Source organism: Nocardia sp. A7, assembly GCF_046549215.1.
Classification (GTDB): Bacteria; Actinomycetota; Actinomycetes; order Mycobacteriales; family Mycobacteriaceae; genus Nocardia.
The window spans coordinates 229,496-342,909 of the sequence record NZ_JAJPWE010000001.1 but is presented as its reverse complement, the minus strand read 5'-3'; the positions used below and the strand labels follow the sequence as shown (position 1 = coordinate 342,909).

Sequence of the window (113,414 nt, the reverse complement as noted above, 5' to 3'; positions counted from 1 at the left end):
GCAGCCTCCCCTCGACCACCTACTAGTGCCCGGACGGACATTCTTCAGGAGTGTGCAGCCTCCCCTCGACCACGTACTGACACCTAGGGGTGGTTTCACCGCCACCTGGGTGGGGGTGATCAGGCCCCGGGGTCGGTTGGGGCCGGGGTCTTCCTGCGCGACAGTGGAACTCACACCACTGTTGTCGGGTCGGCGAAGGAGATTCGGATGCGAGTTCGGTCGGCCGCGGATGCCCCTGAAAGTGTTGGGCCGCTGGAATTTTCGTACGACGTATCCTTTGTTGTGAGCACTCGCGACGACCAGGTCGACTTGGCGTCAACCTGTGGGTGGACCCCCGACCGGCCCGACTCGTGTCCGGCGGAATCCGCCGTCGACGAGCACGCCGACTCCGCGGCGACGGCCATCGTGGTGCCGATCCGCCCCCGCACCACCTACGTCGACGGCGTGCCCCTGTTCTGCCTGGCCGGTGAAGCGGTCCTGGCCTGGAACTACGCGGGCCTCGTCGCCCACATCGATCCCCGCGTCCCGATCTACGGCCTGCAGGCGAGCAGCGAACCGCGCACCATCCGCGAATACGCCACCCGCTACCTCGCCGAGATCCGCCGCATCGCCCCGCACGGCCCGTATCAGCTACTCGGTTGGTCCGCGGGCGGTTTCATCGTCCACGAAGTCGCGGTCCTGCTCCGCGCGGCGGGCGAACAGGTCCGATCGGTCCTTCTCGCCACCGACCCCGCGGCCCCCGCACCCGTGCCGCTGTCCGCCGACCGATTCGCCCCACTGCTCGGAACCGACGCCGACACCGCCGCGGGGATCAACGCCGCTCTCGCGGGCACCATCGACCTCACCGGCAGCGACCTCGACCGTCTCGCCGACGTGAGCGCCGCCGCCGCGCGCATGGTGACCGGCCACCGCCCCTCGTGGCTCCTCGGCGACCTGACGGTATGTATCGCAGGCCGGGAACCCGGCGGCACCGATCGCCTCGACCCTGCTGCCACGGTGCGCAATTGGCGCCCCTACGTCGAAGGGGCCGTCACCGGCTTCGTCCTCGACGCGACCCCCGATGAACTCACCGCACCCGACCTGCTCCCCGAGATCGCCCGAATCCTCGCGACCACGCCGTCCTCGGCGCGCACGACATGCTGACCGAGTTGCCCGGCGCGCCGGCGCACATCGACCACCATGGTGGCGTGCAGACCATCGACGAGCCCGCTACCGTCCGCTCGCCGACAGCGGCGCTCACCCAGTGGTGGGTGCTCGCGCTGCGACTGATCCGCCCGGCGTGGCGCACCGGGGAGATCTTCACCGCCCTGCTCGCCCCCGCCGTGTTCACCGTCGGCTTCTACGTGCCGCTAGACCTCGTGATGACCGTCTACGGGCACGGCCTGAGCAGCTACGCCCAGTTCCTGATGCCGATGATCGTCATGCAGGCGGTCGCGTTCTGCGCCATCACGGCCGCGTTCCGTTCCGCCACCGATGCCCGCGACGGCCTCGACATCCGTTTCGCCACCCTGCCCATGCCACGCTGGGTACCGTTCGCGGCCCGCATCACGGTGGCCGCCCACCGCGCGGTGATCGCGGTCGGTGCCGCGCTCGTCTGCGGGACAGTCATCGGCTTCCGCTTCTACGGAAGCTGGTGGCACACAGTGGGTTTCCTGCTCTTCGCCCTGCTGATCGCGACCGCCCTGTGTTGCGGTGCCGATCTGCTCGGCAGCATGTCGTCCAGTCCCGAGGCCACCACCCAGATCCTGGTGCTGCCGCAGTTGATCTTCGGCATGGTGTCCACCGGATTCGCGCCCGCGAGCCAGTTTCCCAGCTGGATCCAGGGTTTCGTTCGCAACCAGCCCGTCTCCCAGTTCGTCGACGGCCTACGCGCACTGGCGGGTGACTCCACCGGCAACGCGGGCGCGGTGGACATCGCGACGCTCGGACCCGGGCTCGCCTGGGCGCTCGGCATCCTGGTGGTCTGCTGCGGCCTCGCCTGGCGACACGCCGCACGGCGGGCCGCATGACCGTCATCGCCATGCCCGTGGTCACCCGGCAGACCGAGTCGCTGCGAATGCTGCTGCCGCAGACAGCGATCCAGACCAAACGTCTGCTGACGCGCTGGGTTCGGGACCCGTTGACGGTGATGCAGGCGCTGCTGTTCCCCGCGCTACTGCTGGTGATGCTGAATGCCGTGCTGGGCAAGCAGGTCTCGTCCTTCGCCGGTGCCGATGCCCTCTACGGCTCGGTGCCGATGGTCTCGCTGGTCGGCGTGATGTCGGGTTCGCTGGCCGGAGCCGTCACCCTCGGTCGCGAGCGCGAGGCGGGACTGCTGTCTCGATTCTGGGTGCTGCCGGTCCATCGCGCGTCGGGCCTGATGTCCAGGGTCCTCGCCGAAGGCGTGCGAATCCTGCTGTGCACCATGGTGATCTTCGCCGTCGGCGTCGCCCTCGGATTCCGCTTCACCCAGGGTCTGCCTGCCGCGATCGCGCTGTTCACCATCCCGGTGCTGTACGGGCTCGGCTTCGCGACCATGGTCACCGCCCTGGCCGTGTACACGGCGAAATCCGCACTGGTGGAAGTCGTTTCGCTGAGCTCATCGATGCTGATGTTCTTCAGTACCGGTTTCGTCCCGCTCGTCGCCTACCCCGGCTGGGCCCGCCCGATCGTGGAGAACAACCCACTCACCCACGCCATCGACACCATGCGCGGACTCTCGCTCGGCGGTCCCGTGCGCGGCCCACTGCTGGCCACGCTGGCCTGGTCGCTCGGCGCGATCGCGGTTTTCGCCCTGCCCGCCGCGATCGGGTTCCGGCGCGCCAGCCGCTACTGAGCGGCCGCGGACTGCGTGATCGCGTCGCGTGCTTCGGTGATCAGCTTCGCCGAGTCGCGGGGACTCAACGCCATCGCCCGCAACTGGTCGAAGATCACGCCGAACCGCCGGATCTCGGAGTGCCCCTCGACCAGATCGTGCACCGACATACTTTCCACGTACACCAGTTCGGGGTCGACGGGATTGCGGAAGTCGAGCAGCGTGAACGAGCCCGCCATGCCGGGGTGAGCGCCTGCGTCGAACGGAAGTACCTGCAGGATCACGTTCTTGCGCTTGGTCTCGTCGAGCAGCCGGTCGAGCTGGCCCGCCATCGTCGCCGGCCCGCCGACCACCCGGCGAATCGCCGCCTCGTCCATCACCACCCACAGTTCGAGCGGGTCGTCCTTGGTCAGGTTGATGGCGCGATCCATGCGTGCCTGCGCCCTGCTCTCCATCACCGCGGCGTCAAGGCGCGGCATCGAGGTGTCGATCACGGCGGCGGCGTACTCGAAGGTTTGTAGCAGGCCGGGCACCGTCGATGTCTGGTACTGCCTGGCCGACAATGCTTCCGCTTCGAAGTTGATGTAATTCGCATACACCTCCGATACCGCGCCTTCGTAAGGGCGCGACATGCCGGGTTTCAGCGCGTCGGTCAGCAGACTGAGTGCTTCCTCGCGCATTTTTTCGTCGACCTGATACAGGTCGAGCATGGCGCCGAGAGTGCGACGTTGCGGACGCGCCTGAGCCATTTCGATCCGGTACAGCGTGGTGACGTTGATACCGGTTCGCGCGCTGACGTCTTCCTTGCTCAGCTGGGCGCTTTCACGCAACTCGCGCAGCATGGCTGCGAGCCGGCGAAGCCGGACGGTCAGGGTCGTACGCTTGCCTGCCATGAAACGCATTATTGCGCCGCAAGGCCGGTATGTCACGCGTTCGGCGAAGACGGCGACATAGGTTCTGCCATGGTGTTCGGCGAGTCAGCGAAACGCGCCGGAAGGTTGTGCGGCGCTGCGGATGTGACCCCGGGTTCTGTCAGGGTGGCTTTACTGCAGGAGTGATAACGCAATCTTGCGTTTCGTCTTCTGAGCGAGCATGATCCAGTTAGCCTGGTTGCGAACAATCCGAACAGATGACCGGGATAACCGAATCGAGAGCCAATCATGTTGGTAGACAAATCTTGGGTGTCGGGTGAATTCGGGGCGTTGCGATGAGCGCGCCGGTGATGGGGGTACTGCCGACCGCTCCGCAATTGTTGTGCGCATTTCAGGGGCGACGATTTCAAGATCGCGAATTGTTGCGATCCGCGCACGCACTCGCTGAACTGCACGAACGGCGGGGGCAGGTGCGTGACATGGCATTGATCGCCGAGATCGATTGCCGTCGAAGTGAACTCGTCGACGACATCAACGACTGGTGTGTCCAGGAGATCCCGTTGCATCGCAACGGCGCCTCGCTGCACACCGAAAGTCTCGGAGCGGTCGTCGACCGGATGGCGCGTAGCTGGGTGGATGCCAACCAGGCCATCGACGTCGACGGCGCGCGAAGCGACAACACACACAAGCACTGGTATCACCTCGCCGAGCTTGTCGACGGTTACACAGATCTGGTCACCGACGTGGCGGGCGGACGGCGCAGGCTGCCCGAACAGTAAGGGCTACTCCGGCTCCGGTGACAGCCTCGCCTCGAAGGCGATGCGGTCACCACGGTAGAGCGAACGCACCCGTTCGATGGGTGCGCCGTCGGCGTCGACACTGCGCCGGTGCAGCAGCAGCATCGGTAGCGCGGTGGTGCATTCGAGGAGACCCGCCTCGCGTGGGGCGGCGAGTACGGTTTCGATGCGTTCGCGCGCACCGGCGAGTTCGACGCCGGTGGCGCGGATCGCGGCGTACAGCGACGTGGTGGGGTCATAGGTACCGCGCAGGGTGGCGAAGCGGTGCAGGGGTAGGTAGGTGCTCTCCAGTCCGACACGTTCACCGTCGGCTAACAGGACCCGCTCCAGGTGCATCACCTCGGTGCCGAGCTCCACCCCGAGATCGGCGGCCGTCGCGGCGTCGGCGGCGATGTCTTCCCACGCGACCAGGATGCGGCCGGGGGTGCGGCCGAGGCTGATCGCGCCCTCGGTATAGGAGCGCAGCGACAACGGCTGGGTCAGCTTGGGCCGGGAGACGACGGTGCCGCGGCCCTGTCGCCGAATTCGCCCCTCCACCAACAGTTCTCGCAGCGCTTGTCGCACGGTTTCGCGGGCGACGCCGAAGCGGGTGGCGAGGTCGCGTTCCGAGGGAACCGGATCGCCCTCGTCGAGATCGGTCAGGATCAGGTCGATTTCGGTGCGGACGAAGAACACCTTCGGAACGCGGGTCGTCTGCGGCGAATCCATGCCTCCAGCGTACCCGGATTGGTCTATACCAAAAATTAACTTGCCGTTCTCACTGTCCACACCTATCGGTCTAGACCATTTGCCACTATCGGTGGCATGCGATTGGTCATCATCGGTGGAGGGATCCTCGGCACCGCTCACGCCTGGGCGGCGACAGCCCGTGGACACGAGGTCGTGCACCTCGAACGCGAACGCGAGGCCCGCGGCGCGACGGTCCGCAATTTCGGTCTGGTCTGGGTCTCGGGTCGTTCGGCGAACGAGCTCGCGCTGACGCTGCGTTCCCGCGAGCTCTGGGAGGAGATCGGCGGCCGGGTCGCCGGCGTGGGCTTTCGGCCCGCGGGCTCGATCACGCTGGTGCGCACCCCCGCCGAACTCGCCGTCGCCGAGGCGGCCGCCGTCGGCGACACCGCCGACGCCCGCGGCTTCACCCTGCTCGACCCCGACGCGGTCCGCGCGATCAACCCGGCGGTGCGCGGCAAATACCTGGCGGGCCTGCACTGTTCGACCGACGCCGCGGTGGAGTCGCGGCAGGCGTTGCCCGCGCTGCGCGCCCATATGGCCGCGACCGGCCGCTACACCTTCCATGAGGGCACCGAAGCCCGCTCGGTGCTCGACACCGGTTCCGGCGCGGTGGTCGTCGACGATCACGGCCGTCGACACGAGGCCGACCTCGTCATCCACTGCCCCGGCGCCGCTCACTCCGGGCTCACCCGCGAACTGGCGGGCGAACTCCCGGTGCGCCGCGTGCGCCTGCAGATGATGCAGACCGCCCCGCTGGGTGAACCGCTCACCACCGCGATCGCCGACGGCGACAGCTTCCGCTACTACCCGGGTTTCGCGGGCCCGCAGGTGGATTCGCTGACCGCCGAGCAGTCCCAGACCGCCACCGCCGCCGAGCACAAGATGCAGCTGCTGTGCGTGCAGCGCCTGCACGGCGGCCTGACCATCGGCGACACCCACGAATACGTCGAGCCGTTCGCCTTCGACGTCGACGAAGCGCCCTACGACCACCTCACCGAGGTGACCGAGGAACTGCTCGGCCGCAAGTTGCCGCCGATCGTGCGGCGCTGGGCGGGCGTCTACAGCCAGAGCGTGGACCCCGGCGTTGTCGTCACCCGGGTACAGGCCGATACCAACGTCTGGGTCGTCACCGGCCCCGGCGGTCGCGGCATGACGCTCGGCCCCGCCATCGGCGAACAAACCGCCGACCAGATCGGACTGTGAGGAACACCTATGTCGGACAACAAGATTCAGCTCGCCGCCCTCGACATGGCAGGCACCACCGTCGCCGACGGTGGACTGGTGCTTCGCGCCTTCGAGAGCGCCGCCACCACCGCCGGGATCGAGACCGAGGGCCCGCGTCGTGAACAGGCCCGCCGCTACGTGGTCGACACCATGGGCCAGTCCAAGATCGAGGTGTTCCGCGCGCTGCTCGACGGCGACGAGGCCGCCGCCCAGAATGCCAACCGCGCCTTCGAGACCGCCTACGACGCCCTGGTCGACGAGGCCGACATCGCGCCGATTCCCGGTGCGGTGGAAGCGATCACCGCGCTGCGTGCGGCCGGTGTCCGGGTCGCGCTGACCACCGGATTCAGCCGGAGCACGCAGGACAAGCTCCTCGCCGCGCTGGGCTGGGCCGACCTGGTCGACCTCACCCTCGCGCCGTCGGATGCCGGACGCGGGCGCCCCTACCCCGACATGGTGCTGGCCGCCGCGCTGCGCCTCGGCGTCGACGCCGTCGACCGGATCGCCGTGCTCGGTGACACCACCAGCGACATCGCCACCGGCCTGGCCGCCGGTGCGGGCATCGTCGCGGGCACCCTCACCGGCGCGCACACCGCCGATCAGCTGCGCGCCGCCGGTGCCACCCATGTCGTGGCGTCGGTCGCCGAGTTCCCGGCGCTGGTGCTGGCCCGATGAGAACTGGTGCTCGGCCCCACTGAAACTCGGCCCCACTGAACCTGCCGTCGCGGTGATCGCCGCGGCGTCGCCCTCCGATCCATCCGTCCCTGCGATTCCCCCGACATCTGAAACGAAAGTTGCTGTCATCGTGCGTACTTCATTCACCGCGCGCCGCCTGGCTCCCCTGTCCAGGGCCGCGCTGCTGCTGGTCGGCATCACCGCCGTCGCGTTCACCGGCGCCTGTGGTGGCACCGGTACCGAATCCGCGGACGGTAGGACCGTCACCGTGTACTCCGCCGACGGGGTCGGCGGCTGGTACAAGTCCCAGTTCGACGCGTTCACCAAGGAGACCGGTATCGCGGTCAACCTGGTCGAGGCGGGCTCCGGCGAGGTCGTGAACCGGGTCGACAAGGAGCAGTCCAACCCGCAGGCCGACGTCGTCGTCACGCTGCCGCCGTTCATCCAGAAGGCCAAGCAGTCGGGGCTGTTGCAGCCAAGCGGCATCGACACCGCCGCTGTTCCGGCCGCGGCCAAGGACGCCGAGGGCACCTACGTGACCATGGCGAACAACTTCCTGTGCTTCATCGCCAACCCCGCGGTCGACGCCTCGGCGTTGACCTGGGAAGACCTGCTGAAGCCGGAGTACAAGGGCAAGCTGCAGTACTCCACCCCCGGCCAGGCCGGTGACGGCACCGCTGTGCTGGTACTGCTGCAGCAGTTGCGCGGCAAGCAGGGCGCCCTCGACTACCTGGCCGCGCTGCAGGCCAACAATGTCGGCCCCTCGTCCTCGACCGGCAAGCTGCAGGCCAAGGTCGACAAGGGTGAGCTGCTCATCGCCAACGGTGACGTGCAGATGAACCTGACCACGGTGAAGGAGAAGGGCTCCAAGTTCAACGTCTTCTTCCCGGCCGCCGACGGCAAGCGTTCCACCGTGGCCGTCCCGTACATGATGGGTCTGGCCAAGGGTGCGCCGCACAAGGACGACGCCGCCAAGCTGATGAGCTTCCTGATGGCTCCCGCCGCCCAGGCGAAGCTCGGTCCCGAGGCCTTCGCCGTGTCGCCCCGTACCGATGTGCCCGCCCCCGCTGATGGTGGTCCGGCCGCGGCACTGACGGGCGTCGACATCGTTCCGGTCGACTGGAACAAGGTGCTCACCGAGCTGGACGCCGATGTCGCGGCGTACCAGAAGGCAACCGGCAGCTGAATTCAGCTGTGACATAAGGGAGTTCGATGATGTCCGACGGTGACCTCCAGATGAGATCCGCCACCTCGGTGGCGGCAACCAACGAACCCGCGATCGTGTTCGACCGGGTCGGGGTCAGTTACGGCCGGGGCCGCAAGGCCGCTGTCGCGCTGGCCGATTTCACCCTGCGCGTCGCCGTCGGCGAGACCGTCGCGCTCCTCGGCCCGAGTGGGTCGGGCAAGTCGACCGCGCTCAAGGCACTGGCCGGTTTCGTCCGGCCGACCACGGGCGCGGTTCGGCTGGCCGGTCGCGACGTCACCGATCTCTCGCCCGCCAAGCGCGGGATCGGTGTCGTCGTGCAGTCCTACGCGCTGTTCCCGCACATGAATGTGCACAGCAATGTGGCATTCGGTCTGAAATCGCATCGGGTGCCGCGTGCGGAGATCGCCGCGCGGGTCACCGAAGCGCTCGACATGGTCGGCATGGGTGGCTACGCGCGGCGGCTGCCGCGTGAGTTGTCCGGCGGTCAGCAGCAGCGGGTGGCGATCGCCCGCGCGCTGGCCATCAAGCCCAGCGTGCTGCTGCTCGACGAACCACTCGCCGCGCTCGACGCGCAACTGCGCCATTCGATGCTCGGTGAGCTGCAGGCACTGCGCAAAGCATTGCCCGACACCGCGATGCTGTATGTCACCCATGATCAGGCCGAGGCGCTGGCGCTGGCCGATCGGATCGCGGTGATGCGCGATTCCCGGCTCGTCGACATCGACACCGCCGAGAACCTCTGGCAGCGCCCACCCACCGACTTCACCGCCGGTTTCCTCGGCGGCGCCAACCTGCTGCCCTGCACGGTGAACCACGTCACCGGCACCGCCGCCCTGGTCACCGCCGGCACCAACACCCTGCGTGCCCACGCGCCGCAACCCGGTGTGGGACTGGCGGATTGGGCGCCCGGCGACGACGCCCTGCTCTGCGTGCGCCCGCACACGATCACGATCGGCAAGCCCAGCGATCGGGATGCCCTGCGCGCCACCGTCCGCACCGCGGTATGGCGAGGTGCCACGACCAGGGTCGAACTCGCGGTCGACGGGCTGTCCGATGCGCTGGCCGCCGATGTGTCGGGGCATTTCACCTCGGAAGTCGGTGCCGTCGTCGGTGTGCGGCTCCCGGATCCGGCGGGGGTACTCATCCCGCGCGTGATCAGCGAGGTGCCGTCGTGAGCGTTGCCGTTCTCGACCGGCCCGATGTGCCGCCGCCGTCGCGGGATCGCGCGCCGCGTCGGTCGTGGCTACCGATCCTGTGGACGTTGCCGCCTGTGCTCGTGGTGCTCGGCATCGCCGGTTATCCGATCCTGCGGGTGTTGACCGAGTCCACCCAGACCCCGACCGGCCGTGGCACCGAGGTCTGGACCGCGGTGCTCGGGTCCGACGCCTTCCGGGACGCGTTGTGGCGCACCGTTTCCATCGCCGTCTGTGCCACGGCCGGATGCCTGGTCCTTGGCACGTTCCTCGCGATCGTGCTGGCTTTCGTGCCGTTCCCCGGATCCGGTGTGGTCGGCAGGCTCATCGACACGATCCTGACGCTGCCCTCGTTCCTGATCACGCTCGCCTTCACGTTCCTCTACGGGACAGCGGGCGCGGTGAACGCGCTGATCGCGGAATTGACCGGTGCGACAACGCCGGTCATCGACTTCCTCACCACCCCATTGGGCGTGGTGCTGGCCGAGATCACCTACTTCACCCCGTTCGTGGTGCGCCCGGTGCTGGCGGCGTTCGCGCAGATGCCGCGCGAACAACTCGATGTGGCAGCGAGTCTCGGTGCTTCACCGTGGCGGGTGCTGCGTCAGGTGGTGCTGCCCGAGGCGTGGCCCGCGCTCGCGGCGGGCGGCTCGCTGGTACTGCTGCTCACGCTCAACGAGTTCGGCATCGTCTTGTTCACCGGCGCCAAGGGCGTGATCACGCTGCCCGCGCTGATCTACACCCGCGGCATCGTCACCTTCGACCTGCCCGGCGCGGCGGTGCTGGCCTCGGTGCAGGTGCTGCTCTCGCTGAGCCTCTACCTCGTCTACCGGTTCGTCTTCGCCCGGTTCATCGCCCGCCCGAAGGGGGACTGATCGTGCTTGTCTGGACTCCGCGCGGAAAAGCGCTGGTACTCGGCGTTTTCGCACTCGTGGTCGCGGTGGTCTTCGTCGCTCCGATCGCCACCGTGATCGCCGCCGCGCTGGCGGGCAGCTGGACCGGCCCACTGCCCTCGGATCTCGGTTTCACCAACATCGGCAACGCGCTCAGCGGCGAACAGGCGGCCAGCCTCTCGGTGAGCCTGCAAACCGCCCTGCTCGCCGGCGCGATCTCTTTGGTCCTCGGCACCTGGGCCGCCCTGGCTTCGCGCGAAGCGCCCTCGTGGTTGCGCCGGGTGACCGACGCCGTGTTCCACCTCCCCGTCGCCGTCCCGTCGGTCGCGGTCGGCCTCGGCGTCCTCATCGCTTTCAACGAACGCCCGCTCCTGCTCGGCGGCACCAAGTGGATCGTCATCCTCGCCCACGCCGTCCTGGTTCTGGCCTACGCTTTCAGCGCCGTCTCCGCCGCCCTCGACCGCCTCGACCCCGCCTATCGCCAAGCCGCCGAATCCCTCGGCGCGGGCCCTGTTCGAGTCCTGTGCCAGATCACCCTGCCACTGCTGTTGCCCGCCCTCGGCGCTGCCGCGGGCCTGGCGGTCGCCCTGTCCATGGGCGAACTCGGTGCGACCATCATGGTGTACCCCGCGACCTGGAAGACGTTGCCCGTCAGCATCTTCGCCCAAACCGACCGCGGCGAGGTGTTCGACGCGGCCGCCGCGACGACGGTGCTCGTGGTCGTGACCCTCGTGGTGCTCGTTGTCCTTGGCAAGGTGCGGGGTCGCGCCGCCGTGCGCTGACCGCGATCGCCTGACCGGGCCGTGATCGTCCGGCGTCGACGAGCTCTCACCCCTCCGGCGGGGGTGAGAGCTTGTCGATCAGTTCGAGACCCTGCTGCGCCCAAGCGATTTCGGCTTCCGCGCGCGCGATCAGACCGTCGTAGGCGAACGCCTTGTAGGCGAGTATTCGCTCGTGGTCGGCCTCGGGATAGCGCTCCAGGCGTTTGGCGATGGTCGTGTTGCTGCGGTCCAGAATCGCCGCGCGGGTTGCCGTCCACTGCTCGACCTGATCGCGGTGGTGCGCGATATGGCGGCGCATGTGCTCGCGGGCGTGGTCGGGTTGCGCCCATTCCAAGTAGGCGGCCTGCATGTGGGGGGCGTCGCGACCAGGGGCGTAGTCGAGGGGGGTGTCCATCCACTCGCGCAGCACGTCGATTCCGGTGTCGGTGACGCGATAGCGCTTCTTGGTGCTGTTGGGGCCCCACCGCACCTCTTCGCCCGCGAGCAGGCCCTCCTTCTCCATCCGTCGCAGTTCCGGATAGATCTGCGAATCGGGCGCATGCCAGACATGGCCGACCGAGGCGCTGAAGTGCTTGGCCACGTCGTAGCCGGTCAGTGGCTCGGCGGTGAGCAGGGCCAGCAGGGCGTATCGCAGGCTCATGATGTCCTCTCGGCAAGGGAGTGTTGCCAATCACTATATCGATAGTTAGTGTGTGTCTCACGCCACTGAATAACTATGGCGATAGTGATTTGCCGAAAGGTGCCGCTCATGACGAATCCCAGCCCGGCCGGGGCGACCGCGAAATCCCTCGGCTTCCCGCGTAATGCCTGGTACGCCGCGGCGTGGGACCACGAGATCACCGCGAAATCGATCCTCGCCCGGACCGTCGCGGGCCGATCCCTCGCGCTCTACCGCACCGAATCGGGCCGCCCGGTCGCACTGGCGGACGCGTGCTGGCATCGGCTCGCGCCGCTGTCGATGGGCAAGCTGGTCGGCGCGGACGAAGTCCAATGCCCCTATCACGGGCTGCGCTACAACTCCGCGGGCCGCTGCACCTTCATGCCCGCCCAGCAGACCATCAACCCCAGTGCCGTCGTGCGGTCCTATCCGATCGAGGAACGCCATCGCTTCGTCTGGGTCTGGACCGGTGACCCGATGCGCGCCGACCCGGCCCTGATTCCCGATATGTTCCAGATGGATTCGCCGGAGTGGGCCGGTGACGGACGCACCATCCCGGTCGACACCAACTACACGCTGGTGCTCGACAACTTGATGGACCTGACCCACGAGGAATTCGTGCACTCCTCGTCGATCGGCCAGGACGAACTCAGCGAATCAGACTTCACGGTGACCCACGACGACCGCACCGTCACCGTCACGCGCTGGATGCTCGACATCGATCCACCGCCGTTCTGGCGCAAGAACATGCGCGACAAGTTCCCGGACTTCGAGGGCCACGTCGACCGGTGGCAGATCATCGAATTCCAGGCGCCCTCGACCATCCGCATCGATGTCGGTGTCGCCAAGGCGGGCACCGGCGCCCCGGAAGGTGACCGCAGTCAGGGCGTCAACGGCTTCGTGATGAACACCATCACGCCCGCGACCGAGCGCAGCGCCCACTACTTCTGGGCGTTCATGCGCGACTACCGGCTCGAAAGTCAGCTCATCACCACGCAATTGCGCGAGGCGGTGCACGGCGTCTTCGGTGAGGACGAGGCCATGCTCGCAGCCCAGCAGCGCGGCATCGACGCCCACCCCGATCACGAGTTCTACAACCTCAATATCGACGCGGGCGGCATGTGGATGCGCAGGTTGATCCAGCGCATGATCGACGCCGAACAACTGGTCGCGACGGCGGTGCGCTGAGATGACCGGCAATCAGATCACCTGGCAGCGGGGCACCGTCACCGCCAGTACCCGCGCCGCCGACGGAATCGCTCGCATCGTCGTGCGGACCGAACAGCGTGTGCGTGCGGATCCCGGCTCCCATGTCGACGTGCGGATCGGCCCCGACGCCGTGCGGTCGTACTCGATCGTCGAAACCGACGGCGCCGGTGTGACTCTCGGCGTTCGTCTGTCGCCGACATCGCGCGGTGGATCGGCCTTCATGCACGCCCTGACACCCGGTGCGGCCATCGACATCACCGCCCCGCTGCAGGACTTCCCGCTCCGGATCGGGGCGCCCCGGTATGTCCTGCTCGCGGGCGGGATCGGGATCACCGCCATCGCGGGCATGGCCGGGGCGCTGGCGCGGCTGGGCGCCGACTACACCCTCGTCTATGTCGGCCGCAGCCGTGCCGGGATGGCCTTCCTACCGGAACTGACCGCGCTGCACGGTGATCGGCTGCGCCCGCACATCGACGACGAGGGCACCGGCCTCGATGTCGCGGCCCTCGTGGCCGACGCCGATCCGGAGTCGGAGCTGTACATGTGCGGACCCATCCGGCTGATGGACGCCGTGCGCCGCGGCTGGCTGGCCGCGCAACTGCCGCTGCCGAACCTGCGCTACGAAACCTTCGGCAACAGCGGCTGGTTCGACACCGAGGAGTTCACCGTCCGGGTGCCCCGCTTGGGCATCGAAACCTCCGTCCGCACCGGCGATTCCCTGCTCGAAGCGCTCGAACGCGCGGGCGCGGAGGTGATGGCGGACTGCCGCAAGGGCGAATGCGGTCTGTGCACGGTCGGCATCGTCGACCTGCGCGGCGCGGTCGATCATCGCGACGTGTTCTTCAGCGATGCGCAGAAGGCCAGGGCTCGCCAGCTCTGCGCGTGCGTCTCCCGCGTGGTGCGCGATCGCGCCGATGCCTGCCCCGGCGTGCTGACCGTCGACATCCCCTGAGTGCCTCGCGCACTCACCCCCGAGCTTCCTGATTCACCCTCGAGAAAGAAATTCAGATGGACCTGCGCGCCCGCATAGACGCGGCACCGATGAGCGCCTACCAGTGGCTTATCGTCGGACTCTGCGTCGTACTCAACATGCTCGACGGCTACGACGTGATGGCACTGGCCTTCACCGCCAAGAGCATCGGCAACGACTTCGGTCTCTCCAGCGCGCAAACCGGTGTGCTGCTCAGTGCCGGTCTGGTCGGGATGGCCATCGGTGCGCTCGTTCTCGCACCACTGGCCGACAAATTCGGCCGCCGCCCGCTGATCCTGTCCTCGGTCGCGATGGCGACGGTCGGCATGGCCATGTCCGCGACCGCCGGTTCGGCGCTGCAGCTCGGCGTGTGGCGCGTACTCACCGGGCTCGGCGTCGGCGGAATCCTGGCCTGCACCAATGTGATCGCCAGCGAGTACTCCTCCACGCGCTGGCGTGGATTGTCCATCGGGCTCTACACCGCGGGCTACGGGCTCGGCGCGACACTCGGCGGCCTGGCCGCGGTGTTCCTGCGCGACGAGTACGGCTGGCGGGTGGTGTTCGTCTGCGGTGCCGTCCTCACCGGTCTGGCGCTGGTGCTGTTGGCGCTGCTGCTGCCGGAGTCGGTGGACTTCCTGCTCACCGGTGGGCGGCGTGACGTGCTCGCCCGGGTCAATCGCATCGCGGCTCGCATCGGCCAGGAACCGCTGCGCGAACTTCCCCCGGTACCTGCCGCAGGCGCGCCGCGCGCAGGCCGGGTCGCCGACCTGTTCGCGGGCGGCAACACCCGTCCCACCCTGCTGCTGTGGACCGCGTTCTTCGCGACTATGTTCGGCTTCTACTTCATCAACTCCTGGACGCCTGCGCTGCTCGAGACGGCGGGCATGAGCAAGGACCAAAGTGCGACGGCGGGAATGATGCTCGCCCTCGGCGGCACGCTGGGCTCGGTGATCTTCGGTGCGCTCGCCACCCGCTGGACCGCGCGCACCGTCCTGCTCGTCTTCACCGTTCTCACCGCCGCGGCCATGGTGGTCTTCATCTCCAGTACGTCGATCATCGGGCTGGCCTTCGCGCTCGGCGTCGTGGTCGGCAGCCTCGTCAACGGCTGCATCGCCGGTCTGTACACCCTGAGTCCGGCGTTGTACGAGGCGCGGATGCGCAGCACCGGCGTCGGCTGGGCGATCGGCGTCGGCCGAGCGGGCGCGATCCTGGCCCCGATGGCAGCCGGACGCCTGCTCGACGCCGGTTGGTCGGCCGCGCAGCTGTATATCGCGGTCGCGGGTGTGGTGCTGCTCGCCGCGGTGGCGCTGCTGATGATGCGCCCGCCGAAGCCGAGCCCGCAGATCGATCTCGCCCCGGCGGCAACCGCCCCGGTGGGGATCAGCTGACAACGGATGCGCTACGTGTGACCCTGTGGGCTACAGGAGTGCCGATGTGTGGACTTCGGTGAGACCACCGTCGACGCGGAGGTCGTGACCGTTGACGAAAGTGGCGTCGGACGAAGCCAAGAAGGCGACGGCGGCGGCGACATCGTCGGCGGTACCGACGCGGCCCGCGGGGGACAGCGCCGCGACTCCCCGCTGAGCGGCTTCGGAAAGCTCGGCGCGGAAGGCCGGGGTGTCGATGTAGCCGGGGCTGACCGAGTTCACCCGGATACGCCGTGGCGCCAATTCCGCTGCGAGAGTGCGGGTCAGGTTGTGCACTGCCGCTTTGCTCGCGGAGTACAGGGCAGAGCCGGGGACCCCGAGATGCAGGCCGAAGGAGGCGTTGATGACGATCGAGGCGTGGTCAGGGAGCAGCGGCAGAGTCTTCTGGATGGTGAAGAACGCGCCCTTGAGGTTGCTGCCGATCACCTGGTCGAACAGTGCGCCGGTGACCTGGTCGATCGACTGGAACGAACCGATACCCGCGTTCGCGAACACCAGATCGAGGTGCCCGAAGTGCTCGGCGACCGCGGCGACGAGGTTATCCAGATCGCCGATATCGGCAGCATCACCGGCGATTCCGTGCGCCTGACCGCCGAGCTCACCGACAGCGGCATCGAGCCGCTTCTCGTCCCGCCCGGTGACTACGACCCGAGCCCCCTCCGCGATCAACCGATGCGCGGTAGCCAACCCCATCCCACTACTCCCACCGGTGATCAGCGCGGTCTTGCCATCGAATCGAGAACTGTTGTGCGTCATGGATTCAGCGTGGCAGTCAGCCGACCGAGTAGGCAGTGCGCAGTTATCGGGGGTGTGCCACCACCAGGCTGGCCGATGTCGGAGTGCCCGTGGGTCACGCGGATTCGGTCAAGCGCAGCCGGGGGAGCATGGCCAGGCGATCGGCGGTGTCGGTGTTCGGTTTCGGGTTGTAGAGCACCAGTGACCAATTCGGGTGGTCGGCGACGGTGAACGTGGTGGCATCGAAGAAGAGATCGCCCACTTCGGGGTGGTGTAGCGCGTTCACGGCTTGAAGCGGGGCGCCGACGTCGTGGCGCTCCCACAGTTCCGCGAACTCGGGCTCGGCCGCAGCGAGTTCACTTGCTACCCGCTGAAATTCGTCGTCCTGCGGGACTAGGGCCGCATCCGCGCGATAAGCGGCGACCACACCAGGTGCGGCAGCTGCCCACACTTCGGGCAGTCCTCGATAGCGAGGGCTGGTGAAGAACGTAACCAGGCAGTTGTGCGGCTCCCCCTCAGCACAACCGAACACGCGCCCCGCAAGCGCATTGAACGCCAAGATGTTCCAGTACCGATCCCGCACAATCGCAGGCCCCCGCTCCCACCCATCGATCACCGCCCGCACTTCCACGCTCACCTCGGTAGCCGACCCACCCACAGGCGGCGGATTGAGCCCCGCAAGCAAATACAGATGCCCCCGCTCCGTCTCACTCATCCGCAGCACCCCCGCCACCGCATCGAGCACTTCACCCGACACCGTGATCTCACGCCCCTGCTCCAACCACGTGTACCAAGACACCCCAACCCCAGCCAACATCGCGACTTCTTCGCGCCGAAGGCCAGGCGTCCGCCGCCGCCCCACCACCGGCAGCCCCACCTCGCCCGGCCCAATAGCCTCCCGTCGCGACCTCAGAAAGTCGCGCAACTGTTCGCGCCGCCGGGCAGATGCCGCACTGACCATGCAACCAAGGTATCAACGCGGGAATTGCCGTGCTGCCCGATGTCGGTGAGCCGGCCTTACCCTGAGCGAGGGTTCCGCCTATGGCCGGTGGCGTCCTGCCTGATAGTTGAGGCAGACCAACCGCATCGGCTCTGGAGCCGACCGTCTACGAGCCGTCGTGTGCCCGAGCGACCAGCGACACGAGTTCCTTTGCGGTGAGGCTGTTTCCAGCGATAGTGTGCCGAGAATGCGGGCTGTGCATACTGCCATCTGAATCGCAGACAACTCCACCGCTTTCTCTGACGATGACTGTTCCCGCCGCGATATCCCACGGGTTGTTCGACAGGATCACACAACCGTCCGTGCTGCCATCGGCTACACATGCGAGGTCGTAGGCGGCTGTTCCGAACATTCGGATACGTTCTGCCCGCTCGGCCAGTAAGGCTGTCAACGCGAGTCGGGGTCGGTTCCTTTTGGTTGCGTCCTTGCCAACGGCGTAGTCGCCCATTGAGACTATCGACTCCGAAAGCTCAGAAGCGCTCGCGACGTGGATTCGCTCACCATTTCGATATGCCCCCAATCCGACTGCTGCGTAGTATTCGAGACCAAGTGCGGGCATCGTGATAACCCCGATTGTTGGACTGTTGAATTCAAAGAGCGCCAACGAGATTCCAAACAGCGGAATTCCGTGAATAAGATTGGAGGTTCCATCAATAGGGTCTAAGGTCCAAAATGGCCCGCTGCGCGTAGGCGCATCTTCCCCTTCTTCGCCGAGGAACCCTATGCCTGGCGTCTCCGATTCCAGGAAGGATTGAACGCTCTCCTGGACCGCAATATCGATATCGGTAACAAAATCGCGATCGCCCTTCGATGAAACCGACGCGACGTTCCTTGATTCAACTATGGATACGCCTATGGAAACCGCGCTACGCGCAGAATCAAGCAGAGATTCCCTGGTTTTGTTCAATTTCCGGTTCCGTTCCCTCACGCCACATTTCTTCGAAGACCTCAGAGAATGTCTGAAAAATGCCTCGGCTGCCACTTTGTCGCGCAACAAATGTTGGAGACTCCAGACCGCGCGCGAACGGTAGGTATGGCTGCATCACGCATAGCTCAGAATCAACAATGCAAATGTTGAATCGGGCGGGTGCGTCATATGTGCGGATTGCGATATTGCCGCCCATCGTAGAGTTCCATTTCGATCTAACCCGCTGCAGCATATGAATATTGAGCCTTGTGAGACTGGTCAAAGCGCCAGGTGCGTGGCTCTCCTCCTGCTCTCGCGCTTGGATGCTCCGCCCATTGGGGTCGAGGAAAAGGCAGCGCATGGATGTGCCTTCCCTCATCATCCGTAGAACCTCACTGTCCGAGCATTGCTGGCACAGGATATTGAGAGATATTCCGGCAACGTCAATCGTTCGAGCGTCTCGGAAGAGTTCCTGAGGCGAGGTTGACTCAAGGAAATCGGCCCTTCTCGGAAAAACACTCTCAATATCGGAAATCCTTTCCATGTCAACTTGTTCTGAAAAGTTTACTTTCTGTGTCCGGTCGGATAAGGAACCACCTTCGATGAATCCTGAGAACAGCTCCGCTGCGGTCCATCCGGGAAACATTTCCTGAAGTACGCGACAATGGTGCGGATAGGGAAGTGTTGATATGTTTCCCGCCAACCATCGGTAAAACTGGGCTTTCTTAGGCCCCGCTCCCACTGCTCCTGGATCAATCGCGAGGGCAGCTCTATCGTATTCGCGGTTGAACGCTGAAACTGTTTGTATATGTCGTTCTTGAAGTAGAGCTTTGAGTACCGTCCCCACGTCATACCCCCTTATCATTATGTGACCCGCTCGGCTGAGCGTAGCTTGCATGAGCCACAGAAGAAACCCGATCAGACATCAAAGTTCTAGATAAGACATCCTCGGCGTCGCCGCGATACCGCTCGACGTACGACAGTTGACGGCGAACGACACCCACAACGGCTGTTGCACCGGTTCCCCGGTGCCGCGAATGCCCAACCAGTCGGCCCACGAGGAAGAACACGACGATGCAGCGAGCCTGTCTGACGAGCCATGCAAATCAAACTGCTGAACTATCAGCGCTTCTCTCATTTCTCGGCCATATCGGCCTGGTTCGTTCCGTCTCGCTACCCAAGCGCATCCCCGGGCAGTACACAACTGAGTTCGGTCCAGCACCTGTCGATCTTGTTCGTGTAGAGGTCCCCGGCCAGATCGCAACTGCTGCCGAGCGTGCGCGGGCTGCCCGGTCATTCCTACATCGCCTGCCGACGCCAGGCCACACCCAACTCGAAAGGTAGGCAATGACATACGCGAAAATACCTGCGTCCCTGCAAGATTCGCCGCTCTCACGCAGCATGTTCTACCGGCGAATCTGTAGCCTGCCGACGTTCGTGGACACGGTTACGGGGCAGATCATGATGACGGCCGGATCGACCGGCGCGGTCATGATGCCGACAGACCTCGCGCAGCGGGTAAAGGTCGAGTTGCATCGCCGCAACGTCGGTCCGTGCCCGATCATCGGCCATTCTCGGGCGCGGGCATGGTCCTACCTCGTCCGCACTGGAGACATGCGCCCGATCGGTGACCCCGGCGCGCTCGCCGAACTCTGGCGCGCGCACGTGGTCGTGATCCGCGACGGCAACATCGTGTTGCCGTCGCCGAGCCCAGACCACCACGCCCACCGAAGCTGGATAGTCCCCGCGACCACCCCCTTCCGGCCGTCTGGGACCACGGTCCTGGCTTGCGTCCGCCACGTCTTGGACGCGGCCAAGCCGCGCACCCACGGCCCCTACTGACCTGGGCCGGGAAGGACACCGCCCGTGCTGCACCCGAATGCCGATCCATTTGTGGGGTCACCGTGTCCAGATGAACCCGATATCCACCTCACAGTTCAATTCGCAAGCATCCGAATGGATTTCGCCGCCTGCCTGACAGCTGCGCTGGTGTTCGTGCAAGACATGGCCGCCCGCCGACCCTGCACCGTCGCAGTGGATTCCGGGCACTGTGTCGGGCTCCCGCGACTCCCGAACGAGCGGCTTTACCTACTGCCCTGACCCGAACATTTTCGACCAATTGAATGGCCTTCGCGCCCGGTGAGGACCCGAGACACCTCACCCGGCCCGCGCGAAGGCGGCCCCGGACTCGTACCCGGCGATGTGGCGATGTCCGGGGCCCCAATCGTTCCCGATCCACACAGCCCCATCCCACCACCCGCCACGGGCACGGCCCGACACCACAGGACCACCTGAATGCCTCGAACCACCGGCGACCCCGAGCCGCGCCGGTTCGAGGGTGGGGAAAACCCCGGAGGCCGCCCAACCGGCCTCCGGGGGCACCCACACCACCCACTGACCAGCAACGCTGGAAGGCCCCGACCAACTCCCGGACCGTGCGCCCCTCGTCACGGGCTCTGGAGTTGGTCGGGGGCCTTCCGTCGCAGACGCGGCAGGAGTCCCACCATGACCACCCGCCCACCGAACCTGATCGACCCCTACCAGCCCAACTCCGCACGCCTGCACAGCGTGTTCCTCGGCGGGAAAGACCACTACGAACCCGACCAGGCGCTGGCCGAGAAGCTGTCGAGCAGCACGATCAGGCCCGCGGTCACAGAATCCCGTCGCTTCACCCGGCGCGCGGTCGAATACCTGTCCGATCATCACGGGGTGTCCCAGTTCGTCGAACTCGGGTGCGGTCTGCCCCACACCCCTGACATTCACGACATCGCCGAACAACACAACAGCACCGCTCGGACGTTGTACGTCGACTCCGACACCGTCGTGGCCGCTCATGGTCGCGCGATGCTGCACGAACCGCCTACCCGGTACTTCACTGATACCGACATCACCGACACCGACACGATCCTGAGCGACATCACCACCGTGATGGACATGGCAGCACCGGTCGCGGTGTGCGTGTCGGGCACCGCGGAATGGAGCAGCGACGCACCCGCCGTACTCGCGGCGTTGACCGACCGGTTCCCGGCCGGGACATGGCTCGTGCTCACCCACGTCACCGACGAGTTCTACCCCGACCACATCCGGGCCGCCGCCGAAACCCTGCGTCGAGCGGGTATCCCGTATCACCCACGCGGACGAGACGAGATCACGGCCATGCTCGCCGGGTACCACCTCCTCGCGCCCGGTCTGATCGCCCCGCACCGATGGCCACCCACTCCCAGCCGCGACGACGACAGCGACAGCGAAATCGGCGACGGGGACGGAATTCGGCGGCTGTCAGCTACCGCACCGCGCCATCGCGCGGCGTGGGATCTGAGCGCCTACGCCGCTATCGGCCAACGACAGCAGTAGAGAACAGGACCCGAATTTACCGGGTGTCGCCCCCCTGGGCGGTCGCGACTTCGACCCACGCCGGTGCATCCCCGACCGGCACCACTCACCACTCAACGAAGGGAGCACGGCTATGTCCCGTGCTGCAATCCCCGTCCACGTCGACAAAGACACCACCTTGCGCGTCAAGATCATTGACGCATGCGGCCTGACTTGCACGTTCTGTCATAACGAAGGCACGCCGGTAGCCGTTGACAACCGAGACCGTTTGCAGGGTGCCTTCCTCGCTGCTGGGGCGAGCGGGCGTATGTCGATCTACGCCCAAAGCAACGGCGCGGCCTTCCTCCCGGCCCAGGTCCCCGACAACGATGAATTCGCCGATGCGCTCACGGTGCTCGGTGATGCGCTGGAGCTGACCGAAGTTCACCTGACCGGCGGCGAGCCGACCTTGCATCCGGCCGTCGCCACGCTGACGAAGATCGCCGTGGATGCCGGGTTCCGAGTCGGCATGACTTCGAACGGTGAGCGCGGCGAGCGCGTGATGGGTGATTGTGCCGCTGCCGGACTTGACCGGGTGAACTTCTCCATCTTCGGCACCACCGCATCCGAACTCGCCGACGTGCAGCACCTCCGATACCGCAATCCTGTTCTGGCCCAACGCAGAATCGACGCACTCGAACGCGCGATCACAGCGTGCGAGACCCATGGAGTCAAAGCCAGCGCCAACATCGTCGTCCCCGACCACACACACGCCCCACGAGTGCACCGGCTACTCGATGAGTTCTCCCCGAACCTGACAGTCCGGTTGCTGATGTCACTCGACCACGGCGACAGGTCGATCACCGCGATAGAACGCATCCTCGCCGAGCGAGGCGCTGTTGCCGAAGCCCACTACGTCACGGCCGGAGGTTCCAACTCGCGCACCGCCTACCGTTTGCCCGATGGACGGCGCATCCTCTTCAAGCACATCCGCCCCGTGCGGTTACCGAACACATGCGCCGGATGCCGGTTCAACAACGGCACCGATTGCGAGGAAGGCTTCTACGGCCTGCGGCTCTACTACGACCGCACCGGCACCTTCCAAGTCGGAGTGTGCATCCATCGCATGGACCTCTGCCTACCTCTAGACGAGTTCCTGACCAGTCCCTTGCGTACCGAAGTGCTCGAACTTCGGGTTGCCGAGTACACCCGTCTCACGACACGCCGAGTCGGATAACCTCACCCCCAACGCAACTCAGAAGGAGTCCCCGTGCCCATCGAGCACGAAGCGAAGATCCTCGACATCGACCCCGACACCATTGACCGTCAAATCCTGGACGAAGGCGGTCACAAGCTCGGTGAGCGATTCATGCGCCGCTACGTCTACGACATCACACCCGGCGTCGACGGCAAGTGGATCAGGTTGCGCGACAACGGAAATAGCACCACGCTCGCGGTCAAAGAGATCGCCAGCGACGCCATCGACGGCACACACGAGGTGGAGGTGAGCGTCGGCGACTTCGCCGCTACCAACGCCCTGCTCGAGATGATGGGATTCTCTGCGAAGTCGTACCAGGAAACCAAGCGGATCAGCTACACGCTCGAAGGCGCTCAGCTCGAACTCGATACCTGGCCCCGGATCCCCCCGTATCTCGAAATCGAGGCAGCCACCAAGGCCGACGTCATCCGTGTCGCCGAACTGCTCGGCTACACCGAAGCAGACCTCACCGGCGAGAACACGATCAAGATCTACGCACGCCACGGGATCGACCTCAACGCGATACGAGAACTGCGCTTCTGACCCTTTCCCGTATTTTGCTGCCAAATGCCCAACAGCAGAACCGCGCAAGGCTCCGGCCGCCCATACAGTGTGGGGGTCGTCGTAAATCGGCCGAGGGCAGTGATGCCGGATCGGGCGAAGCGATGACATGCGAGCTACTGCAGCACTCTGCGGGCTTGCCACCGAACAATCCGGTCACCTGTCAGGGAGTGTGTAGCGGACATTTCACCCTGGCGAGTTGGGCCGCCTCTGCGTCTCGAGTTCGGAGCAGTCCGCGCGATCAGCGGCAGATGCGGACCTTCGAGACCGCGCGCCCAGCGGCATCTGCGGATATGTCGAAGAAGGGCCAGTACCTCACCACGATCTCGGCCTGCGCCCATGCCGAACTTGTCGGCGGCTGGTCGTAGCGTTCATGGAATGAACTGGAGACCGTGGTTGGAACTGTGGAGCGAGGAATGGATCGCCAGCAGAGATCCTGATGAGTTGGATCCCGAGGTGGTGCAGCAGCGCTGGCTCGGGTACACCCCGGCCACCGAGGCCGACATCGCCGCGGTCGAGCAGCGCCTCGGCCTGCGGTTGCCACCCTCCTATCGCAGCTTCCTGCTGACCACCGATGGATGGCGCCATGCCGGGGAATTCGTGCAGAAGATGCGCGACACCACGAATCTGGGATGGCTACGTGACCTCGAACCAACCTGGGAGTCCTGGGCCGACCTGATCACCGAGCCACCAGTCGACGCGCCGGGTAACCCGTTCAGTCGCGGACTACTGATCTCGCTGCACGCCGACGTCGGAGTCCTGTTCCTCGACCCGGCCGACCGCGACGAGAACGGCGAATGGGCCGCCTACAGCGTGTTTTCCTGGGGGGTGTTCCCGCAGCGGTATCCCTCGTTCACCGCCCTCATGGAATCGAAGTACCAAAGCCTTCATCAAATACGTCAGCCGGCGGGCAAAACCCGTGACAACTGGGATCTGGTGGCCGAACAGGCACGAGGCGAAGCCCTTTCCGGGGACATCGACACAGCCATGGCGGCCCTGGAGAAAGCCCAGCATTTCGGCCAGTCACGCGCCACGGTCTTACGAACCCAGCTCCAGATGTTCCTCAGCACCTCTTCCTCCTACGATGCCTCCCGGATCCTTTCGCGTGTGCTACCGCTGGCGCCCGTTCCGGAGGAATTCTTCACCGGTCCACTGTTCACCGACGAGTTCGTGCCATGCATGTTCCTGCAACACGCACACAAAGAACCCTGGTATGGCTCCGCGCTCGATCGTGCCCAGATGGTCGACGACCCCGGAGGCGAGATCAAACGTGCCATCGACGGGCACCGGGCCCGGGTAGAGCGGCCCGGCTACCAGCTCTCCTACGGCAACCAAGCATTCGACGCCGCGGTACGAAAGGCGCTCGCGCAACACCACTCCGACCCGGAGGCGCTGTGGCATGCGCTCGAGGCCGCGATGGCGCATTGGCAGCCCCGTACGCCAGATCACATCGCCCCGGTCGCATTGCTCGCCGACCCGGTGCTGGCGTACAGCCTCACCCCGGAACGCGGGCGCGCGCTGTTGAGCCAACCGCGCAGCGGCCGCTGACCCGGCGAGGCTGACCGAATCGGTTCCTTCATCGGTTGCGTGCGACCGGGCGATAACTCGGTCCTCACCTCCCACCCGCACCGGCACCCGGATCATCTGCGACCACGCCGGGATAGCACGCTCATCGGCAGAAGAGTGCGTTGGCGGCTGGTGCGGCGGCCCTCGGGATCCCGCAGAGCGCTGACTCCATCGGCAAAGTTCGCGGCGTTGGCTACCTTCAGCTCCGTGATCTATCCAGGCGGGGATTCGGCTTCGCGAGTGGCGCAGCTGGCGGACATCGCGCACGAGGACTGGATGCAGGACTGGCCTATCGAGGTATCCGATACGGTACGGCTCGATGAATTCGTTTGTCTGCTGCTCGCGACCAAGACCGACTGGGAGCTGAGTTTCTGGTTGCTGGATCTGGTCCTCCAGTCGGCCGCAGACGAACCGCTGGCGGGTGAGACCGCACCCTCAGTCGCTGTGAGCGGTCCCCCGCAGAGAGACTCTGGTGGGACCTCGACAGTGCGGAGCACCGGCCACAGGACATCATCTGGCGGCGTTCCACGCCGGTCCGAGGGCTCGGCCCATTTAGCCTGCCGGACTGAGGTGACTTCCGAGCCAAGTGTGGATGTCGCCGATTGCGGCCCGCGCCATCGGGGTCGGGTGTCCGGTGAACCCGTGGGGCGAATCGGGGTAGATGCGGAGATCGATCTCTACCCCCGAGGCTGATAGTCGAGCCGCCATTGCCAGGTTGTCCTGCAGCAGGATGTCGGCTTCGCCGACGACCATGAGGGTCGGGGGCAGGTTGGAGAGCTCGGCGTAGATCGGGGAAAGGTCGGGGTCGGTTCGGTCCGGCGCCGCACCGGCGTACGCCTCGAGGAAGTATTCGTCCGCGATCAGACGTCCGGCCGGTGTCTGTGCGCTCAGGTCATAAGTTCCGAATTGCAGCACGGCACAGTCGAATGCGGTGACCCCCTGGTCACGCAGGCGCAGCAACGTCGTCATCGCCAGCGTTGCGCCCGCCGAGAACCCGCCGACAGCGAGCTCGGCTGTACCGAAGCGGTGCCCGGCATTCTCGATCAGCCATAGCGCGGCGGTTTCGCAATCGTCCGGCGCAGCAGGCCACGGATGTTCGGGTGCGAGCCGATATTCGACGCTCGCGACAGCGAGGCCGAGGGTGTCCGCGAGCCTGCGGTTGCGGACATCGCTGTCGGCGGCCGATCCCATGTAGAAGCCGCCCCCGTGGATCTCCAAGAACACACCGTTCACCGCGCTGCCCACGGGAGTGTGGATCCGCAGTGGGACACGGCGTCCATCGATAGTCACAAGCTCTTCAACAGGCGGTGGACTCACTGGGGCAGGATCTGCGGCACCGGATCGGACTGCGCGAAGCTCCTCCAAACTATTCGGACCTCTTCCAGCCGAGCGTTTTTCGTAGAAGGCGCGTGACTCGTCGGCGAGAACCCGCAGGCGAGGGTCGATCAGATCGGCCAGTCCGAGTCGCATGGAAACCGATCGTAGGGGAGAGGTCGCGATCTGTACCGGCTGCGTCGTCAGCCCACAGTCACGACAGAACGGAGCAGGCCGCCGAGATTCTCTATTGCTGCGCGGGCATTGGCGATACCGATGCGGGCGGCGATAGTGGGCGAGAGCAGCGCGCTGGGTTTGTCGACGAGTCCCATCACTCGGTACAGGGTTGTCGCGACCGTGGCGTCACGTTCGGCGGCGATCAGGACCGGATCGAGCGCCGCGACGGCGGCTCGGACCGGCAACGAGGCACTGGCGCTGACGTGTGGCATGGCGCCGTCGGCGATTACCGTGAGTTGCCAGGCGTTGTCGATCTCGGGCGTGACCGCCGTGTAAAACCTTGTGGCAAGGTCTTTTTCACCCCGGGCGAGGCATTCGCGCAGCACTGCCATCTGGATCGCGGCGACTGTCATGCCCTGGCCGTAGACGGGGCTGAAGCTGCACAGGCTGTCGCCGACCGCGAGCAGACCCTCGGGGAAACGGGCGAGCCGCTCGTAGCGGCGGCGCAGGTTGGCTTTGTACCGGAAGGTCGAGATGTCGCCCAGTAGTTCACCGTTCTTGATGGCATCGCGTACGTCGGGCGGGGCGATGGCTGCGGCGAAGTCGAGGAATCCTGCCTGGTCCTTCGGTGGTTCCTCGCCGTCGTGGCCGATCAGCGTCAGGATGTGGCGATTACCTTCGACGGCGAACAAGGCGAGGGCACGCGGCGGTAGATCGCGTACGCCGATCGTGACCAGCTTGTCGCGGGGCAGCGCGTCCAGCGGCAGTTGGATGAACGCACTGCGGTAGACGATGTCGATCGTGGTGCCTTCTTCGGCCGGTCGGTCGTAGCCGAGCTTGTCCAGCCATGCGGGGACGACGCTGGCGCGACCCATCGATGCTACGACCAGGTCCGCGTCGACGGTTTCGCGCGTGCCGTCCGAGCGGTCCGAGATCGCGACACCGGTTACCCGCGTTCCGTCGGCGCTGACAACGGGTGCCCCGGCGTCGCATCTGTCGCGGATGGTGACGTTGGGCAGCGCCTCGACTCGCCTGCGGAGGTGATGCTCCAGGTGTGGGCGACTTGCCTGAAATGCTCTGTGCCCGGTCGATACTCGCTTGAGGGTTCGACCGGCCATGGTGAAGCGGACTTCGCTGAGCGCATCGCATTCGACCACACCGCTTGTTCGCATGTCCTGACCGAATCCCGGGAACAGCTCCTCCAGGATGTCCTTGCCCCGCGGCAGTAGCCCGTGCACATGGCGCCCCTGTGGGACGCCCTTTCGCGCCTCGGAATCCGGGAGCAGGGCATCCCGCTCGATCACCGTCACTTTCGCGTAGGCCTCACTGAGCACCCGAGCGGCCAGTAGCCCGCCGATGCCCGCGCCCAACACGACCGCGTGATCGCCGATTTTCCGCATGCCATACCTCCGAACGTCGATGTTCCGAGTCCTGTGCATGGACGGAGTCGCCGATCCACCACTGAGACTAATATCGAATATAGTCTCACTAGTGGACCGGCTGCAACACCAGTCATCTCATCCGGGAGTGAGGAGCATGGAGAATGACCGTCATGACCCGTGCGACACAGTCGTCCTCGTTACTCGTGGACACCGCTTTGGCGATGATGGCCGAGACCGGTCTGGACGATCTGACACTGACCGCGGTCGCTCGCCGGGCGGGCGTCTCACGCGCGACGGCCTACCGCGAGTTCGGAGACAAGAACGGTCTCATCGCAGCCGCCAGCAAAATCGAAGTAGCCCGCATGATGAGCGCCGCCTACCTGGAGATCGACGTATTCACTCCGGTGCGGCAGCTGGCGAAAGACGCTGTGGTCTTTGCCATCCCCTACCTGCGCCGACACCCGGTGATCTCCCGGCTGCGCGACCAGGAACCGGCATGGCTGCTCAATGTCGCGATCGAGCACGAAGGGTCGAAGCTCAACCTGATCGAAACCGTCGGCGCCTTCATCGCGCCACTTCTGGCGGCCCGCGACGACAGTGCATCACTGTTGGTCGCACCGGACCAGGCGGCAGAGATCGCCGTCCGGACCGTGCTGTCGCATGTGCTGATCAAACGCAGCAGTCTCACCGACGAACAGGTCGGCGACGCGGTAGCCCGCGCCGTCAGCGGCTAACGAATCCCGTACTGCGACGGATTATGCCATTCGTATCAGCAAACGACGTGTCCATACCTGCCGCGACAAAGTCAGCACTGCCCAGGATGCCAAGCCGCGATCCACCTGAACCCGGTACCGGCGGTCGGCGTCTCACATCCGCACATTCTTTCCAAGGGTCCATGTCACTGAAGTCGGCGCGACACCGAATTGGTTGCACCACAAGCAATCTGAACGCCCGCACGATGGTACTGGACGTTGCCCTCCAGGCCGTTGGTCCGCAGGCAGCCGGATCAACGGCAGCGCATCCTCTGACTGCATGCGCAATAGGCGGTAACTCTGGCGCAGTGCGGGATTGATCTCGCTGACCCGAACCTGCGCCATCCGCCGGTTCGGGCTAAGGCAACCGCACCTTTTTCGAACCCGAAGGGAAGAGCTGATGTCTGATGGCAATCGAGGATGTTTCGCGGGCGGTCACTGTGCGGAACGATGACGCGGTCACGTGTACCAGTCGTCGCCCGCAGCGCCTGTCCGCTGTTGCAGGTAGTCGGTCAACGAACCGGCGACCCACTTGCGGTCATCGGACTCGTGATCCCACACATACACCCCGGTGTTATGTCCAGATGGCAACCGGACGTAGCAAAACTGGTCACCACCGCCGTTGTCGCCAAAGAACATCAGCTGGTCGAAGGACATGTACAGCTCGGCGAAGTCGGCGTCGCGTCGGAACTCGATGTTGTGATCGATGATCTCCTGCACCGACCACACCAGCCCGGACCCCCACTCGGCCTGCACACCGTTCGTGCGCCGCAGCAGATCCCGCAATTCGTTCGGCACCGGCTGGCCGAGTTGCCCCTCGATCTGATCGATCTCGGTGTCGGAAGCCGGTGGTGCGAATTCGGCATCCGCATAGAGCCCTCCGATCAGGTCCTTCCACATATGCCAGATCCTGCCACGAGGCGAACACAGTCAATGATGGCTCCTGCGGCCTCAACTTCGCATTGCCGTGGGAGCCGTCCAGATGCACGCTTATCGGCAGAAGCGGACGTTTGCGACCGCGCGATAGGCGGCATGTGCAGGTGGTATCGGCTAGAGGCCTATCGCCGTACGGACGAGGTCGGCGATAGCTTTGGATCTGCTGTGTGGTGGCCAGGCGATGACGGTCGTGACGGCCGGTGCGTCCAGCACCGGCACGGTGGCGTGATCGTCGAGTAATTGGGCGCGGAGCGACTCGGGCACGACCGCGCAGGCCCGTCCGAGCGTGATCAGCTGGGTCGACTGGGTGTGGTCGCGAACCTGCGGGCCGGGCCGGCTGGATAACTTCCATCCCGTCGAGGCCAGCGGGGCAGGGGCAGGGCGTACTGGATACACATTCGGTATTCGGCAGCAGCGGACCTTCGTGACCGCGCGATACGCGCCTACTTCGAGCTTGTCGGCCCGAAGTTGAATTCCGAGGGTTGGAGTATGACGAACCCCGCGCCGAGGAATCGCACCTGCGCTACCTCGCCGGAGCCGCCGCGCAGCATCGATCCAAAACTCTGGGTGCGCACGATGGACGTCTGCAAGCCCGAGGACCAGCCGATCAGGGCATCGGAATCGGCGAACACCGGTTGCTGGTGGCTGACGGGGACGACGATCGGCTGACCGTGGCTGGTGATCGCCAGCCGACCCTGCCCCCGGAACACGCAATTGAACAAGCCGCCGCCGACGAAAGCGCCGGCGCCGGCAACCATCTGGATGTCGTAGCCGAGGGTGGGCTCGTAGACGAGGATGTGTTTGCCGTTGATCGAGAGTGAATCCCCGGGATCGAGGTCGATCAGAAAGCAATCCGAAGCATGGTGCGCGAACCAAACCTCGCCCTGCCCGCGGCAGGTCATCAACGGCACCCCCTCACCCGTTGCGAACCGCTTGACCAGGTTGCCCAGACCCTGGCTCTTCACCTCGAACGCGAACTGCCCGCGGTAGCCGATCATGGCGCCTTGGCGGGCGTACACCTCGCCGTCGACGCACGCCTTCACACACTTGGTGTGCTGCAGCGTGATGCCGAGTTGGGTCGCATGCTGGGCCGTATTGTTCGCCTGGAAGATGTCACTGCGCATGCGCGTCGGTGCTCCTGAACGGTTGCTGGTCGCGCCTGTTCGGACCCCTCTGGGGGCGAGCGCTTACCTCACGATACCGAGCCTCCAGAAGGGTGCCCACCACACGATATTCGGCATTGCAGCGCGTCCTCGATTGCCGCGGTCGCAGAGACCGGTTCCCTCTATTCCGGCTCAGCGTCGCCTGAGATCGCGAAGCGGAACCTGCAATGGCTACTCGGGATGACCGGCTCCTGGACCAACCCGTGCGCCCCGATGGAACCTTGCATTCTCCCCGTCCATGTTGGCAGCCAGGGCAAGGACCACGTCCGATTCGGACGTCCACGACCGTGCGTCCAGCGGATGAGCGGACGGTCATAGGACCGGGGTGGATGTGTCGATCTCGATCAAAACCTTACGGTCGTTCGGCTAGGGTCGACGCGGGTTGTCGCAGACAAACGAAATGGGTGTGGGTGTGATGGTTTCGTCGACGCTGATGAAATTGTTCGGTCGAGCCGCAGCGTTGGCCTTGGTTGCGACAGTGTCGGTGGCACCGGGTGTGGCGATTGCGCAGCCTGGGGTGGAACCGGTATCGGCGACCACATGGCTGTGCCATCCGTCGATGGCGAATGATCCCTGCGATCTGCCGTCCGACACCACCGACCTGGGCACCGGAGAGGTGACTACCGCTACCTCGGTCGATGAGGCCGACAAGCCGGTCGACTGCTTCTATCTATACCCCACGGTCAGCAATCAGGTGGCGTTGAACCAGGATCCGGTCGTGCAACCGGAGGTGCGTTCCATCGCCAATTTTCAGGCGGCGCGGTTCTCGAATACCTGTCGGGTGTTCGCTCCGGTGTATCGGCAGGTGACCTTGCCGGCGCTACCACTGGAACTGGCCACCGGAGTCGCCCTCCATGAGGTGGGGTACCGCGATATCGAAGAGGCGTGGAACAACTACCTCGCCAATGATAATCACGGTCGCGGCGTGATCATCATCAGTCACTCACAGGGCACACTGATGGCGCGCAAGCTGATCCGCGAACACATCGACCCCGATCCGCAGTTGCGTTCCCGACTGGTCGGCGCGTTTCTGATGGGTGGCAATGTGACGACCGCCCGCGCAAGCGTCACCGGAGGTGATTTCACCTCGATTCCGCTGTGCACTCGACGCGGGGAATACGGTTGTGTCATCGCGTATTCCGTCGCACAGAACGACCCGCTGATCTCGCTGTTCGGCAACGCGGATCTGAGCCTGCTCTCCCTGCGATGGGGCCTGCCCTATGGTCCCGGCTACCAGGTCGCTTGCACCGATCCCGCTCTGCTCAGCGGCGACGATTCCCCGCAGCCGGTGACCGTGCCGTCGGATCCGTACGCGTTCGGCATCATCTCGATCCTGCTCGGCTACACCACTCTGCCGGGAACTTCCCCGCACTCCGACTCGACCTGGACCTCGACCGGATCCCGCGCGACCGGCTACTGCGTAGAGCGTAACGGCTACAACTTCTACCGGGCCATAATCACCGGCCCTGAACGCCTCAACGAGATCCCACTGTTCGAATCCCACCTGATCGACATCAACTACGGCTACGACCGCCTCATCTCGATCGCAAACCAGCAAACCCAGGCCTGGCTGGCTTCGCACTGAACATACGCACGGCAATCGGCAGTCGAGTGCGTTCGTCGGCTGGTTCCGCGGCCCTCGGGATCGCGTGGGCCGCGGCATGAGCGTGCGTCTCGAGCCGCGTCGCGTGCAGCCCTGAATCGGGTCGCGCCCAGCTGCGATCACGGGATGTTCTGTGCCTGAGAGGGTTTTATTCGCTCCCGGGAAGTCGTGGTTCCGCGTCGGGTGAAAACGGTTCGCTGCCGGGAGGATAGATCGGCTCCGGGCGAGTTACGAACAAGTAGTCTCGGAAGGCTCGCAGGTACTTGTCCAGGTCACGTTGATCGGCGAACCTGGCTTCGGTCGGGTCGAACCACTCGTCCGGTGTCGGCCGCCACCAGATCATGAAGTCGAGGGCCTCGCGCACCAAGGCCCCGTAGGTCGGATCCGCAGCGCAGGCCCGGCGCAGCGGCGGGGCATAATGCCGCATTCCATCACCGCGCTCGGCGCGGTGCATGCCCATCAGCGGCCACAGCAGGCCATCGATATGCGGGATTTCTTCCCACCATGTGGTTTTCGTGCGCGGATTCGCGCTAGCCCGCACGCGGCGGTGTGCTGCGGTGACAGGCGCCGGGTAGTCGCAGGGTGCTCCCCGTCGGTCGATGTCGTGGGTCGGCCCGATTCCGAGGTTCACGGGTGGATACCAGACGCCGCGCCACACTGAAACGCCGAAATGGCTGGGATTCACCGGTAGTGGCTCGGCCAGCGAGACGTCGACGGTGATTCGGTGCACGGGTGGCAACAGTCCATCGGGGAACAGATCGGCGACCATCGACAAGCAATCCCGCACGTCGAAGCCGGTCACACCGACACCCTGCCAAAACCGGGCGTCGGTGCACTCGTGCGGGTCGAATTCGATCCAAAACCGCCGCGCCGTGCTCATCCGCGATTTCCTCCCACCGGCACTGATGTCGAACGTCGACCCGATGATCCCAGAGCTGATCAGCGTCCACCACTCGATAATCGGTAGATGCGGACGTTCGTGACCGCGCGCCCAAGGGCACTAGCGGATGTCTGTGATGCTGGTGTCTTGGACGGAGCGATCGATTGCTCGGAGGCTAGAGTCGATTCATGAAACGTCGGCCTGTCCTCGTCGTGGCCCTGATCGGGGGCTTCATCGGCGCAATGCTGTCGAGTCCGTTTGCCATGTACTTCGGCTTCGGCACCGCCATTGTCGGCGTGGGAATCTTGCTGGCTGGAGCCATGATGTTCGGCGGCCTCTGCGCTGCACTGGCATGGTCCGTCAGGGCTGACCGGCGTAACGGTGGTTATCGCTGTCGTGGTGAGAGCCGGGCATAACTTTCCGAAGCTACGGTCTGGCGGCGGTACGGCCAGTAGCCGTGGAGGACGCGGTAATCGGCAGATGCGGACGTTCGCGACCACGCGATCTGCGGCAATATAGGTCGTTGGTCATGCACCGAACTTGATAACCAGATCTTTGGCCTCGATCGGTCTTCCGCCCACTGTAGGGAGCGCTTGCTACTGGCCTAGACCGAGTGAGCTGACAGACACGAACCGCCGCCATCCGGATCAGGCGGGAGAGGATGATCTGCGGATCGGATCGCCCATGGCCTGACAAAATCACCTCGCACCGGCTTCGGTGTTCAGGTACTCCACGAGATCTCGGGGTAGGCCGTGGGTGTCGTGCAGGTAGTGGTAGTCGTCGTCGTTCAAGGGTCGGTGAATCGGCGGTGGGACAGGACTTTTCGTCCGCGTTGGAGTAGCCGATCGAATTTGTGTTCCTCATCGAGCAGGATGGTGCGTACCGCGTGGGGGTGCACGGGTTGCCGGAAGTGCTCGAGGTGTTGCACGAGCTCGATCGGCAGGTCGGAGAGGGTGCGGGTCGGATCATCGCGCCACAGTGTGGTGAGGGTGCGGCGGATCAAACGGCGGAGTATGTGACCGCGACCGGACGGGGAGGGTGTGACGTGGTCGCCGAGGACGACGATGCCCGATCGCAGGTGGTCCGAAAGTAGTCGCAGCGACCGGTCGTCGAGCGGGCCCCAGAGTCTGGGCAGGGTGGTCAGCCAGGGCTCGAAAACGTCGATCTCGAAGACGGACCGCGTGTTCTGCAGGATTCGCATCAGTCGTTCCACACCCAAGCCGGTGTCGATACCGGGTCGGCGCATCGGTTCGAGACTGCCGTCGGGATGGCGGACATATCGCATCATGACGTGATTCCACACCTCCACCCACCGGTCATCGGATGTCGGTGTGCCCTGCGGTATTTCGTGTCCCGTCCAGAGGAAGATCTCGGAATCGGGCCCGCAGAGTCCGATCGGGCCGTTGGACCACCAGTTCTCGTCGGTGGTCGGTTCGACCGGTAAGCCCAGCTCAACCCACGTGCGCCACGATTCGTGGTCGGGCTCGACCTGTTCGTCACCGCCCTAACACAGTGACGTACATCCGGCTGGGGTCGATGCCGAAGCCGTCGCGCAGCAGTTCGAATCCCCAACGCAGGCTCTGCGGGCCGCTGTAGTGACCGAGTGACCAGGACCCGAGCATTTCGAAAACGGTCAGGTGGGTGTCGTCACCGACCTCATCGAGATCGGTGGTGCGCAGGCATCGCTGCAGGCCGGTGAGCCGCTGGCCGAGCGGGTGGGGTCGGCCCATCAGATAGGGGGTCAACGGGTGCATGCCGGAGGTGGTGAACAGGACCGGATCACCCGGTGAGGGAATGAGCGATCCGCCCGGCGTGAGTTCGTGCCCGCGTTCGCGGAAGAACTCGAGGAAGGTCTGAACGGTCTGGTCTGTCGTGATCACGGTGGTTGCTCCATCGATGTGAAATCGACCGGAAGCGACCGCACACGGCAGGTCCGGCAACAAGACCGACGCAAACCAGCGGACCGTTTCCGGCCGCCGGCAGGGGAGAAAGAGGTCAGGCGGCAGCGACCGGCGAGCTGAGAGCTCGTGCGGTCGCGGCAGCGATTCGTGAGGTGACCTTCATGGTTGCAACGGTAGCGATCAGGTCGTGCGGAGCACCACCGATTTATGTGCGGACGCCACTGGGCGATGCATCGGGCCGGCTACATCTTGGCGTCGCGCGCCATGGCGAAACTGTAGAGGCCGTAGGTGATGATGCCCAGGCCGGCGATGATCAACAGGGCCGCTCCGAAGGGTTGTGCCCCCAGGGTTTTGAACGCGCCGTCGAGGCCGGAGGCTTCGCTGGGAGCGGATCGAACGACCGCGACTATCACCAGCACTCCGATGGCCGCGATGGCCAAACCCTTCGCGATGTATCCGACCGTGCCCAACCGACGAACCAGGTTGCTCGTGGAGCCTTTCAGGTCGGAGAGGAACTTCTGGGTCGCTCCCTTGTAGACGTGATAGCCGCCGATCGCGATGATGATCAGCCCGGCGACGACGAGAGCGATCGTGCCCATGCTCGATCGCATCATCGCAGCAGTGATCCCCGTACTCTGCTCGCTACTGGATTGGCCCGCGCCCTGGGCGAATCTGAATGCGGAGACAGCGAAAGCGAGGTAGACCACCGCCAAGGAGAATGCCTTGACGCGATGGACAGCCTCGGATTTCTTGCTGTCGTCGTCGGGTTCGGACGCGCTGCCGAGTGCCGCTTCGGCGAGCCGCCACAACGCCATCAGCGAGAACGCCACGACACCGACCCAGAGCGCGATGACACCGCCCGGCTTGGCGGCCAGTTCGGCCATGGCCCCCGACTGGTCGGCGGCGCCACCCCCGCCACCGAGGGCGAGCCGGATGGCGATGTAGCCGATGATCAGGTGCACGATCCCGCTCATGACGAGGCCTGCGCGGGCGAATCGTTCGAAGATGCTGTTCTGGGCCACCCGGGCCACGGCAGTGGACGAGTTGTCCGATGACGAGGAGGAGGCGGTGTTGTGCGGCATGGTAAATCCCTGCGTGTGGTCGATCCGTCGACGTAGTCCGCAACGGTCGGCCCACGGGATCTACCGCGGGAGTCTCGTTCGGCGAGGCTAGTCCTTGAAGGCGTCTGTGATGTCGGCCCGACCCGCAGCCTCGAGGCTGCGGTTGCCAGTGGCTCGACCGAAAGCCTTCTGTGAGATCGAGTCAACGCCGTAATCCGTCCGGTGTCAACGCCGTCGATCTTGATCACAGGGACCTGTGCGATGGAGGCGAGACCGCACGTCGACAGCCGGTCAGTCGAGGGCGACACCGAGTTCGGCGGCGAAGGTCCTGATCATGTGCTGGACGCCGATTTCGTTGCGGCCGATGATCATGTGGTCGTGCTGACCCTGGCGGACACCCTCCCCACATTGGGGCAGCATGGCGAAGTCTTCGTCGCGGACCGCGGCGTGCACCTGGTCGTAGATGGTGTCGTAGACGGCGCGTTGTTCATCGGTGGTCGCGGGGAACTTGGCCATCCAGCTGTGTCGGACGGTGCACCTGGTCGGGGCGCCGGCGGGCAGCATGTCCAAGATCTCCACCCCGACCGGGCTGTTGGCCAGGATCAGGTTGGGATAGATCCAGTAGATAACGCCCATGTTCAGCAACGGGTTCCAGTCGCCGGCCGGGTCGGTGTCGAGGTTGGTGATCCAGTTGAAGGGGAATCCCATGCGATGGTGTCGGCCGAATCCGTCGTGGGTGGAGGTGTTGGCGACGGTGTTCTGCCCGATCACGCTCTGACCGTGGACGAAGGGGAAGTGGTAGCTCTCGGCGAAGGCTTCCAGCGCGCCTTTCCAGCTGACCTCGGAGACGAATTCGCGGTCGTCGTGGTAGCCGTAGGAGCCGTAGTCCAGCTGTGCCAGCTCCGGTCCCATCGCGCCGAGGTGCGCGTCGACGTCGATCGCGCCATCGGCGGAGAGCACGGCCCAGATGAAGCCGTGACGTTCCTGGCTCGGCAGTTCGACCAACCCGTAGTCGCCGCGGTCGAGACCGGTGAAGCCTTCTTTGCCCGGCATCCCGGCGAGTTCGCCGGTGTTCTTGTAGGTCCAGGCGTGGTACGGACAGGTGAAGCGGGTGGCGTTGCCCGACCCGCACGCCGGTTGTGCGCCGCGGTGGCGGCAGTAGTTCAGCAGCACGTGCGCGGTGCCCGCACGGTCGCGGGTGATCAGCAGCGAATCGTTCAAAACCTGGCGCACGACATAGTCGTTGGGTTCGGGGATCCGGGCGCTCGGCATGACCGCCAGCGGGGTGCGGCGCAGGATCTGCGACTCCTCCACCTCGGTGATCTTCGGATCCCGGTAGTAGTGCAACGGCACGCGCAAGGGGGATTCGGCCATGTCGGTGGTGCGGTCGAGGACCAGGCGCAGCGCGCGTCGAGTCAGGTCGTCGGTCAACCCGGCAGTGCCGGGGGCGGTGTGAAGGGTCATCGGGAGACCTAGCCTTTCCGTCTTCATTCAGAACATACACTTGACTAGATATGTATGGTCAAAATCGTCGAAAATTCCAAGAACCCTGATCAGTCGATAGTGTCGGCTCGAGAGAGGCGTCCGATTGGAGGTTCGATTGCGCAGGCATGGCTGGTCCGGAGCGGTCCCGAGTACCGATGCCGAGGCCGTCGACCGCATCCTGGCGGTCGCACGGGCGGCTATCGAACGGTCCGGTGCTGATTTCACGATGGCCGAGATCGCCCGCGAACTCGGCGTCACCCGGCAGACGGTGTATCGCTACTTCCCCAATGCCGACGCGTTGATCGCCGCCACCGCGCTGGTCGAGACCGGGCGCTTCCTCGACGTTCTCACCGCGCACCTGGACCGGATCACCGACCCCGCCGACGCGGTGGTCGAAGGCATCGCCTACACCCTGGAAACGCTGCCGCGGGACCGCTACCTCAGCCTGCTGTTGACCCCGGGTCGCGTCGGCGCCTACTCCGCCGACGTCACCTCCGACACCGCGCTGATCCTGGGCCGTTCCATCCTCGAGCGCTTCGCCGTGGACTGGGAGCGAGCGGGCATCGACAACGCCCACCTCGACGAACTCGTCGAGCACATGCTCCGCATCGTCCAGTCCTTCGTCCTGGATCCGGGCCGCCCCCCTCGTCGCGCCGCCGACCTACGTGCCTATCTCGCCACCTGGGTCGCGCCCGCCCTGCGCAATATCCAACAGCGGTAACGACTTCGGACTTCGCAAGGCTCGAGCGGGCGGCTCATCGCTGGGGTTTCAGCGTCAACTGGTCACTGTCGAACGCATCGCCACAGGCCGTGCAGTGCACCTCGGCGACGAACTCGTGGCCGCAGGTGTGATCGAAGCGAACCGGGTCGTCGCCCTGTCGGACGTGCTCGTGGCCCCACCGTTTGAGGGTGAACAGCACCGGTGCCAGTGCTCGTCCGGCAGCGGTGAGCCGGTACTCGTACCGGACCGGTCGCTGGCTGTACTGCTTGCGGGCGATGACGCCGTGCTCGACCAGCTTGCGTAGGCGCGTGGTGAGGATGTCGCGTGGCGCCCCGGTGTTGCGGGCGATCTCGGTGAATCGTCGCTGCGCGTAGAAGAGTTCGCGCACGACGAGCAGGCTCCAGCGGTCGCCGACGACTTCGAGCGCGTCGGCGATCGTGCAGTCCCTTGGTGTCTCCTCCGCGGGTGCTGTCGGCATGCTTCCATCCTCACCCATGTGGGTTGTGTTTTCAAACTGACTATGCGAACGTCTAGTCAGTTTGAAATACCAACTCTCTTGGAGGCTCTCGTGTTCCCCTCTACGATCGCCGGCTTCATCGAGCGACGGGTCCGCCGATGAGCACCCGGGTGGCAGTCCCGAGCGGCGAGGTCGCGCCCGAGGCCGCCACCAGGACGACAGCACTGTTGTGCGTGGCCGCGTTCATGACGATGCTCGACCTGTTCATCGTGAACGTGGCGTTCGAGTCGATCGGACAGACCTACTCCGGATCGTCCTTGGCGGGACTGAGCTGGGTCCTCACGGCGTACATCGTCGTGTACGCCGCCTGTCTCATCCCGGCCGGGAGTCTGTCCGACCGGTACGGACGCAAGCGGGGATTCCTCGTCGGTCTCGGTGTGTTCACCGTCGCCAGTGTCGGCTGCGCGGTAGCGCCGACCCTGGGGCTGCTGATCGCCGCTCGGGTCGCGCAGGCCGTCGGCGCTGCGGTGCTCACCCCGGCGAGTCTCGGATTGATCCTCAGTGTGCTGCCCGCGGAACGTCGGTCCGGCGCCGTGAAGATCTGGGCCACCAGTTCCTCGTTCGCGGGCGCGCTCGGGCCGGTCATCGGCGGCATGCTGGCCCAGAGTTCCTGGCGGTGGGCGTTCCTGCTCAACCTGCCCATCGGCCTGGTCGCGCTCGCGGTGGCGGTTCGCCTGATCCCTGCGGCCGCGCCATCCGCGCGTACGCGCGTTCCTGATCCGGTCGGCGCGATCGCCATCGCGGTGTCGATCGGTGCCCTGTCATTGGCTCTGGTGAAGGCCGACGACTGGGGCTGGGGCTCAGCGCGGACGCTGCTCACCGTCGCGCTCGCGTTGGCCGCGCTGGGGCTGCTGACCTATCGCGTCCGGACGCATCCGGCGCCGGTCATGTCGCCACGTCTGTTCCGCACACCGAACTTCGCCATCTCCAACATCACGATCCTGATCTTCACCAGTGCCTTCGGCGCTGTCTTCCTGAGCGTGTCGCTGTGGCTGGAGACCACAGCCGACTACGGCCCCCTCCGAGCCGGGTTGTCCATGCTGCCCGGCCCTTTGGTAGTACCGCTGTTCGCGTTCCTGACCCAGCGCTGGGCCGCGAGCGTGCCACCCAGGTTCATCGTCTCCGTCGGCTTCGCGATCTTCGGGCTCGGGTCGCTGCTGCTCGCGACCCAGGGCGGCGCTCACTACGCCACCGATATCCTCCCGGGCTGGATCATCATCGGCGTAGGAATCGGGATCGCCATGCCCACCGTCATGGGCACCGCTACCGCCGAGCTCGCCCCGGCGGATACAGCCACCGGCAGCGCTGTGGTCAACACCGCTCGTCAAGCAGGCTATGCCGTCGGTATCGCCGGGCTCGTCGCCATCCTGGGCGGCCAGTCGGTCATCCATGGCGATGAAAACTTCAGGGACGGCTGGATCTTCGTCACCGCGCTGGTACTCGTCAGCGCGGTGACCGCACTCGGGATTCGGCAGCAGAGCAGTCGCCAGACAGAAACCAGGTGAGGCAACGATGACATCAGAATCTCGACTCTTGACCGAAGCCACGGACCCCGACGTCCTCTCCACGGAAGCCGGTGCGGCGATCCTCGCCGGCGCCCCATGGCAGCGGTTCGGCGTCTTCGGCGACAGCCTCTCGCTCGGTGTCGGAGACGTGACGCCGGGTTACGACGACTTGGGATGGTCTGCTCGCGTGGAGCGCGTGCTGCGCCGGGTCCGTCCCGACCTCGCCCACATCAACACATCGAGGGTCGGCGCCACCACCGCGCAGGCGCTCGATGCGCAGGCGGAGCGGATCGAGGAGTTCGGCCCCGACCTGCTGCACGTCAACAGTGGCGCGAACGACATCATGTGTCGCACACCTGATTGGGAACAGATCGAGGACGATCTCCGCGCGATGTACGAGTGGGCGACGGGGACGGGTGCTCAGGTGAGCGTGTTCACGCTCGGTCGAGCGTTCGTGATCCCGGCGTTTCCCGATTTCCGCGACCGCGTCGCCCGGCTCAACGACCTCACGCGTGTGCTGGCAGCGCAGTATGACGCGGTTGTCGCCGATTGCTGGGATCATGCGCTGAACGAGCGGCCGAATCTGCTCAGCGAGGACCGGATACATTTCGCCACGACGGGACAGGCGATCATCGCGAGCGTTTTGATCCAGGCGCTCGGAAGGCGTCTGGGCTGAGTCGAACGCTGTCAACGCACCGGACTACTTGAACGCGAAGGCGTTTCGTTGAGCCCAGTCCGCGAAGGTGTGCGGCGCGCGGCAGAGCACCCTTTCGATGTCGGGGGAGATTCGTTGTTCCTCGGGTTTCGGCGCGCCGAGGATGTCCAGGGTGGTCTCGACGACGGGTTCGGGCATGAAGTGCAGCATCTGGGCACGTGCCTGCGCCCGGGTCTGTTCGACGAACCGAAGCGGTTCGCCGAGCGCCGCACCGAGGTCTTCGGCCCGCTGCGTGGGTGTGCTGAGCGCCGGGCCGGTCAGTGTGTAGATCTGTCCGGCGTGGCCGTCCTCGCGCAGCGCGGCCGCGGCGACCTCGGCGATATCGGACGGATCGACCACCGGCAGGCCGACCTCACCGAACGGGGCCGCGACGGTACGTTCGGCACGGGCCGATTCCACCCAGGCGTAGGCATTGGAGGCGAAGGCGCCGGGCCGCAGGATCGTCCATGCCAGCCCCGACCCGCGGACGGCTTCCTCGAACGAGTGCCCCAACTGTCCGTGGGAGGCCGACTCCGGCCGGGTGGCGACGCCCTGCGACGAGAGCTGCACAACTCGTTGGATACCAGCGGATTTCGCGAGTTCGAGGATCGCGCGGGGATCCATCAGGTGCGCACTGGTGCCGGTGTCGTGCAGGAACAGCGCTCGCGCGCCCGTGAAGGCGGGGGAGAGGGTTTCGGGCGCGGTGAGATCGGCGCGCTGGTGGCGCACGCCGTCCGGCAGCGCGGGCCCGGTGATGCCACGGGACACCGCGGTCACCTGCTCGCCCGCTGCGGCAAGGGTCTGAACAAGGGTGCGTCCGACATTGCCGGTTGCTCCGGTTACAACGATCATGCTCGCTCCTGAGTTAGTTATCTGACTAACAAGAACGTAGCCGACCGGTAGGCGATCTGTCCATAGTCAGTTGTGTGACTGACTGAGTCGGTGGGCAAGGGTGCGGAGTCGGAAGGATTCGCCTGCCGGGTGATGTCGGTGCGCTGGCTTAGGCTGGGAGAGTGTCGGTGTTACCTCTGATCTTCACCGCGGGCTGGGCCAGCGGGATCAACGCGTACGCAGTGGTGTTTCTGCTGGGGCTGTTCGGGCGGATCGGGTGGGCAGGCGATGTGCCACCCGGGCTGCAGCGGACCGATGTGCTCGTTGTCGCCGGGGTGTTGTTCCTGGTCGAGGCCGTGGCGGACAAGATCCCGTATCTGGACTCGTTCTGGGATGCGATACACACGGTGGTGCGGCCCGCGTCGGGCGCCGTGATCTCGGCTCTGATTGCGGGCCAAGATGATTCGCTTCCCACGATGTTCGCCGCCGCTGTCGGCGGCACCACCGCTCTGCTCAGCCACATCGTCAAAGCGGGCACGCGGATGGCGATCAACACCTCCCCTGAGCCGGTCACCAATATCGCGATGAGCACCGCCGAAGACGTCACCGTCGCCGGTGTCCTCACCCTGGCGGTGTTCTTCCCGGTGCTGGCGGCGGTGATCGCCGCGGTCCTACTGGCGATCGGATTGTGGGTGGTCTACCTGTGCGCCAGCCGAATCCGCCGCTATCTCCGACGCCGACGAGAACGCCGCACCGAGCGGTTCGCCGGTGTCGACCAGGCCCTGGAATAGCGCCGTCCGGCCTGGCCTCTCGCTCGGGCCGGACCGGCGCTGGAATCTCACCGCACCTGCGGCGCCACCTTCGTGCCGAGCAGGTCGATGCTGTGCAGCACCTGCTCGGGCGGCAGTGTCCCCACGCTGGTGTGCAGCATGAAGCGATCCAGGCCGAGGGTGTCGCGCACCTCGGCGATCTTGCTCGCCACGTAGTCGGGGGTGCCGACGAACAGGGAACCGCTCTGCGAGCGCAGGGCGTCGAACTGCGCGCGCGTCATCGGACCCCAGCCGCGTTCGCGACCGATGGTCGACATGGCCAGCGCGTAGGGCTCGTAGAACTGCGCGACCGCCTGCGCGTCGGTGTCGGCGACATAGCCGTGCGCGTGGACCGCAACCGGCTGCTTCTCGTGTCCGCCTTCGGCGAGCGCCCGGTGGTAGAGGTCCACCAGCGGCTTGAACCGCGCGGGCTCACCGCCGATGATCGCGATGGCGAGGGGCAGGCCGAGCAGGCCGGCGCGAACCACCGACTCGGGACTGCCGCCGACCGCGATCCACACCGGCAGGGGTCGATCGTCGGTGCGCGGATACACCGTCGCGTCGTGCAGCGGTGCGCGGAATCGGCCCGTCCAGGTGACCGGACCCTCCTCGCGCAGATGCAGCAGCAGTGCCAGCTTCTCCTCGAACAGTGCGTCGTAGTCGGAAAGGTCGTACCCGAACAACGGGAACGACTCCGTGAACGACCCACGACCCGCCATCAACTCCGCGCGCCCGTTCGACAGCCCGTCCAGCGTCGCGAAGTCCTGGAACACGCGCACCGGATCATCGGAGCTGAGTACGGTGACCGCGCTGGTCAACTGGATGCGCTCGGTCCGGGCGGCAGCCGCGGCCAGCACGACGGCCGGGGCGGACGCGGCGAAATCCTGGCGATGATGTTCGCCGACGCCGTACACATCGAGCCCGGCGGCCTCGGTCGCCACGGCCTCGTCGACCACCTGACGCAGCCGCTGGGCGGCGGTCGGCGCAGGCCGGTCACCGGTGGGGTACAGCTCGGCGAAGGTGGTGAGCCCCAGTTCCATGTGAACCTCTCTTCGGAATGCAGTCCTCTGATAAACGGACCGCAGTCCGATAACATTCCCCGATTTGTGGATGTATGCGGATTATCTATGACGAAACTATAGTGAACGGTATGACTGCTCTGGCGCCGACGCGCACCGAACCCGATCTGTCCTTCCTGCTCGACCGCACCAGTCATGTTCTGCGCACGCAGATGGCGGCGGCGCTGGCCGAAATCGGCCTCACGGCGCGCATGCACTGTGTGCTGGTCCACGCGTTGGAAGCCGAACGGACGCAGGCTCAGCTCGCCGAGCTCGGTGACATGGACAAGACCACCATGGTGGTCACGGTCGACGCGCTGGAGAAGGCGGGTCTGGCCGAACGCAAACCGTCGAGCACCGACCGCCGCGCGCGCATCATCTCGGTGACGCCCGCGGGTGCGGAGCTCGCCGCGCGCAGTACCCAAATCGTCGACGGTGTTCATCAGGGCGCGCTCGGTTCGCTGCCGAAGGCTGAGCGTGAATCTCTGGTGCGGGCGTTGAATCACCTGGTGGAGGGCCATTTGTCGGCGGTGGTGGAGGCTGCGCCCGCGCGTCGGGCCAGGCAATAGTCCGTAATAGATTGTCTACTACGGAACTATCTAGTACGGTCTCTCTTGTTCGCTTCGAGCAGGAGATGACCCATGACACAGTCCCAGCGCACCGCCCTCGCGGTGCTGTCGGCCGCGATGCTGATGACCATCCTCGACGGCAGCATCGTCACCGTCGCCATGCCGGCGATCCAGGAAGACCTCGGCTTCTCGCCCGCCGGTCTGAGCTGGACCGTGAACGCCTACCTGATCGCCTTCGGCGGTCTGCTCCTGCTGGCCGGGCGCCTCGGTGACCTGATCGGCCGCAAGACGATGTTCGTCACCGGCAACATCGTCTTCACCGCCGCCTCGGTGCTGGCAGGGGTGGCGAGCACGCCCGCCGTACTGGTGGCGGCCCGCTTCCTGCAGGGCGTCGGCAGCGCGATCGCCGCCTCGGTGGTGCTCGGCATCCTGGTCACGATCTTCACCGAACCCCGCCAACGAGCCACGGCCATCGGTGTTTTCAGCTTCACCGGCGCAGCGGGGGCCTCGATCGGGCAGGTGCTCGGTGGCGTGCTCACCGACGCGCTGAACTGGCACTGGATCTTCCTGATCAATGTGCCGATCGGCGTGCTGACGGTGCTGGTAGCGGTCAAGGCACTGCCCACCGACCGTGGTCTCGGCTGGTCCGCCGGTGCCGATGTGCTGGGTGCCGCGCTGGTCACCGCCGGTCTGATGCTCGGTATCTACACTGTCGTCGAAGTCGAACGCTACGGCTGGATTTCGGCACACACCCTCGGTCTCGGCGCGCTCGCCGCCGCACTGCTCGCCGCTTTCGTCGTTCGTCAGGCCACCGCGGCGAACCCGCTGTTGCCGCTGCGAATCTTTCGCTCCCGCAAGGTCTCCGGCGCCAATCTGGTCCAGATGCTCACCCTCGCGGCCATGTTCGCGTTCCAGATCATCGTCGCGCTCTACCTGCAGAAGGTGCTTGGCTACAACGCATTGCAGACCGGGCTGGCCATGCTGCCCGCCGCCGTCGCCATCGGCGGGGTGTCGCTGTTCGCCTCTGCCCGCCTGATCACCCGCTTCGGCGAGCGGACCGTGCTCATCGCCGGTCTGGCGCTGCTGCTGGCCGGAATGTCGTGGCTGACGCGCCTGCCCGTCGACGCCGGCTACCTCATCGATGTGCTGCCGGTGATGGTGGCCGTCTCCGGTGGTGGGCTGGTGCTGCCCGCCCTCACCGCACTGGGCATGTCGGGCGCCGAAGCCGACGACGCGGGCCTGGCCTCGGGGCTGTTCAACACCACCCAGCAGGTCGGCATGGCGATCGGCGTCGCGGTCCTGTCCACCCTCGCCGCCGCGCGGACCGGCACCGAACTGGTCGCAGGCGCGTCCGACGCCACCGCTCTGACCAGCGGTTACCGGCTGGCTTTCACCGTCGCGGCCGGTCTGCTCGCCGTGGCGCTTGTCATCAGCGCCACCGTACTGCGCAAGCGCGACAGCACCGAAGCCGAGCCGGTCGCCGAGGCGGTCCCCGCCTCCTGAGAAGACGAATCGCGGGGGACCACCCTGCGATTCACCCCCCGGGTGGATGTTCACCCGGGGGTTCGGTGGTGTCCTCGAAGGATGCTGACCGACCGCACGACGTTGACCAAATTTCTCATCGAAGAGCGCCGCCGCCATCCCGGTTCCAGCGGTGAACTCAATTCCCTGATCCTCGACGTCGCGCTGGCCTGCAAGGCGATCTCCAAGCGCATCGCCTCGGGCGCGCTCACCGGTGTCCTCGGCGGCGCCGGGGTGGTGAACGTGCAGGGTGAACAGCAGCAGAAGCTCGACGTGGTCGCCAACGACCTTTTCCTGCGCGCGAACGAATGGGGCGGCCAGCTGGCGGGCATGGTGTCGGAGGAACTCGACGACCCCTACCCGATCCCGCCCGACTATCCGCGCGGCAAATACCTGCTGGCCTTCGATCCGCTCGACGGTTCGTCCAATATCGATGTGAATGTCGCTGTGGGCAGCATCTTCTCGATCCTGCGCGCACCGACCCCGGGCGTGGACGCGACTGTCGAGGACTTCCTGCAGCCCGGCACCGAGCAGGTCGCCGCCGGCTACGCGATCTACGGTCCCGCCACACAGCTCGTACTCACCGTCGGCACCGGCGTGCACGCCTTCACCCTCGACCCCGAGCTCGGCGAGTTCTTCCTCACCGGACAGAGCCTGCGACTGTCGGAGTCCACGTCGGAGTACGCGGTCAACAGCTCCAACCGCCGCTTCTGGGAACCGGCCGTGCGCCGCTACATCGATGAGTGCCTGGCGGGCGTGACGGGCCCGCGCGAGAAGGACTTCAACATGCGCTGGGTCGCGTCACTGGTGGTCGAAACCCATCGCATCCTGACGCGCGGCGGCGTGTTCCTGTACCCGCGCGATTCGAAGGATCCATCGAAAGAGGGCAGGTTGCGGCTGCTCTACGAGGCCAATCCCATCGCGTTCCTGATCGAGCAGGCCGGTGGTCTCGCCTCGACCGGCCGCGAGCGGATCCTCGACGTCACCCCCACCGAGCTGCACCAGCGGATCGCGTTCATTTTCGGTTCCCGTGACGAGGTAGCGCGGATCGTGAGGTATCACGCCGAAGCGGCCGAGGAGCCCGACGGCCAGTGGAGTCCGCTGTTCGGTCTACGCGGTCTCTACCGTTCCGCCACCTGAGGAGGAGAGCCATGTCCGCCAAGCACCCTGTCGTCGCCATCACCGGATCATCCGGTGCCGGAACAACGTCGGTGATGCGCACATTCGATCAGATCTTCCGCAGGGAAGGCATCGACGCCGCGTATGTCGAGGGCGACAGCTTCCACAAGTTCGACCGGGCAGGTATGAAGGAGGAGCTGGCGCGGGCGCTGTCGGATGGCGACCATACGTTCAGCCACTTCGGGCCGGAGGCCAACCTTTTCGAAGAGCTGGAGAAACTGTTCCGTGGCTACGGCGAAGCCGGAACGGGGCGAGTACGAAAGTATCTGCACGACAAGGAAGAAGCCGCGCCCTACGACCAGGACCCCGGCACCTTCACGCCATGGGAGGATATCCGGCCCGGCACCGATCTGCTGTTCTACGAGGGCCTGCACGGCGCGGTGGCCGACGAGCGGGTCGACGTGGCGCAGTACGCCGATCTGCTCATCGGGGTGGTGCCGGTGATCAACCTCGAGTGGACCCAGAAGTTGCACCGCGACAAGGACAAGCGCGGCTACTCCACCGAGGCGGTGACCGAGACGATCCTGCGCCGCATGCACGACTACGTGAACTTCATGTGCCCGCAGTTCTCCCGCACCCACGTGAACTTCCAGCGGGTGCCCGTGGTCGACACGTCGAATCCCTTTGTCGCCCGCAACATTCCGACACCGGACGAGTCGATGTTGGTGATCCGGTTCGCCGACCCGCACGGCATCGACTTCCCGTATCTGCTGTCGATGCTGCACGACTCGTTCATGTCCCGCCCGAACACGATCGTGTGCCCGGGCGGGAAGATGGACCTGGCGATGCAGTTGATCTTCACGCCGATGCTGTTGCGGCTCATGGAACGTCGCGGACGCACCCGCTGACATCGACGCGACGACCACCTCACGCGAGGTGGTCGTCGAACCATGCCACCAGCTCCGGATCGTCGAGCCCGTCGGCGACGAGTACCGCCGCGGACAGGTCGTCGGTGCGGGTATAGGCGTTCTGCGCGGCCACACACCGCAGTCCGGCAGCCACCGCTGAGCGCACACCGTTCGCCGAATCCTCCACGGCTACTGCCTGCTCCGCGGACAGGCCGGTCTGGATCAGCACGTCCAGATACACCGCGGGGCTCGGTTTCAGCACGGGCACTTCGGTTCCGGTGGTCACGGTGTCGAACGGCTCACCGAAAGCGTGCTTCAGCAACGGTTCGACCCAGGCGCGGGTTCCGGTGGTCGCGACGTGCAACCGGACACCGTGCGCCCGGAGTCGGTCGATCAGCTCCCGCGCGCCCGGACGGGCCCGGATCTGCCCGTCCGAGGCCATCTGCCGCATGATCCGGGTCTTGGTGCGGTGCAACTGTTGTGCGAGCTCGCGGGCCTGGGCGGTGGGTCGCCCGTGCTGTTCGAACCAGAACGCCAGTCGCTGCGCGCCACCGGCGACCTTCAGCAGGTTCCCGTACTCCTCGACCTCCCAGCGATCAGGGAGCCCCGCCTCGGCGAAGGCCGCGTTGAAGGCCACCCGATGGCCGTCGCGTTCACTGTCGACCAGGGTGCCGTCGACGTCGAAGATCACCGCTCGCAGGGGAGTCATCTTGTGCCGTCGAGGTATCCGCGGATCCGGGCGAGCACGGCCGCCACGGTGAACCCGTGATGAGCCATGACCTCGTCGCCGGGGCCGCTGTGGCCGAACTCGTCGATGCCGATCGCCAGATCGACCAGTCCGGCCCAGCCCGCGGTACTGCCCGCCTCGATGCTGATGGTGTGCGCGCGAGGATCAGCCGTGAAGCGTGAACGATCCAACGCCGACACCACCCGAACGTCGAGTCCCTCGGCCCGCAGTTGCTCGGCAGCACCGGCCGCCAGCGCGACTTCCGAACCGGTAGCGACGATTTCGATCTCACGCGCGACACCGGTCGATGGGTGCGCGGCGGCGAGCTCGGTCTCCACAGCGGCGTCGGCCGCGCTCTCGTCGTCAGCGATTCGTGAACCGGCGGCACTTATCTCGATGTCGAGTTGGGGGAGTGACTGCCTCGACAGGATCAGCGCGGTCGGCCCGTCGACGCGGGTCAGCGCCATTTCCCAAGCCAGCACGGTCTCCGCGTCGTTCGCAGGCCGCAACACCTGCACCCCGGGAATCACCCGCAGCGATTCGATGTGCTCGACCGGCTGGTGCGTCGGCCCGTCCTCGCCGACCGCGATCGAATCGTGGGTGAGCACATAGATCACCGGCTGCCGCATCAAGGCCGACAACCGCAGCGCGGGCCGCAGGTAGTCGGCGAACACCAGGAACGTGCTGCCGAAGACCCGGAACCCACCGTGCAGGCTCATCCCGTTCAGAATGGCCGCCATCCCGAATTCGCGAATGCCGAAAGCGACAGCGCGGGCGGCGAAGTCGTCGCGAGTCACCACATCCCCACAGACGGTGCCCGTCGAGCCGGCGAGGTCGGCTGATCCACCCACCAGTTCCGGCATCGTCGACAACGCCGCGGTCAAACACGCCTGTGAGGACTGTCGGGTGGCACGCGGTACTCGCGCCGCGACAGCTTCCAGCGCGGGCAACACGCCGTCCGGCAGCAATCGCGCTGCGGCACGCCGGAACTCGGCGGCACGCTCGGGTGCGGCAGCGTCGAACGCCGCGAACTCCTCGAGCCAGGTCGCATGCTCCTCACCGCCGATCGCGGCCAGCGCCGCACACATCGCTGCGACCTGCTCGGGTACGGCGAACGGCGGAAGTACCCATCCCGCAAGCTCTTTGGCGAGCGCCAGTTGCTCGGCCCCCAGCGGCGAGCCGTGCGCCTTCGGAGTTCCCGCGACACCGGGCGCACCATGACCGATCACCGTTCGCACCGCGAGGAAACTCGGCCGTGGATCACCCTTGGCCCGCATCAACGCCGCATCGATCGCCGCGATATCGGTCCCATCGGCCACCACTTCGGTATGCCACCCGTAGGCAGCGAACCGGGCGACCTGATCGTCGCCGCACGAACGCCCGACCGCACCGTCGATGGTGATCTGGTTGTCGTCCCAGAGCACGATCAACCCGCCCAGCGCCATATGCCCTGCGAAGGAGGCGACTTCGTGACTCACGCCTTCCATCAGGCAGCCGTCGCCGACGATCGCGTAGGTGCGATGCCCGGTGATCTCGGGATATCGGGCGGCGGTCATCCGCTCGGCGAGGGCCATCCCCACCGCCATCGCCAGCCCCTGGCCCAACGGCCCGGTGGTGCACTCCACGCCCGGTGTCTCACCGAACTCCGGATGACCAGGCGTGCGCGACCCCCACTGCCGGAACCGCCGCAATTCCTCGACGGGCAGGTCGTACCCGAACAGGTGCAACAGCCCGTACAGCAGCGCCGACCCGTGTCCGGCCGACAGCACGAACCGGTCCCGATCAGCCCACTCGGGATCGGCCGGATCGTGGCGCAGATGCCGACTCCACAGCGTCCACGCCATCGGCGCCGCCCCCATCGGCATGCCGGGGTGGCCCGACTGCGCGGCCTCCACCATGTCGGCCGCGAGGAAACGCAGGGTGTCGACGGCGAGCACGTCGGTCTGCACCGACGGCACTCTGAGCGGCCGACGAACTGAGGATTCCGGCATGGGGCGGCCTTTCTTTCGGGTCCGTTCATCGGACCGCATCGGCGCACCCGCCGCACTCCCCCTCGGGGGTGGGTGCCCGGGTGAGATCTCGTCAATGCCCGTAACCACGGTGCGGTCCGCCGTAGGGTGGGGGGATGCCGGAGTTACCTCCGACCCCGCTGACGCTGGTGCTCGTCGATGATCACGAAATGGTGCTGCACGGGCTCGACGCCATGCTCGGACATTTTCCCGACGACGTCGTGATCGTCGGCCAATCCACCACCGACACCGCCGCGCTGCGGATGGTCGCCGAACATCGGCCCGATATCGTCCTGTGCGATGTGCGGATCGGCAAGGCCAGCGGCCTCGACCTGTGTCGCCAGATCACGGTGCAGTATCCCGACACCAAGGTCGTGCTGCTGACCGTCTACGACGACGAGCACTACCTGTATCAGGCGTTGCGCGTCGGTGCCTCGGGCTACATTCTCAAGCGGGTCGACGGACGCGAACTCGTCGCCCAACTGCGCCGCGTCCAGGACGGCGAAACGGTGGTCGACGCGTCGCTGGCAGGCCGCGTGGCGCTGGCCGCGGCCAGGCTCAACGCGGGGCAGTTCTGGTCCGGCGCGCACCTCGGACTGACCCAGCGTGAGTCAGAAGTGTTGGGGCTGTTGGTTTCCGGTCATTCGAACCGGGCGGTCGCGAGCAAGTTGGTGGTCAGTGAGGACACCGTGAAGACCCACATTCGCGGGCTGTATCGCAAGCTGGGGGTGTCCGATCGCAGCGGCGCGATCGCGGTTGCCCTGCGGGAGGGGCTGTTTCGGTGAGCTACGCGGGCGGCGCGGTTCCCACCGCGGCGGAGCTCGCCCCACTGCTCGGGGCCGAAGGCGTGTTGCTCTACGCCATCGACGGCCAGGATCTGAGCATCGTCGATCTGTGGCCCGCGCACCCCTCCGCGGGTTCCTTGCGGTTACAGGTCGGATTCGGGGTGACCGGATTGGTGGCCCGCACGCGCAAGCCGGTGCTGCTCGATGCCGATTCGCCGCGTAACGCACTGCACCGCAGACTGTTACGCCTGGAACCGCAGCAGACCGTCGCCCGGATGTGCCTGCCGCTACCCGGCCTGGAAGGTGACGTGGTTGGCGTACTGGCGGCACACCGCAGCCCGCGGAACCCCTTCGGGCAGCACGACCTCGAGCGCGCGCAACAGCAGGCCGCTGTGCTCGGGTTGTGGTTGCACGCGCAGCGGCTGTTCCGCACCGTCAACCGGCAGCGCACCGAACGGGACCGCCTGGTCGAACAGGCGATCACCGCCCAGGAGGCCGAACGTCGCCGCATCGCCTTCGACCTGCACGACGGCGTCACCACCGCGCTCGCCTCGATGTCGTTCCACCTGTCCGCCGCCGACCTCACCGTCTCCGAACTCGCCGCCCATGTCGACGGCACCGACGAGGCGAGCCAGCGCGACCTGGCCCGCGCCCGCGCCGAACTCGTCAGCGCCCGCGAGCTGGCCGATTTCGCCTACAACGAGACCAGGGCGGCGATCTCGGGCCTACACAGCCTCGTCCTCGACGACCTCGGCCTGGTCGCCGCGATCGAATCGCTGGTGCGCACGGTCAGTACCGACGGCCCACCGGCGATCGAGTTCCTCGTCGACCACGCCGCGGCCATCGACGACATCCCCGACCACGCCGCGGCCACCCTCTACCGGATCGCGCAGGAGGCACTGGCCAATGCGGTGAAACACGCAGGCGCACAACGCATCGTGGTCTCCCTTCGGCGGGTCGGCGATTCGGTGATCTTCGGATGCTCCGACGACGGTGAGGGTTTCGACCCGGCGCAGCGCCGCGCCAACCGCGCCGCCGACACCGACGGCGAACAACACTTCGGCCTCACCTCGATCGCCGAACGATGCGCCATTATCGAAGCCTCCCTGCGCGTGGAGTCGATGCATGGCCGCGGGACGACGCTGCTGGTCGAGCTACCGTTGAGATAGCTCGACCAGCGAGTCAGGACACGCTCGCGCGCGCGGTGTCCTCGACCGATTCCCGCCAACCGAAGCGATCGTGGAAGCGCCGCAAGGGTCCGGGTGCCCACCAGTTGGCGTGTCCCGCCAAGCGCATGAGGGCGGGAACCAGGATGCCGCGCACGACGGTGGCGTCGATCGCGACAGTGATCGCCATGCCGATGCCGAGCTGCTGGAGGAAGGTGACACCGCTGGTCGCGTAGACGGCGAAGGACGCGGCCAAGATCAGGCCCGCGGCCGTGATCAGTGGGGCCGAACGTGCGATGCCGCGGGGAACCGAGCCGATCGGGTCGCCGGTGCGGTCGTAGTCCTCTTTGATGCGCGAGAGCAGGAACACCTCGTAGTCCATGGACAGGCCGTAGGCGATGCAGAACATCAGAATCGGGATGCTCGGCTCGATACTGCCGGTCGGGGTGAAGCCGAGGACGCCTGCCAACGCGCCGTCCTGAAAACCCCACACCAGCACGCCGAACATGATCGACATCGAGAGCAGATTGAGAACCGAGGCCTTCAGCGGCGCGAGCACACTGCCTGTCATCAGGAACAGCACGACAAAGGTGACCAGCAGGATCAGTGCCGCCACCACCGGCAGCCGTGCCGTGACACCGTCGCGGTAGTCGACCATCTCGGCCGGAAAGCCACCGACCAGAACATCGAAAGGCGCTGCGGTGGAGCGGATGTCGGCGACAAGGCCGGGGGAGTCGGTGGCCAGGCGTGCGGCGGTGGGCACGACGCGCAACCAGGTCGCCTCGCCATCGGAGAAGCGCGCCGGGTCGGCCGTGGACGCCGAATCCACCCGCAGCACACCGGGAATCGCGGCGAGCCGATCGGCGAACCCCGCGATGTCACCGAGAGCGTTGGGCCCGGCATGCGGTGCGACGATGTGGAGGGCGTCGGCTTCCTCGGTCTCGAAATCGGCACGGATGGTGTCGTACATGGCACGCACCGGCTGTTCGGAGCTGACGATCCGGTCGTCGGGTGGACCGAAGTTCATGCCGAGGGCGGGTGCGCCGAGCAGCAACAGGACCAGCAACACCGAGCCGCCCGCCGCCACCGGCCTGCGCATCACCTTCTCGGCTGTCCGGTACCAAAAGCTCTGTTCCGCAGCGCCGGTCGGCTTCGCGGCCAGTGCGCGACGGCCGAGCAACGTCAGCATGGCAGGCAGGATCACCACCGCCGCGACCACCGCCGTCGCCGCCACCGCGATCCCCGCGTACGCGAACGATCGTAGGAAAGGGAACGGGAAGACGAAGAGCACGGCCAAGCTGATTCCCACGGTCGAGGCGCTGAACGCGATCGTGCGCCCCGCGTTCGCCACCGCCCGGCGCACCGCCGCAGCCACGTCGTGACCTGCGGTGAGTTCCTCCCTGATTCGATAGGTCATGAACAGCCCGTAGTCGACGCCGAGCCCGATGCCCATGACCAGCGCGATATTCGCGGCGAAGGTCGACACGTCGGTGAACACGCTCACCGCCCGCAGCGCGGCCAGCGTGCCGACCACACAGAAAAGGCCGATCGTGACGGTGAGCAGTGCCAGGGTGACTCGTCGCAACACCAGCGCCAGCAACGCGAATACCAGTGGTAGCACGATGAGTTCGGCGCGCAGGAAGTCGGCTGAGGACTGCTCGGCGACGTCGCGGAACACTTCGTCGGCGCCGCCGAGGGTGAGCGCGACAGCGGGGTCGCTGACGGACTCGACGATCTGGGCTTCGATGCCGGGCAGGAGTTCGCCGCGTACCCGGTCGGCGTCGCCCGGTGCCCAGGCGAGCACGAGCGCGCTGCGGTGATCGGTGGCAGCCAAGGTGGCGGGCGCTCCAGCCGACCAGAACGACCAGGCGTCACCGATCCCCGGATACGCAACGAGGTCTTCGGTGAGCCGCGTGCCGATCGCGGCGACATCGGCATCGCGCACATCGCCGCCGGTGGCGGTGACCAGGATCGCGATATTCGGTGCGCCGGTGTCGAATCTGTCGGCCAATTCACTTGCAGCGGAGCCGGATTCAGAGTTGGGGCTTTCGAATCTGTTCAGCGAGAGTGAGTCCATCGCACCACCGGCCGCGACGAGAAGTAGCAGGAACAACGCCAGTGCGGCGGCGAGTAGAGCGCGTGGTCGATGGGTGACGAACCGTCCGAGCATGGGCGTTCCTCTGATAGCCTGCGAATATACGAGCAATCACTCGTAAGACCGAAGATACGAGTAATTGCTCGCATATTCAAGGAGGAATATGGCCGAGGTACGTCGTCAGGAGCGCGGCCGCCGTCGCATGGAGCAGATCCTGCACGCGGCGGCGCAGGTGTTCGGCGAACGTGGGTACGAGAACGCGACGACCAATGCGATCGCCACCGCCGCGGGCATCTCACCCGGCTCGCTCTACCAGTACTTCCGCAACAAGGAGGAATTGGCCGCGGCGCTCGCCGAGCTGTATCGGGAGCGCTTGGCCGCCTTCGGTCCCACGTTCGACACCGCCGCCGGCCCGGGCGATCTCGACATGCTGCTCGACCGTGTCGTCGGACCGCTGGTCGAATTCAACATCGCCAACCCCGGGTTCAAGGCGCTGTTCGCGCGCGCCGACATGCCCACCGTGCTACGCGAGGCTGTCGACCCCGCGCACCGAGCAATCCACGTGCGCGTGGAAGCCCTTGTCGGCGCTGTCCTCCCCGATCTCGCCCCCGATGTCCGCGCCCGGTGCACCGCGGTGGCCATCCAGACCGTCCGGGCCATGATGCCGATGATCGTCGACGCTCCCGAGGCCGAGCGTGCCGCTCTGGCCGACGAGCTGCGCCTGGTCCTGCGGTCCTATCTGACGGCTCGCGGGAGTGGCGCCTCGTAGGCCTGGTCAACGGACGCAGCAGCGGTGCCCGAGGGGTAGCGCCGCTGCTGCGCGTTGCCACCGCGTCAGCACGCGAGGTGCGACCTCGCCGGAGCTCAGCTACTGCGCCTGATCGGTGGCGTGGGAGGCAGTGTGGCAGTTTTCGAGCAGGACCTGTTGTGCGGCAGTGACTTCGGCGGGCGCGCCACCCCAAGTATGCAGGGCGGAGCTCACCAGGGCACGTCCGAAGGAGAACGTCACCGGCCACGGGCGCTCGTCGATGGCAGTCAACGCGCTCAGGAACTCGCACACGTCGGCGGTCGGATGCCCGCCGGACAGGAACGCGATTCCCGCGACCTCGGCGGGCACCTGATCGCGCAACACCGCGAACGTGGCCGCGGCGACCTCGGTCGGCGCGACGGGCGCGGCGTCCAGGCCCGGCGTGACGAAATTCGGCTTGAGCACGATCCCGGTCAGGTCCACCCCGGCATCGATCAGGGCCTCGAACAGCGAGCTCAACGCGAGCGCGGTGGCATTCGCCGACCCCGCGAGGTCGTGGTCGCCGGTGCACAGCACCTCGGGCTCGACGATCGGGACGATGCCGTGCTGGTGGCACAGCGCCGCGTACCTGGCCAGGGCCTGACCGTTGGCGCGCGCGGCGTAGGGGGTGATCGTGTGCACGTCGAACACCGCACGCCACTTGCCGAACGCGGCGCCACGATCGGCATAGGAGGCCAGGCGCGCGCCGAGCCTGTCCAGACCCTCGGTGATCAGCGCGCCGTTCTGACCGGGTAGCGGTGTGGTGCCGGTGTCGACCTTGATGCCGGGCAGGATGCCGAGCTCGCGCGCCGCGACCGGGAACGGGCGCCCGTCGGCGAGATCCTGACCGAAAGTCTCGTCGCACAGGATGATTCCGCTGATCGTTGCCGACAGGCCATCAGCGGTGAGCAGCAGTTCGCGATAGTCGCGCCGGGTGGTCGCGCTCGCGGGCACCCCTTCCTGTTCCAGGCGCGATGACATGGTGGTGATCGACTCGTCGGCGGCGAGAATGCCGCGGCCGCCGCTCGTCAACTGCTTGGCGATGTCGGCGAGGGCGGTGGCGGGAAGTGTCGTCATGACGACCAGCTTGCGAGCTACCCGGCCCGCCGTCCTCACCCCTTCGGGCGAGACCGAGTGTGAAATGCGGCGGCGCCGACCTGGTCCGGATCACACAGGTGGGCGACGAACAACCTTGTCGCCGAAGTCGGTTCGGCCGACGTGCAGACATGCCACGGTCGATCCAGCGGTGTTCCCGGCACGGCGTAGGCGACCAGTTCCCCCGCGGCGAGTTGCTCGCGCGCCGCCTCCTCGTGCACCAGCGTGACCCCCAGACCCTCACGTGCGGCGGCGACCGCGGCACCCGAGGTGCCGAGGGTGAGCAGTGGTGGCGCGGCTTGGAGTCTGCTCAGCAATGACAGCGTGGTGTCACGGGTGCCGGAGCCGATCCCGGTGAGCAGCCACGGTGTCGTCAGCGGATCCTCGATCAGGCCGGGACGCCCGACCAGAATCAGCCGGTTCGCCCGTTGTGCCGCGGTGATCAGCCCGGATCCCCGTGGCGGCCTGCCCGCCAGTGCGATGTCGAAGACATGGTCGGCGGCGCGGGCGAACAACTCGCCGCGCGTCAGCACCGACAGCGAGAGCTCGACGTGCGGATGAGCTTGCGCGAACGTGGCCATCAACAACGGCAGCACATACTCGCTCGCCGTCGCCACGGCCCCGATCCGCACTCGGCCCCGATCGGCATCGCGTACCGCTCCCGCCGCCTCGGCGAGTAATCCGAGCAGCTTGCGCACGTATCCGGCGAAGATCTCGCCCGAGTCCGTTGCCACGATGCCGCGCCCGGATCTGCCGAAAAGTCTTGTGCCCAAAGCATCTTCCAGCGCGGTGATGGCAGCCGACACCGCGGGGGGTGTGACGTGCAGTGTTTCGGCGGCCGCCCGCACGCTGCCGGTCTCGTACACCGCGAGAAAGGTGCGTAACCGACCCCAGGTGGCGGCGGCAGGCAGGTCAGGAGAGGCGAACACAGTTCAATGATGCCTTAACAGTGGGCAGGAAAGATTCCATTGTTGTTGAACAGTCCACGCCCACACACTGAGAGGGCTTCTCCAGGCGTGACCCGAAAGGAACGGCGATGACGACGATCGAGAACGAGGGCCCGGCCATCAAAGAGCGGTGGGACCCGGGTGTTCAGAGTTACGCCGGAATGGGTTACTGGAACCCCGATTACGTGCCCAAGGACACCGACGTGCTCGCCGTCTTCAGGGTCACCCCGCAGGACGGCGTCGACCCCATCGAGGCCGCTGCCGCCGTCGCCGGCGAATCGTCCACCGCCACATGGACCGTCGTGTGGACCGACCGGCTCACCGCCAACAGTCACTACCAGGCCAAGGCGTACCAGGTCGACGAAGTACCCGGCAGACCCGGCGAGTACTTCGCCTACATCGCCTACGACATCGACCTCTTCGAGGAAGGCTCCATCGCCAACCTCACCTCCTCGATCATCGGCAATGTCTTCGGCTTCAAGCCGCTCAAGGCGCTGCGCCTGGAAGACATGCGCATCCCCGTCGCCTACACCAAGACCTTCCAGGGCCCCGCCCACGGCATCGTCATGGAACGGGAGATGCTCAACAAGTACGGTCGCCCGCTGCTCGGCGCCACCATCAAGCCCAAACTCGGTCTGTCGGCGCGCAACTACGGACGCGTGGTCTACGAGGCCTGTCGTGGCGGTCTCGACTTCACCAAGGACGACGAGAACATCAACTCCCAGCCCTTCATGCGCTGGCGTGACCGCTTCCTCTACGCGATGGAGGGGGTGAACCGGGCGATGGCCGAAACCGGCGAGATCAAGGGCCATTACCTCAATGTCACCGCCGGGACCATGGAGGAGATGTACCGGCGAGCGAATTTCGCCAAGGAACTCGGCAGCGTGGTGGTGATGATCGACCTCACCATCGGCTACACCGCCATCCAGTCGATGGCGCACTGGGCCCGCGAGAACGGCGTCCTACTGCACCTGCACCGGGCCGGGCATTCGACCTACACGCGGCAGAAGACGCACGGCGTGAGCTTCCGGGTGATCGGGAAGTGGTCGCGGCTGATGGGCGTGGACCATGTCCACGCGGGCACCGTCGTCGGCAAGCTCGAAGGTGACCCGGCAACGACCCGCGGCTTCTATGACACGTTGCGCGACAACGATGTTCCGAGAAATCTCGGCAACGGCATCTTCTTCGACCAGGACTGGATCTCGATGCCCGGGGTCATGCCGGTGGCCTCCGGTGGCATCCACGCGGGCCAGATGCACCAGCTCCTCGACCTTTTCGGCGACGATGTGATCCTGCAGTTCGGTGGCGGCACCATCGGCCACCCGTACGGCATCGCCGCGGGCGCCGAGGCCAACCGGGTGGCGCTCGAAGCAGTTGTCAAGGCGCGCAACGAAGGTCGCGATCTGCTGATCGAGGGACCTGAGGTACTGCGCAGAGCGGCCAAGCACTGCACCCCGCTGCAGGCGGCCCTCGACACCTGGGGCGACATCACCTTCGACTACACCAGCACCGACGCGCCCGACGTGGTGGCGACTCCGGTGCCCTCGAGCTGACCAGGAGCACCTGATGAAACTTCGCTACGGAACCTTCTCCTACCTGCCCGATCTCACCGACGACGAGATCGCGGCCCAGGTGAAGTACGCCCTCGAGCACGGCTGGCCGATATCGCTGGAATACACCGACGACCCGCACCCGCGCAATGTCTACTGGGAGATGTGGGGGCTACCGATGTTCGACCTGGTCGAACCCGACGGCGTGCTCGCCCAGCTCGCGGACTGCCGTGCCACCTTCCCCCAGCACTACATCCGGCTGCTGGCCTATGACGCGGCCCTGGGCAGGCAGTCCACCGCGATGTCGTTCCTCGTCCAGCGACCCGCGCACGAGCCAGGGTTCCTGCTCGAACGCGTCGAGGGCCCCGACCGCACCCAGCGGTACTCGGTGAAGTCCTACGCCACCGCCCGTCCGACCGGCGATCGGTACACGGGCGAGTGAACTGATGGACACACCAAAGGGATTCGGGTTCCACCGGCCGTCTGCGGGCTGCTCGGCGCAGACCACGGCAGTCGAGGAACAGGCGCCAGAGCCTGCGATCCTCGGCGACGACGAGGTGCTCGATCTCTCGGCCGACGAGGCCGCGGCCAGGGTGGCCGACACCCTGGCCGCGCTCGACGCCGAGCTGGTCGGCTTGGCCGCGGTGAAGCGTCGTGTCCGCGAGATCGCCTCGCTGCTCCAGGTCGACCGGGCGCGGCGCCGCTTCGGGCTCACCACCACGCGCCCCACCTTGCACATGAGCTTCACCGGCGGACCCGGCACCGGCAAGACCACGGTCGCCCTGCGGATGGCGGCGATCCTGCACGCGCTCGACTACATCAGAGCACCGCGCGTGCACACCGTCACCCGTGACGACCTGGTCGGCCAGTTCATCGGCCATACCGCACCCAAGACCAAGGAGGCGATCGCCCGCGCGGCCGGGGGAGTGCTGTTCATCGACGAGGCCTATTACCTGTTCCGACCGGAGAACGAGCGGGACTACGGGCAGGAGGTCATCGAGATCCTGCTCACCGAAATGGAGAACGAGCGCGGTGATCTGGTGGTGATCTTCGCGGGCTACCCCGATCGGATGGCGACCTTCTTCGCCGCCAATCCGGGTCTGAGTTCCCGTGTGCCGCACCATCTCACCTTCGCCGACTATGACCACGCGGAGCTGACCCAGATCGCGGGGCTGATGGTGGAGTCGGAAGGATTCGCCTTCGACGACGAGGCCCACAAGGCCTTCGCCGAGTACCTCACGCTGCGCATGGAGCAGCCCCGGTTCTCCAATGCGCGCAGCGTGCGCAACGCCATCGAACGGTGCAGGCTGCGGCAGGCCCGGCGGTTGGTCGCGCTCGACCGGCCACTGGGCAAGTCCGATCTCATCACCCTCACCGCCGAGGACGTGTACGGCAGTAGTGTCTTCGAGCCGGCACCGGACTGAGTCACGAGCAGGGGAAAGCCCGATAACCGACATCTATCAGGTGATCGGGCTTTCCGCTTTGACAAGGTGGGACAATGTGAGAAGCCTTTTATCAGATATGCCGGACGCGCGGTGCCGCGGAACTGAAAAGAAGCTGACACATGACCTCGATCGAGGACCCAGAAGACGATCTGAGCGTGACCCCGCCCAAGACCTGGGCGGTCGGCGTTCCGGCGGTGGCGCACGCGATCGCGTACTCGCTCTCGCAGAACACCCCGGTCCGCACCGCGCTCACCCTGCTGAACATCAATCAGACCAAGGGCTTCGACTGTCCCGGCTGCGCGTGGCCCGAGACCGAGCGCCGCCACCTCAACGAGTACTGCGAAAACGGTGCCAAGCACATCAACGACGAGGCCACCACCCGTCGCGTCACCCGGCAGTTCTTCGCCGAGCACCCCGTCGCCGAGCTCGACACCATGTCGGACTACTGGCTCAATCAGCAGGGCAGGCTCACCGAGCCGATGGTGAAGCGGCCCGGCGCCACCCACTACGAGCCCATCGGCTGGGACGACGCCTTCGACCTGATGGCCCGCGAACTGCGCGGACTCGCCACCCCGGACGAGGCACTGTTCTACACCTCCGGCCGGCTCAACAACGAGGCCGCGTTCCTGCTGCAACTGTTCGCCCGCGCCTTCGGCACCAACAACCTGCCCGACTGCTCGAACATGTGCCACGAGTCGAGCGGTTCCGCGCTGAAACAGACCATCGGCGTCGGCAAGGGCACCGTGTCGCTCGACGATATCTACGAAGCCGACCTGATCTTCGTCGTCGGCCAGAACCCCGGCACGAACCATCCGCGCATGCTGTCGGCGCTGGAGGAGACCAAACGCAACGGCGGCAAGATCGTGGCGGTGAACCCGCTGCCCGAGGCCGGGCTGATCCGGTTCAAGAACCCGCAGAAGGCGCGCGGGGTGATCGGACGCGGCACCGAGATCGCCGACTTCTTCCTCAAGATCCGCCCCGGTGGCGACCTCGCGCTGTTCCAGATGCTGAACAAACTGCTCCTCGACGCTGAGGACGCGGCGCCGGGCACGGTCCTCGACCACGAGTTCATCGCCGCGCAGACCACCGGTTTCGATGCCTTCGCCGCGCACACGAGGGCGATGAGCTGGGACCACGCGCTCACCGCGACCGGGCTGACCCGTGCGGAGATCGAGGCCGTGCACCGGCAGGTGCTGGCCAGCAAGAAGGTCATCGTGTGCTGGGCGATGGGTTTGACCCAGCACAAGCACGGCGTGCCGACCATCCGCGAGATCGTCGACTTCCTGCTGCTGCGCGGCAACCTCGGCCGCCCCGGCGCCGGGGTGTGTCCGGTGCGCGGGCACAGCAATGTCCAAGGCGACCGCACCATGGGTATCTGGGAACGGATGCCGCAGTCGTTCCTGGACGCGCTCGGCAAGGAATTCTCGTTCACCCCGCCCGCCGCGCACGGGCTCGACTCGGTCGGTTCGATCCGTGCCATGCGCGACGGCAAGGCGAAGGTATTCGTCGGTGTCGCAGGCAATTTCGCGCGCGCGACACCCGACAGCGACGTGACCGAGGCGGCCCTGCGACGGTGCTCGCTGACCGTGCAGATCTCCACCAAACTCAACCGCTCACACACCGTGTGCGGTGACACGGCGCTGATCCTGCCCACGTTGGGCCGCAGCGACCGCGACATCCAGGCCACCGGCGAGCAGTTCTACACGGTCGAGGATTCGATGAGCCAGGTCCGCACGTCACGGGGGCGGCTCGACCCCGCCTCACCCGACCTGCTGAGCGAGGTGGCGATCATCTCCCGCCTGGCGCGCACCACGCTGGGTGCCGAGTCCACGATTGCGTGGGAGGGGTTCATCGCCGACTACGCCACCGTGCGCGACCACATCTCCCGGGTCGTTCCGGGATTCGAGGACTTCAACGCCCGCGTCGGCAATCCGCGTGGGATGCTGCTGGTGAACCCGGTAAACAAGGGCATCTACGACACCGCAAGCGGCAGAGCCGAATTCACCTGCAACGACTTCGACATGCTCGACGCTCCGCCGGGATATCTTGTGCTGCAGTCACTGCGATCCCACGACCAGTGGAACACCATCCCGTACGCGGCCGACGACCGCTACCGCGGCATCCACAACGCGCGCCGGGTGGTGATGGTCAACCCGGACGACCTCGCCGAGCGGGGGATCGCAGACGGGGACGTGGTCGATATCGTCAGCATCTGGCACGACGGCACCGAGCGGCGAGCGGCGAACTTCGTCGCCGTCGGATATCCGGCCAGCCGTGGGTCGGCGGCGGCGTACTACCCGGAGACCAACGTGCTGGTTCCGCTCGACAGCGTGGCCGACATCAGCAACACGCCGACATCGAAAGGGATCATCGTGCGCCTGGAACCGGTCGGCTGAGTCGACATAGATACACTGCACCTATGTCCGTGCGCACCCGTCAGCCACTAGTTCCCGGCACCCAGTCGCCGATCAGGGACGTTCCCCGCTCCATCGAGCGCCCCGAATACGTGTGGAAGAAGACCGCGAACGAGGGCAACGAGCCCTGGGTGCAGACCGCCGAGACCATCGAGAAGATGCGGATCGCGGGCAAGATCGCGGCGCGGGCACTCGACGAAGCGGGCAAGGCCGTGGTCCCCGGTGTCACCACCGACGAGCTCGACCGGATCGCCCACGAGTACATGTGCGACCACGGCGCCTACCCCTCCACGCTGGGGTACAAGGGCTTCCCGAAGTCCTGCTGCACCTCGCTCAACGAGGTCATCTGCCACGGTATCCCCGACTCGACGGTGGTCGAAGACGGCGACATCGTCAATATCGATGTCACCGCCTTCATCCACGGCGTACACGGCGACACCAACCGCACCTTCCTCGCCGGCGATGTCGACGAAGAGGTGCGGCTGCTGGTCGAGCGCACCGAAGAGGCGACCAACCGGGCCATCAAGGCGGTGAAGCCGGGTCGCGCCCTGAACGTGGTCGGCCGCGTCATCGAGGCCTACGCCAACCGCTTCGGCTACGGCGTGGTCCGCGACTTCACCGGCCACGGCGTCGGCCCCACCTTTCACAGCGGCCTGGTGGTCCTGCACTACGACCAGCCCAACATCGAGTCGGTGATCGAGCCCGGCATGACCTTCACGATCGAGCCGATGATCAACCTCGGCGGCATCGACTACGACATCTGGGACGACGGCTGGACCGTGGTCACCCAGGACCGCAAGTGGACGGCGCAGTTCGAGCACACGTTGGTTGTCACCGAGACGGGCGCGGAAATCCTGACTCTGCCGTGAGTTTGTCGGCCGATTCGCGGGGGGCCGACGTTGCCGCCCGGATGAGCTGTTGCGGCGGCCGGGCATACGCGGTAGATCGGTGTTCGGCGTGAGCGACGCGGCGTTGCGCGGGGCGCTCTTGATCGCAGGAACCACTTCCGACGCGGGGAAAAGCGTTGTGGTGGCGGGTATCTGCCGGATGCTCGCCCGGCGTGGGGTGCGGGTGGCGCCGTTCAAGGCGCAGAACATGTCGAACAACTCGGTCGTCACCCTCGACGGCGGGGAGATCGGGCGCGCCCAGGCGTTGCAGGCGCGGGCCTGTGGGCTGGAGCCGAGCGTGCGGTTCAACCCGGTGCTGCTCAAGCCCGGTAGTGATCGCCGCTCGCAGTTGGTGGTTCGCGGCAAGGCGGTCGGAACTGTCGGCGCGCGTGACTATTTCACCCGCCGGCAGGAGCTTCGCGAGGTCGTCGCGGCCGAATTGGCTTCGCTGCGTGCCGAATTCGATGTGGTGATCTGCGAGGGCGCGGGCTCGCCCGCCGAGATCAATCTCCGTTCCACCGATCTCGCGAACATGGGTCTGGCCCGGGCCGCCGACATTCCGGTCCTGGTGGTCGGTGATATCGACCGAGGCGGTGTCCTCGCGCACCTGTTCGGCACCGTGGCGGTGCTGGAACCCGAAGACCAGCAACTGATCTCGGGCTTCATCATCAACAAGTTCCGCGGTGATGTGTCGTTGTTGCAACCCGGCCTCGACCAACTCACGACCCTCACCGGCCGCCCCACCCTCGGCGTCCTCCCCTTCGCCGAGGATCTCTGGCTCGACGCCGAAGACTCCCTCGGCACCATCTCCGGCGCCCCCGTCGGCCGCCCCGCCCCACCGCAGGGCACCGACTGGCTCACCGTGGCCGCCATCCGCCTCCCCCGAATCTCCAACTCCACCGACATCGAAGCGCTGGCCTGCGAACCCGGCGTAGCCGTCCGCTGGGCCGACAGCCCCCACCAACTGGCCACCGCCGACCTCGTGGTCGTGCCGGGTTCGAAAGCGACCATTTCGGATCTGGAGTGGTTGCGCGCCAACGGAATCGGTGCGGCCCTGCGCTCCCGCGCCGCGGCGGGCCGCCCCATCCTCGGTATCTGTGGCGGCTACCAGATGCTCGGCCGACGCATTGTCGACGGCGTCGAGCACCGGGCCGCCGAATCGTCGGCGCCCGGGTCGACACCGGATCATGACGGTATCGAAACCCTGGCGACCGTGGCGGACGGCCTCGGCCTCCTCGACCTCGACATCGAATTCGCGGACCCCAAGATCGCCCGCCAGGTGACCGGCGCAGCGGGCTCGATTCCCGTGCACGGCTACGAGATCCACCACGGCAGAGTCACCCACACCGCTGATCCCTGCTGGTTGACCGTTGATGGCGCCCCCGAAGGTAGTGCGAGAGAAGCGGTCTGGGGAACCCACTTGCACGGACTCCTCGAATCCGACGAGTTCCGCCGCACCTGGCTCACCGAAGTCGCCGCCCGAGCCGGACGCACCGGCTTCACCGTCGCCCCCGACACCTCGGTCGCGGCCGTCAGATCCACGCAACTCGATCTACTCGCCGACCTCATCGAGCGACACGTCGACCTCGCGGCGCTCGATCAGCTGATCCGCGACGGCGCTCCGGCCGACCTCCCGGTGATCCGCACCGCCCGATGACCGGGGTGTGCGGCCCGTCTCGCCTCACAGTCCCGGGAGCGGTGTTGTGACAGGTTTGGCAATTTCGCCGGGGTGGGCAGTGAAAGCCCAGTACACGGGGGTGGAGTGATCGGTGGGGCGTGGCGGAACAGGCCTCTTTGTTCAGCCCGGACGTGTACCGTAACCCGGCATGAAATCTCGGCAGATCACGGTCGGTGACCAGGCCTGGACGGTGCGGGTCGACGGGCCTACTTCGCGGCACAATGTGCTGCTGCTTCCCGATGCGGACGACCCTGCCGACGTATTCGACAAGGTCTGCGCGCGGCTGCACGAATCCGAGCTGCAGACCATCGTCGTGGAGTCGGCCGGGGGGCTCGAGCCCGCGGGGGTGCTCGCGATTCTCGACGAGCTGGAACTGCCCTACGTGAATGTCGCCGGGCGCGGGACGGGCGCGGCGTTGGCGTGGCGGGTGTGTGCGGGGCGGTTCGGGCGGTTCATGAGCCTGGTCGTCGCCGACCACGGGCACCCGGCCGTTTCCGCCGCCGATGGCACAGTTCCCGATGCCTCCTGCCCGCCGCTGGAGCTGCCCGTCACCATGCTGGTCACCAAGAGCCTGCCCCGCGCCACCGCCGATGCCTCCGGCCGCTTCGTCTACGGCGAATTCCGTGTTGTCCCTTTGGAAGTCGACAACGTCGCCACCGAAGCGGGCCACGAACTCGCCACCGAAATCGTCCTGCGCACCAGCCTCTGGTAGATCAGCTCTTCCGGTACGCCGCCAACCAGTCGAGCCAGTTGTCGGTTTCCTGGAAAGCGTTGGCGCGCACCGCTTCCGAGGAAAGGAACACGTCGTGGCGGGCGCCCTCGATCGGGACGATCGAGGTGCGCTCGCCCAGGCAACCTGCCCAGCGCTGGATCTGCTTCACATCGAGCACGGCATCGGCCACGTCGACGGCGGGGGAGTGCGCGCGGGCGAACTTGGTGATCCGTGAGCGCAGGATCAGCGCGGGCACGCCGATCGTCAGGCCCTGGTGCAGGCGCGCCTGACCCCGGCGGACGGCGCGCAGCCACCCGAGCCGGACGGGTTCGCCGCTGAGCGGCTTCCAATCCAGGTTGTAATCCCACTCACCCGAGCGGGTGCGGTGCAGGCTGTCGCCGTATGCGGTGTTGACACCGGCGGGCAGCCGGGCGAAGGCGCGGAACCGGCCGACCGTATCGATCACCGGAGTGCCGATGGTCCGGTAGAAGGACGGTCCCTGCAGGTCGAACCAGGGGCTGTTGAGGACGACACCGGCGACGCCCGCCGCCGCACTGCCGACCGTCGATTCCAGCCGGTCCAACCACAGCGGCACGATCAACCCACCGGTCGAATGCGCGAGGATCAGCACATCGGTGCCGGTCTCCGCACGCGCGATCTGCAGCGCCTCATTGAGCTCGTCGTCGTAGAAGGCCAGGTCGCTGACGTAGTGCGCGCTCTGCCCATCACGCCGCGATCGACCGCATTTGCGCAGGTCGAGAGCGTAGAAACGGTGTCCGCGAGCCGCGAAGTGCTCGGCGAGGTGCTCCTGGAAGAAGTAGTCGGTGAATCCGTGCACGTAGAGCACTGTCGGCTCGACCGCCGGTGCCGCGGTCTCGGGCCGATAGCGCACGAGGGTGGCCACCACCTCGCCCTCACCGTCGGGGTCGACACCGAGCGGGAGGGTCCGCTGCTGGTAGGCGGCGCCGAGAACATCGGGCTGCCACTGCTCGTCGGCTCGGTTGTCGAGGGTTTCTTTCGTCACACCACCCAATCTATCCCGCGCCTCCAGCGGCAGACAGGGTTGGTTTACATCACATTCGGGAGGTCCGTTGCAGAACTCCGCTCGGTGCAGGTGCACAATTGGCATCAGGTGAACGACGGGTAACCTACCTCCCGGCGATTCACCGCGAGTCGCATGAACACCGCCAAAGCGCCCGCGCCAAGCGAACTCACCCGCCGGTGGGTAGCTGAGAAGGACAAGGAAGTCGATCTACCCGTGCCGAACGCTGCGAAGAGTGAAAAGACCGATGTAGTTCTCATCGGCGCTGGCATCATGAGTGCCACGCTGGGCGCGCTGCTACGGCAGCTGCAGCCGGACTGGACGATCTCGGTGTTCGAGCGGCTCGACGCCGCCGCCGCGGAGAGCAGCGACCCGTGGAACAACGCGGGTACCGGCCACTCGGCGCTGTGTGAGCTCAACTACAGCCCGCAGAACGCCGACGGCTCGGTCGACGTGAGCAAGGCCGTCGACATCAACGAGCGCTTCCAGGTCTCGCGCCAGTTCTGGGCCTCAGCTGTCGACACCGGCGTCCTGGACGACCCGGCCGGCTTCATCAACCCCATCCCGCACGTGAGCTTCGTGCACGGAGCCGACAACGTCGACTACCTGCGCAAGCGCTATGAGGCGCTGTCGCCGCACCCGCTGTTCCGCGGCATGGAGTTCATCGACAGCCCCGACGAGTTCGCCGCGCGCCTGCCGCTGATGGCAAAGGGCCGCGACTTCAGCGACCCGATCGCGCTGAACTGGTCCGACGGCGGCACCGATATCGATTTCGGCGTGCTCACCAAGCAGCTGCTCGCCTACATCGGCTACTCCGGCGGCGAGATCGCCTTCGGCACCGAGGTCAGCAACCTCGACAAGCAGTCCGACGGTTCCTGGGACGTCACCGTCCGCAACCTGCGCACCTACAAGTCGCGCACCATCAACGCGAAGTTCGTCTTCGTCGGTGCAGGCGGTGGCGCGCTGCCGCTGCTGCAGAAGGCCGGAATCAAGGAGGCCAAGGGATTCGGTGGCTTCCCGATCAGCGGCCAGTTCCTGCGTTCCACCAACCCCGAGCTGATCGCCGCGCACGAGGCCAAGGTCTACGGCAAGGCCGCCGTCGGCGCGCCGCCGATGTCGGTGCCGCACCTCGACACCCGCGTCATCAACGGCCGCAAGGGCCTGCTGTTCGGTCCCTACGCGGGCTGGACCCCCAAGTTCCTCAAGGACGGGTCAAACACCGACCTGTTCAAGTCGATCAAGCCGAACAACATCGCCTCGCTGGTCGGCGTCGGTCTCACCGAGCTGGGCCTGACCAAGTACCTCGTCGAAGAGCTGCTCAAGTCGCAGAACGGCAAGGTCAGCGTGCTCGGGGAGTTCCTGCCGCGCGCGCAGGCCCGGGACTGGGAGCTGATCACCGCCGGTCAGCGCGTGCAGGTCATCCGTCGTAAGGGTGCCGGTGGTGTGCTCGAGTTCGGCACCGCGGTCATCTCCGCCGAGGACGGCTCCATCGCCGGTCTGCTCGGTGCGTCGCCGGGTGCGTCGACCTGTGTCACCGCCATGCTCGACGTGATGCAGCGCTGCTTCCCGCAGCAGTACGAGGCCTGGACCCCGCAGTTGCAGACGATGATCCCCTCGCTCGGGCAGAAGCTGTCGGAGAACCAGGCACTGTTCCAGGAAGTGTGGGACTGGACCAACGCCACGCTGAAGCTGGACCGCAACAATCACGCCCCCGCGCGCGATCAGGTCCCGAGCTTCGCACAGGTGTGAGTGCCGAACTGCGGCGGTCGTGGGCGGCGGATCTCGATTCCGCCACCCTCTACCGACTGCTGCGATTGCGCGTGGATGTGTTCGTCGTCGAGCAGGAATGCGCCTATCCGGAGTTGGACGGGCGTGACCTGCTGCCGACCACCCGGCATCTGTGGATCGACGACGGCTCCGTGCTCGGCACGCTGCGCCTGCTCGAGGAGTTCGTCGACGGGGCGAGGAGCTATCGCATCGGCCGGGTGTGCGTCGCGCCGTCTGCTCGCAAACATGGGTACACCACCCGTCTGATGCAGGCCGCGCTGGCTGAAACCGGTTCGGCCACTGTGCGATTGGATGCCCAGTCGCACCTGGTCGGCATGTACGCGAAGTTCGGTTTCGCCGTCGACGGGCCGGAATACGACGACGACGGGATCATGCACGTGCCGATGCGGCGCGGCTGACGCAGTTGCAGGTCGACGGCGGTGTCGGGCTTCGGTTCCCTGGCCCGGAGATGCCCGGGGGGCTGCCAGGATCGCCGCGCGCATAGAGTTGGGGCGTGCCTGGTTTTGCTGATGTTGCCGCTGGTCCGCACACTGCCGCGCGCGTGGCGGGTGAGGCGGGGTTCCCGTTCTCCGCTGTGGTGGGGCAGGAGCGGCTGCAGCTGGCGTTGATCTTGTCGGCCGTGCACCCCGGAATCGGTGGGGTGCTGGTGCGCGGCGAGAAGGGAACCGCGAAGTCGACGGTGGTGCGCGCGCTGGCGCAGTTGCTGCCGCCTGTTGTCGACGAGACCGGGGCCAGGCCCGCGCGATTGGTGGAGCTGCCGGTCGGTGCCACCGAGGATCGTGTCGTGGGCTCGCTGGATCTCGAGCGGGTGCTGCGCGACGGCGAACAGACATTCCGGCCCGGTTTGCTGGCAGCGGCCCACCACGGCGTGCTCTATGTGGACGAAGTGAACCTGCTGCACGACCACCTGGTGGACGTGTTGCTCGACGCGGCGGCGATGGGTCGTGTGCATGTCGAGCGTGACGGTGTCTCACACTCGCACGAGGCGCGATTCGTTCTCGTCGGGACGATGAACCCCGAAGAGGGGGAGTTGCGGCCGCAGCTACTTGACCGGTTCGGGCTCACCGTCGACGTGGCGGCCTCGCGTGAGGTCGACGTGCGGATGGCGGTGGTGCGCCGACGTCTCGACTACGAGGCCGACCCGGCCGCGTTCGCCGCCCGCTATGTCGACGCCGATCAGATTGTGGCCGAACGGATTCTGACCGCGCGGGACCGGCTGCCCGAGGTCTCGCTGGACAACTCGGAGCTGCGGCGGATCGCGGCGCTGTGTGCGTCCTTCGATGTGGACGGGATGCGCGCTGATCTTGTTGTCGCCCGGACCGCCACCGCGCATGCCGCGTGGCGTGGGCGGGATCGGGTCACCGAGGACGATGTGCGGATCGCGGCGGAGTTGGCGTTGCCGCATCGGCGGCGCCGTGATCCGTTCGACGAGCCCGGAATCAGTGAACAGCAGCTCGACGAGGCGATGGACGCCGCAGCGGCCGAGGTCGAAAGGGCTTCGGACGATGACGATTTCGACGGTCCGCGCGGATCGGGCGAGGGCGGCAATGGCCGTCACCGTGCCGGCGACGATCCCGACGGTTCGGATTCTCCTTGGCGCGGCGATGAGAGCGCGCGGGGCGACGGTCTCGATGATGCGGGTCCGGACGGCAGGGGGGTCGACGGCGCCCCGGGTCGCGCGGGTTCGGACGGACGAGGTCCCGGTGACGGTCCGGACGACCAGGGGCCCGACGATGGTCCCGACGGCGGCGGCCCCGAGGACGGTGGCCCCGGCGGTGGTGGACCGGGATCGACGGGTGGCGGACCGAACGCCGGTGGCTCCAGCGGTGACAGTTCGAACGGCGCCACCGGTGACAGCAACGACAATTCGCGCTCGGGTCCCGAAAGATTCTCGGGCACACCGACTTCGGCGGCGAAACCGATCCCGCGCTGGGAAGTTCCCGGTATCGGTGAAGGCGCGCCCGGCCGACGTTCACGCGCCCGGACCAGAACCGGCCGCACAGTCCGCGCGGATGCCGATCCCAGCACCGGCCTGCACCTGCTCGGCACCGTCTTCGCCGCCGCGCCGAAGCAGGTCGAGCGCGGTCGTCTGAGCGGCCCGCTCGCCCTGGCAGCCGAAGACCTGCGCGGCGCGTATCGCGAAGGGCGAGAAGGCAATCTGGTCGTCTTCGTGGTCGACGCCTCGGGCTCGATGGCCGCGCGAGATCGTCTCACCGCGGTGACCGGCGCCATCGTCACCCTGCTGCGCGACGCCTACCAGCGCCGCGACAAGGTGGCGGTGATCAGCGTCCGCGGCAGCGAGGCCGAACTGGTCCTGCCGCCGACGTCCTCGGTCGACATCGCCGTTCGCCGGTTGGCCGGAATGCGTACCGGCGGCAAGACCCCCCTCGCCGCGGGCCTGTTGAAGGCCCGCGAAGTGATCGCCCGCGAACACGTCCGCGATCCCCGCCGTCGCCCGATGCTCGTCCTGCTCACCGACGGCCGAGCCACCGGCGGTACCGACCCCCTCCCACGCGCCCGCACGGCCGCCAGGCTGTTGGCCGCCGAAGGTCACACCGCCATGGTCATCGACTGCGAACGCGGCATGATCCGCCTCGGCCTGGCCGCGGAACTGGCACGCGATCTGCGCGCCCGCTACCTGCGCTTGAACGAACTCACCGGTGAGACCGTCGCCGACGTGGTCCGCGCCACCGGCTCGCCCGTCCGCGCGGCGTAAAGCCGCCACGCCCCCGGAGGCCCCGGGCGCGCCCTGATAGAAATGGTGACGAGCTGGCCCCGTGGGCCACCGTTCGCCGCGAATACGCGCGTCAGTGCGACAAATGACGAGGAGTGACCAGTGCCCAAAGGTGTTCCCGAGAGCGTGCCAGAGGACGGCCTGACGACCCGTCAGCGGCGCAACCAAGCGGTCTTGGCCGTGCACACGGGGCCGGGCAAGGGGAAGTCCACCGCGGCGTTCGGGATGGCGTTGCGGGCCTGGAATCAGGGCTTCGACGTGGCGGTCTTCCAGTTCGTGAAGAGCGCGAAGTGGAAGGTCGGCGAGGAAGCCGCGTTCCGCACGCTCGGGACCCTGCACGAGCAGACCGGCGCGGGTGGCTCGGTCGAGTGGCACAAGATGGGTGAAGGCTGGTCCTGGACCCGCAAGCACGGCACCGAGGAAGACCACGCGGCCGCCGCCCTGTCCGGCTGGCAGGAGATCGCCCGCCGCCTGGCCGTTGAACAACACCGCTTCTACGTGCTCGACGAGTTCACCTACCCGCTCAAATGGGGCTGGGTCGACATCGACGAGGTCGTCGAAACCCTCACCAACCGCCCCGGCAACCAACACGTCGTCATCACCGGCCGCGACGCACCCCCGGCCCTGATCGAGGTCGCCGACCTCGTCACCGAGATGACGAAGGTCAAGCACCCCATGGATGCGGGTCGCAAGGGCCAGCGCGGTATCGAATGGTGAGTGTTCCCGCCGTCGTGATCGCCGCTCCTGCTTCCGGTAGCGGGAAGACCACGCTGGCGACCGGGCTCATCGGTGCGCTGCGCCGGGCGGGGCATCAGGTAGCCCCGTTCAAGGTGGGGCCGGACTACATCGATCCCGGCTATCACGGGCTCGCGGCCGGGCGGCCGGGGCGCAATCTGGATCCTGTTCTGGTGGGCGAGGATCGGGTGGTGCCGTTATACCGGCACGGTGCGCGGGGCTGCGATATCGCGATCGTCGAGGGCGTGATGGGCCTGTTCGACGGTCGGATCGACGAGAACCGCAGCGATGCGATCGCCGAGGGCTCCACCGCCCAGGTGGCGGGCTTGCTCGGCGCACCCGTGGTGCTGGTGGTCGACGCCCGCGGCCACTCGCAGAGCCTCGCCGCCCTCCTGCACGGCTTCGCCACCTTCGACTCGTCGGTCCGGCTCGGCGGCGTCATCCTCAACCGGGTCGGCAGCGAGCGCCACGAACAAGTCCTGCGCGCGGCCTGCGACCGCGTCGGCCTCCCGGTCCTCGGTTCCCTGCCGCGGATGGCTGAATTGGAAGTCCCCTCACGTCATCTCGGCCTCATCCCCGCCGTCGAACACGGTGCCGCAGCCACCGCCGCCGTGGACGCGATGACCGAACTCGTCGCGGCACATGTGGATCTGCACGCGATCGTCGCGATGGCGGTCGGCTCGGTCAGTGGCGACGCCTGGGATCCAGTGGCGGAGCTCGCTGCCGCTGAGCACTGCGCGCGCGAAGCGGAACCGGTGTCTACGGCCGAAGGGCCGCTGGTCGCGATGGCCGGTGGCTCGGCATTCACCTTCGGGTATGCCGAGCACCGGGAGCTCCTGGCTGCTGCTGGGGCTCGGGTGGTCGTCTTCGATCCTCTGTTCGACGAACTCCCGGACGGGACAGCGGGATTGGTGCTTCCCGGTGGCTTTCCGGAGGAGCACGCGGGGCAGCTTTCGGCCAACGACCGCCTGCGGAACGCAGTGGCCGACGGTGCCGCCAGCGGCCTGCCGATCCACGCCGAATGCGCTGGCTTGCTCTACCTCACGCGATCCCTCGACGGTCACCCGATGGCAGGGGTCATCGATGCCGATGCCGAATTCGGGCCTCGCCTGACACTGGGCTACCGCGACGCTGTCGCCCTGCACGACTCGGTGCTCTGGCGTGCGGGCGCGAGGGTGCGCGGCCACGAATTCCACCGCACCCGGTTGTCCCGCACGGGCGCCGAGAACGCCGCATGGGGCTGGCGCGCACCGGGTTCCGTAGCTGAGGGCGCTGTGGTCGGCCAGGTGCATGCCTCCTACCTGCACACCCATCCGGCGGGAAACCCCGACGCGATTGCCCGATTCGTTTCTGCCGCAAGCAGATTCGACCACTGATGTGCAACGGCGCGGAGCGGCGGTGGTGACGCCGGACACCTCGCAACGACCGCGGCTGCCGGTCGCCGTGGGTATCGGCATTCGGCCGGGGACCGGGGCCGAGCGGATCCTTCGGGCGATCCGGTCAGTTGTCGGTGACACCACCATCACGTGCCTGGCGACCCTCGATCGGCGCGCGACCGAAGCGGGTGTCCAGGCGGCCGCGGCGACCATCGGTGTGGCCGTGGTGGCGTTCACCGCCGAGCAGTTGGCCGCCGTCGATGTCCGAAACCGATCGCACCGGACTGCCGATGCGGTCGGCACCCCCAGCGTCGCGGAAGCCGCGGCACTGCTCGCAGGCAACGGTGAACTCGTTTGCGGCAGAACAATTGTCGACGGGATCGTGATCGCCGCGGCCGCAGTGCCGCGTTCCTGAATTTCTTCGCCGCCTGAGAACAAGAAATCGGAGCCGCCGCGACCTCGTTGTCGCGGCGGCGCCTTTTCTTCTCGCGCGAGCGGTTCCGTCAAGGGGCGACGGAAGACCAATCGGCGAAACCTGTGGGGTCGTGGCGGCCCATGGAGGCGTGTTCGAACAGGCCCCATCCTTCGGCGTCACCGCAACGGGCATAGCCGATGTGGTCGATCACGCCGTAGGGGGTGCGGCCCTTGATCGCGGGGTCGGTGAGGTCGTACGCGCTCGACAGCGACCAGTTCTCGCCCATCCAGCGGCCGTGGGTCCAGTCGGGGTCGCCGCCGTAACCGCAGCCAACGTGCAGGGCGATTCCGATGCGCGATTCGACCACGACCTCGAGTGGCTTCCCGTCGGGGGTGGTCATGTCCAGGCGCAGCGACTTCGGATGCCGGGTGCCGGACTCGTAGGTCCAGTGCATCCGGGGCCAGCCAAGTTGTTCCTTGCGGCCGTCGTTCCAGATCCGCACCGCGTTGTTGAGCGTGCGGGTTCCGTCGGGTTCTTCCTGCACGATCACCACGATCGAGAAGTCCTCGAACCGCAGCGGCGTGTACAGCCACCAGAAGCCGTCCATGCCGGTCGGCCGACCGGCCGGTTCCGGTTCACCGGACGGCCGGATGCCCCAGGAGCGGTCGCGACTGCCGGTCCAGACCGCCGGGTCGACGGTGTAGTCGGTTCCGTCGACCGCGAGAGTGCCCTCCCACGAACCCAATTGGGCGAAACGAGAGGCCTCGATGATGGGCCGCGTGCCGGACAGGACCAGGTGCGGCTGCTCCTGCACGGCGGGGTGCGCGCCGGTCCAGGTCAGGTCGAAACCGAGATCGTCGTGCTCGCACATTACGCGCAGCTTCCGCAGCGGCTCGATCACCTCGATCCGGTAGCCACCGACGGCGGTGTGCAGATCGCGCGTGGTGAGCGCGTCGGAGAACCGCACGCTGCGCTGGCGATCACTGTGGCGCACGGTCGCGAACGCGTCGACCACACCGAGGTTCGGGTACACGCCGAATCCGGTGATCAGCATGGCGTCGCCGGCCGGGTCGAAGGCGTTGAAGTAGTAGCGGTCGTAGAAGTTCCGGTCGCTGGTGGCCGCGCGGGCCAGCGAGAGCGGGGTCTGATGGACCGGGTATTCGTCCAGGGGGACGGGCATCGTCGCGCGCATGGTCAGTCCCATTCGTAGGTGCCGTCGAGCAGCGCCTCGAGGGAGAGGCGGTGCATCACGTAGTCGTCGAGTTCGGCGGGCACGGTGTCCTCGCCGAAGTGGATCATCCGGCACTTGATCCTGGCCATCACGATCGCGTGCCGTAGGGCGGCGTAGACGATGTAGAAGTCCAGATTCCGTACCGAATGGCCGCTCAGCTCTTCGTATTTCGCCACCACCGCGTTGCGGCGCAGGAAGTCGGCGAGACCCGGCTGGTCGAAGCGGGTGGCGATGTCCTGGAAGAACCGGTGGATGAAGATGGTCCAGCCCAGATCCAGTTCGCGCGGCGCGATCGTCGCCATCTCCCAGTCCAGCACCGCCGCCGGGGCGAACCCGTCGAACAGGATATTGCCGGGACGGGCATCGCCCCAGTTCAGCACCTCGGGGCCGGGATCCGCGGGCCAGTTCGCCTCGAGCCAGTCGAAAGTCCGCTCGATCAGCGGCACTTCGACGTCATGGTCGGTCAGCGCCCACTTGTACCAGGCGCGCTGCGCCTGGAAATGTCTGCGCAGGCCGGTGCCTTCGCCGTCGAGCAGCGGAAAGCGCTGGGCTACTTCGTCGATCGCGTGGACTCGGGCGATCACCTCGATGGTCGCGTCGGCGATCAGCGCGCGCTCGGCGGCGGTCGCGTCGAACAGCCAGCCGAAGAAGACATAGGGCGGATTGTCCGACGGTGCCCTGCCTTCGACCCGCTCCATTACGAGAAAGGGCGAGCCGAAGACCGACTCGTCGAGTTCGAGCCAGCGAAGCGGCGGCACGGCCACCTCCGACGTCGCGCCGACACCGGTCATGACCTGGTACTGCATCGCCAGGTCGTAGGACTCGAACACCGGGAACGAGCTGTCCTCGGGCGCCATCCGGATGACGAAGGACCCCTGCTCGGTGCTCCCGGCCGCCGTCCATTCGGCGTCGAACAGGATGGTGGTGCTCGACATGCCGCCGGCGGAAGGCTTGGTCAAGTTGCTGACCGTCGCCTCGGCGCCGACCTTGTCGGTCAGCCACCGCGTCAACGTCCCCGCGAGCTCGTCCAGATCGCGGTCACTGACCGTGAGCGACATCTGAGCAGCCGGATCCTGATCTTCGGACATTCGCGCGGGTCCCCCTGTCGACAAAACTGTAACGCGTGTCACCTCTGGGTACCGGACGGCCGTCCGGAATGTAAGCCCGGCATCAGTGAGTGGGACTCAGGGTTGACAGGGCAAATGTCAGGGTTTTCCTGGACGCGTTCCGCGGTCGCACCGATTAGCTTCGGTAGCAATCGAACTCGACGGGGAGGCAATAGTGGCCGCAGTGACCACAGAACTCGCGCACGACGCGATCGCGAGTTCAGCGCCACCCACTCCGACCTGGCATCCGGTCACCCGGCTCGCGTTCCGGTTCAGTGTCGCGTATCTGGGGCTGTTCTGTCTGTGGATGGCCCAGGTCACCTTCGTCTTCCTCGGCGTAGCGGCGCTGTGGTTGCCCGAGGAAGCGATCCTCTGGCAGATGCTCGCGCTCGAGCCGGTGAGCGCTTGGATCGGCGAGCATGTGTTCGGGGTGCAGGCTGAGCTGGCCATGAGCGGTAGCGGTGATCAGGCGGCGATCTGGATTCAGTGCGGCCTGGTACTGGTGGTCGCGGTGCTGATCACGGTCGTGTGGTCGGTGCTGGACCGGCGCAGGCGCGCGTATCCACGGCTGCTGAGCTGGTTCCTCACCGCGTTGCGATTGTTCGTGGGCGGACAGATGCTGTTCTACGGGTTCGCGAAGCTGATCCCGACGCAGATGCCGGAACCCTCGCTCGTCGCCCTGCTCACTCGGGTCGGTGATCTGACACCGATGGCGATGTTGTGGACGCAGGTCGGATCATCGCCTGCCTACGAGATCGCCTTGGGCGCGGCCGAAGTACTCGCCGGGCTGCTGCTGTTCTGGCCGCGCACCGCGACGCTGGGCGCCATGGTGGGCGTGATCAGCATGGCGCAGGTCTTCCTGCTCAACCTGACCTTCGACGTGCCGGTGAAGATGCTGGCCGGGCACCTGTTGCTGATGGGCTTGGTGCTGCTCGCCCCGCAAGCCCGCCGACTGGCGAATTTTCTCGTGCTGCAACGAGAGTCGGAACCGGCTGCGCAACCACCGTTGTTCGCGTCCCCGCGTGCGAACCGGCGGGCCACCGTGGTGCAGGTCGCGCTCGGACTGTGGATCACGGTGGGGATGGTCTATGCCGGGATGGAGAGCTGGCGTGAATACGGCGGCGGCGCACCGAAACCCGAGCTGTACGGCATCTGGGAAGTCAGTGAGTTCACCGTCGACGCGACCCCGATCCCGCCGCTCGCCACCGACCCGGTGCGCTGGCAGCGACTCGTCATCGATGTGGGATCCGCGGGCTACCAGCGCATGGACGACACGATCGCGCCGATACTGGCCATGACGGACCCGACAGCGAACTCGATGACACTGGCCGCGGCACCCACCGGCCCGGCCGAAAGCCCCCAGCCCTACGCGACATTCACCGTCGACAGACCATCGGCGGACGAGCTGACCCTGCACGGTGAACTCGACGGCCGACCCACGACGGTGACCCTCACTCGTCTCGACCTCGAGCGGTTCCCGTTGCGCAGCACCGGCTTCCGCTGGGTGCAGAACCAGCCGCATTTCAGCTGATCGTGATGGCGTCCAAGCGGATTCGCAGGAAATCGGCCGACACCACTGGCGGTCCTTGCTCGACCATCCCGATCGGCGGTGCCAGCGGAGTCACCACCGCATCGTGGTCGAGTTCGTAGAAGTAGATGAGCGAGACCAAATCTTCCTCGGGCGCGTCGGGCTGCGGTGGCAGCACGCGATGGCGCCCGGAAGGCCAACGCTCGCCGCTCCAATAGGCCAGCAGGTCACCGATGTTCACCGTCAGCGCGGTCGGGTCGTAGGGAGCGTCCGCCCACCCGTCGGCCTCGGTGTAGACCTGCAACCCGCCCGCACCTGGCTCGCGGTCGAGCACGGTGACGGTGCCGAAATCGGTGTGCGGGCCGATGCGGAACTGGCCGGGCGCAGGCTCGCCGACATCGGACATCGGCGGATAGTGGTTGATATTGCAGGTCCACGTGGGCAGGGCCGCCAGGTCGGCGAACGGGTTGGCGGGCAGGGCGAGGGCCGCGGCGAACAGGGCGAGCAGTTCGTCGGACAGTGCGCGCACGGCGGCAGTGTACTCGGTCAGCAGCGCGCGCAGTTCCACCACCTCGGCGGGCCACACATTGGGCAGGAACCACACCTGGTCAACCGCCGGATCGCCGGTCGGGGTGTCGGCGCCGACGGCGAAGGTCTCCTTGAGATCGGGCGGGGTGTGCGTGCCCTCGGCATAGCCGTTGGCCTCACGCCCTGGACCGATCCAGCCGCGGCCGCCGACCGCCACCGCGTACCTTTCCTTCACCTCAACCGGCAGGGCGAAGAATCGGCGTGCGGCCGCACGGACGGCGGCGGGCAACGCGGGATCGATGCCGTGGCCGCGCACCAGCAGGAACCCGGCCCGACGCAGGCCTTCGTCGACCTCGCGTTCCACCGCGCGCGCCGCGTCGCCGCCGGTGCGCCAGCGGGCCAGATCTACCGAGGCGATGCTGCTCATGCGGGGTTCTCCTTCGTCGGTGCGACGCCGATGTCCTCGAACCACAGATCGGGGCGCTCGGCGATGAAGTCGGTCATCATCGCGACACAGCGTGGATCGTCGAGCACGATCACCCGCACGCCGTGTTCGGCCAGCCAGTCGTGGCCGCCGTGGAAGGTCCGCGCCTCGCCGATGATCACGGTGCCGATCCCGAACTGGCGGACCAGGCCGCTGCAGTACCAGCACGGGGACAGGGTGGTGACCATGATCGTCGGCCGGTAGTCGCGGCGTCGGCCCGCGGCGCGGAAGGCGTCGGTTTCGGCGTGCACGCTCGGGTCGTCGTTCTGTACGCGGCGGTTGTGGCCGCGCCCGAGCAGGGTGCCGTCGGCGTCGAACAGGGCGGCGCCGATAGGGACACCGCCCTCGGCCAGCCCGCGCAGGGCTTCGTCGTAGGCCACGTCCAGGAGTGCGTCCGGCTGGGTCATGGACTCCACTGTCCCGCCCGCACGCCTGCTCGGCAACGTACATTTCGTCCGTACCCGCACGGTCGATCGATGACAGGATGACCGCATGTTGCCCACCGTCCGACAGTTGCTCGCCGACCAGTTCCTGGCCGCCGACCCGCTCGTGCTGTCCGGGCGTTCGTCGCTGGACCGGGCCGTGCGATGGGTGCATTCCAGCGAGATCTTCGAGATCAGCCCCCTGCTCTCGGGCGGTGAGTTGCTGCTGACGACGGGGCTCGGGTTGGCCGGTGTCGACGCCGGGACCCGGCGCCACTATCTGCGCGAGATCGCCGATCGCGCGGTGGCCGGGGTGGCGATCGAGCTGGGCCGCACCTTCGACACCGTCCCGCCGGACATGGTCGCGGAGGCCTCGCGGGCCGGGCTGCCGCTGATCGCACTGCGCAACGTGGTGCCGTTCATCGACCTGTGCCGGGCGGCCAATACCGAGATCGTCTCGCGCGAGGTGGGGATGCTGCGGGTGGTCGACGGGTTGACCCGCGAGCTGCTGAGCGAACTCGGGCTCGGCCACGGTCCCGCGCGAATGCTGTCGAAGGTCGGTGCGGTGACCGGGTGCCCGGTGGTGCTGGTCGCGGGTAGCGGCGCGTTGGTCGCCGCGCACGGTGCCGACGATGATCGATCTGCTTGGGCCGCAGTGGAATCCGGGAGTTCTACCGCGAAAATTATGGTGCGCGAGAGTTTCTGGGGCACGTTGACCGCAGGCCCCGGGTCGCCGCTGGACCCGACGACGCTCGGTGAAGTGCTGGAACGGGCCGCCGCCGCACTGGGACCGGCGCTCGCCCAATCGGGGGCCCCCACCGGCCGACCGGGTCGGGCCGCCACCCGCTTGCTCGCTGATCTGTTGGCGGACAAACAGATCCGGCCCGCTGATCTTCGCGCGCGACTGGCGGCGGTCGGTGCGACGGCAGGAATGCGGCTGGTGCCCGTGGCGATCGACGCGCCCGACGCGCGGATCGGCATGCGACTGCTCGACGGCGCTGTCCGGGATCTCGGGCGCCCCGGAGTGCTCGGTGAGGTGCACGCCACGGTGTACGGACTGCTCACACCCGACCCAGCGGCCACCGATCCTGTCGCCGACATCGCGGAGATACTGCGAAAAGTGTCCGCCACCAACAGCATCGACGGTGTCACCCTGGTGGTAGGCGACCCGGCCGAGTCGACCGCGGCGAGTCTATCCGCCGCGCTCCGAGGCACCGAACCTGCACTGCGACTGGCGGTTCGGCATCGCCGCGACCACTCAGGCGGATCCGGCACCGTCTCCACCCGCCGGGAACTGGCCGGTGACCTCATCGTCGAAGCGCTGCCGGCCGCCGACCGAGCCCGCCTCGTCGACACCACCCTCGCACCGCTGATCGCCTGGGACACTGCTCATCACAGCGCACTCACCCACACCCTCGAGGTGTTCCTACGTCATGGCGGCAGCGCCACCCGCTGCGCCGCCGCCCTGCACATCGGCCGACAATCCCTCTACCAACGCCTCGACCGCATCAAGTCCCTCCTCGGATTCGACCCCGCCGCACCAGAACTCACCGCCACCCTGCTCCTGGCCCTCGGCGCACACCGCGTCCATTCCTCCGGTACGGGTGAGTGACGCGGACGCAGCCCCGCCACGGACCCGGGTTCTACGGGCCGACGTACTCGTACGCCGAGCAGGTCACCGATCGGCCGCGACCTGGCGCCGTGCCAGGAGCAGATACAACCCACCCGCCAGCGCGAAGCCGACGAACACGGTGATGTCGCCCAGGTGCGGGAATTCGCGCACCAGGTAGCCGGTGAACTTCGCCTGGTTGGAGAACAGCAGCACCGACACCACCAGCCCGGTCGCGAAGGCCGTGACCCCACCCCAGTTGGCGTAGGCGCGGTCGTAGAGCAGTGGGCGGATGTCGGTGCCGCGGCGCAGGTACTGGTCGGCGAACATCACGCCGAGCCACGGCCCGATCCAGTAGGCGACGATCAGCAGGAACGCCTCGTAGCCCGCCGCCGCGTCGGGCAGTGCCCACCACGCCACCAGGAAGCCCACCACGCCGAAGACCGCCGAGACGAGTGCCCGCTGGGTGCGTACCGGCAGCTTCACCCCGATCGTCACGAACGCCATCGCGCCCGAGTACACATTGAGCGCGTTCGCCGCGATCGCACCGAGGGTGATCGCCAGCAGTGTCAGATTCGCCAGTGCGCCGGGCAGATGCGCGGTGAACACGTCCGTGGGGCTGCCGGTCGCCGCGCTCACGATCGTCGCCGATGCCGCGCCGAGCGCTGACAACCACAGGCAGGAGACGAACAGTCCGGTCGCCGCGTACCCACCGGTCGCGACCTTCGACACCGCGGTCGGCAGGTAGCGGGAGTAGTCCGCCGCGTAGGGGTTCCAGCCGCCCGCGTAGCCGAAGGCAGCGCCGACGGTGAGCAGGAATCCGGCGATCCCGCCCACACCGCCCTCGGGTGCGGCGCCGGCCAGGTCGGCCTTACCGACGATCACCACGGTCACCACGACGAAAACCACCGCGAGCACCGGGAAGACGAATCGTTCGAAGGCGTGCACGAGATTGTGCCCGAATACCGCGAAGCGGGTCTGCAGCACCACGATCAGCACCAGCGACCACACCTTGGGCAGCCCGGTCAGCGTGTTCAATGCGAAGGCACCCGACACGCTGTTGGTGGCGAACCAGCCGACGCCGCACATGATCGCCATGAAGGTGGCGGGCATCGCATTGCCCCGATACCCGAAAGCCGTGCGTCCCAACACCATCTGCGGCACGCCGTACGCCGGCCCGCGCGCGGACAACACAGAGTGCGCCCCGGCGCCGAGACCGATACCCACCGCCAGCCCGAGCACCGCCTGCCAGAAATTCATGCCGAAGACGGTCACCGACAGCACACCGATGAAGATCGTCGCGAACTCGAGATTGGGCGAGGTCCACATCCACAGGAGCTGGCGCGGGGTGCCGTGCCGGGCGGACTCGGGGATGGTCTCGTTGCCGCCGGGCTCCACCGCGAGCACGCGATCGGTGTAGCTCGCGGCAGGCGCGTTGTCTTCGGTCGTAGCCATTCCTGAACAGTCGTCGGGTCCCGCGCCGTGGACAACCGACGGATCGTCCGTCAGGACCGGCCCGGAAGTGGACAGATCGTCGATCGGCGGGTGCGTTCGGGGCGCACCTGGTCAGGAACTAGGCTGGGACACTGTGCCGAACACCGCTGACACCGCATCGACCCCGCCCGCGGGCGACCCGAACTACCTGGTCGGGCTCGATCTGCTCGGCCGCAGAGTGGTCGTGGTCGGCGGTGGCACGGTTGCCCAGCGCAGACTGGGGCTGCTCGTTGCCGCCGGTGCCGAGGTGCACGTGATCAGTCGGGCCGTCACGCCGGCCGTCGAGGGTATGGGGACGGCGGGGCAGCTGAGTATCGAACTGCGCGCCTACGCCGACGGTGATCTCGACGGTGCCTGGTACGCGATGGCCTGCACCGACGAACCCGAGACCAATGCCGCGGTGGTGGCCGAAGCCACCGCCAAGCGCATCTTCTGCGTCCGCGCCGACATCGCACGCGACGGCACGGCGGTGACCCCCGCGACCGCCCGCTACGACGGACTGTCGCTCGGCGTGCTCGCCGGTGGGGCGCACCGCCGCTCGGCCGCCGTGCGCAACGGTCTGCTCGAAGCACTGCAATCCGGTGTGGTGACCGATGATTCGGAGCCGGTGCCGCCCGGCGTCGCGCTCGTCGGCGGCGGCCCCGGCGATCCCGACCTGATCACCGTGCGTGGACGCCGACTGCTCGCGCGCGCCGATCTGGTCGTCGCCGACCGGCTCGCCCCGCCGGAACTGCTCGCCGAACTCGGCCCGCACGTCGAGGTGATCGACGCCGCGAAGATCCCCTACGGCCGGTCGATGGCGCAGGAGGCGATCAACCTCGCGCTCGTCGAGGGCTACAAAGCGGGCAAGTTCGTGGTTCGGCTCAAGGGCGGCGACCCGTATGTGTTCGGTCGCGGATACGAGGAACTCGAGGCGTGCACCGAGGCCGGCATCCCGGTGACGGTGGTGCCCGGCGTGACCAGCCCGATCTCGGTGCCCGGCGCGGCAGGCATCCCGGTGACCCATCGCGGGGTGACCCACGAGTTCGTCGTGGTGAGCGGACACGTCGCCCCCGATCACCCCGATTCGCTCGTCGACTGGTCGGCGCTGGCCAAGCTGCGCGGCACCATCGTGTTGATGATGGCGGTCGAGCGGATCGACAAGTTCGCCGCCGCCCTGCTCGCCGGTGGGCGCCCGAGCGATACCCCGGCCGCGGTCATCCAGGAGGGCACCCTGCGCACCCAGCGGGTGGTGCGCGCCGACCTCGCCACGGTCGCCGACCGGGTTAAGGAGCAGGGCATTCGCCCGCCCGCGATCATCGTCATCGGCCCCACGGCGGGCTTCGGCCTCGACTAGCTTCACCGACGGCGCGCCCACTGATCGCGGTGCGCCAATTACACTGCCTCGTTGTGCTCGATAAACCCGCTGCCACGATGCAGTATCCGGTGACGGGGCGGGCCTTCGGTCTCGCCATCCTCGTACTGAGCGGCCTGCAGTTCATGGTCGTGCTCGACGGCACCGTCGTGATCTTCGCGCTGCCGCGGTTGCAGGAGGAGATGGGGCTGTCCAGTTCGGGCAGTGCCTGGACGGTGACCGCCTACGGCCTGACCTTCGCCGGATTGATGCTGCTCGGCGGCAGGCTCGGCGACGCGTTCGGGCGCAAGCGAATGCTGATCATCGGCGTCGGGGTGTTCACGGCGGCGTCGCTGGCCTGCGGTCTGGCCAATGGTGAGGCGATGCTGCTGATCTCGCGCGCCTTCCAAGGTGCCGGTGCGGCCATCGCGGCCCCGACGGCCTTCGCCCTGGTCGCGACCACTTTCGCGCCGGGACCCGCACGCAATCAAGCCATCGCGATCGTCGGTTCGATGGCCGGGATCGGCTCGGTCGGCGGTCTCGTGGTCGGTGGCGCGCTCACCGAGCTCTCGTGGCGGTGGATCTTCCTGATCAATGTGCCGATCGGCGCGCTCATCGTGGCGGGCGCGGTCTACAAACTCGCCGACACCGAGCACCACCGCACACCGCTCGACATCAAGGGCGCGATCCTGGGCACCCTGGCCTGCGCGACGATCGTGTTCGGTGCCACCGAGGGCCCGGCGATGGGCTGGACCAGCCCGATCATCCTCGCCTCGCTGATCGGCGGGTTCGCGCTGCTGGTGATCTTCGTGATCACCGAACGCCGCGAGGCCGACCCGTTGCTGCCGTGGTCGCTGTTCGACAGCCGCGACCGGGTCGCCACCTTCGCCCTGATCTTCCTGGCCGGTGCGGTACTCGGCGCGATGACGTTCTTCGTCGCCCAACTGCTGCAGAACGTGCTCGGCTACAGCCCGCTACAGGCCGGTATCGCCTCGATCCCGTTCACCGTCGGCATCGGTGTCGGCGGTGCCGTGGCGTCGAAGTTGGCGCTGGTGATCGCGCCGCGCTGGTTGCTCGCCTCGGCCTCGGTCGTGCTCGCCATCGGGCTGCTCTTCGGCTCGACGCTGGACCGGCACGTGCAGTACCTGCCGACCCTGCTGGCGTTGCTGGTGGTGATCGGCTTCGGCGTCGGTGTCGCGATGGTGCTGGCACCGCTGTGCGTGCTCGTCGGAGTGCCGCAGACGAATATCGGCCCGCTGTCGGCGGTCGGCCAGATGTTCATGAATCTGGCGACGCCGATCGCGATCGGCCTGCTGAGCCCGATCGCCGCATCGCGCACCCTCTCGCTCGGTGGCACCGACGGCCGCGCCGCGGACATGTCGCCGACCCAGATCGACGCCCTGAACAGCGGCTACACGCTGGTGCTCTTCGTGTGCGCGATCTTGGCGGTGCTCGCCGCCCTCGTCGCGCTGACGCTGCGGTTCACCCCGCAACAGTTGGTGCAGGCGCAGCAGAAGCAGGACGAGGCCCAGCGGAGCTGACTTTCAGCGGATCATGATCCCGCGTCGACGGTGTGCGCGTCGGCGACGCTCAGCGCTCGATCGAGGATGGTCAGACCTTCTTTGGCCTCGGCCTCGGTGATCACACACGGCGGCACCACATGCAACCGGTTGAAGTTGACGAACGGCAGCAGCCCGCCCTGGCGGCAGGCGGCGACCAGTTCGTTCATCGCGGGGCTGGTGCCACCGTAGGGGGCGAGGGGTTCGCGCGTGGCCCGGTCGCGGACCAACTCCACGGCCCAGAAGACGCCGAGCCCGCGTACTTCACCGACGCTCGGATGCCGTTGCGCCAGTTCACGAAGGCCAGGCCCGATCACCTTCGCGCCGATGTCGGCGGCGTTCTCGACGATGCGCTCCTCGGTCATCACGTTGATCGTCGCGACAGCGGCGGCGGTGGCCAGGGGATGGCCCGAGTAGGTGAGCCCGCCGGGGTAGGGCCGGGTGGCGAAGGTCGCTGCGATGGCCGCGTTGATCGCCACCCCGCCGAGCGGGACATAGCCGGAGTTCACACCCTTGGCGAAGGTGATCAGGTCGGGCACGACATCGAAATTGTCGATGGCGAACCACTTTCCGGTCCGGCCGAAGCCCGCCATCACCTCATCGGCGATGAACACGATGCCGTGCTTGTCGCACAGTGCGCGTACTCCGCGCATGTACTCCGGGGTCGGCACCATGATGCCCGCGGTGCCCGGCACCGGCTCCAGGATGATCGCGGCGATGGTGGCCGGGCCCTCCATCTCGATGGTGCGTTCGAGATGGGTCAGCGCGCGCTCGGTCTCCTGCTGCTCGTCGGTCGCGTGGAATTCCGAGCGGTACAGGAACGGGCCGAAGAAGTGCACGGTGCCGGTGTTTCCGCGGTCGTTGGGCCAGCGGCGCGGGTCGCCGGTGAGGTTCACCGCGGTGTCGGTACCGCCGTGGTAGGAGCGGTAGCGAGAGAGCACCTTGTAGCGGCCGGTGTGCAGGCGCGCCATCCGGACGGCGTGTTCGACAGCGTCGGCGCCGCCGTTGGTGAAGAAGATCATGTCGAGGTCGCCCGGCGTGCGTTCACTGATCAGGCGGGCCGCTTCCGAGCGCGCGTCGTTGACGAACGAGGGTGCGACAGTACAGAGTGTGGCCGCCTGCTCCTGGATCGCGGCGACGACCTTCGGATGCTGGTGGCCGATATTGGTGTTCACCATCATCGAGGAGAAGTCGAGCAGGCGATTGCCTTCGCCGTCCCACACGTAGCACCCCTCGGCGGCGGTCAGCACCGTCGGCGTCAGAGTTGCTTGCGCAGACCAGGAATGGAAGACATGGCGGCGATCGAGCTCGTAGGCGCGAGCGGCCTCATCGGAAAGCGTCATGCGAGTCTCCTCAATTCACTTGTTCTGCGGGAAGCCGAGTTCCAGCCCGCCGTGGCTGGGGTCGAGCCAGCGGCTGGTGACCGCCTTGGTGCGAGTGAAGAAGTGCACGCCGTCGGTGCCGTGCGCGTGCGAGTCACCGAACAAGGAGTTCTTCCAGCCACCGAAACTGAAGTAGGCCATCGGCACCGGGATCGGGACGTTGATGCCGACCATACCCACCTCCACCTCGTGCTGGAACCGTCGTCCCGCGCCGCCGTCGTTGGTGAAGATGGCGGTGCCGTTGCCGTAGCGGTTCGCGTTGATCAGCGCGACGGCTTCTTCGTAGGTGTCGACCCGCACGACCGACAACACCGGGCCGAAGATCTCGTCGGTGTAGACGCTCATGGTGGGGGTGACGCCGTCGAGAATCGTGGGCCCGAGCCAGAAGCCGTCCGGAGCACCGTCGACGGTGAGGTCGCGGCCGTCGAGAACCACCCGGGCACCGGCGGTTTCGCCCGCGTCGATGTACTCGGCCACGCGGTCGCGATGGGCGCGGGTGATCAGCGGGCCCATCTCGGCGCCGCTGGTGCCGTCACCGGTGACGATGCTCGCGGCCCGCTCACTGATCTTGGTGATCAGGTCGTCGGCCACCCCACCCACGGCGACGACCACGCTGATCGCCATGCACCGCTCGCCCGCCGACCCGAAACCGGCGTTCACGGCGGCGTCGGCGGCCAGGTCCAGATCGGCGTCGGGCAGCACCACCATGTGGTTCTTCGCGCCGCCGAGCGCCTGCACACGCTTGCCGGCCACGGTGCCGCGTTGGTACACGTACTTGGCGATCGGGGTCGAGCCGACGAACGACACCGCCTTGATCCCCGGGTTGTCCAGGAGTTCGTCGACGGCCACCTTGTCGCCCTGTACGACATTGAACACGCCGTCGGGCAGCCCGGCCTCCTGCCACAGCCGCGCCAGCCACAGCGCCGCCGACGGATCCTTCTCGCTCGGCTTGAGCACCACCGTGTTGCCCGCGCCGATGGCGAGCGGGAAGAACCACATCGGCACCATGGCGGGGAAGTTGAACGGCGCGATGATCGCGACCGGGCCCAGCGGTTGCCGGATCGAGTAGATGTCGACCTCACTGGAGGCGTTCTCGGTGAACCCACCCTTGAGCAGATGCGGTATGCCACAGGCGAATTCGACGACCTCGAGACCCCGGGTCACCTCGCCGAGCGCGTCGGCGGCCACCTTGCCGTGTTCGGCGGTGATCACCGCGGCCAGGTCGGTCTTCCGCTCGGACAGCAGTTCGCGAAAGCGGAACAGCACTTGGGTGCGCCGGGTGAGCGAGGTGTCGCGCCAGGCGGCGAAGGCCACCGTCGCGGCGTCGATCGCGGCGCGGGTATCGGCCACATTCGCCAGCGCCAGCTCGCCGGTGACGACGCCGGTGGCGGGATTGGTCACCGGCGCGGTGGTCTCGCTGGTGCCGCTGACCGACTTGCCGTCGATCCAATGGCCGATGGACTGCATGAGAGCCTCGTTTCGCCGGGGGTGTGGTGCTTCCACCTTGGCTTATCCGGAGCCTCGAACGGGCCGACGATCTGTACGCGTTTCCGGGTTTCATATTACGATTCGTAGGTGCTGTTGACGGTGGCTGATGTGCTCGCGACGCCGGTGGTGCAGGCCGGGCAACCCGAGGTCATCTGTGCCGCGAACCTCGACCGACCGGTGCGGTGGGTGCACGTGAGCGATCAGGCCGCGGTGGCCGACCTCCTCGTGGGTTCGGAGCTGATCCTGACCACCGGCCAGGCCCTCGCCGCGCCGGAGCAGGCCAGAATCAGCTACCTGCGATCACTGGCCGCCGTCGGGGTCGCCGGTCTGGTCGTCGAACTCGGCAGCTACGTCAGCGAGCTCGGTCCTGCCGTCGCCGCCACCGCCACCGAACTCGGCCTGCCGGTGATCGTGCTGCACCGGGTGACGCGCTTCGTGGAGATCACCGAGGCGGTGCACCGCGCCATCGTCGCCGACCAGTACGCCGAGCTCGAGTTCGCGCGCACCGCGCACGAGACCTTCACCGAGCTCAGTGTGCGCCGCGCCGCGTTGGCCGAGATCGTGCAGACCGCCGCGAGCATGCTCGACGCCTCGGTGGTGCTGGAGGACCTGGCCCACCGGGTATTGGCCGCCGCCGCGCGCCACACGAGTTCGGCCGCGCTGCTGGACAATTGGGAATCGACCTCCCGGATGCTGCCCGCCGGGCCCGGCATCGTCGAGGTCGGCCCGCACACCCAACGCTGGGGCAGGCTGATCCTGCGCTCGGACCGGGTGCAGACCCCGCGCGCCACCATGGTCCTCGAACGCGCCGCGCAGACGCTCACCCTGCACCGCATGATCGACAAGGACCGCTTCGGGCTGCACCGGCAGGCACAGACCGGGCTCATCGACGATCTGGTCGAAGGGCGCGTCACCGACGAACGTGACGCGCAGGCCCGTGCGTCGGCGCTCGGGCTGACCCGGCGCGCCCGGTACGTGCCGACGGCTGTCGAGATCGCGGTGACGGCCGAGCCGGAGCCGGTCGCTCGGCAGCGGCGCAGTGCGGCCCTGCTCGAGGCGGTGACCCACGGGCTCGGGCTCGCCGGGGTGTCGGCATTGAGTGCGATCGAGCACCGGCCGATCGGGCGGCGCAGTGCGTCGTTCACGGGGGATTCGCCCGGCGTCGAGCGCCCCGCGACCGCCGCGCGGGGTGGCTCGGCGACTACCGCGCGGGGTGCCGCGGGGGCGGATAGTCCGGGGGCGGGCGGTGTCGAGCGGGTCGCGATGATCGTCGCGGTTGCGCAGGGCGGTGCCGTCGAGGAGACGCTGACGACGGTGTGCGCGGCGGTGCTCACCGAGGTGCGCCGGGTGGACGGGGTCGATCGGGCGGTGGTCGGCGTGGGTGCCGACTCCGCGTCGCTGCTCGATACCTCCCGGCAGCTCGCCCACGCGGCGTCGGTGGCCGCGGTGGCACTCTCGATGCGCGGCGCAACCACGCGAATCTTCTTCCGCAGCGCCGATATTCGGCTGCGCGGTCTGCTCTCCCTGATCCGCGACGAACCCGGCGTGCAGAGTTTCGCCGAGACCGAGTTGAGCGCGCTGTTGCGCTACGACATCCGGCATGCTGCCGACCTCACCGGCACGCTGCGCCGCTTCCTCGACCTGGCGGGCAACAAGACCGAGCTGGCCAGGGCGCTCGCCATCAGTCGGCCGACTCTCTACGACCGGCTCGCCCGGATCGAACGAATTCTCGCCGTCGACCTCGACGACGGCGAATCCCGCACTTCGCTGCACACCGCCCTGCTGGTCCGCGAGCTCACCGCCGAGGGCGACGAACTCTGAGCCGTAACGGGATTCGCCGGTGACAGGTCTCAGCCGGTCAGCGAGTGAGGGCACCGCTCGATGTGATGGCGGCGGCGATCAGGTCCGCGACGCCGCGCTGCCCGGCCAGGGTCGGGTGATAGGGGAGCAGGGTCTGATCGGCCAGGACCGGGTCGAACCACCGAACTGCCGGGTCGGCGCACATACCGAAATCGCGGGAGGCGGCGACGGTATCGATGTACACGGCGCCGTGGTCGGCGGCCGCGCGAGCAACGACGGTGTTGAGGCGTTCGAACTTGGACTGGATGTAGGCGGCGTCGGCGGGGAGCAGGCCGAGCATGGCCGGGCAGCTGGTGTTCGTGAGGTAGGTGGGCCAGCCGTCGACGAAGACGGTGGCGTTCGGCGCGCGCCGGGCGATGTCGGCCAGTGCCGCGGCGTAGGCGGGCGCGATCGCGTCTATCCTGTTGTCCCACTCCGGATCCGCCTCGGCGGCACAGCCACCGCTGACCACGCCCGCATGACAGTGGCCGAGGATGAACTCGGTCATGTCGGCATCGTTGGCGCCCATGTGCAGCGTGACGATCTCGGTGGCGGGACCGAGCCCGTCGAACTGCGGGGCGATCCCCGCGCCCTGCGCGTTGTACAGATCGGGAAGCTTCGCCGAGCTGCAGGTCCGGTCGTCCAGCGCCAGCCCGAGTCGTTCGGCGACCAACTTGGGCGCGTTGGAGGTCGAACGCACGCACCGCAGCGGCGCGGTGACGTCGAGATCGACCACCCCCGTCGTGGCCGCCCCGGAATCACCGAGCGCGACGTAGGTGGCACCGGGACTCGGTTCGGCCTGGGCGGTGGTGGGCACCAGCATCGAGAACAGCAGCGCCGCAGCACCGGTGAGCAGCAACCTCTTCATCGGACATCCTGACGGTCGTAGTTCAGTCTTTGCGGCCGGTGAACGCCAGTGACGTGCCGAGCCCGATCATAACCAGGCCACTGGTACCGCCGACGGCGGCGAGCCGGCGCGGTGACCGCGCGAACCAGGACCGCGCCGACCCGGCCACGAGCGCCCACAGCGAGTCGAAGATCAGCCCGAACACCGGGATGCAGAGCCCGAGGATCAGCATCTGCTGTGGCACGAAACCACGCGTGGTGTCCACGAACTGCGGCAGCAGCGCCGCCAGGAAGACGATCGTTTTCGGGTTCGCCGCCCCGACCACGAAACCGTCCCGCAACGCCGCCGCCGGACTGTGCGAACTCACGTCCTGTTCGGCATGAAATGCCGTCTGCAGCGCGCCACGATGCCGAATTGCCTGCACACCGAGGTAAACCAGATAGGCGGCGCCGACGAGCTTGATCGCCGTGAACACCGCCGCCGACGCGGCCACCACCGCACCCAACCCGAAGGCCACGGCGACAACCTGCCCGTACACCCCGACCGAATTGCCGAGCACGGTCAACAGCGCCGCCCGCCGCCCCACGGTGAGCGCGCGCCCGATGGTGAACAAGACGCTGGGCCCGGGCACGATAACCAGCAGAAACGCCAAACCCGCGAACGAGGCCAGATGAGCCGTGGAAACCATCGCCCCACGCTATCCGGCGCCCCGACCGGTGACAATGGTCTGCGCGGGCCGCGGCAGCGCCACCTTCCTGAGTCGGAGGTGGTCACCGCGTTCATCGCACGGGGATCGAGCGAGCCGACTCGGTGGCCCGTTCGGGGTGCGGGACAGTAAGAATCGGGGTTGTGGGTGTCGGTGCCGACGACGAAACTTGTTGTATGAGTGCGTCGCAGAACCTGATGGACCGGTGGATCGCGTTGGCCGGGGTCGAGGCCGAACAAATCGGTGCCGGTGTGGTGGGGCGCTACAACGAACCGCACCGGCGCTATCACACCGGCACCCATCTGGCGGTGATGCTCGCGGCGATCGACGAATTGGCCGATGCCGCAGACGATATCGATGCTGTGCGGTTCGCGGCGTTCTTCCACGACGCGATCTACGCCGTCGCGCGGGCCGACAACGAGGAGCGCAGCGCGGATCTGGGGCGCGACATTCTCGAATCGCTCGGTGCCGCACCGGAACTGGTCGAAGAGGTGGTGCGGCTGGTCGTGCTGACCCGCGGGCACAAACCGCAGCCGGGTGATGCGAACGGCGCGGTCCTCTGTGACGCCGACCTTGTCGTACTCGGCGGCACACCCGAGGAATACGCCGCCTACACCACCGCGATCCGAGCCGAATACGCCCACGTCCCCGACGACCTGTTCCGGGCGGGTCGCGCCTCGGTCCTACGCAACCTGGCCGACCAGCCTCGCCTGTTCCGCACCGAGCCCGCCCACGACCGCTACGAGGCGATCGCCCGCGCCAACCTCGCGGCCGAACTCGCCGAACTCACCACGGTGACCGGCTGACGGAACCGACGGCCCGATGACGCCGGTCCCGTCCGAGGCTGGTCAGAGGGCGGTGAGCATCTCCGCGGCCAACGGGGCCGACGAGGCGGGGTTCTGGCCGGTGTAGAGGTTGCGGTCCACCTCGATGTGGGGAGCCCACGGGTCACCTTCGCGATAGTCGACGCCGAGCGCGACCAGGCGGTCCTGGAGCAGCCACTTCGCCTTGTCGGCGAAGCCCGCCTGGGTCTCCTCGGCATTGCTGAAGCCGGTGAGGCGGTAGCCGACGAAGGGGGAGGGGCCGGCTTCCGCGGTGGCGAGGAGGGCGGCGGGGGCGTGGCAGACGATGCCGAGCGGTTTGCCGGAAGCGAGGGCGTCGGTGAGCAGCGTTCCGGAGACGGGGTCGACGGCCAGGTCTTGCATCGGGCCGTGGCCGCCGGGGTAGAAGACGGCGTCGTAGTCGGCGAGGTCGACCTTGTCGAGCGGGGTCGGGTTCTGCAGTTCTGTTGCACCCGAGAGGATTTCGGCTACTGCGGCGGCGCCTTCGGGGCCGCCGTTGACCTCGGGTGCCAGGCTGCCACGGTCGACCGTTGGAACCACCCCGGCCGGGGTTGCCACGGTGACGGTGTGGCCCGCGCCGGTGAAGGCCGCATACGGTGCCGCGAATTCCTCGGCCCAGTACCCGGTGGGATGTTCGGTGCCGTCAGCCAGGGTCCAGTGGTCGGCGCCGGTGAGAACGAAGAGGATGTGTGCCATGGGAACAACGCTAGGGTCGATGGCATCCGCTGACCAATAGACTCGCCGATATGAGACATAGGGTAACCGATGGGTCGATGGATCTGGTGCAGTTGCGGACCTTCCTGGCCGTCTTCCGTACCGGTTCGCTCACGGCAGGCGCGGCGCAGGTCGGGCTGTCCCAGCCGACGGTGACCACGCAGATCCAGGCGCTCGAACGGCACCTCGGCCGCCCCTTGTTCGAACGACTGCCGCGCGGGGTGACGCCGACCGCCGCCGGACACGAACTCGCCGCGCGGGTGAGCGACCCGCTCGATGCGCTGGAAACCGTCGTCGGTGGTGCGGGAACCGACCGCCCGGCGCCACCCGAACCGCCGGTGTTGCTCGGCGGACCGGCGGAGATGCTCGCCGCCAAGCTCGTGCCCGCGCTCGCGCCGCTGGTCGCCGACGGTGTGCGGCTCACCGTCAGCACCGGGCTCACCGACGACCTGCTCGCTCGATTGCATTCGGGCGCATTGGATCTGGTCTTCGCCACCACGCGCCCGCGTGGACGGACCGTGCTGGCCGAACCGCTGGTCGACGAGGAATTCCTCCTCGTCGCCGCCCCGTCGATCGCCGACCGTATCGATACCGAGCGCCTGCGCGCCGAGGGTCCGATCGCGCTCGACGGCATCCCGCTCGTCAGCTACGCCGCCGACCTGCCGATTCTGCGTCGCTACTGGCGCCACGTCTTCGACACCCGCCTGGAAACCGAACCGGCGTTGATCGTCGGCGATCTGCGTGCGGTTCTCGCCGCGGTCACCGCCGGGGCGGGAATCAGCGTGCTTCCGCACTATCTGTGCGGCCAGGAACTGGCCGAGGCGACGTTGGTTACGCTGCTCGACCCCGCGGATCCCCCGATCAACACCGGTTTCCTGGCTCGCAGGGTCGGTGCGCCGCCACGACCGCACGTCGATCTGGTGCGCGCCCGACTGGTGGAGGCGGCGCGAGGCTGGCGTGCGGGATGCGGTGCTTGACAGGCAAGTGAGCACTTGCGATTGACAGGCAAGCTGGGGGTTGCCTATGGTTGGTGAAGCGACGGAGAGGAACGTGCGGCGTGACCGATATTTTCACCGCGTTGGCGGATTCGACGCGACGCGCACTCCTCGACGAACTCGCCGATCGCGACGGACAAACCCTGTTCGAACTGTGCGCCCGCCTCGTGAGCAAGCACGACATCAGCTCGTCCCGTCAGGCGATCACCCAGCACCTCGGCGTGCTGGAGGAGGCCGGTCTCGTCCACACCCGTCGACAAGGTCGATACAAGTTCCACCACGCCGATTTCACGCCTCTGCGGGCGGTTTCGACGCGATGGCCCATCCCCGAGGAGAACTCATGATCCGCATCGGAGTAACCAGCGTCTTCGTCGACGACCAAGCCAAAGCCGAGGCCTTCTACACCGACGTGCTCGGCTTCCAGGTCAAGGACAAGGTCCCAGTCGGCGAATACGACTGGCTCACCCTCGTCTCACCCGCCGACGTCGACGGCATCCAGCTCCTGCTCGAGCCCGACCAGCACCCGGCCGCCAAGGCCTACAAGACGGCGCTGAGCGCCGAGGGCATTCCCGTCATCATCTTCACCGTCGACGACCTCGACGCCGAGTACGCCCGCCTCGTCGACCGCGGCGTCTTCTTCACCCAGGCGCCCGCTTCGATGGGCCCGGTCAGCACCGCGGTCTTCGACGACACCTGCGGCAACCTCATCCAGCTGATGGCCCCCGCTACGCAGTGATGATCAGAAGTTCGGTGGGGGAGGCGATTTCGGCTCGCAGACCTGCTGTGGTCGCGACTCGCGCCACGGCGCGGATGTCGGTGGGGTCGGCGCGGGTGAGGACAAGGGCGCGGGCGAGCAGACCCTTGTGATGTTTGTTGAAGTGGCTGACGACGGTGCGTGAGCCGTCGGGGTGTTCGGTGAGCACATTGGCGGTGACGGCGTCGGGGACTCGGCCGAGTTGCTGGTAGGTGCCCGAGCGCAGGTCGATGACGAGCTCGCCCCCGGCCTCGGTGTAGAGGGCGTCGGGCAGCACGTCGCGCCAGACGGCCGAAAGTGTGGGCAGGCCGGGGAGTTTGGTGCCGCCGGAGAGTCGATAGGCGGGAATGGGGTCGGCGGCGCGGACCGCGCCGAACAGGGCTGAGCCGATCCCCAGCCGTGCGTAGGCCTTGGCTCGCTGCACCTTGGTGAACGACTTCGCGTCCAGCGCGTCGTAGAGGACGCCGGTGTAGCGCTCCAGGGCCGGGCGCGTCGCCGACGTGCGCAGGCTCGCGTTGCGGGCGACCTCGGCGTCGGCGCCTTTGCCCAGTCCGAGCACGGCGGCCGACCGATCGGGGTCGGCCGCCAGCTGCACCACCTCGGTGATCAGCTTGTCGCGGACCGCACTGAGCTGCGGCATCGCGAGGTCGTCGAGGTTCAACGGCGCGCCCGATCCGCCGTCGGACTTGGTTTCGGAGGGAGGCAGCAGCACCAGCACGATCGTCAACGGTAATCGCCGCCACCATGGCCACCTCGCTCCGCCCCGCCGCGGACCGAGCAGTCAACAACCTCGCCCGGCCACCTGCACGCCGCCCCCTCCGAACTCAGCGCACCGCCTCCAAGAACTTGCGCGTGCGCTCGTTGGTCGGTGCTTCGAAGATCTGTTCCGGCGGACCCTGTTCGACGATGCGCCCGGAATCGAACATCAGCACCCGGTCCGACACCTCGCGGGCGAAGCGCATCTCGTGGGTGACGATCAGCATGGTGATATCGGTGGTTTCGGCGATGGTGCGCAGCACGTCGAGGACGTCGCCGACCAGTTCCGGGTCGAGCGCCGAGGTGACCTCGTCGAGCAGCATCACCTTCGGGTCCATCGCGCAGCAGCGCGCGATCGCCACCCGCTGCTGCTGGCCACCCGACAGTTGCGAGGGATGGGCATTCGCCTTGTCCGACAGGCCGACGATGTCGAGCAGATGCCGGGCACGTTCGCGCGCTTCGTCTTTCGACTTGCCGAGCACGTGGATCGGCGCCTCGGTGATGTTCTCCAGCACCGTCATGTTCGGGAACAGGTTGAACTGCTGGAACACCATGCCGATCTTGGTCCGCACCGCGCGCAGGTGTTTCTCCTTGGCGGGCACCAGCTTTGCGCCGCGCTGTGTGTGGGTGAGCGGTTCACCGTCGACCCAGATCACGCCGTCGCTGATCGTCTCCAGCGTCATCAGCAACCGCAGGATGGTGGTCTTACCCGACCCCGACGGCCCGATCAGCGTGACCTTCTCCCCGCGGCGGACGCTGAAATCGAGGTGGTCGAGCACGGTGAGGTCGCCGAAGCGTTTGACCACCTGATCGAATCGAATCATCTCTTCATCAGTAGTAGGCAAGTCGCTTCTCCAGTCTTCTGATCAGCACAGACGTCGGGTAGCTGGCGACGAGGAAGAACACACCCGCCAGCGTGATCGCCTCCAGGTAGGCGAAGTTGCGCGCCCCGAACTGCTGTGCGGCGGTCACCAATTCGACGACCGAGATGGCGAACAGGAACGGTGTGTCCTTGAACATCGAGACGGCGTTGGTGCCGAGGGCGGGCAGGCTCGCCCGGATCGCCTGCGGCAGCACCACCGCACCCCAGGTGCGCACCGGCGGCAGCGACAGCGCGCGCGCCGCCTCCCACTGCCCCGTCGGCACCGCCTCGATCCCGGCGCGATACACCTCGGCCAGATAGCTCGAATAGTGGATGCCGAGCACCACGATGCCGATCTGCAACGCCGAGAACTGCGTGAGCAGCGTGTAGGCGAACAGCAACTGCACGACCAGCGGGGTGAGCCGGATGAACTCGCTCACCGCGTGTACCGGTGCGGCGATCGGACGCGGCATCGTCCGGCGGATCACCGCGATCACCAGCCCGAGTACCGCGGCCAGCGCGAAGCCGAGCAGCGTCGCCAGCAGCGTGATCTGGAAGCCGTCCCACAGCACCGGCAGCGCCTCGCGGGCGCGCTCCAAACTCCATTCCGCGGTCATGACGCCACCCTCGTGTCATCGGGCGCCAAGCTGAGGACTTCTTTGAGCGAGGCCCCGCGACCGAGCTTGGTCTTCGCGCGGGTTTCGAGCAGGTTCATGCCCAGGGTGAGCAGATAGCCGAGAACGAAGTAGATGACCAGGCCGACACCGAAGGAGAACAGGGTGTCGCTGGTGGTCTTGCGCAGGTCACCGATCTCGTAGGTCAGGTCGTGCAGGGTGATGTAGGACGCCACCGCGGTGCCTTTGAGCAGATGGACGAGCAGGTTGGTCAAGGAGGGCAACATCAGTGCCCAGGCCTGCGGAAACAGCACCCGGCGCAGCCGCTGCCACGGACTGAAATTCAGCGCGACCGCCGCCTCGAACTGCGCGCGCGGCACCGCGTTGAGCGCGCCACGCACCACCTCGGCACCGTAGGCGCCGTAGTTCAGGCCCAGCGCCAGAATGCCGCAGAACAGCGGGTCGAGCTTGTAGCCGAGCAGCGGCAACACATAGAACAGCCAGAAGATCTGCACCAGCAGCGAAGTGCCGCGGAAGAATTCGATCATGACCCGGGCACTGCCCCGCGCCGCGAGATTGCGCACGCGGGCGGTGGTGCCAAGGGCGAGGGCGAGGACGAACGCGAGTAGCGCGCCGCCGATGGTCAGCTCCAGCGTGACCACGATGCCCTGCCACAGTGAGGGCAGCGCATCGCGGACCGCATCGAAATTGCTCATGCGTGAATCAGATTTCGCCCTTGCACAGCTTGTCGGTCGTGTATTTCGGGTCGGGCAGTTCGCGCTCGGTGAACCCGAACTCGCCGACGATCGACAGGTACTTGTCCTTGTCGCCGGTGATCTTGGCCAGTTCGGCGTTGTAGGCGGCGAGCAGATCGGGATCGCTGGTACGGAAGACGGTGCCGCCCGCGCCGACCTGCGGCTTGCCGTCGATCACGGCGACGAACGAGGGTGTCACGTCGACCGCGGCGTTGGGAGTGTGGCTCTTGAGCCAGTTCAGCGAGATCGCGGTGAGCGCGAACACGTCGGCGCGCCCGGAGGTCACCGCGTCCATGCCGTCCTGCGGGGTGCCGACCTGGGTGGCGTCGATGCCGAGTGAGCTGGCGTAATCGGATTCGATGGCACCGGTCATCGAGGCCATCTTCGCGCCGCTGGCCTTGATCGATTGCATATCCGTCAAATTCTTCGGATTACCGGGTTTCACCATCAGCGCGGTGGTGTACATGAATTCGGGTTCGCTGAAAGAAGCCTGTTCACAGCGTTTCGGCAAGATCGACATACCGGCACTGACCGCATCGAATCGGTTGGCCTGCAGGCCGGGGATCAGCGCGCCGAACTCGGTCTGCACACCGTCGACGGTCTTGATGCCGAGGTTGGCGAAGATCTCCTTGTGCAGGGCCACGGTGGCGCCGGTGAGCTGGCCGCCTTCTTCGAACGAATAGGGCGCCTCACCGGCGAAACCCACAGTGATCGTGCCCTTGTCCTTCAGCGACTGCAGCAGTTGACCGCTCTCGGTGGTCTCGGTCTTCGTGCATCCGGCGAGGGCCGCGGCCACTAACGCGGCACCGGCGAACACTGCTGTACAGCGCCTCGACATGGATTTCGTTTCAGCCATTGTGACCTCCCAAGGGCAGCGTCCTCGCGCCCAATTTTCTGTTGTAAGTGCGTAATTGACTTATGGGGAAAATGTAGTCACCAAGTAATAGCCAGGTCCGGTTACGTTATCAGGTTGTTATCTGATGATTGAAAAGGAATTCTATTGGGTATTCTCAGTGGCGCATTTGTTTTCGAGCCGGTTTTCGGAGGTCTGCGAGCGCCCAGGTGGTAATCGGCTGTCGCCGCGCCCGGACCAGGGACTACCCTGTGCATCCGTGATCACCCGCCTCTCCCGCCTGTTCCTGCGCACCCTGCGAGACGATCCCGCCGACGCCGAGGTGCCCAGCCACAAACTGCTCGTTCGCGCCGGCTATGTCCGTCGGGTAGCCCCCGGCATGTACTCGTGGCTGCCGCTCGGTCTGCGCACGCTGCGCAAGATCGAGGACGTGGTGCGCCAGGAGATGGACGCCACCGGCGCCCAGGAGATCTCGCTGCCGACGCTGCTGCCGCGCGAGCCCTACGAGACCACCAATCGGTGGACCGAGTACGGCCCCGGCCTGTTCCGGCTCAAGGACCGCAAGGGCGGCGACTACCTGCTCGGGCCCACCCACGAGGAGCTGTTCGCGCTCACCGTGAAGGGGGAGTACAACTCCTACAAGGATCTGCCGGTCACCCTTTACCAGATCCAGACCAAGTATCGCGACGAGGAACGACCCCGCGCGGGCATCCTGCGCGGGCGCGAGTTCGTGATGAAGGATTCCTACTCCTTCGACATCGACGACGACGGTCTGACCAACAGCTACGCCACCCATCGCAAGGCCTACCAGGCGATCTTCTCCCGGCTCGGCGTCGAGTATGTGATCGTGGCCGCCACCTCCGGCGCCATGGGCGGCAGTGCGTCCGAGGAATTCCTCGCCGTCAGCCCCGTCGGTGAGGACACCTACGTGGCCTGCGCCGAGTCCGGGTACGCGGCCAACGTGGAAGCCGTGGTCACACCCGCGCCCGCGCCGCTGCCCATCGACGGCCAGGCCGCCGCGGTCGAGTACGACACCCCGAACACCCCCACCATCGCGACACTGGTCGACTGGGCCAACTCCGCCGACGTGCTCGGACGTACGGTGACCGCCGCCGACACCTTGAAGAACGTGATGGTGAAGCTGCGCCACCCCGACGGCAAGACCGAGATCCTCGGCATCGGCATCCCCGGTGATCGCGAGGTCGACGACAAGCGCCTTGGTGCGTCCGTCGAACCCGCCGAGGTGGAACTGCTCACCGAGGCCGACTTCGCCGCGAATCCGTTCCTGGTGAAGGGCTACATCGGCCCGAAGGGGCTACAGGCCAACGGCGTTCGCTACCTCGTCGACCCCCGCGTCGTCGATGGCACCGCCTGGATCACCGGCGCCGATGTTCAGGGCAAGCACGTTGTCGGCCTGGTCGCCGGGCGCGACTTCACCCCCGACGGCACCATCGAGGCCGCGCAGGTCCGCGACGGCGACCCCTCGCCCGATGGTGCGGGTCCGCTGGTGTCGGCCCGCGGCATCGAGATCGGCCACATCTTCCAGCTCGGCCGCAAGTACACCGACGCCTTCGACGTCGACGTCCTGGGCGAGAACGGCAAGCCGGTCCGCCTCACCATGGGCTCCTACGGCATCGGCATCTCCCGCATGGTCGCGGTCATCGCCGAACAGCAGCACGACGACAAGGGTCTGCGCTGGCCCGCCGAAGTAGCCCCCTTCGACGTCCATGTGGTGATCGCCAACAAGGACGCCGCCGCCCGCGACGGTGCCGAACACGTGGTCGCCGGCCTGGACGCCGAAGGCCTCGAAGTCCTCTTCGACGACCGCACCGCCTCACCCGGCGTCAAGTTCAAGGACGCCGAACTGCTCGGCATGCCGTGGATTCTCGTCATCGGCCGCGGTTGGGCCGAGGGCAAGGTGGAACTGCGCAACCGGTTCACCGGCGAAGCCGAGGAAATCCCCGCCGAGGATGCCGTCAGCGCGGTAACCGCCAAGATCCGCGGCTGAGTCCTGCGTACCGCGATCGCGCTGTCCTGATGTGGGGCAGCGCGATTGCTGTTGTCATGGGGAGGTCGAACTTACGGCTACGTAGGGGAAAGTGCTGGTAGCGGAGTCGAGGGTCGGCGTGGCGGGTCGGCGGCGCTGATAAGTTAACGGGCATGACGAGTTCGCCCAGCCTGCTGTTCAACCCCGCTACCTACGACCCCGAGCACTTCGACGCCGAGACGCGTCGGCTGCTCCGGGCCACCATCGAGTGGTTCGAGTCCAAGGGCAAGGCGCAGTTGCTGGCCGAGGATCGCGACGCGGTGTGGACCGCGGAGTTCCTCGAGTTCGTCGGCAAGGAGAAGCTGTTCGCGACCTTCCTGACCCCGGCTGCCTACGCCGACGGCGATCCGAACAAGCGCTGGGACGCGGCACGCAACGCGGCACTGGCCGAGATCTTCGGGTTCTACGGGCTGGCGTACTGGTACGCCGAGCAGGTCACCATCCTGGGCCTTGGCCCGATCTGGCAGAGCGACAACGAGATCGCCAAGCGCAAGGCCGCCGCCGACCTCGACGACGGCCAGGTGATGGCGTTCGCGCTGTCCGAGCGCGACCACGGCGCCGACATCTACAACACCGACCTGATCCTCACCCCGAGCGAGCCCGGCAGCGCCGACGCCGAGGCCGGAATCCTGTTCCGCGCGAGCGGTGAGAAGTACTACATCGGCAACGGCAACGTCGCCTCGATGGTGTCGGTGTTCTCCCGGCGCAGCGATGTCGAAGGGCCGGAAGGCTACATCTGGTTCGCCGCCGACAGCCGCCACGACGACTACCACCTGGTCGAGAGCGTCATCCACGGGCAGATGTATGTCAGCCACTTCCGGCTGGAGAACTACCCGGTGACCGCCGCCGACGTGTTGCACGAAGGGCCGGAAGGCTTCTCGGCCGCGCTCAACACCGTGAACGTGGGCAAGTTCAACCTCTGCCACGGCAGCATCGGCATGGTCGAGCATTCGTTCTTCGAGGCCATCACTCACGCCAACAACCGCATCCTCTACGGCAACCCGGTCACCGACTTCGGCCACGTGCGCGGCAACTTCGTCGACGCCTACGCGCGGCTGATCGCGATGAAGCTGTTCAGTGATCGTGCCGTCGACTACTTCCGCAGCGCCTCCCTGGAGGACCGCCGCTACCTGCTGTTCAACCCGATGACCAAGTCCAAGGTCACCTCCGAGGGCGAGGTCGCGATGACCCTGCTGCTGGATGTGCTGGCGGCCAAGGGTTTCGAGAAGGCCACCTACTTCGCGCAGGCCTCGCGCTACATCAACCACCTGCCGCGCCTCGAGGGCACCGTGCACGTGAACGTGGGCCAGATCCTGAAGTTCATGCCGAACTACCTGCTCAACCCCAAGGAATACCCGGCGATCGGCACCAACCTCGAAGCAGGCGACGAGGCGTTCTTCTGGGCGCAGGGCCCGGCACGCGGCGCGGGCAAGGTGCAGTTCGCGGACTGGACCCCGGCCTATGAGCGGACAGTCGACGTGCCGAACGTGGCCCGGTTCTACGAGCAGGCCACGGCGCTGCGCACGCTGCTGCTCACCGCGGCACCCGACGCGGCCCAGCAGAAGGACCTCGACTTCATGCTGACCATCGGTCACCTGTTCTCCACGGTGGTCTACGGCCAGCTGATTCTCGAGCAGGCCGAGCTCACCGGGCTCGACCGCGATGTGCTCGACCAGATCTTCGACTTCCAGATCCGTGACTTCAACACGCAGGCGTCGGCGTTGCTCGGCAAGCCGTCGGTCACCGAGGCGCAGCGTGCGTGGGCGATCGGGGCACTGCGCAGCCCGGTCGCCGACACCGAGCGTTTCGGCCGGGTGTGGCAGCAGGTGGCGGCCTACGACGGTGCGTACGCGATGCGCCCGTAGCGGATTCGCGGCGGGCTACGCCCGGCCCGGGAAGACGACGGTCAACGGGCCGGTGCCCAGGATCGACTGCCAGCGGGCCCGGCGGACGGCGGCCTCGGTGAGCGCTTCGGTTGCCGAGGCGCGTACCGAGGCATCCGTGGCGTTCTCGACCACGGCGTACCACGCTGCGGCGCAATCGGATTCGACGCTCACCGCCAGGTGGGCGGCCGGGATCGGGCCGTCGACGGGGGCGGGCGGGTTGTAGGCGGCGGCGGGCCCTGCGGGCGCCGTGCCGCCCGCTTCGAGCAACTCGATGGTGGCGTCGCGGCGTGCTCGATGCGCCGCGCTGAACTCGGCGACCAGGCGGGACCGGTCGACATTGGCGTACGCGGCGATCAGACCGTAGGAGTAGACGGCGGCGTACTCGGCATCGAGCGCGTTCTGCAACGACTTGCGCTGTTCGGTCATGTCAGCAGGACTCCTGCCTGGGTGGCGCAGGACGCACTGATCGACGCGAGAAGTCCGGCGCGATAACCGGATTCGGTGCGAGCCAGCGCGGCGGCGGACTGTTGGGAGCGGACCAGCTGATCGCGCAACCGCGCGACGGTCGTCGGCTGCGCGGCCGCGGTCTCGACCTCCGCGGCGGGTACCGGGGAACCCTCGGGGCCTGGCACGGTCAGCGCGCCGGTGCGATGGACGGGGGTGGTGCCGTCACCGTAGACGCCGATCACTCTGTCGATTTCGGTGCGCAGAGCGTCGGCATGCGCGGTGCGCTCGGTGGCGATCGTGCTCAGCGCGGCGCTCGACTGCGGTGCCAGGGCGATCGCGGCCGTCGCGGCGGCGGCATCGGCGCGGGCCAGAACTTCTTGCGCGGCAAGAGGATCCGGCGCGTGCACCAAATCGTCCTCGGCGCAGGCGGCCAGCGCCGGAATGCCGATCGCGCTCGCGCCGACTAACCGGAGCAGCGAGCGGCGGCGCCAGGTCGGCAGGGTGGGCGCGGTGGCAGGCTCGACCCGCGAACGAGGGGGTTCGTGCCGGTCGGAGCGCATGCCGGAAGGTCGCCCGGCGCTCGGCGGGGCGGTATGGCGGTGGGGCACGTGCACCATCGTGCCAGATCTCGCGCGGGTAGTTCGCGCGCGTGACGACACGCCTCGAGCACGCCTGGTCGGACCGGTGCGATGTGCTCAGCGCCTGGTCCTTTACACTCTCTGAGCGCGTTACGCTAGACCTTCGGCGTAGATATTTCGATCGCGTCACAACTGAACCAGGAGCCGCCCATATGCCGATGCCCACCGAGGAAAGGGTGAGCCAGCTCGTCGCTGAGCTCGTCGCACGCCGGGGATTCGACCTCGAGGGCGTTGCGATCGCGGCTGCGGGCAACGGCGAGCTGGCTCCGGTTCGGGTGAAGGTCACCGTCGACAGCGACGGCCCCGCCGACCTGGACGCCATCGCCGCGCTCAGCCGGGAGATGTCCGAACTTCTCGATGCCGCAGGCGATTTCGGTGAAGCCGCCTACCTGCTCGAAGTGACGACACCCGGTGTGGAGCGCCCGCTGCGCACCGAACGGCACTGGCGGCGCGCACAGGGCCGCAAGGTCCGCGTCAAGCTGGCCGACGGTGCCGAGCGGGTCGAGGGCAAGGCCCGTTTCGACGCGCGCGTCGGCCAACTCGCCGACCCTGTCGGCACCGAGAACCCCACCATCGCGCTCGTGATCGGCGGCAAGATCAAGCCGCATCGCGTGCACGTTCCCCTCACCGATATCGCCGAGGCTGTCGTCCAGGTCGAGTTCAACGCACCGGGTGCCGCCGAACTCGAACTCGCGGGCGGCATCGCGCCGGGGCGCCCGGTACCGGGCGAAGAACCCGCCGACCTCGCCGCGCCAGGACAACACCTTGACACTCCCACCGAAGGGCTCGCGGAATGAACATTGAAATCGAAGCCTTGCGGGCGATCGTCGCCGACAAAGGCATCCCGATCGAGACCGTGATCTCGGCGATCGAGTCGGCACTGCTCACCGCCTACCGGCACACCGACGGCCACGAGGCCAACGCGCGCATCGACATCAACCAGAAGACCGGTGTGGTGCGGGTGATGGCGCGCGAACTCGACGCCGACGGCAACCTCGTCTCCGAATGGGACGACACCCCCGAGGGTTTCGGCCGCATCGCCGCGACCACCGCCCGCCAGGTGGTGCTGCAGCGGCTGCGCGACGCCGAGAACGAGAAGTCGTTCGGCGACTTCGCCACGCACGAGGGTGAGATCGTCGGCGGTGTGATCCAGCGCGACGCCAGGGCCAACGCCCGCGGCATCGTGGTGGTGCGCATCGGCAGCGAGGCCAACGGCACCGAGGGCCTGATCCCGCCCGCCGAACAGGTGCCGGGGGAGACCTACGAGCACGGCGACCGGATCAAGTGCTACGTCTACGGCGTCTCGCGTGGGCCCCGCGGCCCGCAGATCCAGCTCTCGCGCACGCACCCGAATCTGGTGCGTCGGCTGTTCTCGCTAGAGGTGCCCGAGATCGCCGACGGTTCCGTCGAGATCGTCGCGGTGGCGCGCGAGTCGGGGCACCGTTCCAAGATCGCCGTGCAGTCCACCGTGCAGGGCGTGAACGCCAAGGGCGCGTGCATCGGCCCGATGGGTCAGCGCGTGCGCAACGTGATGAGCGAACTGGCGGGCGAGAAGATCGATATCATCGACTACGACGAGGATCCGGCGACCTTCGTCGGCAATGCGCTCTCGCCGTCGAAGGTGGTATCGGTCACTGTCGTCGATCCCGACGCCAGGGCGGCCCGCGTGGTCGTGCCCGACTTCCAGCTCTCCCTCGCCATCGGCAAGGAGGGCCAGAATGCCCGTCTGGCCGCCCGTCTGACGGGCTGGCGGATCGATATCCGCAGCGACGCGGCTCCGCAACCGGACGACTCCGCCCGGCCGGAACCGCACCGTAGTTGATTCCGAGCACGTCGAATCCCTGCCCGCGGATGACATGTTCGTAACTTCCGGAGGGGAGGGGTTCGTCGTTATGACCGGGTCACCGGTAGAGTGGGTACAGGACCGGCCCGCGCAATCCGTTCGCACCTGTATCGGATGCCGTCAGCGCGAGTCGTCTGCCGATCTGTTGCGGATCGTGGCGCAGCATCGGAACACTGATGTCGCGATCGTTCCCGATCCGCGGCGCAGACTTCCCGGACGGGGTGCCTGGCTGCACCCCGTTTCAGTTTGTTTGCGTTCCGCAGAGCGGCGCCGAGCATTCGGCAGAGCCCTACGAGTGTCCGGAAATCTGGATATCTCAGCCCTGGAGCAGTACCTCGAGAACAGGCACGAGCACTCATGAGCACACCGTGAAGCACCAACGATGAACGTCCGTCGGAGATAACCCGAGGTCGTGCGGGCCCGCCTTACCTAGGCGGCGTCACTGCTCGGCCTCTCAGTGAGGAGAGCAGTGGCAGGCAAGGCCCGCGTGCACGAGTTGGCTAAAGAACTCGGTGTCACAAGCAAGGAACTACTCGCGAAGCTCAAGGAGCAAGGCGAGTTCGTGAAGTCGGCGTCCTCGACGGTGGAAGCACCCGTCGCACGTCGTCTGCGTGAATCTGTCGCATCGAAGTCCGCCCCGGCGGCCGATGCCAAGTCGGCGGCCCGTCCCGGCCCGTCGTCGGCAACAGCGTCAGCCCGCCCGGCTGGTGCCAAGCCCACCCCCGGTGGCCCCCGCCCCGGTCCGCGCCCGGCTCCGGCCGCTCCCGCCCCGGCAGCTGCTGCCGAGCCGGTCGCGCCCAAGGTCGAACAGGCCGCTCCGGCCGAGGTCAAGCCCGCCGCCGCGGCACCCGCGAGCCCCGCTCCGGCCGCCGCGCAGTCGGCTCCGGCCACCAAGCCCGCAGGCGCACCGTCGCCCGGCCCGCGTCCGGCTCCCGCCGCGCCGCGTCCGGCGCAGCAGGCTCCCGCAGCGCAGACCCGTCCGGGTCAGGCCGCACCGGCTGCGGCCGCACCCGGCCCGCGTCCGGCAGGTCCCGGTCCGAAGCCGGGCCCCAAGGCTCCGCGCGTCGGTAACAACCCGTTCAGCTCGGCTCCCGATCGTGAGCGTCCCGCGCCGCGTCCGGCCGGTCAGGGTCAGGGTCAGGGTGGCGCTCGCCCGACTCCGGGTCAGGGCGGTCCCCGTCCGGCACCCGGCCAGGGTGGTCCGCGTCCGGCTCCCGGTCAGGGCGGTCCCCGCCCGCAGGGTGGTCAGGGCCAGCGCCCGGCCGCCGCGCAGGGCGGTGCCCCGCGTCCCGGTGGTCCCCGTCCCAACCCGGGTTCGATGCCTCCGCGTCCGAACCCCGGTGCCATGCCCGCACGTTCGGCACGTCCCGCCCCCGGTGGCGGCGCGGGTCGTCCCGGTGGCGGCGGTCGTCCCGGTGGCGCTCCCGGCGGTGGCGGCGCAGGCCGTCCCGGTGGTGGCGGCGGCGGTGGCGGTTACCGCGGTGGCGGTGGCGGTGCCCCCGGTGCTCCGGGTGCAGGCGCTCCCGCGGCCGGTGGTTTCCGTGGTCGTCCCGGTGGCGGCGGCGGTCGTCCCGGCGGTCCCGGTGGCCGTGGTGGCGCAGCCGGTGCGTTCGGTCGTCCCGGTGGCGCGGTTCGCCGTGGCCGTAAGTCGAAGCGGGCGAAGCGCGCCGAGTACGAGAACATGCAGGCTCCCGCCGTCGGTGGCGTGCGTCTGCCCCGCGGCAACGGCGAGGTCATCCGCCTCGCTCGTGGTGCCTCGCTGTCGGACTTCGCCGAGAAGATCGACGCGAACCCCGCTGCTCTCGTGCAGGCACTGTTCAACCTCGGCGAGATGGTCACCGCGACCCAGTCGGTGAACGACGAGACCCTCGAGCTGCTCGGCGGCGAGATGAACTACGTCGTCCACGTGGTCAGCCCCGAGGACGAAGATCGCGAACTGCTGCAGTCGTTCGACCTCACCTACGGCGAAGACGCCGGCGGCGAGGACGACCTCGAGCACCGTCCGCCGGTCGTGACCGTCATGGGTCACGTCGACCACGGTAAGACCCGACTGCTCGACACGATCCGTAAGGCCAACGTCGCTGAGGGCGAGGCCGGTGGCATCACCCAGCACATCGGTGCCTACCAGGTGCTCACCAACCTCAACGACGAAGAGCGCTTGATCACCTTCATCGACACCCCGGGTCACGAGGCGTTCACCGCCATGCGTGCTCGTGGTGCGAAGGCCACCGATATCGCGATCCTCGTGGTCGCGGCCGACGACGGCGTCATGCCGCAGACGGTGGAAGCGATCAACCACGCTCAGGCAGCGGATGTGCCGATCGTTGTCGCGATCAACAAGATCGACAAAGAGGGTGCGAACCCGGACAAGATCAAGCAGCAGCTCACCGAGTACGGCCTGGTCACCGAGGAGTACGGCGGCGACACCATGTTCGTCAACATCTCGGCCAAGCAGGGCACCAACATCGATCAGCTGCTCGAAGCAGTGCTGCTGACCGCGGATGCCTCGCTCGACCTGCGGGCCAACCCGGACATGGACGCCCAGGGTGTCGCCATCGAGGCGCACCTCGACCGCGGCCGTGGCCCCGTTGCCACCGTGCTCATCCAGCGCGGCACCCTGCGCGTCGGTGACTCGATCGTGGCGGGCGACGCCTACGGTCGCGTCCGTCGCATGGTCGACGAGCACGGCGCGGACGTCCACGCGGCGACCCCGTCGCGCCCGGTCCAGGTCATCGGTTTCACCTCCGTCCCCGGCGCTGGTGACAACCTGATCGTGGTCGAGGAAGACCGCATCGCCCGTCAGATCGCCGATCGCCGCAATGCGCGCAAGCGCAACGCACTGGCCGCTCGCAGCCGCAAGCGGATCAGCCTGGAAGATCTGGATGCCGCACTGAAGGAGACTTCGGAGCTCAACCTGATCCTCAAGGGCGACAACTCCGGTACCGTCGAGGCCCTCGAAGAGGCCCTGCTCGGTATCGAGATCGACGACGAGGTGCGTCTGCGCGTCATCGACCGCGGTGTCGGTGGCGTCACCGAGACCAACGTCAACCTGGCGTCGGCCTCCAACGCGATCATCATCGGCTTCAACGTCCGCGCGGAGGGCAAGGCCACTGAGCTGGCCAACCGCGAAGGCGTCGACATCCGGTACTACTCGGTCATCTACCAGGCGATCGACGAGATCGAGAAGGCCCTCAAGGGCATGCTCAAGCCGATCTACGAAGAGGTCGAACTGGGCCGCGCCGAGATCCGCGCGATCTTCCGTTCGTCCAAGATCGGCAATATCGCCGGTTGCATGGTGCTGTCGGGTTCGGTCAAGCGCAACGCCAAGGCGCGCTTGATCCGCGACGGTCGAGTGATCGCCGAGACGATGACCATCTCCTCGCTCAAGCGGGAGAAGGACGACGCCACCGAGGTGCGCGAAGGTTTCGAGTGCGGTCTGACCGTCACCTACAGCGACATCAAGGACGGCGACATCATCGAGGCTTACGAGCTTCGTGAAAAGCCGCGCGACTGATCAACGCAACACCGCTTCGCACGCCGCATCCGAATTGTCGGGTGCGGCGTGCGGGCGTACATCCAAGAAACAATTCACAGGAGGTGAGCACCGCTGTTCATCGGTGCGCTCGAATTCGATCTGCTGCTCGGTGACGTGCATTCGCTCAAAGAGAAGCGGTCGGTGATCCGGCCGATCCTCGCTGAGCTGCAAAAACGCTTCGGCGTGAATGCCGCGGAAGCCGGAGACCAGGACCTGCATCGCCGGGCCCTGCTCGGGGTCGCGATGGTCAGTGCGGAGACGGGACACCTGAACGAGGTGCTCGACAAGTGTGAGCGGCACGTTGCCGCGCGTCCGGAGATAGAGTTGCTGGCAGTACGCCGCCGCCTTTTCGGACCCGAAGACTAAGAGGAGGAACTCCATGGTGGATCAAGCCAGGGCACGTCGGCTCGCCAAGCGGATTTCCGCGATCGTGGCCACCGCGATCGAATACGAGATCAAGGATCCGCGGCTGCGGTTCGTCACCGTCACCGATGCCAAGGTGACCGGCGATCTGCGCGAGGCGAATATCTATTACACGGTGATGGGCGAGACCATCGACGCCGAACCCGACTACACCGAAGCCGCCGCCGGGCTCGACGCGGCCAAGGGTGTGTTGCGGTCGAAGGTGGGCGCGGGTACCGGAGTGAAGTTCACCCCGATCCTGTCCTTCACTCTCGATAAGGTGCCCGAGGTGGCCCGCGAGATGGAAGAGTTGCTCGCCAGGGCTCGCGCCATCGACGACGAGGTGGCCAAGGTCGCCGCGAACGCCAAGCACGCGGGCGAGGCCGACCCGTACAAGGCCGATCGCGACGACGAAGGCGAGTAGGCAGGGCATGTCCGGTCAGTATCCGGTAGCTCGAGTGACCACACGGGGTGCGCGATCGCACCCGGTGGGCACCGTTTTGTCGGGTCGACCGCCGGCGGACGCCGGATGACCAGCGTCCGCGATGGGACCGCACTGGGCGCGGCCGTCGCCGCATTGGCGGCGGCACGTTCGGTGACGATCCTGTGCCACGTGCAACCCGATGCCGACACTGTCGGCAGCGGGTTGGCGCTGGCCATGGCGCTGCACCGGCGTGCGGTGCCGGTGTGTGTGTCCTTCGCCGAGCCCGCCGACCTGCCCGCATCGTTACGCACGCTGCCGGGGGTGGAGCTCGTCGTGCCGCCCGCGCAGGTCCCGGACGAGGTCGACCTGTTGATCGTCGTCGACTGCGGGGCGCGCAGTCGGCTCGGTGCGCTTGCCGACCGATTACCCGGCGCGACAACGACATTGGTCATCGATCATCACCGCGCCAACGATGGCTTCGGCACCGTCGACCTGATCGACGAATCCGCGGCCTCGACCACCGAACTGGTCACCCGCCTTCTCGACGCCTGGGGCGCGGAGATCGACGCCCCCATCGCGCACTGCCTGTTCGCGGGCCTGGTCACCGACACCGGCTCGTTCCGCTGGGCCCGCCCCGGCAGCCACGCCATGGCCGAGCGGCTGCTCGCCACCGGCATCGACGGCACCGAGATCACCCGCGTCCTGCTCGATACCCACCCCTACGCCTGGCTTCCGATGCTGTCGAAAGTGCTGTCCTCGGCGATGGTCGTGCCATCGGCCGCTGGTGTCGGCCTGGTCTACGCGCTGGTCCGGTCCGCCGACACCCACGACGTGGGCCCCGAGGAAGTCGAAAGCGTCATCGACGTCATTCGCACCACCGCCGAAGCGGGCATCGCCGCCGTCTTCAAGGAAGCCCGCGGCAACAACGACCGCTGGACGGTCTCTCTCCGCTCCCGCGACTCCGCCCCCGGCCGCACCGACGGCATCGACGTCGCCGCGATAGCGAGCCGTTTCGGCGGCGGCGGCCACCGTTTCGCCGCCGGTTACACGACCCACGGCAACCCCGAAGATGTTGTCCGCGCACTGATCACCGCGCTGGGATGAGTCCTCGGCTGCGGCCACCGTGTCGGTCACGTTCGGTCTTGCCGCGCGGCCATCGGGACAGTTTTCGCAACATGATCGCGGGGCCTGTCATCGGGTCGCGGCAGGTGCGCGGGGTGTAGTTCACGTGGCGGCGACGTAGCGGCGGAGGCGCAGGGCGAGGGGGACGCCGAGGATTGTTGTGGTGGCGCAGAGGGCGAAGGCCAGGGTCGGGGTGCCGACCAGGAAGCCGGTGAGGCTTGCGACGACGAGGCCGCCGAGGTTGCCGGTCATCCAGATGAGGCCCGCGGCGGTGCCTTCGGCGGCGCCGGTGTGGCGTTCGGCCATGGCGAGGACGATCGGGAGGGCGGGGAGCAGGGTCAGGCCGATGAGGATGAAGGCCAGGAAACCTGTTGCCAGGCCGGGGGACAGGGCGACGAGCAGACAGGCGGCGGCGCTGGCGGTGAGGCCGACCATGACGGCGGGGAGTTCGATGCCGCGCCGCAGGACCGCGACCGGTATCACCGCGCAGCCGACCACGCCGGCGAGGACGTTCACCAGCAGCACGATGCTCGCCGCGTCGGCGCTGACGCCGGACGGTTCGAGCAGGGCTTGGCCGAAGGTCGCCAGCGCGACGAACGTGCCGAAGGGGAAGAACACGGCGACGCAGAGGCGGCGCACGTATCGGTCGCCGATGGTGGCTCGGAGGGCGGCGAGCGAGGTCGAGGTACTTGCCGTGGGTCCGTCGCCCGCCCGCATGAGCTCGATGGTCAGCGCGATCGCGGCCACGGTCGCGAAGATCGTGCCGATGGCGGTGAGGGTGGTGAGCTGGCTCTGCGCGGGTAGCGCGGCGCCGATGACGAACGCGGCCGCCATGCCCGCGAAAGTGCTCGCGGTGCCGACCGCGATACCGGTCGGCCGGTCCTTCTCGTCGAGATAGTGCCCGGCGATGCCGGTGATCGCGTTGAGTACCAGCGGTTGTGCGATCGCGACGACCGTCTGACCGACGAGCACGATCGCGAAACCGCCGTCGAGCAGGCGCAGCGCGGCACCGACCGCGGTGAGCACCGCACCGGCGATCAGACTCGGCCGAAACCAGCGATCGAGCGCGATGCCGGCGGGAACGGCCAGCACGACGTAGAGCAGCGGGAACATGTTCGCCAGCCACCCGATCGCGGACTCGGAAACGCCGAAGTGCTCCGCCGCCACGGTCGTCACCGGCGCGTAGGTGAGCCACACCAGCTGAGTCGCCGCCCCGACCAGGGCGAACGCCGTGATCACCCGCCATCGCTGCACAAAGACCATGATCGATCCTGAGTTTTCGGGCGAACCGGCGTCCGCGGTGAGGCATCAACCGCCCGAGCTGGGCGGACGACCAGTATTGCTGGTCACCCTGCCGAGCGTCCACATTTCGTAGCCGTGATCTTCAGGCCTCTGCCGGATTCTGATCGTTCGGCTCTTGGGTCTGTGCCCAGGTGATCGCCCATTCGTCGAGCGGTCGGAGGGCATGAATGAGCGCTGTCCCCAGCTGGGTGAGCTCGTAGCCATCGGCGGAGGAGGCGATGATCCCGCCTGACGTGAGTTCGCGGAGCCGCTGGTAGAGGACACTCGACGACAGGCCTGCGCACCGGGTGAGCAGTGCGCGCGCACCGAGCGGACCTGCCCGCAGTTCCCAGAGAATTCGCAGCGCCCACCGACGGCCGAAGAGGTCAAGCGCGGCCATGATCGGACGGCCGGTAGTCGATCCACGAACCGGTGTTCCTGGGCGCGGTGTCGGCACGACCCTCCTTGTGTTTCGTATTTAGAAACACTAGCATCGCCCCAGGGATCTCCCGATGGTCGGCGCTATGCACGAATGGGGGCGCTATGAGCTGGGCAGACAGCTGACGCTGACCATGCGGGAGCGCGAGATCGCCATCGATCGGACATGCGTGCTGTGCGGCTGCGAGTACGAGTGGGGTGTGCACATGATGATGTTCGCCGAACGGGTCGAACTCACCCGCGAACAGGCGGTATCCCTCGTGCACGGCGGCCCCGCTGACGAATGCTGGATGTCTGAGCGGGAACAGCTGCTCATCCTCGCGGTCGACGCGCTGCACCAGCGTTCCGATATCGATGACGCGCTGTGGAGACGGCTCGTGTCGGTCTTCGATGAGCTCGAGCTGCTCGATCTGCTTCTGCTGTGCGGGTGGTACCACGCCGTGAGTTTCGCCGCCCGCGCTACGCGCGTACCCCACGAGCCCGGCGCGCCTCGCTTCGCCGACTTCCTCCCCTGACCCGATGACCCACCCCGCACAGTGGTCCGCTTCGGCGAGGTGATCGACCGAGGGTTACCGACTCCGGGTTGTC

The 113,414-nt window shown here is 67.1% G+C and carries 110 protein-coding genes (1 of these 110 cut by a window edge); 65 read left to right on the top strand and 45 right to left on the bottom strand.

Translation table 11 applies throughout. The annotated features are described in order from the left end of the window. The 4 genes from ACLJPD_RS01490 to ACLJPD_RS01475 all read left to right on the top strand — a co-directional run. Positions 1-26, top strand: the final stretch of a protein-coding gene (locus ACLJPD_RS01490; RefSeq protein ID WP_410869859.1) for a hypothetical protein. The gene continues 418 nt to the left of window position 1, outside the view; the window shows 26 of its 444 coding nt (coding positions 419-444); the start codon falls outside the window, past its left edge; the stop codon is at positions 24-26. 256 nt (positions 27-282) lie between these two features. Then, positions 283-1,143: a thioesterase domain-containing protein gene (locus tag ACLJPD_RS01485; RefSeq protein WP_410869858.1), complete on the top strand. Its 861-nt coding sequence runs from the start codon at positions 283-285 to the stop codon at positions 1,141-1,143. Continuing rightward, a complete protein-coding gene (locus ACLJPD_RS01480; protein WP_410869857.1) occupies positions 1,137-2,009 on the top strand; it encodes an ABC transporter permease in 873 nt (290 codons plus the stop codon). Before ACLJPD_RS01485 ends, ACLJPD_RS01480 begins: the two co-directional genes overlap by 7 nt. Beyond that, complete coding sequence (locus ACLJPD_RS01475; protein WP_410869856.1) at positions 2,006-2,815, top strand: ABC transporter permease; 810 nt, start codon at positions 2,006-2,008, stop codon at positions 2,813-2,815. Before ACLJPD_RS01480 ends, ACLJPD_RS01475 begins: the two co-directional genes overlap by 4 nt. Here ACLJPD_RS01475 and ACLJPD_RS01470 read toward each other — a convergent pair. After that, on the bottom strand, positions 2,809-3,687 hold the full coding sequence (locus tag ACLJPD_RS01470) for a helix-turn-helix domain-containing protein (protein ID WP_410869855.1): 879 nt from the start codon (positions 3,685-3,687) through the stop codon (positions 2,809-2,811). The two genes, ACLJPD_RS01475 and ACLJPD_RS01470, sit on opposite strands and share 7 nt — an antisense overlap. Before the next feature lie 398 nt (positions 3,688-4,085). On the opposite strand from ACLJPD_RS01470, the gene ACLJPD_RS01465 reads away from it, so the two are divergent. Further along, complete coding sequence (locus ACLJPD_RS01465) at positions 4,086-4,445, top strand: DUF4254 domain-containing protein (protein WP_410869853.1); 360 nt, start codon at positions 4,086-4,088, stop codon at positions 4,443-4,445. Between the two features lie 3 nt (positions 4,446-4,448). On the opposite strand, the gene ACLJPD_RS01460 is transcribed toward ACLJPD_RS01465, so the two are convergent. Then, the gene (locus tag ACLJPD_RS01460; RefSeq protein ID WP_410869852.1) at positions 4,449-5,171 is read right to left on the bottom strand and encodes a GntR family transcriptional regulator; all 723 of its coding nucleotides are present in this window, start codon (positions 5,169-5,171) and stop codon (positions 4,449-4,451) included. 96 nt (positions 5,172-5,267) lie between these two features. Here ACLJPD_RS01460 and ACLJPD_RS01455 point away from each other — a divergent pair, with 96 nt between their 5' ends. From ACLJPD_RS01455 to ACLJPD_RS01430, 6 genes are all read left to right on the top strand, one after another. Then, the gene (locus ACLJPD_RS01455) at positions 5,268-6,395 is read left to right on the top strand and encodes a TIGR03364 family FAD-dependent oxidoreductase (RefSeq protein WP_410869851.1); all 1,128 of its coding nucleotides are present in this window, start codon (positions 5,268-5,270) and stop codon (positions 6,393-6,395) included. 9 nt (positions 6,396-6,404) lie between these two features. Then, positions 6,405-7,091: a phosphonatase-like hydrolase gene (locus ACLJPD_RS01450; RefSeq protein WP_410869849.1), complete on the top strand. Its 687-nt coding sequence runs from the start codon at positions 6,405-6,407 to the stop codon at positions 7,089-7,091. Positions 7,092-7,221: 130 nt separating this feature from the next. Continuing rightward, positions 7,222-8,277: a 2-aminoethylphosphonate ABC transporter substrate-binding protein gene (locus tag ACLJPD_RS01445; RefSeq protein WP_410869848.1), complete on the top strand. Its 1,056-nt coding sequence runs from the start codon at positions 7,222-7,224 to the stop codon at positions 8,275-8,277. A gap of 29 nt (positions 8,278-8,306) precedes the next feature. After that, positions 8,307-9,473 (top strand): ABC transporter ATP-binding protein, encoded by a 1,167-nt coding sequence (locus ACLJPD_RS01440; protein WP_410869847.1) that lies wholly within the window; start codon positions 8,307-8,309, stop codon positions 9,471-9,473. Then, positions 9,470-10,366, top strand: coding sequence for a 2-aminoethylphosphonate ABC transporter permease subunit (locus ACLJPD_RS01435; RefSeq protein ID WP_410869846.1), 897 nt, complete (start codon positions 9,470-9,472; stop codon positions 10,364-10,366). The genes ACLJPD_RS01440 and ACLJPD_RS01435 overlap by 4 nt, the downstream gene beginning before the upstream one ends. Positions 10,367-10,368: 2 nt before the next feature. Next, positions 10,369-11,166 (top strand): ABC transporter permease, encoded by a 798-nt coding sequence (locus ACLJPD_RS01430; protein ID WP_410869845.1) that lies wholly within the window; start codon positions 10,369-10,371, stop codon positions 11,164-11,166. Between the two features lie 46 nt (positions 11,167-11,212). On the opposite strand, the gene ACLJPD_RS01425 is transcribed toward ACLJPD_RS01430, so the two are convergent. After that, positions 11,213-11,806: a PadR family transcriptional regulator gene (locus ACLJPD_RS01425; protein WP_410869843.1), complete on the bottom strand. Its 594-nt coding sequence runs from the start codon at positions 11,804-11,806 to the stop codon at positions 11,213-11,215. Between the two features lie 108 nt (positions 11,807-11,914). Between ACLJPD_RS01425 and ACLJPD_RS01420 the strand changes: the two genes are divergently transcribed. Genes ACLJPD_RS01420 through ACLJPD_RS01410 form a run of 3 tightly spaced genes read left to right on the top strand, consistent with a single transcriptional unit; the run spans position 11,915 to position 15,391 of the window. Beyond that, positions 11,915-13,012, top strand: coding sequence for a Rieske 2Fe-2S domain-containing protein (locus tag ACLJPD_RS01420; protein ID WP_410869842.1), 1,098 nt, complete (start codon positions 11,915-11,917; stop codon positions 13,010-13,012). A 1-nt stretch (position 13,013) separates the two neighbouring features. Next, the gene (locus tag ACLJPD_RS01415) at positions 13,014-13,985 is read left to right on the top strand and encodes a PDR/VanB family oxidoreductase (protein ID WP_410869841.1); all 972 of its coding nucleotides are present in this window, start codon (positions 13,014-13,016) and stop codon (positions 13,983-13,985) included. 56 nt (positions 13,986-14,041) lie between these two features. Next, positions 14,042-15,391 carry an MFS transporter gene (locus ACLJPD_RS01410; protein WP_410869840.1) on the top strand — a complete coding sequence of 450 codons (1,350 nt, stop codon included), beginning with the start codon at positions 14,042-14,044 and terminating at the stop codon, positions 15,389-15,391. Positions 15,392-15,421: 30 nt separating this feature from the next. On the opposite strand, the gene ACLJPD_RS01405 is transcribed toward ACLJPD_RS01410, so the two are convergent. From ACLJPD_RS01405 to ACLJPD_RS01390, 4 genes are all read right to left on the bottom strand, one after another. After that, positions 15,422-16,186, bottom strand: a complete 765-nt coding sequence (locus ACLJPD_RS01405) for a glucose 1-dehydrogenase (RefSeq protein ID WP_410869839.1) — start codon at positions 16,184-16,186, stop codon at positions 15,422-15,424. 94 nt (positions 16,187-16,280) lie between these two features. Further along, a complete protein-coding gene (locus ACLJPD_RS01400) occupies positions 16,281-17,126 on the bottom strand; it encodes a helix-turn-helix transcriptional regulator (RefSeq protein WP_410869838.1) in 846 nt (281 codons plus the stop codon). Positions 17,127-17,271: 145 nt separating this feature from the next. Beyond that, on the bottom strand, positions 17,272-18,072 hold the full coding sequence (locus ACLJPD_RS01395; protein WP_410869837.1) for an inositol monophosphatase family protein: 801 nt from the start codon (positions 18,070-18,072) through the stop codon (positions 17,272-17,274). Then, positions 18,044-18,919, bottom strand: coding sequence for a DUF5919 domain-containing protein (locus tag ACLJPD_RS01390; RefSeq protein ID WP_410869836.1), 876 nt, complete (start codon positions 18,917-18,919; stop codon positions 18,044-18,046). The genes ACLJPD_RS01395 and ACLJPD_RS01390 overlap by 29 nt, the downstream gene beginning before the upstream one ends. Before the next feature lie 590 nt (positions 18,920-19,509). Here ACLJPD_RS01390 and ACLJPD_RS01385 point away from each other — a divergent pair. The 5 genes from ACLJPD_RS01385 to ACLJPD_RS01365 all read left to right on the top strand — a co-directional run bounded on the left by ACLJPD_RS01385 (position 19,510) and on the right by ACLJPD_RS01365 (position 24,751). Next, on the top strand, positions 19,510-19,914 hold the full coding sequence (locus ACLJPD_RS01385; RefSeq protein ID WP_410869835.1) for a DNA-directed RNA polymerase subunit beta: 405 nt from the start codon (positions 19,510-19,512) through the stop codon (positions 19,912-19,914). 663 nt (positions 19,915-20,577) lie between these two features. After that, positions 20,578-21,426: an SAM-dependent methyltransferase gene (locus ACLJPD_RS01380; protein WP_410869834.1), complete on the top strand. Its 849-nt coding sequence runs from the start codon at positions 20,578-20,580 to the stop codon at positions 21,424-21,426. Between the two features lie 112 nt (positions 21,427-21,538). Then, entirely contained in the window at positions 21,539-22,621 is a 1,083-nt protein-coding gene (locus ACLJPD_RS01375; RefSeq protein ID WP_410869833.1) for a radical SAM protein, read from the top strand. 33 nt (positions 22,622-22,654) lie between these two features. After that, complete coding sequence (locus ACLJPD_RS01370; protein WP_410869832.1) at positions 22,655-23,185, top strand: class IV adenylate cyclase; 531 nt, start codon at positions 22,655-22,657, stop codon at positions 23,183-23,185. A 396-nt stretch (positions 23,186-23,581) separates the two neighbouring features. Continuing rightward, on the top strand, positions 23,582-24,751 hold the full coding sequence (locus ACLJPD_RS01365; RefSeq protein WP_410869831.1) for an SMI1/KNR4 family protein: 1,170 nt from the start codon (positions 23,582-23,584) through the stop codon (positions 24,749-24,751). Between the two features lie 570 nt (positions 24,752-25,321). Here the strand turns inward: ACLJPD_RS01365 and ACLJPD_RS01360 are convergent. Together ACLJPD_RS01360 and ACLJPD_RS01355 are read right to left on the bottom strand one after the other, a co-directional pair. After that, a complete protein-coding gene (locus ACLJPD_RS01360; RefSeq protein WP_410869829.1) occupies positions 25,322-26,239 on the bottom strand; it encodes an alpha/beta hydrolase in 918 nt (305 codons plus the stop codon). Positions 26,240-26,286: 47 nt separating this feature from the next. Further along, entirely contained in the window at positions 26,287-27,660 is a 1,374-nt protein-coding gene (locus ACLJPD_RS01355; protein ID WP_410869828.1) for an FAD-dependent oxidoreductase, read from the bottom strand. Between the two features lie 143 nt (positions 27,661-27,803). Here ACLJPD_RS01355 and ACLJPD_RS01350 point away from each other — a divergent pair, with 143 nt between their 5' ends. After that, a complete protein-coding gene (locus tag ACLJPD_RS01350; protein WP_410869827.1) occupies positions 27,804-28,376 on the top strand; it encodes a TetR/AcrR family transcriptional regulator in 573 nt (190 codons plus the stop codon). 477 nt (positions 28,377-28,853) lie between these two features. On the opposite strand, the gene ACLJPD_RS01345 is transcribed toward ACLJPD_RS01350, so the two are convergent. The 3 genes from ACLJPD_RS01345 to ACLJPD_RS01335 form a co-directional block, all read right to left on the bottom strand. Beyond that, complete coding sequence (locus tag ACLJPD_RS01345; protein ID WP_410869826.1) at positions 28,854-29,294, bottom strand: SMI1/KNR4 family protein; 441 nt, start codon at positions 29,292-29,294, stop codon at positions 28,854-28,856. Between the two features lie 150 nt (positions 29,295-29,444). Continuing rightward, positions 29,445-29,726, bottom strand: coding sequence for a hypothetical protein (locus ACLJPD_RS01340; protein ID WP_410869825.1), 282 nt, complete (start codon positions 29,724-29,726; stop codon positions 29,445-29,447). A 47-nt stretch (positions 29,727-29,773) separates the two neighbouring features. Next, a complete protein-coding gene (locus ACLJPD_RS01335; RefSeq protein WP_410869824.1) occupies positions 29,774-30,454 on the bottom strand; it encodes an AIM24 family protein in 681 nt (226 codons plus the stop codon). Between the two features lie 598 nt (positions 30,455-31,052). Here ACLJPD_RS01335 and ACLJPD_RS01330 point away from each other — a divergent pair. Then, positions 31,053-32,078: a DUF3089 domain-containing protein gene (locus ACLJPD_RS01330; protein ID WP_410869823.1), complete on the top strand. Its 1,026-nt coding sequence runs from the start codon at positions 31,053-31,055 to the stop codon at positions 32,076-32,078. Between the two features lie 166 nt (positions 32,079-32,244). On the opposite strand, the gene ACLJPD_RS01325 is transcribed toward ACLJPD_RS01330, so the two are convergent. Next, positions 32,245-32,976 (bottom strand): hypothetical protein, encoded by a 732-nt coding sequence (locus ACLJPD_RS01325; protein ID WP_410869822.1) that lies wholly within the window; start codon positions 32,974-32,976, stop codon positions 32,245-32,247. 188 nt (positions 32,977-33,164) lie between these two features. Between ACLJPD_RS01325 and ACLJPD_RS01320 the strand changes: the two genes are divergently transcribed. Continuing rightward, positions 33,165-33,392, top strand: coding sequence for a hypothetical protein (locus tag ACLJPD_RS01320; RefSeq protein WP_410869820.1), 228 nt, complete (start codon positions 33,165-33,167; stop codon positions 33,390-33,392). 371 nt (positions 33,393-33,763) lie between these two features. Here the strand turns inward: ACLJPD_RS01320 and ACLJPD_RS01315 are convergent, their stop codons facing one another. The 4 genes from ACLJPD_RS01315 to ACLJPD_RS01300 all read right to left on the bottom strand — a co-directional run bounded on the left by ACLJPD_RS01315 (position 33,764) and on the right by ACLJPD_RS01300 (position 37,402). Continuing rightward, on the bottom strand, positions 33,764-34,426 hold the full coding sequence (locus ACLJPD_RS01315; protein ID WP_410871886.1) for an alanine--tRNA ligase-related protein: 663 nt from the start codon (positions 34,424-34,426) through the stop codon (positions 33,764-33,766). Positions 34,427-34,472: 46 nt separating this feature from the next. Then, positions 34,473-34,856, bottom strand: coding sequence for an alanine--tRNA ligase-related protein (locus ACLJPD_RS01310; protein ID WP_410869819.1), 384 nt, complete (start codon positions 34,854-34,856; stop codon positions 34,473-34,475). Positions 34,857-35,119: 263 nt separating this feature from the next. Next, entirely contained in the window at positions 35,120-35,959 is an 840-nt protein-coding gene (locus ACLJPD_RS01305) for a DUF1206 domain-containing protein (RefSeq protein WP_410869817.1), read from the bottom strand. Positions 35,960-36,229: 270 nt separating this feature from the next. Next, on the bottom strand, positions 36,230-37,402 hold the full coding sequence (locus ACLJPD_RS01300; RefSeq protein ID WP_410869816.1) for an aromatic ring-hydroxylating oxygenase subunit alpha: 1,173 nt from the start codon (positions 37,400-37,402) through the stop codon (positions 36,230-36,232). Between the two features lie 136 nt (positions 37,403-37,538). On the opposite strand from ACLJPD_RS01300, the gene ACLJPD_RS01295 reads away from it, so the two are divergent. Beyond that, the gene (locus ACLJPD_RS01295) at positions 37,539-38,144 is read left to right on the top strand and encodes a TetR/AcrR family transcriptional regulator (protein WP_410871885.1); all 606 of its coding nucleotides are present in this window, start codon (positions 37,539-37,541) and stop codon (positions 38,142-38,144) included. Between the two features lie 34 nt (positions 38,145-38,178). On the opposite strand, the gene ACLJPD_RS01290 is transcribed toward ACLJPD_RS01295, so the two are convergent. Further along, complete coding sequence (locus ACLJPD_RS01290) at positions 38,179-38,622, bottom strand: winged helix-turn-helix transcriptional regulator (protein WP_410869815.1); 444 nt, start codon at positions 38,620-38,622, stop codon at positions 38,179-38,181. Positions 38,623-38,759: 137 nt separating this feature from the next. On the opposite strand from ACLJPD_RS01290, the gene ACLJPD_RS01285 reads away from it, so the two are divergent. Together ACLJPD_RS01285 and ACLJPD_RS01280 are read left to right on the top strand one after the other, a co-directional pair. Continuing rightward, a complete protein-coding gene (locus ACLJPD_RS01285; RefSeq protein ID WP_410869813.1) occupies positions 38,760-40,166 on the top strand; it encodes an MFS transporter in 1,407 nt (468 codons plus the stop codon). Positions 40,167-40,194: 28 nt separating this feature from the next. Beyond that, positions 40,195-40,842: an SGNH/GDSL hydrolase family protein gene (locus ACLJPD_RS01280; protein ID WP_410869812.1), complete on the top strand. Its 648-nt coding sequence runs from the start codon at positions 40,195-40,197 to the stop codon at positions 40,840-40,842. Positions 40,843-40,866: 24 nt separating this feature from the next. On the opposite strand, the gene ACLJPD_RS01275 is transcribed toward ACLJPD_RS01280, so the two are convergent. After that, positions 40,867-41,712: an NAD(P)H-binding protein gene (locus ACLJPD_RS01275; protein WP_410869811.1), complete on the bottom strand. Its 846-nt coding sequence runs from the start codon at positions 41,710-41,712 to the stop codon at positions 40,867-40,869. 161 nt (positions 41,713-41,873) lie between these two features. Between ACLJPD_RS01275 and ACLJPD_RS01270 the strand changes: the two genes are divergently transcribed. Next, positions 41,874-42,482, top strand: coding sequence for a DUF4126 domain-containing protein (locus ACLJPD_RS01270; protein WP_410869810.1), 609 nt, complete (start codon positions 41,874-41,876; stop codon positions 42,480-42,482). Between the two features lie 47 nt (positions 42,483-42,529). Here ACLJPD_RS01270 and ACLJPD_RS01265 read toward each other — a convergent pair whose 3' ends face one another. Next, on the bottom strand, positions 42,530-43,540 hold the full coding sequence (locus tag ACLJPD_RS01265) for an LLM class flavin-dependent oxidoreductase (RefSeq protein WP_410869809.1): 1,011 nt from the start codon (positions 43,538-43,540) through the stop codon (positions 42,530-42,532). 110 nt (positions 43,541-43,650) lie between these two features. On the opposite strand from ACLJPD_RS01265, the gene ACLJPD_RS01260 reads away from it, so the two are divergent. From ACLJPD_RS01260 to ACLJPD_RS01245, 4 genes are all read left to right on the top strand, one after another. Further along, positions 43,651-44,127 (top strand): MarR family winged helix-turn-helix transcriptional regulator, encoded by a 477-nt coding sequence (locus tag ACLJPD_RS01260; protein ID WP_410869807.1) that lies wholly within the window; start codon positions 43,651-43,653, stop codon positions 44,125-44,127. Positions 44,128-44,199: 72 nt separating this feature from the next. Continuing rightward, complete coding sequence (locus tag ACLJPD_RS01255) at positions 44,200-45,630, top strand: MFS transporter (protein WP_410869805.1); 1,431 nt, start codon at positions 44,200-44,202, stop codon at positions 45,628-45,630. Positions 45,631-45,711: 81 nt separating this feature from the next. Continuing rightward, positions 45,712-46,788 (top strand): class 1 fructose-bisphosphatase, encoded by a 1,077-nt coding sequence (locus ACLJPD_RS01250; protein WP_410869804.1) that lies wholly within the window; start codon positions 45,712-45,714, stop codon positions 46,786-46,788. Between the two features lie 11 nt (positions 46,789-46,799). Continuing rightward, positions 46,800-47,675, top strand: coding sequence for a phosphoribulokinase (locus ACLJPD_RS01245; RefSeq protein WP_410869802.1), 876 nt, complete (start codon positions 46,800-46,802; stop codon positions 47,673-47,675). Between the two features lie 19 nt (positions 47,676-47,694). On the opposite strand, the gene ACLJPD_RS01240 is transcribed toward ACLJPD_RS01245, so the two are convergent. Together ACLJPD_RS01240 and tkt are read right to left on the bottom strand one after the other, a co-directional pair. After that, positions 47,695-48,384: an HAD-IA family hydrolase gene (locus ACLJPD_RS01240; protein ID WP_410869801.1), complete on the bottom strand. Its 690-nt coding sequence runs from the start codon at positions 48,382-48,384 to the stop codon at positions 47,695-47,697. Next, a complete protein-coding gene (tkt, locus tag ACLJPD_RS01235; protein WP_410869800.1) occupies positions 48,381-50,351 on the bottom strand; it encodes a transketolase in 1,971 nt (656 codons plus the stop codon). Before tkt ends, ACLJPD_RS01240 begins: the two co-directional genes overlap by 4 nt. 176 nt (positions 50,352-50,527) lie before the next feature. Here tkt and ACLJPD_RS01230 point away from each other — a divergent pair, with 176 nt between their 5' ends. Both ACLJPD_RS01230 and ACLJPD_RS01225 read left to right on the top strand, forming a co-directional pair. Then, the gene (locus ACLJPD_RS01230) at positions 50,528-51,196 is read left to right on the top strand and encodes a response regulator (RefSeq protein WP_410869799.1); all 669 of its coding nucleotides are present in this window, start codon (positions 50,528-50,530) and stop codon (positions 51,194-51,196) included. Next, complete coding sequence (locus ACLJPD_RS01225; RefSeq protein WP_410869798.1) at positions 51,193-52,365, top strand: GAF domain-containing sensor histidine kinase; 1,173 nt, start codon at positions 51,193-51,195, stop codon at positions 52,363-52,365. Before ACLJPD_RS01230 ends, ACLJPD_RS01225 begins: the two co-directional genes overlap by 4 nt. Before the next feature lie 13 nt (positions 52,366-52,378). Here the strand turns inward: ACLJPD_RS01225 and ACLJPD_RS01220 are convergent, their stop codons facing one another. Next, the gene (locus tag ACLJPD_RS01220) at positions 52,379-54,532 is read right to left on the bottom strand and encodes an MMPL family transporter (RefSeq protein WP_410869797.1); all 2,154 of its coding nucleotides are present in this window, start codon (positions 54,530-54,532) and stop codon (positions 52,379-52,381) included. A gap of 88 nt (positions 54,533-54,620) precedes the next feature. On the opposite strand from ACLJPD_RS01220, the gene ACLJPD_RS01215 reads away from it, so the two are divergent. Then, entirely contained in the window at positions 54,621-55,226 is a 606-nt protein-coding gene (locus ACLJPD_RS01215) for a TetR/AcrR family transcriptional regulator (protein ID WP_410869796.1), read from the top strand. Between the two features lie 99 nt (positions 55,227-55,325). Here ACLJPD_RS01215 and ACLJPD_RS01210 read toward each other — a convergent pair whose 3' ends face one another. Together ACLJPD_RS01210 and ACLJPD_RS01205 are read right to left on the bottom strand one after the other, a co-directional pair. Beyond that, positions 55,326-56,321 carry a class I fructose-bisphosphate aldolase gene (locus ACLJPD_RS01210; RefSeq protein WP_410869795.1) on the bottom strand — a complete coding sequence of 332 codons (996 nt, stop codon included), beginning with the start codon at positions 56,319-56,321 and terminating at the stop codon, positions 55,326-55,328. Between the two features lie 35 nt (positions 56,322-56,356). Continuing rightward, entirely contained in the window at positions 56,357-57,268 is a 912-nt protein-coding gene (locus ACLJPD_RS01205) for a LysR family transcriptional regulator (protein ID WP_410869793.1), read from the bottom strand. A 107-nt stretch (positions 57,269-57,375) separates the two neighbouring features. Between ACLJPD_RS01205 and ACLJPD_RS01200 the strand changes: the two genes are divergently transcribed. The 7 genes from ACLJPD_RS01200 to ACLJPD_RS01170 all read left to right on the top strand — a co-directional run bounded on the left by ACLJPD_RS01200 (position 57,376) and on the right by ACLJPD_RS01170 (position 65,972). Continuing rightward, positions 57,376-58,839, top strand: coding sequence for a form I ribulose bisphosphate carboxylase large subunit (locus ACLJPD_RS01200; RefSeq protein ID WP_410869792.1), 1,464 nt, complete (start codon positions 57,376-57,378; stop codon positions 58,837-58,839). 13 nt (positions 58,840-58,852) lie between these two features. Next, a complete protein-coding gene (locus ACLJPD_RS01195; protein WP_410869791.1) occupies positions 58,853-59,278 on the top strand; it encodes a ribulose bisphosphate carboxylase small subunit in 426 nt (141 codons plus the stop codon). A gap of 4 nt (positions 59,279-59,282) precedes the next feature. Next, complete coding sequence (locus ACLJPD_RS01190) at positions 59,283-60,260, top strand: AAA family ATPase (protein WP_410869790.1); 978 nt, start codon at positions 59,283-59,285, stop codon at positions 60,258-60,260. A gap of 140 nt (positions 60,261-60,400) precedes the next feature. Then, a complete protein-coding gene (locus ACLJPD_RS01185; RefSeq protein WP_410869789.1) occupies positions 60,401-62,677 on the top strand; it encodes an FdhF/YdeP family oxidoreductase in 2,277 nt (758 codons plus the stop codon). 23 nt (positions 62,678-62,700) lie between these two features. After that, positions 62,701-63,564, top strand: a complete 864-nt coding sequence (map, locus tag ACLJPD_RS01180) for a type I methionyl aminopeptidase (protein ID WP_410869788.1) — start codon at positions 62,701-62,703, stop codon at positions 63,562-63,564. Positions 63,565-63,652: 88 nt separating this feature from the next. Then, complete coding sequence (locus tag ACLJPD_RS01175; protein WP_410869787.1) at positions 63,653-65,239, top strand: cobyric acid synthase; 1,587 nt, start codon at positions 63,653-63,655, stop codon at positions 65,237-65,239. Positions 65,240-65,408: 169 nt separating this feature from the next. Next, complete coding sequence (locus ACLJPD_RS01170; RefSeq protein ID WP_410869786.1) at positions 65,409-65,972, top strand: alpha/beta hydrolase; 564 nt, start codon at positions 65,409-65,411, stop codon at positions 65,970-65,972. Between the two features lies 1 nt (position 65,973). On the opposite strand, the gene ACLJPD_RS01165 is transcribed toward ACLJPD_RS01170, so the two are convergent. Then, the gene (locus tag ACLJPD_RS01165) at positions 65,974-66,996 is read right to left on the bottom strand and encodes an alpha/beta hydrolase (RefSeq protein WP_410869785.1); all 1,023 of its coding nucleotides are present in this window, start codon (positions 66,994-66,996) and stop codon (positions 65,974-65,976) included. Positions 66,997-67,149: 153 nt separating this feature from the next. On the opposite strand from ACLJPD_RS01165, the gene mqo reads away from it, so the two are divergent. From mqo to ACLJPD_RS01135, 6 genes are all read left to right on the top strand, one after another. Then, the gene (gene mqo / locus ACLJPD_RS01160) at positions 67,150-68,763 is read left to right on the top strand and encodes a malate dehydrogenase (quinone) (protein ID WP_410869784.1); all 1,614 of its coding nucleotides are present in this window, start codon (positions 67,150-67,152) and stop codon (positions 68,761-68,763) included. After that, the gene (locus ACLJPD_RS01155; RefSeq protein ID WP_410869783.1) at positions 68,760-69,200 is read left to right on the top strand and encodes a GNAT family N-acetyltransferase; all 441 of its coding nucleotides are present in this window, start codon (positions 68,760-68,762) and stop codon (positions 69,198-69,200) included. The genes mqo and ACLJPD_RS01155 overlap by 4 nt, the downstream gene beginning before the upstream one ends. Before the next feature lie 143 nt (positions 69,201-69,343). Further along, entirely contained in the window at positions 69,344-71,518 is a 2,175-nt protein-coding gene (locus ACLJPD_RS01150) for a VWA domain-containing protein (RefSeq protein ID WP_410871884.1), read from the top strand. A 120-nt stretch (positions 71,519-71,638) separates the two neighbouring features. Continuing rightward, a complete protein-coding gene (gene cobO, locus ACLJPD_RS01145) occupies positions 71,639-72,253 on the top strand; it encodes a cob(I)yrinic acid a,c-diamide adenosyltransferase (protein ID WP_410869782.1) in 615 nt (204 codons plus the stop codon). Beyond that, positions 72,247-73,647, top strand: coding sequence for a cobyrinate a,c-diamide synthase (locus ACLJPD_RS01140; protein ID WP_410869780.1), 1,401 nt, complete (start codon positions 72,247-72,249; stop codon positions 73,645-73,647). Before cobO ends, ACLJPD_RS01140 begins: the two co-directional genes overlap by 7 nt. Before the next feature lie 22 nt (positions 73,648-73,669). Continuing rightward, positions 73,670-74,062, top strand: coding sequence for a cobalamin biosynthesis protein (locus ACLJPD_RS01135; RefSeq protein WP_410869779.1), 393 nt, complete (start codon positions 73,670-73,672; stop codon positions 74,060-74,062). 88 nt (positions 74,063-74,150) lie between these two features. On the opposite strand, the gene ACLJPD_RS01130 is transcribed toward ACLJPD_RS01135, so the two are convergent. After that, positions 74,151-75,242: a hypothetical protein gene (locus ACLJPD_RS01130; RefSeq protein WP_410869778.1), complete on the bottom strand. Its 1,092-nt coding sequence runs from the start codon at positions 75,240-75,242 to the stop codon at positions 74,151-74,153. 14 nt (positions 75,243-75,256) lie between these two features. Beyond that, positions 75,257-76,381, bottom strand: coding sequence for a phosphotransferase family protein (locus tag ACLJPD_RS01125; protein WP_410869777.1), 1,125 nt, complete (start codon positions 76,379-76,381; stop codon positions 75,257-75,259). Positions 76,382-76,583: 202 nt separating this feature from the next. Here ACLJPD_RS01125 and ACLJPD_RS01120 point away from each other — a divergent pair, with 202 nt between their 5' ends. Then, positions 76,584-77,930, top strand: a complete 1,347-nt coding sequence (locus ACLJPD_RS01120; RefSeq protein WP_410869776.1) for a DoxX family protein — start codon at positions 76,584-76,586, stop codon at positions 77,928-77,930. Here the strand turns inward: ACLJPD_RS01120 and ACLJPD_RS01115 are convergent. Together ACLJPD_RS01115 and ACLJPD_RS01110 are read right to left on the bottom strand one after the other, a co-directional pair. Then, positions 77,923-78,882 (bottom strand): isopenicillin N synthase family dioxygenase, encoded by a 960-nt coding sequence (locus tag ACLJPD_RS01115; RefSeq protein WP_410869775.1) that lies wholly within the window; start codon positions 78,880-78,882, stop codon positions 77,923-77,925. The genes ACLJPD_RS01120 and ACLJPD_RS01115 overlap by 8 nt on opposite strands. Continuing rightward, entirely contained in the window at positions 78,879-79,346 is a 468-nt protein-coding gene (locus ACLJPD_RS01110; protein WP_410869774.1) for a nucleoside deaminase, read from the bottom strand. The genes ACLJPD_RS01115 and ACLJPD_RS01110 overlap by 4 nt, the downstream gene beginning before the upstream one ends. Positions 79,347-79,431: 85 nt before the next feature. Here ACLJPD_RS01110 and ACLJPD_RS01105 point away from each other — a divergent pair, with 85 nt between their 5' ends. Further along, on the top strand, positions 79,432-80,973 hold the full coding sequence (locus tag ACLJPD_RS01105) for a PucR family transcriptional regulator (RefSeq protein WP_410869773.1): 1,542 nt from the start codon (positions 79,432-79,434) through the stop codon (positions 80,971-80,973). A 63-nt stretch (positions 80,974-81,036) separates the two neighbouring features. Here the strand turns inward: ACLJPD_RS01105 and ACLJPD_RS01100 are convergent, their stop codons facing one another. After that, the gene (locus ACLJPD_RS01100; protein WP_410869772.1) at positions 81,037-82,425 is read right to left on the bottom strand and encodes a purine-cytosine permease family protein; all 1,389 of its coding nucleotides are present in this window, start codon (positions 82,423-82,425) and stop codon (positions 81,037-81,039) included. 133 nt (positions 82,426-82,558) lie between these two features. On the opposite strand from ACLJPD_RS01100, the gene cobA reads away from it, so the two are divergent. Together cobA and ACLJPD_RS01090 are read left to right on the top strand one after the other, a co-directional pair. Continuing rightward, entirely contained in the window at positions 82,559-83,800 is a 1,242-nt protein-coding gene (cobA, locus tag ACLJPD_RS01095) for a uroporphyrinogen-III C-methyltransferase (protein ID WP_410869771.1), read from the top strand. 77 nt (positions 83,801-83,877) lie between these two features. After that, a complete protein-coding gene (locus tag ACLJPD_RS01090) occupies positions 83,878-85,338 on the top strand; it encodes an MFS transporter (protein ID WP_410871883.1) in 1,461 nt (486 codons plus the stop codon). An 11-nt stretch (positions 85,339-85,349) separates the two neighbouring features. On the opposite strand, the gene ACLJPD_RS01085 is transcribed toward ACLJPD_RS01090, so the two are convergent. Both ACLJPD_RS01085 and ACLJPD_RS01080 read right to left on the bottom strand, forming a co-directional pair. Beyond that, positions 85,350-86,699, bottom strand: a complete 1,350-nt coding sequence (locus ACLJPD_RS01085; RefSeq protein ID WP_410869770.1) for an aspartate aminotransferase family protein — start codon at positions 86,697-86,699, stop codon at positions 85,350-85,352. A gap of 15 nt (positions 86,700-86,714) precedes the next feature. Next, on the bottom strand, positions 86,715-88,205 hold the full coding sequence (locus ACLJPD_RS01080; protein ID WP_410869769.1) for a CoA-acylating methylmalonate-semialdehyde dehydrogenase: 1,491 nt from the start codon (positions 88,203-88,205) through the stop codon (positions 86,715-86,717). 108 nt (positions 88,206-88,313) lie between these two features. Here ACLJPD_RS01080 and ACLJPD_RS01075 point away from each other — a divergent pair, with 108 nt between their 5' ends. Continuing rightward, complete coding sequence (locus tag ACLJPD_RS01075) at positions 88,314-90,047, top strand: PucR family transcriptional regulator (RefSeq protein WP_410869768.1); 1,734 nt, start codon at positions 88,314-88,316, stop codon at positions 90,045-90,047. Between the two features lie 37 nt (positions 90,048-90,084). Here the strand turns inward: ACLJPD_RS01075 and ACLJPD_RS01070 are convergent, their stop codons facing one another. Together ACLJPD_RS01070 and ACLJPD_RS01065 are read right to left on the bottom strand one after the other, a co-directional pair. Beyond that, a complete protein-coding gene (locus ACLJPD_RS01070; protein ID WP_410869767.1) occupies positions 90,085-90,933 on the bottom strand; it encodes an SGNH/GDSL hydrolase family protein in 849 nt (282 codons plus the stop codon). A gap of 22 nt (positions 90,934-90,955) precedes the next feature. Beyond that, on the bottom strand, positions 90,956-91,600 hold the full coding sequence (locus ACLJPD_RS01065) for a LysE family translocator (RefSeq protein ID WP_410869766.1): 645 nt from the start codon (positions 91,598-91,600) through the stop codon (positions 90,956-90,958). 194 nt (positions 91,601-91,794) lie between these two features. On the opposite strand from ACLJPD_RS01065, the gene ACLJPD_RS01060 reads away from it, so the two are divergent. Continuing rightward, on the top strand, positions 91,795-92,424 hold the full coding sequence (locus ACLJPD_RS01060) for a metal-dependent phosphohydrolase (protein WP_410869765.1): 630 nt from the start codon (positions 91,795-91,797) through the stop codon (positions 92,422-92,424). A 42-nt stretch (positions 92,425-92,466) separates the two neighbouring features. On the opposite strand, the gene ACLJPD_RS01055 is transcribed toward ACLJPD_RS01060, so the two are convergent. Continuing rightward, positions 92,467-93,156, bottom strand: coding sequence for a type 1 glutamine amidotransferase domain-containing protein (locus tag ACLJPD_RS01055; RefSeq protein ID WP_410869764.1), 690 nt, complete (start codon positions 93,154-93,156; stop codon positions 92,467-92,469). 50 nt (positions 93,157-93,206) lie between these two features. Here ACLJPD_RS01055 and ACLJPD_RS01050 point away from each other — a divergent pair, with 50 nt between their 5' ends. From ACLJPD_RS01050 to ACLJPD_RS01040, 3 genes are all read left to right on the top strand, one after another. Next, the gene (locus ACLJPD_RS01050; protein ID WP_410869763.1) at positions 93,207-94,151 is read left to right on the top strand and encodes a LysR family transcriptional regulator; all 945 of its coding nucleotides are present in this window, start codon (positions 93,207-93,209) and stop codon (positions 94,149-94,151) included. Positions 94,152-94,231: 80 nt separating this feature from the next. Continuing rightward, positions 94,232-94,513, top strand: coding sequence for an ArsR/SmtB family transcription factor (locus ACLJPD_RS01045; protein ID WP_410869762.1), 282 nt, complete (start codon positions 94,232-94,234; stop codon positions 94,511-94,513). Next, entirely contained in the window at positions 94,513-94,905 is a 393-nt protein-coding gene (locus tag ACLJPD_RS01040) for a VOC family protein (protein ID WP_410871882.1), read from the top strand. The genes ACLJPD_RS01045 and ACLJPD_RS01040 overlap by 1 nt, the downstream gene beginning before the upstream one ends. Here the strand turns inward: ACLJPD_RS01040 and yaaA are convergent. From yaaA to ehuB, 5 genes are all read right to left on the bottom strand, one after another. Beyond that, a complete protein-coding gene (gene yaaA / locus ACLJPD_RS01035; protein WP_410869761.1) occupies positions 94,895-95,641 on the bottom strand; it encodes a peroxide stress protein YaaA in 747 nt (248 codons plus the stop codon). The genes ACLJPD_RS01040 and yaaA overlap by 11 nt on opposite strands. Positions 95,642-95,747: 106 nt before the next feature. Further along, positions 95,748-96,503 (bottom strand): ectoine/hydroxyectoine ABC transporter ATP-binding protein EhuA, encoded by a 756-nt coding sequence (gene ehuA, locus ACLJPD_RS01030; RefSeq protein WP_410869760.1) that lies wholly within the window; start codon positions 96,501-96,503, stop codon positions 95,748-95,750. 7 nt (positions 96,504-96,510) lie between these two features. Next, complete coding sequence (ehuD, locus tag ACLJPD_RS01025; RefSeq protein WP_410869759.1) at positions 96,511-97,158, bottom strand: ectoine/hydroxyectoine ABC transporter permease subunit EhuD; 648 nt, start codon at positions 97,156-97,158, stop codon at positions 96,511-96,513. Beyond that, on the bottom strand, positions 97,155-97,871 hold the full coding sequence (ehuC, locus tag ACLJPD_RS01020) for an ectoine/hydroxyectoine ABC transporter permease subunit EhuC (RefSeq protein WP_410869758.1): 717 nt from the start codon (positions 97,869-97,871) through the stop codon (positions 97,155-97,157). The genes ehuD and ehuC overlap by 4 nt, the downstream gene beginning before the upstream one ends. Before the next feature lie 7 nt (positions 97,872-97,878). Then, a complete protein-coding gene (gene ehuB / locus ACLJPD_RS01015) occupies positions 97,879-98,766 on the bottom strand; it encodes an ectoine/hydroxyectoine ABC transporter substrate-binding protein EhuB (protein WP_410869757.1) in 888 nt (295 codons plus the stop codon). Between the two features lie 256 nt (positions 98,767-99,022). Here ehuB and ACLJPD_RS01010 point away from each other — a divergent pair, with 256 nt between their 5' ends. After that, positions 99,023-100,771 carry a proline--tRNA ligase gene (locus tag ACLJPD_RS01010; RefSeq protein WP_410869756.1) on the top strand — a complete coding sequence of 583 codons (1,749 nt, stop codon included), beginning with the start codon at positions 99,023-99,025 and terminating at the stop codon, positions 100,769-100,771. 152 nt (positions 100,772-100,923) lie between these two features. Continuing rightward, the gene (locus tag ACLJPD_RS01005; protein ID WP_410869755.1) at positions 100,924-102,675 is read left to right on the top strand and encodes an acyl-CoA dehydrogenase family protein; all 1,752 of its coding nucleotides are present in this window, start codon (positions 100,924-100,926) and stop codon (positions 102,673-102,675) included. A gap of 15 nt (positions 102,676-102,690) precedes the next feature. Here the strand turns inward: ACLJPD_RS01005 and ACLJPD_RS01000 are convergent, their stop codons facing one another. After that, positions 102,691-103,122, bottom strand: a complete 432-nt coding sequence (locus tag ACLJPD_RS01000; RefSeq protein ID WP_410869754.1) for a ferritin-like domain-containing protein — start codon at positions 103,120-103,122, stop codon at positions 102,691-102,693. Beyond that, positions 103,119-103,751 (bottom strand): hypothetical protein, encoded by a 633-nt coding sequence (locus tag ACLJPD_RS00995; RefSeq protein WP_410869753.1) that lies wholly within the window; start codon positions 103,749-103,751, stop codon positions 103,119-103,121. The genes ACLJPD_RS01000 and ACLJPD_RS00995 overlap by 4 nt, the downstream gene beginning before the upstream one ends. Before the next feature lie 182 nt (positions 103,752-103,933). On the opposite strand from ACLJPD_RS00995, the gene rimP reads away from it, so the two are divergent. The 7 genes from rimP to ACLJPD_RS00960 all read left to right on the top strand — a co-directional run bounded on the left by rimP (position 103,934) and on the right by ACLJPD_RS00960 (position 111,089). Next, positions 103,934-104,578, top strand: coding sequence for a ribosome maturation factor RimP (gene rimP, locus ACLJPD_RS00990; RefSeq protein ID WP_410869752.1), 645 nt, complete (start codon positions 103,934-103,936; stop codon positions 104,576-104,578). After that, positions 104,575-105,603 (top strand): transcription termination factor NusA, encoded by a 1,029-nt coding sequence (nusA, locus tag ACLJPD_RS00985; RefSeq protein ID WP_410869751.1) that lies wholly within the window; start codon positions 104,575-104,577, stop codon positions 105,601-105,603. Before rimP ends, nusA begins: the two co-directional genes overlap by 4 nt. A gap of 70 nt (positions 105,604-105,673) precedes the next feature. Next, complete coding sequence (locus tag ACLJPD_RS00980) at positions 105,674-105,985, top strand: YlxR family protein (RefSeq protein WP_410869750.1); 312 nt, start codon at positions 105,674-105,676, stop codon at positions 105,983-105,985. Positions 105,986-106,093: 108 nt separating this feature from the next. Next, positions 106,094-109,138 carry a translation initiation factor IF-2 gene (gene infB, locus ACLJPD_RS00975; protein WP_410869749.1) on the top strand — a complete coding sequence of 1,015 codons (3,045 nt, stop codon included), beginning with the start codon at positions 106,094-106,096 and terminating at the stop codon, positions 109,136-109,138. Positions 109,139-109,231: 93 nt separating this feature from the next. Then, the gene (locus ACLJPD_RS00970; RefSeq protein WP_410871881.1) at positions 109,232-109,525 is read left to right on the top strand and encodes a DUF503 domain-containing protein; all 294 of its coding nucleotides are present in this window, start codon (positions 109,232-109,234) and stop codon (positions 109,523-109,525) included. A 13-nt stretch (positions 109,526-109,538) separates the two neighbouring features. Further along, a complete protein-coding gene (gene rbfA / locus ACLJPD_RS00965; RefSeq protein ID WP_410869748.1) occupies positions 109,539-109,985 on the top strand; it encodes a 30S ribosome-binding factor RbfA in 447 nt (148 codons plus the stop codon). A gap of 105 nt (positions 109,986-110,090) precedes the next feature. After that, positions 110,091-111,089 (top strand): DHH family phosphoesterase, encoded by a 999-nt coding sequence (locus ACLJPD_RS00960; protein ID WP_410869747.1) that lies wholly within the window; start codon positions 110,091-110,093, stop codon positions 111,087-111,089. Positions 111,090-111,209: 120 nt separating this feature from the next. Here ACLJPD_RS00960 and ACLJPD_RS00955 read toward each other — a convergent pair whose 3' ends face one another. Both ACLJPD_RS00955 and ACLJPD_RS00950 read right to left on the bottom strand, forming a co-directional pair. Then, the gene (locus tag ACLJPD_RS00955) at positions 111,210-112,370 is read right to left on the bottom strand and encodes an MFS transporter (protein WP_410869746.1); all 1,161 of its coding nucleotides are present in this window, start codon (positions 112,368-112,370) and stop codon (positions 111,210-111,212) included. A 121-nt stretch (positions 112,371-112,491) separates the two neighbouring features. Further along, the gene (locus ACLJPD_RS00950) at positions 112,492-112,788 is read right to left on the bottom strand and encodes a winged helix-turn-helix transcriptional regulator (protein ID WP_410869745.1); all 297 of its coding nucleotides are present in this window, start codon (positions 112,786-112,788) and stop codon (positions 112,492-112,494) included. A gap of 112 nt (positions 112,789-112,900) precedes the next feature. Here ACLJPD_RS00950 and ACLJPD_RS00945 point away from each other — a divergent pair, with 112 nt between their 5' ends. Continuing rightward, complete coding sequence (locus tag ACLJPD_RS00945) at positions 112,901-113,341, top strand: hypothetical protein (protein WP_410869744.1); 441 nt, start codon at positions 112,901-112,903, stop codon at positions 113,339-113,341. Positions 113,342-113,414: the final 73 nt, after the last annotated feature.

Excerpts from the sequence above, each read along its gene's own strand:
- ACLJPD_RS01105 (WP_410869773.1), top strand. The coding sequence starts at position 79,432 with ATGTTGCCCACCGTCCGACAGTTGCTCGCCGACCAGTTCCTGGCCGCC.
- ACLJPD_RS01455 (WP_410869851.1), top strand. The coding sequence starts at position 5,268 with ATGCGATTGGTCATCATCGGTGGAGGGATCCTCGGCACCGCTCACGCC.
- ACLJPD_RS01080 (WP_410869769.1), bottom strand. The coding sequence starts at position 88,205 with ATGCAGTCCATCGGCCATTGGATCGACGGCAAGTCGGTCAGCGGCACC.
- ACLJPD_RS00955 (WP_410869746.1), bottom strand. The coding sequence starts at position 112,370 with ATGGTCTTTGTGCAGCGATGGCGGGTGATCACGGCGTTCGCCCTGGTC.
- ACLJPD_RS01055 (WP_410869764.1), bottom strand. The coding sequence starts at position 93,156 with ATGGCACACATCCTCTTCGTTCTCACCGGCGCCGACCACTGGACCCTG.
- ACLJPD_RS01260 (WP_410869807.1), top strand. The coding sequence starts at position 43,651 with ATGACTGCTCTGGCGCCGACGCGCACCGAACCCGATCTGTCCTTCCTG.
- ACLJPD_RS01190 (WP_410869790.1), top strand. The coding sequence starts at position 59,283 with ATGGACACACCAAAGGGATTCGGGTTCCACCGGCCGTCTGCGGGCTGC.
- ACLJPD_RS01050 (WP_410869763.1), top strand. The coding sequence starts at position 93,207 with ATGAGACATAGGGTAACCGATGGGTCGATGGATCTGGTGCAGTTGCGG.
- ACLJPD_RS00980 (WP_410869750.1), top strand. The coding sequence starts at position 105,674 with ATGACCGGGTCACCGGTAGAGTGGGTACAGGACCGGCCCGCGCAATCC.
- ACLJPD_RS01300 (WP_410869816.1), bottom strand. The coding sequence starts at position 37,402 with ATGACCCTTCACACCGCCCCCGGCACTGCCGGGTTGACCGACGACCTG.
- ACLJPD_RS01245 (WP_410869802.1), top strand. The coding sequence starts at position 46,800 with ATGTCCGCCAAGCACCCTGTCGTCGCCATCACCGGATCATCCGGTGCC.
- ACLJPD_RS01345 (WP_410869826.1), bottom strand. The coding sequence starts at position 29,294 with ATGTGGAAGGACCTGATCGGAGGGCTCTATGCGGATGCCGAATTCGCA.
- ACLJPD_RS01480 (WP_410869857.1), top strand. The coding sequence starts at position 1,137 with ATGCTGACCGAGTTGCCCGGCGCGCCGGCGCACATCGACCACCATGGT.
- ACLJPD_RS01090 (WP_410871883.1), top strand. The coding sequence starts at position 83,878 with ATGCAGTATCCGGTGACGGGGCGGGCCTTCGGTCTCGCCATCCTCGTA.
- ACLJPD_RS01130 (WP_410869778.1), bottom strand. The coding sequence starts at position 75,242 with ATGCCCGTCCCCCTGGACGAATACCCGGTCCATCAGACCCCGCTCTCG.
- ACLJPD_RS01060 (WP_410869765.1), top strand. The coding sequence starts at position 91,795 with ATGAGTGCGTCGCAGAACCTGATGGACCGGTGGATCGCGTTGGCCGGG.
- ehuA (WP_410869760.1), bottom strand. The coding sequence starts at position 96,503 with ATGATTCGATTCGATCAGGTGGTCAAACGCTTCGGCGACCTCACCGTG.
- ACLJPD_RS01290 (WP_410869815.1), bottom strand. The coding sequence starts at position 38,622 with ATGCCGACAGCACCCGCGGAGGAGACACCAAGGGACTGCACGATCGCC.
- ACLJPD_RS01215 (WP_410869796.1), top strand. The coding sequence starts at position 54,621 with ATGGCCGAGGTACGTCGTCAGGAGCGCGGCCGCCGTCGCATGGAGCAG.
- ACLJPD_RS01100 (WP_410869772.1), bottom strand. The coding sequence starts at position 82,425 with ATGGCTACGACCGAAGACAACGCGCCTGCCGCGAGCTACACCGATCGC.
- map (WP_410869788.1), top strand. The coding sequence starts at position 62,701 with ATGTCCGTGCGCACCCGTCAGCCACTAGTTCCCGGCACCCAGTCGCCG.
- ACLJPD_RS00950 (WP_410869745.1), bottom strand. The coding sequence starts at position 112,788 with ATGGCCGCGCTTGACCTCTTCGGCCGTCGGTGGGCGCTGCGAATTCTC.
- ACLJPD_RS01475 (WP_410869856.1), top strand. The coding sequence starts at position 2,006 with ATGACCGTCATCGCCATGCCCGTGGTCACCCGGCAGACCGAGTCGCTG.
- ACLJPD_RS01450 (WP_410869849.1), top strand. The coding sequence starts at position 6,405 with ATGTCGGACAACAAGATTCAGCTCGCCGCCCTCGACATGGCAGGCACC.
- ACLJPD_RS01230 (WP_410869799.1), top strand. The coding sequence starts at position 50,528 with ATGCCGGAGTTACCTCCGACCCCGCTGACGCTGGTGCTCGTCGATGAT.
- ACLJPD_RS01125 (WP_410869777.1), bottom strand. The coding sequence starts at position 76,381 with ATGTCCGAAGATCAGGATCCGGCTGCTCAGATGTCGCTCACGGTCAGT.
- ACLJPD_RS01405 (WP_410869839.1), bottom strand. The coding sequence starts at position 16,186 with ATGACGCACAACAGTTCTCGATTCGATGGCAAGACCGCGCTGATCACC.
- mqo (WP_410869784.1), top strand. The coding sequence starts at position 67,150 with ATGAACACCGCCAAAGCGCCCGCGCCAAGCGAACTCACCCGCCGGTGG.
- ehuC (WP_410869758.1), bottom strand. The coding sequence starts at position 97,871 with ATGAGCAATTTCGATGCGGTCCGCGATGCGCTGCCCTCACTGTGGCAG.
- ACLJPD_RS01380 (WP_410869834.1), top strand. The coding sequence starts at position 20,578 with ATGACCACCCGCCCACCGAACCTGATCGACCCCTACCAGCCCAACTCC.
- ACLJPD_RS01220 (WP_410869797.1), bottom strand. The coding sequence starts at position 54,532 with ATGCTCGGACGGTTCGTCACCCATCGACCACGCGCTCTACTCGCCGCC.
- ACLJPD_RS01195 (WP_410869791.1), top strand. The coding sequence starts at position 58,853 with ATGAAACTTCGCTACGGAACCTTCTCCTACCTGCCCGATCTCACCGAC.
- ACLJPD_RS01185 (WP_410869789.1), top strand. The coding sequence starts at position 60,401 with ATGACCTCGATCGAGGACCCAGAAGACGATCTGAGCGTGACCCCGCCC.
- ACLJPD_RS01400 (WP_410869838.1), bottom strand. The coding sequence starts at position 17,126 with ATGGTCAGTGCGGCATCTGCCCGGCGGCGCGAACAGTTGCGCGACTTT.
- ACLJPD_RS01085 (WP_410869770.1), bottom strand. The coding sequence starts at position 86,699 with ATGACGCTTTCCGATGAGGCCGCTCGCGCCTACGAGCTCGATCGCCGC.
- ACLJPD_RS01420 (WP_410869842.1), top strand. The coding sequence starts at position 11,915 with ATGACGAATCCCAGCCCGGCCGGGGCGACCGCGAAATCCCTCGGCTTC.
- ACLJPD_RS01275 (WP_410869811.1), bottom strand. The coding sequence starts at position 41,712 with ATGATCGTTGTAACCGGAGCAACCGGCAATGTCGGACGCACCCTTGTT.
- ACLJPD_RS01470 (WP_410869855.1), bottom strand. The coding sequence starts at position 3,687 with ATGGCAGGCAAGCGTACGACCCTGACCGTCCGGCTTCGCCGGCTCGCA.
- ACLJPD_RS01170 (WP_410869786.1), top strand. The coding sequence starts at position 65,409 with ATGAAATCTCGGCAGATCACGGTCGGTGACCAGGCCTGGACGGTGCGG.
- ACLJPD_RS01065 (WP_410869766.1), bottom strand. The coding sequence starts at position 91,600 with ATGGTTTCCACGGCTCATCTGGCCTCGTTCGCGGGTTTGGCGTTTCTG.
- ACLJPD_RS01210 (WP_410869795.1), bottom strand. The coding sequence starts at position 56,321 with ATGACGACACTTCCCGCCACCGCCCTCGCCGACATCGCCAAGCAGTTG.
- ACLJPD_RS01070 (WP_410869767.1), bottom strand. The coding sequence starts at position 90,933 with ATGAAGAGGTTGCTGCTCACCGGTGCTGCGGCGCTGCTGTTCTCGATG.
- ACLJPD_RS01415 (WP_410869841.1), top strand. The coding sequence starts at position 13,014 with ATGACCGGCAATCAGATCACCTGGCAGCGGGGCACCGTCACCGCCAGT.
- ACLJPD_RS01305 (WP_410869817.1), bottom strand. The coding sequence starts at position 35,959 with ATGCCGCACAACACCGCCTCCTCCTCGTCATCGGACAACTCGTCCACT.
- ACLJPD_RS01200 (WP_410869792.1), top strand. The coding sequence starts at position 57,376 with ATGACGACGATCGAGAACGAGGGCCCGGCCATCAAAGAGCGGTGGGAC.
- ACLJPD_RS01365 (WP_410869831.1), top strand. The coding sequence starts at position 23,582 with ATGAACTGGAGACCGTGGTTGGAACTGTGGAGCGAGGAATGGATCGCC.
- ACLJPD_RS00960 (WP_410869747.1), top strand. The coding sequence starts at position 110,091 with ATGACCAGCGTCCGCGATGGGACCGCACTGGGCGCGGCCGTCGCCGCA.
- ACLJPD_RS01460 (WP_410869852.1), bottom strand. The coding sequence starts at position 5,171 with ATGGATTCGCCGCAGACGACCCGCGTTCCGAAGGTGTTCTTCGTCCGC.
- ACLJPD_RS01320 (WP_410869820.1), top strand. The coding sequence starts at position 33,165 with ATGAAACGTCGGCCTGTCCTCGTCGTGGCCCTGATCGGGGGCTTCATC.
- ACLJPD_RS01410 (WP_410869840.1), top strand. The coding sequence starts at position 14,042 with ATGGACCTGCGCGCCCGCATAGACGCGGCACCGATGAGCGCCTACCAG.
- nusA (WP_410869751.1), top strand. The coding sequence starts at position 104,575 with ATGAACATTGAAATCGAAGCCTTGCGGGCGATCGTCGCCGACAAAGGC.
- ACLJPD_RS00945 (WP_410869744.1), top strand. The coding sequence starts at position 112,901 with ATGGTCGGCGCTATGCACGAATGGGGGCGCTATGAGCTGGGCAGACAG.
- ehuB (WP_410869757.1), bottom strand. The coding sequence starts at position 98,766 with ATGGCTGAAACGAAATCCATGTCGAGGCGCTGTACAGCAGTGTTCGCC.
- ACLJPD_RS01140 (WP_410869780.1), top strand. The coding sequence starts at position 72,247 with ATGGTGAGTGTTCCCGCCGTCGTGATCGCCGCTCCTGCTTCCGGTAGC.
- ACLJPD_RS01440 (WP_410869847.1), top strand. The coding sequence starts at position 8,307 with ATGTCCGACGGTGACCTCCAGATGAGATCCGCCACCTCGGTGGCGGCA.
- ACLJPD_RS01335 (WP_410869824.1), bottom strand. The coding sequence starts at position 30,454 with ATGCGCAGTGACATCTTCCAGGCGAACAATACGGCCCAGCATGCGACC.
- ACLJPD_RS01240 (WP_410869801.1), bottom strand. The coding sequence starts at position 48,384 with ATGACTCCCCTGCGAGCGGTGATCTTCGACGTCGACGGCACCCTGGTC.
- ACLJPD_RS01255 (WP_410869805.1), top strand. The coding sequence starts at position 44,200 with ATGACACAGTCCCAGCGCACCGCCCTCGCGGTGCTGTCGGCCGCGATG.
- ACLJPD_RS01110 (WP_410869774.1), bottom strand. The coding sequence starts at position 79,346 with ATGACCCAGCCGGACGCACTCCTGGACGTGGCCTACGACGAAGCCCTG.
- rbfA (WP_410869748.1), top strand. The coding sequence starts at position 109,539 with ATGGTGGATCAAGCCAGGGCACGTCGGCTCGCCAAGCGGATTTCCGCG.
- ACLJPD_RS01115 (WP_410869775.1), bottom strand. The coding sequence starts at position 78,882 with ATGAGCAGCATCGCCTCGGTAGATCTGGCCCGCTGGCGCACCGGCGGC.
- ACLJPD_RS01000 (WP_410869754.1), bottom strand. The coding sequence starts at position 103,122 with ATGACCGAACAGCGCAAGTCGTTGCAGAACGCGCTCGATGCCGAGTAC.
- ACLJPD_RS01325 (WP_410869822.1), bottom strand. The coding sequence starts at position 32,976 with ATGAGCACGGCGCGGCGGTTTTGGATCGAATTCGACCCGCACGAGTGC.
- rimP (WP_410869752.1), top strand. The coding sequence starts at position 103,934 with ATGCCGATGCCCACCGAGGAAAGGGTGAGCCAGCTCGTCGCTGAGCTC.
- ACLJPD_RS01425 (WP_410869843.1), bottom strand. The coding sequence starts at position 11,806 with ATGAGCCTGCGATACGCCCTGCTGGCCCTGCTCACCGCCGAGCCACTG.
- ACLJPD_RS01250 (WP_410869804.1), top strand. The coding sequence starts at position 45,712 with ATGCTGACCGACCGCACGACGTTGACCAAATTTCTCATCGAAGAGCGC.
- ehuD (WP_410869759.1), bottom strand. The coding sequence starts at position 97,158 with ATGACCGCGGAATGGAGTTTGGAGCGCGCCCGCGAGGCGCTGCCGGTG.
- ACLJPD_RS01360 (WP_410869829.1), bottom strand. The coding sequence starts at position 26,239 with ATGCGACTCGGACTGGCCGATCTGATCGACCCTCGCCTGCGGGTTCTC.
- ACLJPD_RS01375 (WP_410869833.1), top strand. The coding sequence starts at position 21,539 with ATGTCCCGTGCTGCAATCCCCGTCCACGTCGACAAAGACACCACCTTG.
- ACLJPD_RS01265 (WP_410869809.1), bottom strand. The coding sequence starts at position 43,540 with ATGGAACTGGGGCTCACCACCTTCGCCGAGCTGTACCCCACCGGTGAC.
- ACLJPD_RS01330 (WP_410869823.1), top strand. The coding sequence starts at position 31,053 with ATGGCGAATGATCCCTGCGATCTGCCGTCCGACACCACCGACCTGGGC.
- ACLJPD_RS01285 (WP_410869813.1), top strand. The coding sequence starts at position 38,760 with ATGAGCACCCGGGTGGCAGTCCCGAGCGGCGAGGTCGCGCCCGAGGCC.
- ACLJPD_RS01355 (WP_410869828.1), bottom strand. The coding sequence starts at position 27,660 with ATGCGGAAAATCGGCGATCACGCGGTCGTGTTGGGCGCGGGCATCGGC.
- ACLJPD_RS01350 (WP_410869827.1), top strand. The coding sequence starts at position 27,804 with ATGACCGTCATGACCCGTGCGACACAGTCGTCCTCGTTACTCGTGGAC.
- ACLJPD_RS01005 (WP_410869755.1), top strand. The coding sequence starts at position 100,924 with ATGACGAGTTCGCCCAGCCTGCTGTTCAACCCCGCTACCTACGACCCC.